Raw genomic sequence first — 112,063 nt, forward strand, 5'->3', positions numbered from 1 at the left:
GATGAGGGTGCGTGCGCAGCCCGTGCTATCCGGTAGGTGAGTGGCTTCGCCCCCTTACCCTCACCCCAATCTCTCTCACGCGGGGAAAGAGACTCTATTTCGTCACGCCCGTACGCGTGCGGGACCGCCGTTAGCCGAAGCCTTCGCAACCTGCCACTTCCTGGCGTGGGCAACCCACCGACGACCCCAAAACCGCAACTGGGCCGCATCAGCGGCCCAGTCGTTATGCGTCTACCTAGCTTTCGCAGGAGCGGGGCGATTATTTCAGCTTGGCGGCGGCACGCAGTGCGTCGGCGCGGTCGGTCTTTTCCCACGAGAACGAGGTCGCGCTGTGCTGCGCGCCAGTGCCGTCGGTGTAGGTGAAGTCCTTCGGCTTGCGGCCGAAGTGGCCGTAAGATGCGGTCTGCTGATACATCGGGTGGATCAGGTCGAGCATCTGGATGATGCCGAACGGACGCAGGTCGAAATGCTTGCGGATCAGCTTTTCGATCTGCTCGTCGGCGATCTTGCCGGTGCCGAAGGTGGTGACCGAAATCGAGGTCGGCTCGGCCACGCCGATGGCGTAGGAGACCTGCACTTCGCAACGGTCGGCCAGACCGGCGGCCACCACGTTCTTGGCAACATAACGCGCGGCATAGGCAGCCGAACGGTCCACCTTGGACGGATCCTTGCCGGAGAACGCACCGCCACCGTGACGCGCCCAGCCGCCGTAGGTGTCGACGATGATCTTGCGGCCGGTCAGGCCGCAATCGCCCACCGGGCCGCCGATCACGAACTTGCCGGTCGGGTTGATGTGGAACTTGGTGCCCTTGTGCAGCCACTTGGCCGGCAGCACCGGCTTGAGGATTTCCTCGCGCACCGCTTCGATCAGGTCCTTCTGCTTCACGCCCGGGTCGTGCTGGGTCGACAGCACCACTGCATCGATCGCCGTCGCCACGCCATCTTCATAGCGCAGGGTGACCTGCGACTTGGCGTCTGGACGCAGCCACGACAGCGCCGAGTTCTTCTTCTTGCGGATCTTGGCCTGCTGCTCGACCAGGCGGTGCGAGAGGTGGATCGCCGCCGGCATAAAGCTGTCGGTTTCGTTGGTGGCATAGCCGAACATCAGGCCCTGGTCGCCCGCACCCTGCTGCTCTGGATTCTTGCGATCCACGCCCTGGTTGATGTCCGGCGACTGCTTGCCGATCAGGTTGAGCACGCCACAGGTCTCGCCGTCGAAGCCGACGTCGGAGCTGTTGTAGCCGATGTCCAGGATGACCTTGCGGGTCAGCGCTTCCAGATCGATCCAGGCACTGGTGGTCACTTCGCCGGCCACGATCGCAACGCCGGTCTTGACCATCGTCTCGCAAGCCACGCGGGCGCGCTTGTCCTGGGCCAGGATGGCGTCCAGCACTGCGTCGGAGATCTGGTCGGCGATCTTGTCCGGATGGCCTTCGGAGACCGATTCGGAGGTGAACAGGTAGCTGGACATCAGGCTTATATCCCTTGATTCGGATGAAAAGATGGGTGCGGATGATACACGCCCCGTGTGTCGGTTGCATTGTGCGCCTGAATGGATCGGTTTGGGGTTAAGCCGACGTCGGTCCGCCGCCCGGGCGCACGGGCCTGTGCGTTGCTCGTGACGATTAACTGCCCGGTGACGCAGCGGTGCCGGCCGGCCGCACCCCGCCTCAAACATCCCGATCCGTGCAGGTCCGGCCTGCTAGCATCGGCCGATGGATTCATTGACCCAGATCGTTCTCGGCGGCGCCATCGCTGCCGCCATCGCGCCGCCCGGACAGCGGCGTGCCGCCTTGTTGGCAGGCGCGGCACTGGGCACCTTGCCCGACCTCGACTCGCTGGCATTGCTGCCGCTCACCGACGACCCGGTCACCCTGATGACCGTGCACCGCAGCGTCAGCCATTCGTTGTTCGTGCTGCCGCTGGTGGGTTGGTTGATCTGGTGGCTGTTCCGCCGCTACGGCAATGGACGCGTGGCCAGCGCACCCACGCGCTGGTTCTGGGCGATCCAGCTGGCCTTGATCACGCATCCGCTGCTGGATGCGTTCACCGTCTACGGCACCCAGCTGTGGTGGCCGTTGCAGCCGCATCCGACGATGTGGTCGAGCGTGTTCATCATCGACCCGGCATACACGGTGTGGCTGTTGCTCGCCTGCGTGGTGGCCTGGTTTGCGCGCGCGCGCCCGTTTGCGCAACACGTGCTGGTGATCGGGTTGGTGGCCAGCACCGCGTATCTGGGCTGGTCGTTGATTGCCAAGCAACTGGTCGACCGCCAGGCCGATCGTGCGCTGGCAGCGATGGGCCTGGCCGATGCGCCGCGGTTCTCGGTGCCGATGCCGCTCAACACCTTGCTGTGGCGCGTGGTGGCGATGACGCCCAACGGCTATGTCATCGGCGAGCGCTCTCTCGTGGCCGACACCGGCCCGATGCACTTCCGTGGGTTTTCCAGCAACACCCAGGCGTTGGGCGAAGTGGCCAGGTTCGATTCGGTGCGTCGACTGACCTGGTTCAATCGCGGCTTCATGCGCGCGCGCCTGGTCGACGATGACCTGATGCTCAGCGACCTGCGCATGGGCCTGGAGCCGGACTACAACTTCAACTTCGTGGTGGCCCATCGCGACAACGGGACGTGGCAGCCGATCGTGCCGCGGCAGGTGCAGGCGGCATATCGTGCGCCGGTGGCACGCGACCAGATCGGTGCAGTGCTGGGGCAGATGTGGCACCGCATCTGGCACGAGCCCCGCAGCACCGTGCTGACCGGTGACCTGGAAGCTGTCGGCGCTCCGGTCGTCGCGCCCGCATCGGCAACTCAATAAACCGTGGCGCGCGCCTGCACGAACGAATAGAAGAACACGGCGTCCGGGTCGCTGTGCACCTGCGCCAGTTCACGACGCATGCCATCCACGGTGGCGGCCTCGACCGCGCCGGCCTGCAGTAATTGATCGGCCGCCGAGAGCAGCACTTCTTCCCAGAACCCGATCATGGTCTTGCGCCGGCCCGGTTCGCGGTTGTCCAGATGCAGCGTCTTGATCTGCGTGTGCACGTCGCGAAAGCCCCCGGCCAGCAGCAGGTTGCCCAGCTTGGCACCGACGAACGGGTCGCCGCCCTGGTCGTGCTGGAAATCGTTGAATGCCATCCAGTAGCGCCACAGGTTGGGCGAATACGGATGCAGCAGGAACGAAGCATTCATCACCTCGGTCACGTACACCGGCGAGCCGGGCAGCAGCACGCGCCGCACTTCGTTGAGCACGCGCGCAGGCGAGGGCACGTGTTCGAGCACCCAGCACAGAAACGCCGCATCGAACTGACGCGCCTCGAACGGCAAGTCGCTCGCATCGGCCTGCTGCAGTGTGTAGCGCGCGCGGCACCACGCCAGCCGTTCGAGATTTGCCCGCGCCGCGCCCAGCTGCGCCTCGCTCAGATCCACGCCGGTGACATGCAGTTCGGGAAAACGGCGCAACAGGATTTCAGTCTGCGCGCCGACGCCGCTGCCCACTTCCAGCAGGCGCCGCGCGCCGCTGTAGTCGATCTGATTGAACAGCGTGGTTTCCAGCAAGCGCGCCTGTTTGAGCAGACGCGCCTGTTCGGTGGCGGAAAAGCCGTGCAGATAGGTGGGGGTGTCGCTCGGTGCGCTCATGCGTGCGGCTCCAGCAAGGCAGGAAAACTCAGGCAGCGTCCGATAGTGCGGGCGGCACGCCGGCGATCAAGGCATCGAAGTAATCACGCGTCAGGGCCAACTGGGCTTCGGGCGTTTCGGCGCGATTGACCACCGCCCGGAAGTCGGCGCTTTGCGGGTGGTCCTTGGCATACCAACCCAGATGCTTGCGTGCGATGCGCACGCCCTGCGGTTGGCCATAAAACGCGTGCAGCGCTTCCAGGTGGCCGAGCAAGGTATCGCGCACGAACGCCAGCGACGGCGGCGGCAATACCTCGCCGGTGGCCAAAAAATGTGCCACTTCGCCGAAGATCCACGGGCGGCCTTGTGCGGCGCGGCCGATCATCACGGCATCGGCGCCGGTCTCGCGCAGCACCTGAGCGGCTTTCTGCGGCGAGTCGATATCGCCATTGGCAACCACCGGGATCTGCAGCGCGGCCTTGATCTGCGCAATCGTCGCGTACTCGGCGCTGCCGGTGTAATGCTGGTCGCGGGTGCGTCCGTGTACGGCGAGCGCGGCGATGCCGCAGTCCTGCGCGATCCGCGCGATCGTCGGGCCGTTGCGGTGGTCGCAATCCCAACCGGTGCGGATCTTCAACGTCACCGGCACGTTCACTGCCTGTACCACCGCGGTCAGGATGCGTGCCACCAGGTCTTCGTCGCGCATCAGCGCCGAGCCGGCCCACGCGTTGCAGACCTTCTTGGCCGGGCAGCCCATGTTGATGTCGATCAACTGCGCACCGTGGTCGACGTTGTAGCGCGCCGCCTCGGCCAGTTGCTGCGGCTCGGTGCCGGCGATCTGCACGCTGATCGGGTCCGGCTCGCCGGCATGGTCCATGCGGTGCAGCGATTTGCGCGTGCCCCAGAAGCGCGGGTCGGAAATGGTCATTTCCGACACCGCCAGGCCCGCGCCCAGCCGCTTGCACAGCAGCCGGAACGGTTTGTCGGTAACGCCCGCCATGGGCGCGAGGATCACCTTGGGAGCGATGGAGTAGGGGCCGATCTGCATGGCGCTAGTGTAACTTCAGCGGTGACGGCCCTTCGTGCTGCCAACCCTGCGGCGGCCGGGCCGGCAGCAGGCGGGCCGGCATGGCCGGCACCGCCGCTGTGGCATCGCCTACTGCCAGACGGCCAGATTATCCAGGTACAGCTTGGCCTGGGTGCCTGCACTGGCGCGGTATTCGACGATGTTGTTGCCGGCACGCAAGGTTGCCGTCAGCGGACTGCTGGCCCAGTCGCTGGCCGAACTGGTCTGGGCGAAGGCCGGGGTGCCGACACGCAGGCCATTGACGTACAGGTCTACGCTACCGACGCTTGCGCCCGGTGCGGAATAGCGCGTGGCCAGCGTATAGCTTCCCGCCTGCGGCACGTTGATGGTGGTCCGCAAACGCGCGCCGGGGTTGCCGCCGAAGTCGACATAGCCCAGCCCCTGGTAGTTGTGCACTGCGCCGGAGACGCCATTGGCGACAAGGCTGCCGATGCGCAGGAAGTCGAAGTTCTCCGCTTCGTATTGCCGCACGCCGGTATAGGCGGGTGGCGCGGCCGGTGCCTGCAGTGGTGTGACCGCCGCGGCGCTAGCGCGTCCGGTGGCCGAGCCGGAGCACTGGATGGTGATGTCCAGCGGCCCGTTGTGGGCGACGTTCAAGGTCAGACCATCGCCGCTGGGCGTGGCGGTGATGGTACTGGCCTGGTGCTCGCCGCGATCGGCGAAGGTATAGGTCGGCGTCGCGCTGGCGCCGCTGATGGCGATGGTGTCGGTCTTGAGCGGGCCGGTTTCCGAATCGAAATTGGTCAGGTAGACCGACACCGCGTCGGCGAACTCCTTGACCACGCCCGTCGTGTAGGGGCCGTAGGTCATGTTGAGCGCGGCGCAACTGTTGTACTTCAGGTTGAACGCGCCGCTGGCGGTCTTGTTGGTCTTGTAGGGGTTGTAGGTGACCCAGGTGTTGTCTTGACGTGCCACATAGAGATCGCCGGTGGATTCCTGCGGGAACAAGGCATTCAGTTCCTGGGTCTTGGCGGCGATGGAGGGCCAGCGGGTGGCGTACGCGCTGCGCTTGACCTGTACGGGGAAGGACTTTGCAAGGTCATCGCTCAACTGCCATACGGTCGGGATGGCGGGGTAGCGCCCGGTCTTCTTGTACCAGCTGTGCTGGTTGAGATAGGTGCCGTCGTCGTCCATCAGATACAGGCCGGAGAACAGCGTTTCCGGCGATGCATACAGACTCTGATCGTTGCCGCTGGTGGTGTCGTCGACCACTACCAGCTTGGTGCGGTCGATCACCTGCTGGCGATCGAGGATGTGCAAGGTGCCGTCGAGAATCTTGCGGTAGACATCCATATGGATGTTCTTGAACTGCGGGAAGAACTGCCAGCGCCGCGTGTTGTAGCCGTCGGCGGTGGTCCCGTTTGGCAGGCTTTGAACGGTATCGGTCCAGATCAGTTCCGGGCCGTCGAAATAGGTTTCGCCGGTCAGCGTCAGGTGCTCGATCAGATGCGGGGCGCCCGCGGCCAGAGGATAGGCGCTGCCATCGGCGGCGTACCAGCCGCTGCTGTCAGGACGGATGCCGTAATGGCCCGCAAATCCCGACAGAAACATGCCCAGGCTGACGCTTTCGATGTCGTGGTAGCCGTAGTTCATCGTGAACTTTTCTTGGATGATGAAATTCTTGGCATAGCTGCCCAGGGCCGTGCGCAAGGCCTCGTTGCGCTTGACCATTGCCAGCGGGTTGATGTTTGCGCCCCAGAAGCCGCCGGTGAAGCTCACCGCCAGATAGCCGCCGTACTTGTTGGTCAGCTTGAGCAGGTTGGCCCAGTGCTCCCAGCGCTGCGCTGCCGAGACCGAGCAGGCTTCGTCGAATCCCCAGAACTGCTCGGCGTAGTTGAAACCCAGGAAGTTCGGGTAGTCGCGGAAGAACTCACCGTAGACCGTCGATTCCAGATCGGTGCCGTTGGGATAGTCGGGGAAGTGGCTGAAGCCGCCGCTGGACGGTTGCACCATCGCCCAGACACCGTTGGCCGCAGCTGTCTTGATCCACGAGCGTGCCGTCTCGATCCCGTTCGCCACCTGGTTCCAGTTGCACTGATTGTCGGTGGCGCCTTTGTGACTGATCGAGAGCGAGATCAGCAGAACCGTGTAGGGGCGCAGGTCTGCAGGAATCAGGTCGATGATCTTCTGCGGATCGGCGGCGTTCCAGGTGTCGGCATGGATCACGAACATCGGCTTGTCGGGCGCGAGGCTGCGCCGGAATGCCGGGTCGGTACTGGCGCTCGCCATTGCCGTGGACGCCTGCGTGGCGGTTGGCGCCATGGCGCGCGGGGCGCTCACGGTGACCGTCGCCGCCGGCGATGGGGTCGCAGCGGTGCCGGCATCGGCGGCATCGCCGCCACAGGAGCTGAGCAGGCAGGGAAGTAAGACGCAGGGCAGCAGGAATGGCGTGCGCGATCGACGCAGGATCATCGGTAGTTCCGTTGAGCTTGGGGGGCAGGGCCAGGCATACCGCGTCACTGCCATTGCGTGAGGCGGTAATGCGCCAGTCGACGATGCAGACGCATCTCGGCAAGCCGCGCCGCCAGGAGCGTCCTCGCATGACAACAGGCAATGGTCGTGGTACGCCCGGTGGTGCGGCGATAGTAGGCAAGCGCAGATAGCGCGCTAGCGCGTGCAGCCGATCAGCACGCTTTATGCGATGCGCTTTCGTTTTTCGAGCACCCAAAACAGCGCTGGGTCACGTGGCGTCGCGATGGCGCAGCCGGTGGTGTGACGTTGGCAGCAGAGCGTGCGCAGCGTGGCGAAAGCAGACATGCGCTCGTTGCAGCGTCACATCGTTCGGCGCGATGCGCAGCGACGCGGCCAACCGCTTGTCGCGATCGTCATTGGGCGCGGGACATGCACGCGCATTCCTGGAAAAAACCTGGGCGCCTGCGTGGGTGCGGTGTCGAGGGCATGCGCGCGTGGCGCACGCCAATGGCAGTGAACCGTGGTCTCAGTCGTCCGCGCGCAGCCGCGGCATCGACACCGCCGCACCTTCCACCTCGGTGGAGCGCGCCGCATAACGGGTGGCAAAGCGCACGTGGGTTGCGAAGCTCGCAGCCGGCACCTGCGCCAGCGAGGCAACCAGCGCACCGTTGAAGGCATCGCCCGCGCCGGTGGTGTCGATGGTCTGCGCGCTTTCCGCGCCCACGCGGTAATGCGCCTGGCTATCGCCGCGCAGCTGTTCTTCGGCGTGCGAAATGAAGGCGCCCACCGCGCCCAGGGTCACCACTACGGTACCGCCCGGCAGCAGCTTGCGGCACAACGAATGCAACGTATTGCCGTCCAGCGCGGCGACGTCGTCGGCATTGATGCGCTCGCCGACATGGCGACCGAGCAGGGCGGCGAATTCGGTTTCGTTGGGCGTCAGCACATCCGAGAGCTTGAGCAGGCCAATCGAGGTCGGTGCATTGGCCGGCGCGGCATTGAGCACGGTCAGCACGCCACATTCGTGCGCCAGCGCCAGTGCGGACTCGATCGTCTCGGCCGGGGATTCCAGCTGCGCCAGCAACACCTTTGCCGCAGCCACCAGCGGGCGTTGGTTCTCGATGAAGGCGGGGCTCAACACGGCGTTAGCGCCGGCGCCGATCACGATGGTGTTGCGGCCGTGCCCGTCGACATAGATGCCGCCGGTACCGGTCGGTTCATTACTGGGCTCGGCGATCAGCGAAAAGCCGTCCTGCGCGGCCAGCGAGCGTGCCAACGCACCACCGGCGTCGTCGCCCAGCGCGCACAAGAAATGCGTCTTGGCGCCAGCGCGTGCGGCCGCAACCGCCTGATTGAAGCCCTTGCCGCCCGGGCCGGTGCTGTAGCGCCCGGCAATGGTCGCGCCCGGCACCGGCAAGGCATCGCAGCGCCACACGTGATCGACATTGAAGGACCCGACAACGACGACCGAACTCATAAATACCTTGCCTTGAATGACTGACTTGAAAGACTGGATGAAACGCGGCGTGCAGTGATTAGACCGTCACGCCGATGAACCCGCACCGCCTCAACCGAAATGCGACAGCACACCGGCAATGGTAGCGGTCATGAAGGTGGCGATCGAACCGCCGAGCACCGCACGCAGGCCGAACTTGGCCAGATCGTGACGACGTTCCGGCGCCAGCCCGCCGATCCCGCCGATCTGGATCGCGATCGAGCTGAAATTGGCGAAGCCGCACAGCGCGTAGGTGGCGATCAGGCGACCTTCTGCGCTCAGGCCTACGCCCGGCACTTCGCCCTTGACGATGCGCGACAACTCGCTGTAAGCGACGAACTCGTTGATCACCACCTTCTGGCCGATCAACGACCCGACCGTGGTCGCATCCACCCACGGGGTACCGATCACCCAGGCGATCGGCGCCAGCACGTAGCCGAAGATCGTCGACAGGTTGGTCGGGCGGCCCAGCAGCGCGGCGGCGCCGGTGACCTCGCCCAGCCAGGTCAGCGGTGCGTTGATCAGCGCGATCAGCGCGATGAAGGCCAGCAGCATCGCGCCGATATTCAGCGCCAGGCGCAGGCCGTCGCCGGCACCGGCCGCGGCCGCATCGATGACATTGCTGGTGGTTTTTTCCACTTCCATCTTGACGGTGCCGCGGGTCAGCGGGGTGCCGGTTTCCGGCACCAGCAGCTTGGCGACCACCAGCGTGGCGGGCGCGGCCATGATGCTGGCGGCCAGCAAGTGCTTGGCATAGAACGCCTGTTGCGCCGGATCGCTGCCGCCGAGCATGCCGACATATGCAGCCAGCACGCCACCGGCGATATGCGCCATGCCGCCGATCATCATCGTCAGCAGCTCGGACTGGGTCATCTTGGGGATATACGGGCGCACCGTCAGCGGCGCTTCGGTCTGGCCGATGAAGACGCTGGCGCACACGCTGGTGGTTTCCGCACCGGAAACGCGCATCACCTTGGTGATCGCCCACGCCATCGCACGCACCACCATCTGCATCACGCCCAGGTGATAAAGCACGCCCATCAGCGCCGAGAAGAAGATGATGGTGGGCAGCACCTGGAACGCAAAGATGAAGCCGTAGCTGTCGATGTTCATCAGGTTGCCGAAAATGAAGGTGGACCCTTCATTGACGAAACTCAGCACCTTGACGAAGCCCTTGCCCAGCGCGTCGAACACGTCGCGCCCGCCCGGCACCAGCAACACCAGTGCGGCGAACGAGATCTGCAGGGCCAGACCGGTGGCGACCAGCTTCCAGTCGATCGCGCGGCGGTTGCTCGAAAACAGCCAGGTGATGCCGATGAGCACCGCCAGACCGAACAGGCCGAAACCGATCCTTCCCAAACCTTCGACCATTCCAATCCCCGGGCTGCTGACGGCAAAACGGGAAGCCTAGAGCAGGGGGTGACAGGGGGCAAGGCGAGGGGCATTCAGATGGCCTCGGTCGGCCCACAGACGAGAGGCGGCGGGCACGGGCAGGCCCGCGCTGGCGCGCTGTGGGACCGTGCTTGCGCAAAGTCGGGAGTTCGCATGGGCGAGGTGGGCGGTGTTCATCGCGTGGCGGCGCGGCTGGTGGCGGTCGTGGCGCCCGCCCGGATGCGGTGTTCACCGTCATGCGTCAGCGTTCGGGAAACTGCCGCGCAGCCTGGAGCGGCTGAAGCGCGTGATTGGATCTACTGCTGCGACTGCTACGGCTGTCGTTGCTGCATCCGCTTCATTAGGCGCGGTGTCTTTGGCACAGATGGCCTGGGACAGTTGGCGTTTGTGCGCGAGTGCTGCTGACCGTTGCACGCATGTCCGCCGGCGTCATGCGCTGGTGTCTCCAGGCACGGTGCCGCATCCGGTGTCGGGGACGCCGTCAATCCGTCCATGCGGCTGGTTGGCGCATGCATGCCACCAATGGCCCCACCCTGGTTGCGACGCCACACGCCGGCGATTTTGCCTGTTGATCGGCAAGCAGTCGCTGCAGCAGGGTCTCGCGTCTGTCACGTGTGGATAGGCGTGGAAACGCCCATGCAAGCCGAGGCATTCGGTGCAGATAACCACCAACGGCAGACCAACACCGACAAAAGCGCCGATCACGATGCATGCGCAGTGCAGGCGGTGCTGCGAACACGCAGTCGAGCCGGGAACAGGTCGATGCACGGCGCTGCACACGCCGCGCGCTGTGCCTGCCCGACGCCACGGCCTACACTGCGCACGCCGGTCCAGGGCAGGTGCCCTGGAGGTTGCGGGAGTTCGCCATGCTTTACCGACGTCTGGGTTCCACCGGGCTGCAGCTATCGGCCTTGTCGTTCGGGGCCTGGGTCACCTTCGGCAAACAGATCGGGCGCAGCGAAGCGCGCAATCTGATTGCCGCCGCCTGGGACAACGGCATCAATTTTTTCGATAACGCCGAGGTCTACGCGCGCGGCCGCGCCGAGGAAGTGATGGGCGATGTGATCGCCGATCTGCGTTTGCCGCGCGATGGCTTCTGCGTGTCGAGCAAGGTGTTTTTCGGTGCGGTCGACAGCCCGCGGCCGACCCAGCGCGGGCTCTCGCGCAAGCATGTCACCGATGCCTGCCACGCCGCGCTCAAGCGCTTGCGCGTGGAGTACCTGGACCTCTATTACTGCCATCGGCCCGATCCGGACACCCCGATCCAGGAAACCGTACGCGCCATGGATGCGCTGATCCGCCAGGGCAAGGTGCTGTACTGGGGCACATCCGAATGGAGCGCCGCGCAGTTGCGCGAGGCCATCGCCATTGCCGAACGCGAACATCTGCATGCGCCGGCGATGGAACAGCCGCAATACAACCTGCTGCATCGCGAGCGGCTGGAGCGCGAATACGCGCCACTGTGCGAGAACGGGCTGGGCACCACGATCTGGTCGCCGCTGGCCTCGGGCCTGCTGACCGGCAAGTACAACGCGGGCGTGGAGGCCGACAGCCGTCTGGGCCAGCCGGGCAACCAATGGTTGCAGGACGAAGTGCTGGGCGCGCCGGAAGCGCGCCGGCTGGAGCGCGCCCGCGCGTTCTGCGCGGTGGCGGCCGAGCTTGGCCAGTCGCCGGCGCAGTTGGCCATCGCCTGGTGCCTACGCAACCGGCATGTGTCCAGCGTGATCCTGGGCGCGAGCCGGGTCACACAGTTGGAAGAGAACCTCGGTGCCCTGGACACCCTGGATCAGGTCGATGACGCCGGGTGGGCACAGGTGGAGTCGAGCACGCGCTGAGCCATTGGGTCGATCGAGTGCTGCGGTGGATGCTTGTAGTAGTCACCGCAGCTGAGGGCAGCGACACACGTCCGTTCGATTGGCGCGATCAATCGAAGACTAGAGAGCGATTTAAACATCCGGCCTTTCAAATGAGAATGGCTCTTGATCATTAAATGAGAATGGTTATTATTTGTCTGGCCAACCGACTGGAGAACCAGATCATGACCGCCCACCCCGTGCTGCTTCGCTCCGAACCGGTCAATCTGCGCGACCGCGCCACGCCGCGCGCCGTGCCCGCCGAAGACCTCATCAGCAGCCAAGCGCTGCTCAAGGGCCGGCGTGAAGTGCTGATCCAGCACGGCGATCGCGTCTATCGCCTGCGCCACACCAGCAACGACAAGCTGATCCTGACCAAGTAATTCCAGCCACTGGGCTGCGCACAGCCACTGTGCGCAGCCGCTGCCGCAACGATCGTCATGCGCCGTCAGTGCCGATGGCGCGATCCTGCTCCACGCGCAACGCTCGATTGCCATGGCATCCCATCTTTGCGTACTCGCTCAACGCGTGTGCGCAAGATCGCAGCGGGCGCTGCCGCCGCCGCCCGCCACTCAACTCCATCTTCCCTGCCGCGTTTGGCTTATGCCGCACGCGCCGCCGGGGGACGCGTAAAGGTTCCTGATGATCCGCCTGCATCCGCTGGTGGTCGCGCTGTCGCTGGCGCTGCCCGCTATTTCCTTGTGTGCCCGTGCTGCCGAACGCGATGCCGGAGCGGAGGGTGCGCGTGAGGTGCACGACTTCGACCGGCTCCAGGTCACCGCCACGCGCACCCAGCGCGCGCTGGTGGATGTGCCCAGCACGGTGGATGTGATCGACCGCGAACAGCTCGACAACCAACTGGTGCGCGAACTCAAGGATCTGTTCCGCTACACGCCGGGCGTGTCGGTCACCAGCACCAGCGGCCGCTTCACCGGTGCCAACGGCATCCGCATCCGCGGGCTGGATGGCAACCGCGTGGCGATGCTGGTGGATAACGTGCCGGTGTCGGACACCTTCAGCTTCGGCAGCTATCTCAACGCCAACCGTAACTTCGTTGACCTGGAAACGCTCAAGCGCGTGGAAGTGGTACGCGGGCCGGCTAGCTCGTTGTACGGCTCGGATGCATTGGGCGGCGTAGTCGCTTTCGTCACCAAGGATCCGTCGGACTATCTGAGCGCAGACAAGCACAGCTACGCCGGCCTGAAGTTCGGCTACGAAGGCGACTGGAACGGCCTGTTTGCCGGTGCCACCGGCGCGTTCGGTGGCGAACGCTGGAGCGGCTTGGTGGCGGTGAGTCATCGCCAGGGCCAGGAGGCGCAAAACCAGGGCGATGACCGCAGCCGCGATTTCACCCGCACCGCGGCCAATCCGCAGCGCATCGATGGGCGCAGTGTGCTCGCCAAACTGGTGTACGCCCCAAGCGCACAACAGCGCTTCAAACTCACGGTCGAAGGCAACGAAGACTACGGCAGCATCGATGTATTGACCGGCGTCGATACGCGGAGTCCGACGGCGTCGCTACGCATCCTGTCGCAGCAAGGACGCGATCATCAGACACGTGCGCGGGTCTCGCTACGGCATGAAGTCGATGCGCTGGATTCCGTGTGGGCCGACGATCTGCAGTGGCAGCTGTATCGCCAGAACAGCGAGAGCCTGCAACGCACCAACGAACTGCGCGGCAACACCACGCGCCGGCATAACGAACATAATTTCGATCAGCGTGTTTACGGCCTGCTGGTCAACGCGCGTAAGTCCATCGATACCGGCACCCTCAGCCACGAAATCACCTATGGGCTGGATGGCACCTGGACCGATACGCGCGCCAAGCGCGACGGCTATTCGGTCAATCTGGCCAATGGCGTGGTGAGCAACCGCGTCGGTCAGGACGTGTTTCCGGTGCGCGACTTCCCGATGAGCGAAACCACCAAGCTCGGGTTGTATGCGCAGGACGAGATCGGCCTGCTCGATGGCCAGCTGTCGCTGGCGCCGGGCGTGCGCGTGGATTATTTCCGGCTGTCGCCGCAGGTGGACGACATCTTCCGCGAAGACAATCCCGGCGTTGCCGCCGAGACCATCGACGAGACCCAGGTGTCTCCCAAGTTCGGTGCGGTGTGGCGGTTTTCGGACGCCTGGTCGGCGTATGCCAATTACGCGCATGGCTTCCGCGCGCCGCCGTACAACGATGTCAATATCGGTTTCACCAATCTGCAGGCGCGCTACACCGCCATCGCCAATCCGGATCTGAAATCGGAGACCAGCCGCGGCGGCGAACTGGGCCTGCGTTTCAACGATGCGGTCGGCTATTTCGGGCTCGCCGTGTACTACACCGACTACCGCAACTTCATCGAATCGTATGCGCCGGCTGGCGTGAATGCCGACGGGCTGGCGCTGTTCCAGTCGCGCAACGTGGACGATGTGGTGATCAAGGGCGCAGAGGCGCGCGCGGGCATCGATCTGGGCATGCTGGCGGGTTGGCAAGGCTGGTCGTTGAACAGTGCCGTCGCCTATGCGGAAGGCGACAACCTCACCGACGGCAGGCCGCTCAATTCGGTCGACCCGTTGCGCGGCACGCTTGGCATGGCCTTCGACAGTGATCGCTGGGGCGCAGAAGTGATCGGTACCTTTGTGGCCCGCAAACATCGCCCGCAGCTGGACAGCTATTACGTGCCGGCCGGCTACGCCACGCTGGATCTGATGGGGCATTGGGAATTCGCGCCCGGCGCCAAGCTCACCGCAGGCGTGTTTAACCTGGCCGATCGCCGTTACGTGGACTGGAACGCGCTGCCCAACGGCACGCTGGCCAGCAGCACGGTGCTGGACCGCTTCACTGGCGCCGGGCGCACTGCTTCGGTCAGTCTGGCCGTGAACTGGTAGCGGCCATGCCCAACCTCCGCGCCATCCCGTTGCCCCTGCATGCACGCGCTACCCGCGCGGCACTGCCACGACCACAGCAGTTGGCGGCGCTAGGGACGGTGCTTTGCCTGTATCGGCCTGCGTTGGGCAACGAACTGGATGGTTGGCAGCACGCAGTCGCTGCAGCCGCGTCCCGTCGGGTGGACAGCGACGGCGTGCACGAGGGCATCTGGTTCTTCGATGCGGCAGGACAGTGCTGCTGGCGGCTTTGCCTGTTGCCCGACAGCGATTTCCTGAGCTGGGACCGCCTGGTCTCTCGGCTGCCGCCACTGCCGATGGACACGCACGAACTGGGCGTCGGCGAACGGCTATGGCGCCGCCTGGCCGGACGCATGCGCGGCGATGCATGGCGCTTGAGCGCGCTGCGCTTGCAGCCTGCGGCCAGCCACGGTCACCCCATCACCGCCAGCCTGGCCACCGTCTCTGCGCTGGGCGCTGAGGTTGCTGCACGGTTGGCGCGCGACGAGGGCATCGACGGCCGCGTGGTCGTGGACGATTGTTGCTGCGCGCGCGCTGCAGCGCTGCGTACTGCCGCGGTGAATGCCCGCGGTGCCGACCCCGTGTCATGACGATGTCGCTGCTGCGCGCGTGTCCCTGATGTTCCCCAATGACTACCGAGAGTGCCGATGAGCCGATTGTTCTCCCGCTGTGTCGCCGCCACACTGAGCCTGTTGCCGTTGATTGCCGCCGCCGATGCTCAGCGCGATCGGCAAAGCATCCTGGCGATGCAGGGCGAATACGCGGTGGATTTCGCGTTCGACGAAACCGTGCTGCTCAAGCCCGGCTACGAGCGCGCTTCGGCGATGCGCAGCGGCGCCAGCGAAGTGGTCATCGTGGTGGAGAATTCGCCGCGCAGGCTGGTGCTGCAGCACGTGCTGGTCGACGAAAAGACCGGGCACGTGACCAAGCATTGGCGGCAGGACTGGACCTTCGAGGCACCGCAACGGTTTGAATTCACCGCCGAGCAGACCTGGACGGTGCATGCGCTGGCGCCGGCCATCACCAGCGGCACCTGGACGCAATGTGTGTACGAAGTCAGCGACGCGCCGCGTTATTGCGGCACCGGCCGCTGGGACTACGCCGATGGCCACCCCACCTGGACCAGCGATCCCAGCTGGCGCCCGTTGCCGCGGCGCGAGTACACCAGGCGCAGCGACTACAATGCGCTATCGGTGATCAACCGGCACACGCTGACGCCGAACGGCTGGACCCACGAACAATTCAATACCAAGGTGCTGCGCAAGCCCGACGGCACCCAGGAAGCGATTGCACGCGAGTTCGGCTTCAACGATTACCGCAAGACCACCGAGGTGGACTTCGCCCCGGCCTATGCGTACTGGAAAGGCACACAGGGGTATTGGGCCAAGGTGCGCGCGCGCTGGGCCGCATTCCTGCAAACGCCACCGGGCCTGCATCTGAAAACCAAGCCGGACGGCATGGCGATGATCGTGCCGATGTTCGAGCAGGCTGAGTCAGCGCAGAAGGGCAAGCCGGTCAAGGACGCGCAAATCGATGCGGTGTTCGCACGGTGGGTCGAACCGGCGAACTAGGCACCCTGACGCCGTAGGAGCGCATCCGGGCGCGATATGGCATTCCCGGTAAGGCCAATCACACCGCAGGGGGCTCTTGCGAGGTCGCGCCCGGGTGCGCTCCTACGAGCGAGAGGGTGCTTTGCCTTTATTCCTTGAACATCAGGAACGCGGCCACCAGGATCAGGCCGAACGCGGCCCAATGGTTCCACTTCAGCGACTGCCCCAGGTAGAAGGTGGAGAAACCGGCAAAGACCAGCAGCGTGATCACTTCCTGCATGCCCTTGAGCTGCGGCGCCGAATACACCGCGCTGCCCAGACGGTTGCCAGGCACCTGCAGGCAGTATTCGAAGAACGCGATGCCCCAGCTGACCAGGATGGCGATCATCAGCGGCGTGGTCTTGTACTTCAGGTGCCCGTACCAGGCGAAGGTCATGAACACGTTGCTGGCGATCAGCAGCAGAACCGGGTACAGGTAGGCGGTGAAGGGGGCAGTGGGCATGGCGGCGAGCGGCAGAGAATGGGGGCCGAAGCATAAGCCAACTTCGTTAAGCGCACGCGACCGTGCCGCCGGGGCCGCGCTAGCGCTGCATGCCCCAGCGACGCACCGTGAGCCGCTCGATCGCCTGGAACACCACGCCCTCCACCAGCAGCCCCAGCACGATCACCATCGCCAGCCCCGCGAAGACCTTGTCGGTGTAAAGCTCATTGCGGTTCTGGAAGATGTACCAGCCCAGGCCGCCCTGGCCGGAGGTGGCGCCGAACACCAGTTCGGCGGCGATCAGGGTGCGCCAGGCGAATGCCCAGCCGATCTTCAGCCCGGACAGGATCGCCGGCAGCGCCGCCGGAACCAGCAGTTGCGCTACATAGCGCGGGCCGCGCAGGCCGTAGTTGCGCCCGGCCATGCGCAGCGTGTCCGGTACCGCCTGGAAGCCGGCGTAGGTGGTCAGCGCCAGCGGCCACAGCACCGAGTGCACCAGCACGAACACCAGGCTGCCGGTGCCCAGCCCGAACCACAGCAAGGCCAGCGGCAACAGCGCAATGGCCGGCAGCGGGTTGAACATGGCGGTCAGCGTGCCGAGCACATCGCGGCCCCAGCGCGTGGAAGCGGCCAGCGCGGTCAGCACGAACGCCAGCAGCACGCCCAGCGCATAACCTTGCGCCAGCACACGCAACGACGCACCGACCCGGCGCAGCAGTTCGCCCGACAGCAGCCCGTCGTAGAACGCGCGCGCGGTCTGCACTGCGCCGGGCAGCATCAGATCGTCGCCGACCAGCCGCGCGGCGATCTCCCATGCCGCGACCAAGACCACCAGCACCAATGCCTTGCGCAGCCAGGGCGGTGCGTGCCAACGCGTGGGCGTGGTCGCGGCGCCCAGGGCAGGGTCCAGCGGGGTCAGTGCCACTTCGTACTCGGGCCGCACCGGTGGAATCGGCGGCACTGCGCTTGCGGTGCTGCGGCTCATGTCAGCGCCTGGCGTTGGCGCAGGGACGGGCGACGCAGCGGTGCCACCTTGTCGTCGTCCAGCGTGTCATCGGGCAGATCGAACAGCAGCCGGTGAATGCGTTGCGCGGTCTGCTGGAAGGCCACGCTGCCGGCACTGTGCGGGCCGAAGGCATGCGCGTTGAGTTCGGCGCGCACCTGGCCCGGGTGCGGCGACAACAGCAGCACGCGATTGCCGACCACCAATGCTTCTTCGATGGAATGGGTGACGAACAACAGCGTGAAGCGCAATTGTTCCCACAATTCCAGCACTTGCTCCTGCATGCGCGAACGCGTCAGCGCATCCAGTGCCGCGAACGGTTCATCCATCAGCAGGACACGCGGGCGCATCGCCAGGGCGCGTGCGATGGCCACACGCTGCTTCATGCCGCCGGACAAGGTGTGCGGGTAAGCATCTGCAAATCCGCTCAGCCCGACCTGGGCCAGACTGTCGTCTGCCCGCTCGCGCGCCTCGGCACGGCCGAGTTTGCGCGCCGCACGCAGCCCGAACACCACGTTCTCGCGCACGGTTTTCCATGGTGCCAACTGGTCGAATTCCTGGAACACCACCACCCGGTCCGGCCCGGGACCGGTGACCGCATGACCCTGCAGGCGGATCTGTCCTTCGCGCGGCGCAACGAAACCGGCCACCGCCTTGAGCAAAGTGGATTTACCGCAGCCTGAGGGCCCCAGCAGCACGAAGCGGTCGGCTTCGTGCACATCGAAGCGCACGCGATGGGTCGCGCGCACCACGCGCTGGGCCGAGGCATATTCCAGGCTGACATGATCGACCTGCAGCAGGGGCGTGCTCATCGCTCAGCTCCCGCCCGCAATCAGCGGGTCGTCGAAAAAGTAATCGCCCACCTTGCCCGGCGCCTGCTTGATCGCCCCGCTGTGCTGCATGAACTTGCCCAGCCCCAGCGTGTTCTGCGGTGCCACGGTGAACTGCACTTTCGGGTCCTTGAGGATCTGCAGCACCAGCGCGCGGTCGATGCCCGAGCCATTACGACGCAGGAAGATATCGGCCGCCTGCTCCGGATGGGCCGTGACGAACTTCGCCGCCTGGTCCAGTGCGGCGACAAACGCGCGGTAGGTCTTGGGATTGTCCTTGCGGAATTTTTCGGTGGCGTACAACACCGTTGCCGACGACGGGCCGCCTTCGATCTCGTAGGAACTGGTGACGATATGCGCGGCCGGGTTGCGCGCCAGTTCCTGCTCCTGAAACGGCGGGCTGGCAAAATGCGCGGTGATTTCGGTACGCCCACGGATGATCGCCGCGGCGGCATCCGGATGCGGCAAGGCGACTTGTAGCGCGTCGAGCTGATGGGTGCCCTTGTCGCCCCAGCGTTGTTGCGAGGCATGCTGCAGAAACCGCGACTGCACCGAGACACCTGTTGCCGGCACCGCAATGCGGTCCTTTGGCGTGAAATCGCCGATGGACTTGATGCGCGGAGTGTTGCTGATCAGGTAGTACGGGAAATTGCCCAGCGATGCGACGCCGCGGACATTCTGGCGGCCGCGCGTGCGGTCCCAGATGGTGAACAGCGGCCCGACACCGGCACCGGCGATATCGATCGAACCGGTCAACAACGCATCGTTGACTGCCGCCCCACCGGAGAGCTGCAGGAATTGCACGTCGATGTCCACACCGGCGGCCTTGCCCTGCTGTTCGATCAACTTCTGGTCCTGCGCCACGTCCAGCAGCAGGTAAACGATGCCGAATTGCTTGGCGATCCGCAGCTTGCCTTCGGCCTGCGCATGCGCGCTGTGCAACAGCGGCAGCGCGGCCAACACCAGCAGCGCGATGCGCCGCGAAAAACGCCGGCGCGGCGCAGGAGCGTGGGAAGTGACGGTCAAACGCATGCGGCGCTCCAGTCGGGAAGGGGAGGGAACAGGTGCAGGCTCAGAACGGTGCATCGCCTTCGATGGTGGTGCGGTTGAGCCGACGGCGCAGATGATCCGGCGTGCCTGCAGCCAGATGCATCACCGAACGGTTGTCCCAGAACACCATGTCGTGCGGCTGCCAGCGATGCCGATACACCAGCCCAGCATGCGTGGAGTGTTCGAACAACCTCTGCAACAGCGCGCGGCTTTCGTCCTCGGGCAAGCCGACGATGCGCGTGGTGAAATGCTCGCTGACGAACAGCGCCTTGCGGCCCGTCTCCGGATGCGTGCGCACCACCGGGTGCTGCACCGGTGTCACTTCGGCAATCTGCTCCGGCGTCAGTGCCGGCCGCCACGGATTGCGGGCGCGCAACTCCTCGTACTTGGCCAGATAACTGTGTTCGGCACGCAGGTCCTGCACGGCGCGTTTGAGCGATTCGGGCAGCGTTTGCCATGCCAGGTGCTGGTTGGCAAAGAGGGTGTCGCCGCCTTCGCCGGGCAGCTCCTGCGCATGCAGCAGCGACCCCAGGCTCGGTGTTTGCTTGTACGACAGATCCGAGTGCCAGTAATGCCCGGCATCGCCCAGGCCGATCGGCTCGCCGTTCTCCTTGATGTTGGACACCACCAGCACTTCCGGGTGCCCGCGCAGTTGAAAGTTGCGCAGCACGTGAATCTGCAGCGGCCCGAAGCGACGGCTGAATTCCACCTGCTGGGCCGGTGTGATGCGTTGATCGCGAAACACCAGCACGTGGTAATCCAGGTGCGCGCGATGGATACGCGCGAAGGTGGCGGCGTCCAGCGGTTGCGCAAGGTCCAGCCCGATCACTTCGGCGCCCAGCGGAGCGTCGAATGGCACGATCCTGACGCTGGAGCTCTGCACGGGGGAAGACGCATCGCGCGGCGTGTGCACACGCGCTGCGGAAGTGATGCTGGTCATGACGTGGCACCTCGACGGCAACGAAAGGCCGCCTGGGCCGGCGGCCGGACATACCACTCTAGGCAGTCGTGCCACCGCTGCGAACGTACGATTTGCAAGGTGCTTATGCGCTGCAGACATATGCAGCACTCACAGAAGAGCAAGGCCCCTCACGCTGCGCGCCACAGCGTCCGTGAGCTGGCCTGCAGCACAGCCACCGGGCCGCGCGTCGCATGCCGTTGCCCGCATGCGACGCGTTTTACCCGCGCTTATTCGCTCCGCAATGCCAATGCCGGCGGCGTGGACAGGATGCGCCGCGTGCCCGACCAACCCGCCAACAGACTCAAGGCCAGCCCGAATGCGCCGCCGAGCAGCAGGCGCGGCCAATCCGGTGTCAACGCCATCTCGAACGCCTGCTTCCCGACGACCGCGCCGATCACGGCCGCAGCGGTCACCGCCAGCGTCGCCGCCAGCAAGCCAAGCGCGCCAAATTCCACCAGCACCGCACCGCGTAGCTGGCCACGGCGTGCGCCCAGGGTGCGCAACACTGCGCTGTCGTAACGGCGTTCGCCCGCGGTGGCCTGCAATGCGGCCAGCAACACCAGCATGCCGGCCAGCAGGCTGAAGCCCATCACCAGTTGCACCGCCTGTGCCACCTGGTCGATGACCTCGCGCACGCGGCCCAGGATGGCATCGATATCCAGCAACGAAATGTTCGGATAGTCGCGACTCAGCGCCGCCAGCTTGGACGCATTGCCCGGCGGCAGGTGGAAGGCGGAAATCAGGTTGTACGGCGCATCGCCGACCGATCCTTGATTGAGCAGCAGGAAGAAGTTGACCCGGAACGAATCCCAGTCGGCCTTGCGGATGCTGGTCACGGTGAACGTGCGTTGCTGTTCGCCCAGCAGCAGGGTGATGCGATCGCCCAGTTTGAGCTGGTAGCGCTGCGCCCAGCCTTCTTCCACCGAGGCTTCCGCCGCGGTGCTGTCGGCCGCCCAGAACTTGCCCTGCAGCAGCGTATTTGCCGGCGGGAACGCGTGGCGCCAGGAAAAATTCACCGGGCGGTTGTCGCCGTCGCCGTCGTCGGCCGGGTCGCGGTCGCCACGCACCGGCGGTTTGTCGTTGATGGCCACCAGGCGCCCCGTGGAAAACGGCTCCACGGCCGCATCATTCACCCCCAGACCGCGCAGCGTCTGCAGCACCGGCTGGGTTTGTTCGGGCTGGATGTTCATCAGGAAGTAGTTGGGCGTATCGGCCGGCAGGCGGTCGCGCCATTGGCCGAGCAGGCCCGGGCCGACCACCGCCAGCAGCAACAGCGCGCACAACGACAGCGACAGCCCGACCAGTTGCACCACGCTCAAGCCGCGGCGCCGTGTCAGCGAGGCCAGGCCAAGTTTCCAGGCACCGCGCAGACGGTGCTGGATCGGTCGCAGCAACGCGAGCAGGCCCAGCCCCAGCAACATCGCCACCAGTGCCAGCGCGGCCAGGCCGCCCAGCACCCAGCCGGCCAATACCAGGTTGCCGGTGGCATAGACGGTGAGCGCCAGCGTGGCGGCCAGGGCGGCGCCATACACCAGCAACGAGCTGGGCGGCACTGCGGCAAAGCTGCGGTTGAGCACGCGCATCGGTGGCACGTTGCGCAGCCGCAGCAGCGGCGGCAGGCCGAAGCCCAGCAACAGCACCAGGCCGATGCCCGCACCGGCCAGGGCCGGGGTGGCCTGCGGCAGCGGCAACCGGTTCGGGATCAGGCTGCCCAGCGCCTGCACCAGGCCTTCCTGCGCAAGCATGCCAAGCCCGATACCGACCAGGCAGGCCGGAATCGCCGTCAGCAGCAACTGCAGCGACAGCATTGCCAGGATGTCGCGCTGGCGGGCGCCCAGGCAGCGCAAGACCGCCACGGTGTCGATGCGTCGCATCGCAAACCGGTTCGCTGCCAGGGCCGTGGCCACGCCGGACAACAGCACCGCCAGCAACGCCGACAAGGCCAGGAAGCGGCCGGCGCGATCAAACGCTGCACGCATGCCGCGTTGGGTGTCTTCGATACCCACCAGGCGATACTCGCTGGCGCGTGGCTTGAGCCAGGCGCGCAAATCGGCGATGGCATCCGGTGCGCCGGCGAACATCAACCGATAGGAGGCGCGGCTGCCTGGGCCGAGCAGGCCGGCGCCGTCGATATCGGCGCGATTGACCAGCAGCGGCGGCGAGAGCTGCATCAGCTCCCCGGAGGCATCGGGCTCGGCGCGCAACACGCCGGTGATGGTCAGATGGCCGGCACCGAATTCCAGTTGCTCGCCCACGTGCAGGCCCAGCGCTTCGAGCAGGCGCGGATCGGCATAGGCCTGGCCCGGCGGCGGTGCGCTGGCGGCGCTGCCTTCCGTCCCGGTGCCGTCCTTGGACACCAGCAACTGCCCGCGCAGCGGGTAGCCGGGGCCAACGCCGCGGATATTGGCCATCTGGCTGGCATCGCCATGGAACAGCACGCTGGGAAAGCTGACCATGCGCGTGCTCTGCAGGCCGCGTCGCTGGGCTTCTGCGGCGAAGTCGGCCGGGATCTCCTGCCGCCCGGTCACGCCCAGATCGCCGCCGAGCACTTCGGCCGCGCTGGAGGTCAGCGCGAGCGTCACCCGGTCGACCAGGGTGCCCACCGCGGTCATCACCGCCACGCCCAGCACCAGCGCGGCGAACACCGTCAGCAGATCGCCGGCCAGGAATTCGCGGCGCACGGCGCGCGCGGCTTGGCGCACGACGTTCATGCCGCCGGACCGGTCTGTGCGTGCAGGCGGCCGCTGTCGATGCGGTAGATGTGCCTGCAGCGCTGCGCCAGGCTCATGTCGTGTGTGACCAGCACCAGGGTGGTGTCGCTGGTGGCATTGAGCGCGAACAACAGGTCGCTGATCTGCGCGCCGGTGGCCTGGTCGAGGCTGCCGGTGGGCTCATCGGCGAACAGGATGCGCGGGCGGGCCACGAAGGCGCGCGCCAACGCCACGCGTTGCTGCTCGCCACCGGACAGCTGGCGCGGGTAATGCCGCGCACGTGCACTCAGGCCCACGGCCTCCAGCACTTCGCGCACCCGCGCCGGATCCTCGCGCCCGGCCAGTTCCAGCGGCAGTGCGATGTTTTCTTCGGCAGTCAGCGCCGGCAGCAGGTGGAAACTCTGGAACACGAAGCCGACGTCGCGGGCGCGCAGCGCAGCGCGCGCTTCTTCGTCGAGCTGGCCCAGGTCCTGGCCCGCCAGCGCGATGCTGCCGCGGCTGGGCAGGTCCAGCCCGGCCAGCAGGCCGAGCAGGGTGGTCTTGCCGGAACCGGACGCGCCGACGATGGCGATGCTGTCGCCTTCACTGACCGTCAAGCTCACGTTGTCGAGGATGTGGAGCGTTCCCTCCGGGCCACTGACGGACTTGCCGACCTCGCGAACGTCGATGGCGGTGCGGGTGCTGGAGCGGGGGGCCAGACTGTCGATGAGGAATCTCCGAATGCGTGAAAGAACACTGCGATATGGCGTGCTGGCCCTGTGGCTGCTGACACTCTCCCTGCTTGCGCCGGGGATTGCCTCTGCCAAAAGTCCGGTCGCCACTGCGCCGGTCCTGGTGGTGGGCGACAGCCTGAGCGCTGCGCACAACATCCCGGTGCAGTCCGGCTGGGTGACCTTGCTGGACCAGCGCCTGAAGCGTGACATGGCGACGCCACCGGCAGTCGTCAATGCCAGCATCAGCGGCGAAACCACCTCCGGCGCGCTGACCCGGCTGCCGGGCCTGCTGGAAAAACACCGCCCCGGCGTGGTGGTCATCGAGCTCGGCGGCAACGACGCGCTGCGCGGGCTGACCCCGGCCCAGCTCAAGGGCAACCTGGAAAAGATGATCCAGCTCAGCCAGCACGCCGGCGCCAAGGTGCTGCTGCTCGGGATCGACGTGCCGCCCAATTACGGCCCAGCCTACCGCGAGCGGCTCAAGGCGACCTATGCGGACCTCTCCACACAGTACAAGACCGCGCTAGTGCCGTTCTTCCTGGAAAAGGTCGCGCTGCAGCCCGGCCTGATGCAGGCGGACGGTCTGCACCCCACCGCCGCCGCGCAACCGAAGGTGCTGGAGACGGTATGGCCGGCATTGCGCCCGCTGCTCGGCCGCTAAATGCCGCGGAACACGAAACGTTATCCGGTCTTCACGCTCTTTCCACCGTCGATCCGGCATGTTTCACAAAGCTGAAGACCGAGGAAAGTCCATGCGTCAGACCAAGGAAACGTCCGGCCTCGTGCTGGTCGTCGAAGACAACCGCAATATCTCCGAAATGATCGGCGAGTACCTGGAAGGCCGTGGCTTCGAGGTCGACTACGCGCAGGACGGCCTGGACGGCTACCGTCTTGCCGCGGAGAACAGCTACGACGTGGTCGTGCTGGATCTCATGCTGCCACGCCTGGACGGCATCGAAGTGTGTCGCCGCCTGCGTAACGACGCACGCAAGTCCACACCGGTGTTGATGCTGACCGCCCGCGACACGCTGGACGACAAGCTCACCGGCCTGGGCTTTGGCGCCGATGACTACCTGACCAAGCCGTTTGCGATTCAGGAACTGGAGGCGCGCCTGCGTGCCCTGATCCGCCGCGAGCGTCGCCAGGTGGGCTCGGAAGTGCTCAAGGTCGCCGACCTGGTGCTGGACCCGGTGAGCATGCGCGCCACCCGTGCCGGCACCGAGCTGCAGCTCTCGCCGATCGGCCTGCGCCTTTTGACCATCCTGATGCGCGAATCGCCGCGTGTGGTCACCCGCCAGGAAATCGAGCGCGAAATCTGGGGCAACGGCTTGCCCGATTCGGACACCCTGCGCAGCCATCTGTACAACCTGCGCAAGATCATCGACAAGCCGTTCGACCGTCCGCTGCTGCACACCGTGCAGAGCGCCGGCTATCGCATCGCCGACATCGCCCAACCGATGGCGTGATGTCACGCGCCGGCCGCCGTCCTGGCGGCCGGCTGCTGTATAGGCGCTCACGCGCCGCTCGATCTCCTGTGCTGCCGGCTGGTTGCACGAAGGACTCACGGAAGCGTTGCCTATACTCCGGCGCTCTTCCCTGGATGCAGTAATGCCACACGGGCTTCCGAGAAAAATACGTCTCGCCTTCCTGCTGCAGGTCGCGCTGGCGAGCCTGGCGCTGGTGCTGGCCGGGTACCTGGTGTCGTTCGTCATCAAATACAGCCTGGTGCGCACCGTGCTCGCCGACGAGGCCGTGCATTTCTGGCAGATGCAAAAGAGCGTGCCGGACAACCGGCCGCCCAATACTCGCAATATCCAAGGGTATTTTTCGCCCGCCGGCACCGCCGCCGAGGCTGCACCGGCCGCACTGCGCAACCTGTCTCCGGGTTTCAGCGAAGTGGCTGCCGCCGATGCGCTGGTGTATGTCGATCAACGCCCGGAGGGGCGGCTGTATCTGGTGTTTCCGCGCTCGCGTGCGGCGCATCTGACCTTGTGGTTCGGTGTGGTGCCGGCAATCGTGGTGTTGGTGGCGATCTATGGCGTGTCCTGGTTCACCTATCGGGTTTCCAAGCGGCTGGTCTCGCCGATCAGCTGGCTGGCCCGGCGCGTCTCGCATTGGGACCCACGCAACCCGGATGTGGACGAACTGGCTCCGGAGCGGCTGCCTGCCGAATTGCAGGGCGAAACGCGCCAGCTGGCCGCCGCGCTGCATGCGCTGGGGCTGCGCGTCAGCGAGCATGTCGCGCGCGAACGCAATTTCACCCGCGATGCCAGCCATGAATTGCGCACTCCGCTCACGGTGATCCGCGTGGCCAGCGACATGGCCTTGGCCGACGACGAGTTGTCGGCGCGCACGCAGCGCAGCCTGCGTCGCATCCAGCGCGCCGGCCACGATATGGAAGCGGTGATCGATGCCTTCCTGATCCTGGCGCGCGAAGCCGAGATCGACCCGCAGAGCGAAAATTTCGATGTGGCCGAGCTTGCCAGCGAAGAGCTGGAAAGTGCGCGCGAATTGCTTGGCGACAAACCGGTGTCGTTGCGCATGGTCGGCGACCGCAGCCTGCAGATGTTCGCCCCGCCCAGGGTCATGCGGGTGGTGCTCAGCAACCTGTTGCGTAACGCCTGCGCTTACACCGATACCGGCAGCATCGAGGTGGAGGTGACCCACGACCGCATCGTGGTCCGCGATACCGGCATTGGCATGAGCGAAGAGGCGCGTGCCCGCGCGTTCGAACCGTTCTTCCGCGCCGACCCCACCCGCCCGCAAGGCACTGGGCTCGGCCTGTCGATCGTCCGTCGGCTATGCGATCGCTTCGGCTGGCGTATCGAACTGCAGAGCCAAGCCGGCGTCGGCACGTCCGTGGCGGTGGTCGTCGCCTGAGGCGTCACTTTGTGGTCCTGGCGCTTGCTGATGACGCCTTTCTGCCGCTCAACAGTCACGCGGCATGGCAGGAAGACGACGACCGGCTGCTGCACGCGCTCGGCTAACCGCTTCGATCACCCTATTTACCGCTCGGCAGCCGGAACGCTCAACGTGGTGCCAACAGTGCACCGGCGCGTGGACGTTTGCAGTGCCTTTAGCGACGTTGCAGGTGCTTGGCATTGCCGGTATTTCTTGCCCACACCGCCAATGCGGTCGCCACGTGCCCAAATCGCAGACCCCTACGTCAGTTGTGTGTGGGAACAGGGCCGGCAGGCTGCCGCCACGAAAAAACGCGCTGGCATGGAGCGGCAGCCAACGCCTCCCCTGCAGGCCGGCCGATCCGGCGACAGGCGCGCCGGATCGGCTCGGTTGCGTTCTAGCGTTGTTCCAATACCGGTGCCACGACCTTGCGCCAGATCGCGTAGCCATCGGCCGTCATATGCAGCCTGTCGGCGCGGAACAGTTCTGCGCGCGGTTTGCCGCTGGCATCGAGCATCGGGGTGTAGATGTCCACGAAGTCCACACGCGGCAGCGGGGCTAGCGCGTCCTTGATCAGGCGGTTGGCCTTGATCACGGCCGGCAGCAGTTGCGCGCGCGACGGGCTGGGCTTGATCGACAGATAGCTGATGCGTGCCTCGGGCAGGTCGCGGCGTACACGTGCCACGAATGCCAGCACATCATCGCGCACCTGTTCGGGTGTGCGGCCACTGTTGAGGTCGTTGTCGCCGGCGTACAGCACGACCTGGCGTGGCGCGTATGGAATCACGATGCGGTCTGCGTACCAGGTGCTGTCGCGCACTTCCGAGCCGCCAAAGCCGCGATTGATCACCGGTTTGCCCGGGAAATCCTGGGCCAATGTCTCCCAGAACCGGATCGATGAACTGCCGACGAACACGATGCCGTGCTTGGGCGGCGGCTGACGCGCGTCGCTCTCGGCGAAGCGTTGCATGTCTTGTTCCCAAGCGGCATTGGAGACCTGCGCCGGCACCGCCGGAGCGGTGTGCAGGGCGTCGGCATACGCATGGCCGGACAGAAGGGCTAGGGCGCACAGCACGCTGCGCAGGCGATGGATGGTCATGCAGGAACCTTCAAAGTGAAGCGGGCTGCCATGGTGCGCCAGGCTGGAAGCTGAGGGCAAACCTGCAGGCAGCTGGCGGGGCGGGGCGCCACGGTGCAAGATTCGCACTTTCCCCAGCAGCGACCATGCCATGCGTTTGATTTGTTCCCCTCTTCGCCCATGCGGCAGGACGCACTGACGCATGGCCGATCAATTGGGGCACGTCCCGCGCGGCCCGCGTCGCATGCTCAAGGCGGCGATCTGGTCATGGCAGGGATTGCGCGCGGCGTGGCTGCACGAATCCTCGTTCCGCCTGGAGGTCTGTCTGGCGGCAGTGCTGGTGCCGCTCGGTCTGTGGCTCGGGCAGTCGGGACTCGAGCGCATTGCACTGATTGCGCCACTGTTGATCGTGCTGGCGGCCGAACTGCTGAACTCGGCCATCGAAGCGGTGATCGAACGCTACGGCCCGGAACATCACGTATTGGCCGGGCGTGCCAAGGACATGGGCTCGGCGGCGGTGTTCGTGCTGCTGATCAATGTGCTGCTGTGCTGGGGATTGATCCTGTTGCCGCGGCTGTGGTGACGCGCGGCAGGCAGGGCGAGCCGGGCAGGGGCGTGTGCATGCGGGCTTGACCTGGCACGTGGCATGCTCGGGCTCTCTTCCAATGGAATCGCCTGCATGCCTGTCCTGATTCGCGCCTTGGTGTTGCTGATCCTGACCGCGTCGCTGTCCGGTTGCGGCTACAACGCGATCCAGCAGAAGGAAGAGGGCGTCAAGGCCGGTTGGTCGGAGGTGCTCAATCAGTATCAGCGCCGCGCCGATCTGATTCCCAACCTGGTACGCACCGTGCAGGGCTACGCCCAGCAGGAACGCCAGGTCCTGACCGAAGTGACCAATGCGCGTGCGCGCGTGGGCCAGATCCAGGTCAACGCCGATGACGAAGCGTCGTTGAAGCAATTCCAGCAGGCGCAAGGCGAGTTGGGTAGCGCGCTGTCGCGGTTGTTGGTGGTCAGCGAAAACTATCCGCAGCTCAAGTCGGACCAGTCGTTCCGCGATCTGCAGGTGCAGCTGGAAGGCACCGAAAACCGCATCACCGTGGCGCGTGGCCGCTATATCCAGACCGTGCAGGACTACAACACCTACATCCGCTCGTTTCCGCAGGTGATCACGGCCAAGATCTTCGGCTACCAGCCCAAGCCCAATTTCAGCGTGGAAAACGAAGCGCAGATCTCGCGCGCCCCGCAGGTGGATTTCGGTAATCAGCAGACGCCGCAGCAGGCACCGCAGCAACAGCCCGCGCCGCAGCCTGCGCAGTAATCAGTTGCTGTGCGTGCACGGTGCTTGTGCAGTCGTCGCTAGCAAGCGCAGTACGCGCGCTGTCGAACGACGCACAGGCACGCGCCAAGGCGATGCGCGCCGAGCCGCACATCAGCACGAATCTGCGGACCAAGCCAACAGACCGTGTCGAGGCGAGAGCTAGCTCTCCCATCGGGGATGGGCTTGGTGCGGATAGGTCGCCCGCCAGGCTTTGCAGTCGTTCCGACCAGCCGTGGCTTCGTTTCAGGCGCACACGTTCTCTGTAAGAGGCAACGTCCTGCAGGGAAGACGCAATCGCAAAACCCCGCGCTGATGGACGATCGGCGCGCATCAGGTAGGAGTTGGCAATGCGACGAATGTGTTTGCGAGTGGTGTGGATGATGGCGTTGCTGCTGCTGCCGGCATCGCTGCTGGCGCAGGAGTTGGCTGCCATCCCGCCGCTGCGCTCGCCGGTGGTCGACGTCACCGGCACCCTGGATGCGGCGCAGATCCAGCAACTCGAGCAACAGGCGCTGGCCTTGCAGCAGCGCAAGGGCGCGCAGTTGCAGATTTTGATCGTGCCGACCACGCAGCCGGAAGCGATCGAGCAATACACCCAGCGCGTGTTCGACCAATGGAAGATCGGTCGCAAGGGCGTGGACGACGGCGTGCTGCTGCTGGTGGCCAAGGACGACCGCCGCGTCCGCATCCAGCCGGGTTACGGCCTGGAAGGCGCCATTCCGGACATCACCGCCAACCGCATCATCCAGGAGTATCTGGCGCCGCGCTTCCGTGAGGGCGATTACGCTGGCGGCATCACGGCGGCGACCGCAACCCTGGCCGGCCTGATCGAGGGCGAGGCCCTGCCGGCGCCGGTCAGCGGGCATGCCGAGGGCGGCAACGGCGCGGGCGGCGGTGGCTGGATCATGGCGCTGTTCATCGGCTTCGTGGTGGCCATGGTGGCGCGAGGCATCCTGGGCGCGCTACCGCGCCCGCTGCGCGCCGTGCTGACCGGCGTTGCCGCCGGCGGTGCGGCGTTGCTGTTGACGTCGTTGCTGTTGGCCAGTGCGGGCGCGGCGCTGATCGGCCTGCTGGCCGGCCTGTCCTCCGGCTCGCCCGGCCGCTTTGTCGGTGGCGGAGGCTGGGGCGGCGGCTTCGGCGGCTTCGGTGGATTTGGCGGCGGCGGCCGCGGCGGTTTCGGCGGCGGTGGTGGCTGGGGCGGTGGCGGCGGGTCATCAGGAGGCGGTGGCGCCTCGGGGAGCTGGTAATGCGGTGGCTCAGGCATATCTTCGCGCCCTCGGCGCAGCGCACTTTTCCAGCCGCATGCATGGACGCCATTGCGGCGGCGGTGACCGCGAGCGAGCGCTCGCACACCGGCCAGATCATGGTCGCGGTCGAGGCCGACCTGCCGCTGGAGGCGTTGTGGCGCGGGCACAGCGCGCGGCAGCGCGCCGAGCAGGCCTTCGCCCAGCTGCGGACCTGGGATACCGAAGCCAACAACGGGGTGCTGATTTACCTGCTGCTGGCCGACCACGCCATCGAGGTGGTGGCAGACCGCGGTCTGCGCAGCCGGGTGCCGGAAGCGCGCTGGGCAGAGGTGTGCCGGCGCATGCAGCAATTCCTGCGCGAAGGCCAGCACGAAGCGGCTGTCCTGGCCGGCATCGAGGCGGTGACCGAGCTGTTGGCCGAGCATTTCCCGGCCACAGACGGCGCGCAGCATGAAGACGAGCTACCTGACCGGCCGCGGATTTTAGGCTGAGCGCGTGCGAGGTGTCAGAATAGCGGCCTCGCTTGTTTGTGATACGCGGTCCGCATGATCTATCTGCACGCCATCGACCCCATCGCCTTCTCGCTCGGCCCGGTGCAGGTGCACTGGTACGGCTTGATGTATTTGGCGGCGTTTTTCTCGGCCTGGGCGCTGGGCCGTTCGCGCATCCTGCGCGGTCGCCTGCCCGGGGTAGACATGGATGGTTTTTCCGACCTGCTGTTCTACGGCATGCTCGGCGTGGTGTTGGGCGGGCGCATCGGCTACATGCTGTTCTATGCGTTCGAGACCTTCCTGGCCAACCCGCTGATCCTGTTCAAGGTCTGGGAAGGCGGCATGAGCTTCCACGGCGGCCTGCTTGGCGTGTTGATCGCCTGCTGGCTGTGGGCGCGCAAGCACCGGTTGCACTTCTTCGATGTGATGGACGTTGTCGCCCCGCTGGTGCCGCTGGGTCTTGGTTTCGGGAGGCTCGGCAATTTCGTCGGCGGCGAATTGTGGGGAAAATTCACCCAGGCCGGCTGGGGCGTGATCTTTCCGCACGCGCCGGAACTGGCGGACCGGTTGCCCGCGCAGATCCAGGCGCAGTACGCCGCCGGCGCGTTGAACCAGTTCGCACGCCACCCCTCGCAGCTCTATGAAGCTGCACTGGAAGGCGTGGTGATGTTCGTGGTGTTGTGGACGTTCTCCATGAAGCCGCGCGCACGGTATGCGGTCTCTGGCCTGTTTGCATTGCTGTATGGCGTGTTCCGTTTCATCGTCGAATTCGTGCGCGTGCCCGACGCGCCGATCGGCTACCTGGCCTTCAATTGGCTGACGATGGGCCAGATTCTGAGCCTGCCGTTGATTGCGGTTGGCCTGGTGCTGCTGGCGATGTCGCGCCGCGCGCCGGTGTTGCAGCCGGTGCTGCCGGCGCCCGCAGGCGTGGAGGCTGCCAAGTGAAGCCGTACCTGGAGTTGTTGCAGCACGTGCTGGAACACGGTGCAGAGAAGTCCGACCGCACCGGTACCGGCACGCGCAGCGTGTTCGGCTGGCAGATGCGCTTCGATCTCAACGACGGCTTCCCGTTGGTGACCACCAAGAAACTGCACCTGCGCTCGATCATCCATGAGTTGCTGTGGTTCCTGAAGGGCGACACCAATATCGGCTACCTCAGCGACAACCAGGTACGCATCTGGGACGAGTGGGCCGACGACAACGGCGATCTCGGTCCGGTGTACGGCAAACAGTGGCGGCGCTGGACCGGCCCGGACGGTGTCGAAATCGACCAGATGCAGTGGCTGGTGGATGAAATCAAGCGCAATCCGGATTCGCGTCGGCTGGTGATCAGCGCCTGGAATGTCGGCGAGCTGCCGCAGATGGCGCTGATGCCGTGCCACAGCCTGTTCCAGTTCTATGTGGTGAACGGCAGGCTCAGTTGCCAGCTCTATCAGCGCAGCGGCGACATCTTCCTGGGCGTGCCGTTCAATATCGCCAGCTATGCGCTGCTGACGCATATGGTGGCGCAGGCCACCGGCCTGGGCGTTGGCGATTTCGTGCACACGCTGGGCGATGCGCACTTGTATTCCAATCATTTCGAGCAGGCACGCGAGCAACTGACGCGCACGCCGCGCGCGCTGCCCACCTTGCGTTTGAATCCCGAGGTCACCGACCTGTTCGGGTTCCGCTTCGAAGACATCGCCATCGAAGGCTACGACCCGCATCCGGCGATCAAGGCGCCGGTGGCGGTGTAATTAAGGTCAGTCAAGGAGGGCATATGACTAGTGGTTGGTCTTCACGAATCGGAATGGTCGTACTGCTTGTTGTAGCTAATTGCTTCGGCTCAATAGAGGTTTTCGCAGCAAAGCTGACCTCGCTGACGCCACTCGAGCAATCGCGCGCCTTCTATCAGCAGTTATTGGCGCCGACGCTTACAAAGAATTTAACTTCTAAATATCTAGCTGAGCTTGAAACGCAGCTGGAAGAGGAAATGCAAGATCGCTGGAAAGGGGGTTGCCCTGAGATGCGCCCCGCAATTCGCTCCGAGCTGGAAAAACAAATGCGGCCATCGCTGCAAGAATTATTTGATCGCCCCTGGCTTGGCGACACAATGGCCCCCTTGATCCTTTCTGCGACTACGGATTCGCAACGTTTGATGATTGCTACGGCACTGGATACCAATAATAGGGAGCTAGCATCATTCCTGATGGGGAAAACCAGTTTTGACTCTGTGACGCCGGGTAAGGTTGACGAAGTCATAGCATTGAAAGTGCAAGAAGCTATGCCTGGATTAGTGTCTAGGATGAATAGTATTTTTGCAGCGTTAAGGCCTATTACCGATCAATGCGATGCACGTTTAACCAGCGGTACTTTCAAGTGATGAAACTGACCCTGGTCGTGGCCTTCGACCGCAACAACGCCATCGGTCGCGATAACGAGCTGCCGTGGAAGCTGCCCGATGATCTCAAGCGCTTCAAGGCGCTGACGCTGGGCAAGCCAATCCTGATGGGGCGCAAGACGGCGCAGTCGCTGGGGCGTGCGCTGCCGGGGCGGTTGAATCTGGTGCTGACCCGCTCGGGGCAGGTGCCGTTCGACGGCATGCAGGCGGTCGCATCGGTGGAGCAGGCGATCGAACGCGCCGTGCAGGAGGGGGCGCAGGAGCTGTGCGTGATCGGTGGCGGGGAGGTGTATCGCCTGACCATGGAACGCGCCGATCTGCTGGCCGTGACCGAAGTGGACACCGCGGTGGATGGCGCCGATACGCACTTCCCGCCGATCGACCCTGCGGTGTGGTCGCCGGCGAGGCGCGAGTTATATGCTGCCGACGCCCGGCATGCCCATGCGTTTTCGTTCGTGGATTACGAACGCCGCTGAGCGATGCAGGGTCGCGCCCGGCACCGCGATGGCGACGGGCGCCTCGCGCGCTCAGTCCTGTGGCGTATCGACTGACGGCTTGGGGCCGGCCGCTGCGCTCCCCGCATTGCCGCGGTTGCCGCGCGAGCGCTGACGCCCCTGACGCTCACGTGGACGCCGCGGTGCGCGTGCGACCGGTGCCGGCCCGGTCACTTCCCGTCCGGGCACCTGCACCACGCGCAGCTCATCGCTATCCAGCTGCAACGCCGTCAGCTTGCCGCCCCAGACCGCGCCGGTATCGATCGCATGCACACCCTGGGTGATCGTCAGGCCCAGTGCGGACCAATGCCCGCAGACGATCTTCAGGTCGCGCTCGACCCGTCCCGGCACTTCGAACCAGGGATACAGGCCCTGCGCCTGCGTCCCCGGCGTGCCCTTGTCGTCGGTGGCGATGCGCCCACGCGGGGTGCAATAGCGCATGCGGGTGAACAGATTGATGATGGCGCGGCTGCGGTCGTAGCCGCTCAGGCCCGGCGACCAGCCCGGCTGGTCGCCGTACATATTGCGCAGCAGCTTGCGATAGCCGCCGCCCTGCAGTTGCTGCTCGACCTCGCGTGCATGCTTTTCGGCCATCTGCGTGGTCCACTTCGGCGCCAGCCCGGCATGGATCATCATCCAGCCCAGGGTGCGGTCCACGTGCGCCAGCTTCTGCATGCGTAGCCAGTCCAGCAACGCATCGCGATCTTCGGCCATCACGATGCGCAGCAGATCCGGGTTGACCTTGCGCTGCTCTTCTTCCGAACGCGCACCGATCGCCAGCAGCGATAGGTCGTGATTGCCCAGCACCACTACGCTGTGCGCGCGCAGGGAATGCACCAGGCGCAGCGTTTCCAGCGATTGCCCGCCGCGGTTGACCAGATCGCCGCAGAACCACAGCGTGTCCTGGGCGGGGTCGAAATTGATCTTCTCCAGCAACCGCTGGGTGATGTCGTAGCACCCTTGCAGGTCGCCGATGGCCCAGACGCTCATTGCGCGCGCTCCCTTACTCCGGCATTCATCAGTGCAGCGTCCTGGGCACGCTCAGCACGAAGGCGGCGATCGGGGCGATAAATTCGGTGCCATCGTCGGCCACCATGTCGTAGTGGCCTTGCATCTGTCCCTGCTCGGTCTCCAGCAGTACGCCGGAGGTGTAATGGAAAGCTTCGCCCGGTCGCAGCCACGGCTGTTCGCCGACCACGCCTTCGCCATCCACCTGCTCGGTGCGCCCGTTGCCATCGGTGATCTGCCAATGACGCGCGATCAGGCGCGCAGGCACCGCGCCCGCATTCTGGATGCGGATGCTGTAGGCAAAGGCGTAGCGGCCTTCGTCCGGGGTGGATTGATGGGCGAGGAAGCGGGGCGATACCTCGACCTCGACGCGGTAGCGCGGATCATCTTGCATGGCGAAAGTCTAAATAAAACGGTGTGGGAGCGGCGCTCAAGCCAGCTCGACATTGGCCAGCCGGATGAAATCCGCGACCTCCAGTTGTTCGGCGCGTGCATCCGGGCGCACCTGCGCGGCGTCGAAATGGGCCGGTTCGCAAATGGTGGACAAGGCATTGCGCAGGGTCTTGCGGCGCTGCCCGAACCCGGCGCGCACCACATCGGCGAAGCGGCGGCGGTCGTTGATCTGCACCGTGGCCGGGTCGCGCGGCACCAGCCGCACCACGGCCGAGTCCACCTTCGGCGGCGGCCGGAATGCGCCCGGCGGCACCACGAACAGCGCAGTCACCTCGCAATACGCCTGCAGCATCACGCTGAGCCGTCCGTACACCTTGCTGCCGGGGCCGGCGGCCATGCGGTCGACCACTTCCTTTTGCAGCATGAAATGCATGTCGGTCACGGCAGCGGCATGGTCCAGCGCATGGAACAGGATCGGCGAGGAGATGTTGTAGGGCAGGTTGCCGACCAGGCGGATTGGCGTGCCATCGGCCAGTGCAGTGAAATCCACGCTGAGCACATCGCGGTGGATGATGCTCAGCGCGCCGATCGGGGCCGCCGCTTCGGTCAACGGCGCGATCAGGTCGCGATCGAATTCGATCACGGTCAGCGCGCCATGCCTGCGCAGCAACGGAAAGGTGATGGCACCCTGGCCCGGGCCGATCTCGACCAGATGCTGGCCGGCGCGCGGGTCTACCGCCTGCACGATGCGGTCGATGTAATACCGGTCGGCAAGAAAGTGCTGGCCAAGCGACTTCTTGGCCGGTGCGCTGAAAGAAGAATTCATCTGCGCAGTTTAACGGAGGCCGCGCCTGCACGCGGTGTCGTTCGCGTGCCCGCCTGGCCTGGCGGATCGGCGGCGTGCGCCATGCGGCATCCCCGCGCCGAGCCAAGCACGCGTGGTGTTAGCGGCGCGCCGCCAATCGGGCGCACAACGCAGTGGCTGCCATCAGGCTGGAGGGGTCTGCGATTCCGCGGCCGGCCAGTTCCAGCGCAGTACCGTGATCCACCGCCACGCGCGGGTAGGGCAGGCCCAGGGTGATATTTACAGCCTGCTCGAAGCCGCTGTACTTGAGCACCGGCAGGCCCTGGTCGTGATACATCGCCACCACCGCGTCGAAACCGCGCAGTTTCTGCGGCAAGAACGCGGTGTCCGCCGGCAGCGGGCCGATCAGCTGCATGCCCTCGCCGCGCAGCTGCTCCAGCAGCGGAATGACGATATCCAGTTCCTCGCGGCCCAGGTGACCGTCTTCGCCGGCATGCGGGTTGAGGCCGAGCACGGCGATGCGCGGGTGCTCCAGGCCGAAGTCGCGCTGCATCGCCGCATGGGTAATGCGCAGGCATTGCAGCAGCGCATCGGCGGTGATCGCATCGGCCACCGCACGCAGCGGCAGATGGGTTGTCACCAGCGCAACGCGCACGATGCTGTTGGCCAGCATCATCACCACCGGGCAACCGGCTTGTTCGGCCAGCAGTTCGGTGGTGCCGGTGTAAGCAATGCCGCCGGCGTTGATCACTGCCTTGTGCACCGGGCCAGTGACGATTCCCTGCAGGCGGCCGGCGAGGCAGTCACCCGCGGCGCTGCGCAGGCCGGCGATCACTGCTGCCGCATTGGCCGGGTCGGGTGCGCCCAAACGCGTGGTCACGGCCTGGCGAACGGGATGCAGCGGCAGGTCGCCGGGCGCACGTGCCGGCTGGTCGGGATCGAGCAGCCGTACAGGCAACGACAGCGCCGTTGCGGCGCTGTGCAGGGTGTCTGGGTCGGCGTAGGCAATCAGATGCGCGTCCGAGCGCGGCTGCTGCGCAAGCCGGATGCATAGCTCCGGCCCGATTCCGGCCGGCTCGCCTGGCACCAGCGCGAGCGACGGGACCATCATGCTATCCGGCTGCCCGGTCTCAGCGCGTCGGCTTTGCCGGCGGCGGCGAAGGCGCTGCCGGGTCTGCCGATTTGGCCGGAGCGGCAGTGGCATTGTCATCGGCGCGGTCGCCGGTGCGGTAGCTCACGTACGCTTCGCCACGCAGTTCCTGCAGATAGCGGTTGTACTCTTCTTCCAGCTTGCGGCGACCGATGGTTTCACGCACCTGCGCGCGCTGGTTCTCGGCGCTGACGTCGGTCTGGCGGCTGCCGACGCGCTGCACGATGTGCCAGCCCGCCTGGGTCCGGAACGGTTCGGAGACTGCGCCGTCGGTCAGGCTTTCGACCTGCTTGCCGAAGTCCGGGCCGAACGCATCGGCGGGGAACCAGCCCAGATCGCCACCCTGACCGCGGCTGTTGGTGTCCTCGGAAGACTCCTTGGCCGTCGCCTGGAAATCGGCACCACCAACGATGCGTGCGCGAATCGTATCGATCTTGGCCTTGGCCTGCGCCTCGGTCTGGTTCTCGCCGATCCGCACCAGGATGTGGCGTGCGTGGTACTCGGTGACCATCTTCTTTTCGCCGCCGGCATTGGCGTCGCGCATTTCCACCAGCTTGAGCAACTGGAAGCCGCTCGGGCCGCGCAGCGGTCCGGCCACCTGGCCGGGCTGCATGTCGCGGATCAGCTGCGCAAATGCGTTCGGGATTTCATCCAGGCTGCGCCAGCCCAGATCGCCGCCTTCCAGCGCATTGGGGCTATCGGAATAACGCACCGCAGCGGCCGAAAAATCCAGCTCGCCCTTGTCGATCAAGGCTTTGACGCCATCGACCTTCTTCTGGCCGGTGGCGATCTGCTCGGCAGTTGCCCCTTCCGGCAAGCCGATCAGGATGTGCGCCAGGTGGTACTGGCTACCGGTGGCGGCCTGTTGGGCCAGTGCGGTATCCACTTCGCCTTCGCTCACGCTGATGCGGCTCTGCGCAAAGCTCTGGCGCAGGCGCTGCACGATGATCTCGTCGCGCACCGATGCGCGGAAATCGGCGTAGCCCATCCCGTCGGCTGCCAGCTTCTGGCGCAGGCCGTCCACGGTCGTGCCGTTCTGCTGGGCGATGCTGGCGATGGCGCGGTTGAGTTCTTCGTCGCTGACGCGGATACCGTTGCCATCGGCACGGCTGACCTGCAGCTTGACCAGCACCAGGCGCTCAAGCACCTGCCGCTGCAGCACATCGTCTGGCGGCAGCTGGTTTTCGCGACCGGCATACTGCGACTTGACGTTGCGTACGGCGCGATCGAGCTCGCTCTGCAGCACCACGTCTTCGTCGACGATGGCAGCGATGCGATCCAGCGGCTGGGATTGCTGTGCCGAGGCCAACGGCGAAACCGTGCTGGTGATGGCCAGCAGCGAGGCAAGAACAACAGAGAAAGGCTTGGTCATGGAATCAGGTTCGGATCGTAATCGTCCGGATTGGTCGTGGTGTTGCTGGGCGGGACCAGGTAGAGGTCGTCGCGGTAATAGCCGAGAATAGCACGGCGCAAAGTGCGGTCCGTGTTCTGCCCGAACGAGCTCAAGCCCTTCAGCACGAACTCAATCTGGATCGAGTTGTCCATCTCGCCATCGCGGTTGCGCACGAACCGGCGCACCAGCCCGCGTACCGCCAGGCAGCAGCTGTCCCATTGCACGCCACCGATGATTTCCAGCGGCTTGCGGTCCAGCAGCGAGTAGTAGTACCGACCGACCGCGCTCCAGCTGGGGTTGATCGGGTACAGGAAGGAGAAATCGGCCTGCTTGAGCTGGTCGCTGTTGTCGGTGAGGTTGCGACGGTAGCGATACGCCAGGTTGATGATGCCGTCGTTGTTGAGCAGGTAGCGCGTGCGCAGGCTGGCCAGATCTTCCTTGCGTGAGTTCGGGTTCCACTGGTAGGTGGCGCCCATCGACCAGCGGTCGTTGATCATGTAGTTGGCGTCAGCCACCCAGGCAGACTTGCCCTGTTCGACGGTCTGCTCGCTGCCGGCTGCCGAATTGTTGCTGTTGTTGATGGTGACCAGCGAGTCGCTGAAGTACAGGATCTGGCCCGCGCTCAGCGAGAGCTTTTCGCGGCCGTCGTCCTGGCGCAGCCAGCGCGAGGTCACTGCCAGGGTCAGCTGGTTGGCATCGTTCTGGCGGTCGGCGCCGGTGTAGCGGGTGTCGCGGAACAGCTGCCCGTAGCTGAAGGTGAACGGACGGGTGTCGAACACCGGCAGATCGTCCTGGTCGCGGTACGGCACGTACAGGTAGTACATGCGCGGCTCCAACGTATTGAGATAGTTGGTGCCAAACAGCGAGGTTTCGCGATCGAAGTACAGGCCGGCGTCCAGCGAGGCGATCGGCAGGCTGCGCGTGGGCGTGCGGTTGCCGGTCAGCGGTGCGGTATCGGCCAGCGTGGAATCCAGCTGGTACGCGGTGTAGCGCCACGCCACGGTAGGCGTCAGGAACCATGCTGCGCCCGACAGCGGCATCGAGATGTAGGGCTTGACGTCCAGGCGCGCGCCGCTGCCGTATTGCTTGTTGCGGATATTGGTACGGACGTACTCGTCTTCGTTGTCATCCCTGCTGCTGCCACTGATCGGCGGCCTGACGAAGTAAGAGTCATCATGCGTAAACCGCACTGCCTCGGCATAGATACCGGCCTCGAAAATGCCCAGCGGCTTTTCCCAGGTGAAATACGCGCGCGGCTGCCGGTTATAGGGCAGGGCCTGCTCGTCCAGCGTGTAGTCGGTGAGCTGCCAACGGTCGGCCATCAGGCCCGCGGTCCAGGTCTCGCCGGTGCCGTAGATGCCCACGGTGCTCTGCAGGCTGGAGGCCGAGCCCATGCCGTTGATGCGGCTGGTGAAATCTTCCACGTAGCGCGTGTCGCTGACCCAGGAGATGCTACTGCGCGCCTGCCAATTGCTGTTGACGTTGTGGTAGCCGCTGTAGAACACGCTGCCACGGTCCTTGTCGCGCAACTTGTCGTTGGGCAGGTAGTTGCCGGTGACTTCGCCGCGACCGCCCTCGTACAGGTACCGGAATTCGGTGCCGAACATGAAACCGCGCTTGCTCATGTAGCGCGGCAACAACGTGGCGTCGTAGTTCGGCGCCAGGTTCAGATAGATCGGCTGCAGGTAGTCGAAGCCGTTACGGCCGGACAGACCGAATTGCGGAAACAGCAGGCCGGTCTGGCGGCGGTCGTCGATCGGGAACTTGAACCACGGGAAGTACAGCACCGGCACCTTGCCGATCTGCAGCACCGCGTTGCGCGCGGTACCGAAACCTTCCTCGTTGTCGACGTCGATCTCCGGCGCGCGAACGCGCCAGATCGGCTGCGAGGGGTCGCAGGTGGTGTACGTGGACCGATGCATCTGCCCGACCTGGCCCTGCAGGTCCACCGATTCGGCGTCGCCATTGCCGCGGCGCTCCACCAACTGGTACTGGATGTTGGTGACCTTGTGGGTGTCGGTGTCCTGATTGCCCTCGGCGCGGTCGGCGACCATGCGGAAAGAGGTGTCCTGGTAGCGGACATTGCCTTCGGCGATGTAGTTGCCGGTTTCGGTGTCCATGCGCAGGTTGTCGGCACCCAGGAACTGGTCGCCGCGCTTCAACGCAACATTGCCTTGGTATTGCGGGGTGGTGCTGGTGCCGGAGAGTTGGTCGCCTTCGATGTCGGTCGGCAACTGCTGGCGCATTTCTGCGGCCTTGGGGTCGGCGGCGGGGGCGCCGTCGAAGCCGGGTAGCGGGTCTACGGCCGGGCACAGTCCCCAGTTCAACGGCTTGTCGGCAGCCATGGCCGGGAGGCAGATGGCGATGCTCAAAGGCAGGGGCAGCAGGCGGAGAGCTCGGCGCACGCGTGGGTTCAACCAATAAAATGGCGACTAGCTTGCCGCATACCCCGCATAGGGGCAATGAAGAGCGCCGGCGCCGGGAGGGCGAGGTTCATCGCACTCGGTGACGCGACCGGCGCCCTGGCCGGGGTTCAGCGCAGCGCTGCCACGTGCGCCACGCTGCTTTCGCGCAGCGCCTGCAGGTCGTAGCCGCCTTCCAGCATCGAGACCACGCGGCCGCGTGCATGGCGGTCGGCGAGTGTGCGCAGCGCGCCGGTGAGCCAGGCGAAATCGTCGTCGTCCAGCATCAGGTCGGCCAGTGGGTCGCGCAGATGCGCATCAAAGCCGGCGGAGATCAGGGTCAGCGGCAGGCGCAATATCAGCCAGCGGTGCATCTCGTCTTCCTAGATATCGCAGAAGCGCAGCCCGTCGCTGTATGGTGGAATTGGCGAATTCTTTGGATGCCGACACCTATAATTCATTGCTGTACATACAACGCCTCTATGGTTTCAAGGCGTTGTATGAGTCTATCTCAGTTTTTTATCCTATCTCAATGACCAAAGAACGCCACTTCTACCGCTAACTCTAAATAAGACAGCAAGTGCCCCATTAGTGCTTAACGACAAGTACGGGTCTGTTCCCTGTGTGCCAGTGGACCAAACTGGACTGCCTGCAGAATTATATATTACAAAATTACCGTCGCCTTGCATGACTGCATTCTCTCCTGATCCTGCCGTACCAGATTGCCATTTAAGGGAGCCGCCAGCATAAAGCTCTAGATTCCCTGAAGCAGTGAAGTCAAGTCGTGCAGATCCGTTGGATGTCTGAAAGCTGCTTCCTTTAGTAAAAACCGTTCCAGGAGGAAAAGCTATTCCATCTAGCCCGTTTGGAAAGTCGCCAGTCGCTCTCCAGGCCGGGCCGAAACCATAGACCACCAAATTTCCATCATCTTGAACTGCAAAGTAAGCGTCCTGAACCATTCCTGTAACTGAGGACGGAGCGCATGTTCTGAACAGAGATCCGCCAGATGTACCATTTTTTTGCAGGCCAGCGCACCTTGATGGCCTTGTTCCAGTTGCGCCCGTAGGTAAAAAGCTAAAAGAGTCTCCTTGAGATACTTGGCCGCTACTTGCCACCCATGTCTGCCTATTATCTGAATTTCTATAGAGCCTTAATGAGCCATCAGCAAGAAATTTGAGTGAATATGCGCCATTTGGCGACGTCAGGGTTTCTTCTGGGACTAGTCGATTCCCTTGGTTGAGCTGGCCAGGGAAGTTTGCACGCAGCATTTGCGCATTGACTTGCCCACATGCAATCGTGGCTGCTAGACACAATACAATATTCAACTTTCTCACTTTTTATCCTTTAAAAGTAAATTGAGAGTGATTTACTGCAAAAGAACTCTAACATGAGCAATTGAGCATTCTGCAAGCGCCTGCAGGTCGTAGCCGCCTTCCAGCATCGAGACCACGCGGCCGCGTGCATGGCGGTCGGCGAGTGTGCGCAGCGCGCCGGTGAGCCAGGCGAAATCGTCGTCGTCCAGCATCAGGTCGGCCAGTGGGTCGCGCAGATGCGCATCGAAGCCGGCGGAGATCAGGATCAATTGCGGGCGGAAGGCATCGACGAGCGGCAGCATCTCGTCTTCCCAGACATTGCGGAAGCGCAGCCCGTCGCTGCCCGGTGGCAGCAGCAGGTTGTGGATATTGCCGACGCCGCGCTCGTAGACGCTGCCCGAATGCGGATACAGCCCGGACTGGTGGGTGCTCAGGTACTGCACGGCGGGGTCGCGTTCGAAGATCGCCTGGGTGCCGTTACCGTGATGGACGTCGAAATCCACGATGGTGATGCGTTCCAGCCCATGCCGGTCGCGGGCGTGGGCGGCGGCCACGGCGATGTTGTTGAACAGGCAAAATCCCATCGACACCTGTGCGGTGGCGTGGTGACCGGGCGGACGCACGGCGCAGAAGGCGGTGCGGGCCTGGTCCTGCATCACCGCATCGACCGCGGCGATGCCGGCGCCTGCGGCGCGCAAGGCGGCCGCGCGCGAGGCCGGCACCATGCGCGTATCCACGTCCAGCTGACGATAGCCGTCGAAGGCGGTTTCCAGCACCGCATCCACCTGCTCGCGCTCGTGCACGCGGCACAGGTCGCCCAGCTTGGCCAACGGCGCTTCGCGCCAGTCCAGATCCGGGAATGCGCCGCGCAGGGCCTGGACGACCGCTTCCAGGCGGGCGGGGCTCTCCGGGTGCTCAGGGCCGGCGTCGTGACCGAGGCAGGCGGGATGGGTAAAGACCAACATGGGGCAACTCTAGCCTCTGTGCCGACCCGGGCACATGCTCAACCGCGTCGGCGGTCGTGCCGCCACAGGACTTCCTGCCGACCATCGGCACGCGCCAGCACGCGCGCCAACACGAACAGCAGGTCGGACAAGCGGTTGAGATAGCCGATCGCCTCGCTGCGTACCGCTTCCTGGCGCGACAGCGCAACGGTCTCGCGCTCGGCCCGGCGCACGATGGTGCGGGCCAGATGGCAGCGCGCGGCGGCCTCACCGCCGGCCGGCAGGATGAATTCCTGCAGTGCGGGCAGCGTCTGGTTGAAGGCGTCCAGCTGCGTCTCCAGCGCCTGGATGTCGGCCGCGTCGATGGCCGCGTGGCCGGGGATGCAGAGCTCGCCGCCCAGGTCGAACAACTGGTGCTGCACGGTGGTCAGCAGTGCGGCAATCGGCTCCGGCACACCGGGGGCGGCCAGCAGCACGCCGATGGCCGAATTGGCTTCGTCCACGGTGCCGTAGGCATTGACGCGCAACGCATCCTTGCCGGTCCGGCTGCCGTCGCCCAGGCCGGTGCTGCCGTCGTCGCCGGTCCGCGTATAGATACGAGAGAGTCGATTGCCCATGGCTTAGCCGGCGTAGGGCTGGCGACGCGGTGCGGACAGACGCTCGGCAGCCACCTGGATCACCGCGGCGGCCGCCACGTACAGCGCGGCGCTGCGCAGATAGGGCCCCAGCCAGTCGGTGTAATTCTTGAACCAGCCGGCCACGGTCGGGTCGGCCACGCTGGCGCTGATCCAGTAGAAGCTGCCCTGGGCGATCAGCTGGCACAACGCCACGGCGATCAGCAGGGCCGGCACCAGCCGCGCCAGCGCGCTCCACTGTGCGCCGTGATAGTGCCGGCGCAGCCACATGCCGCCGGCCCACAGCGCGAAATACGCCGGGATCAGGCACCAGTAGGCCGGCGACACGCAGTAGTGCTGCCAGAAGCTCAGGCCCTGGCCGGTGATCACCAGCCAGTCCACCGCCACGGCCAGCAGCATCAGCAGTGGAAATGCCAGCTTGGTGCGCGCAGCCAGATGAAATCCGCCGATGAAGAACACCGCCCAGGACGCATCCGGAACCGGCGCGAAGTGATTGATCCGCGTGGCCGCCATCAATACGGCGAGCAGACTCAGAATCAGGGTGTCGTGCGAGCGAGAAGTCATGCGCGGAGCGGGCCGGATTACAGGCCCTGGAGTGTAGCGTGGAAGTGGTGCTGCCCGTGGCTTGGTCATGGCAGCTGCAGAACGAGTGCGCAGTGCCAGGCGCGCGTGGGCGGGGCCCGGAATCGGCCTGCACCACGCCTAGATCGCCGCGTCCGGGTGCGCCGTCCGCGCCCGCCCTGCGACTGCCCGCCACGCTGTGCCAGCCGCTGCATGCGTTTTGGGGAGCGCGTGACGCGCTGCGCTGCGTGCGAGCCGGGCAAGGCGCAGGTGGGCAGCGGGCGCGGCAGATGTCCCGCCCTTTGGCGGCAACGCGCAGGGGGCGAAGGCTTATCATGTGGGAATGACACATCCCCATGACGTTCTGATCGTTGGCGGCGGCCTGGTCGGCTCCAGCCTTGCGATTGCGCTGGACCGCCTCGGCCTGGATGTCGGGCTGGTGGAGGCCACCCCGGCCGGCACGCCGCCGGCAGTGTTTGATCAACGCAACCTCAGTTTCGCCGCGGCCACGGTGAACGCGCTGGGTGCGCTCGGGGTGATGGCCAAGCTGCGCAGCCCGCCCGGGCCGATCCGGCGCATCCATGTCAGCCGCGCCGGGGACTTCGGCCGCGTGCAACTGGACGCGGCCGATTACGGCCGCGACGCCTTCGGCCAGGTGGTGGTGGCACGCGACTTCGGCGATGCCTTGCAGACCCGTCTGGACGAACTGACCCATCTGCGGCGTTACCGGCCTGCGCGGTGCATCGGCATAGAGCCAGTGCAGGACGACGTGCGCGCGGTGCGCCTGGCCACCGATGCGGGCGAGCAACGTGTGCAGGCCAAACTGGTGGTCGGCGCCGATGGCAGCCATAGCGCGGTGCGCGAGCTGCTGCACATCGGTACCGATGCCCACGATTTTCTGCAGACCCTGTTCGTGGCGCGCGTGCGTGCGTCACGACCGCCCGATGGCACGGCCTGGGAGCGTTTTGGCGAACATGGGCCAACTGCGCTGTTGCCACGCGGCGACCGCCATTACGGTGCGATCCATTGCGTGGCGCGCGCCGAGGCCGAGGCCGTGGCTGCGCTCGATGACGCCGGCTGGCTGGCGCGCCTGCAGCGTGCCGCCGGCTGGCGTGCCGGGCGCTTCGTCGCCACCGGCGAGCGCAGTGCCTATCCGCTGGTGCAGGTGCTGGCCAACAGCCTCATCGCCGAGCGCGTGGTGCTGTTGGGCAATGCCGCGCAGACGCTGCATCCGATCGGTGCGCAGGGCTTCAACCTGGGGCTGCGCGATGCGCTGACGCTGGCCGAATTGATCGAGCACGATCGCAGCGATGCCGGTGCCGGTGCGTTGCTGGCCGAGTATCTGGCGCGGCGGCGGGTGGACCGCGAGCACACCATCGGGTTTTCCAGCGGTCTGGCGCGGCTCACCGGCAACCCGGCGCCGTTGCTGCGGCCGTTGCGTAGCCTGGGCTTGTTTGCCACGTCGCAGGCGGCCCCGCTGCAATCGATGCTGGTAGGCGGCGCCATGGGCTTTCGTGGCGATGTGCCGCAGCTGTGCCGGAGCAGCGCATGAGCCGGCGCAGCACGCGCGATGCGGTGATCGTCGGCGGTGGCGTCGTCGGCGCCGCCTGCGCGCTGGCGTTGAACGATGCCGGCCTGAGCGTTGCCCTGGTCGAAGGGCGTGAGCCTGTCCGCTGGCACGCCGATCAACCCGATCTGCGTGTCTATGCCTTCGCCGCCGACAACGCCGCGTTGCTCGACAGCCTGGGCGTGTGGAATGCGGTGCGTGCCGCGCGTGTGCAGCCTTACCGGCGCATGCGGGTCTGGGATGCCGGTGGCGGTGGCGAGCTGGGCTTCGACGCCGACACGCTGGGACGCGAGCAACTGGGATGGATCATCGAAAACGACGTGCTGGTGGACCGCTTGTGGGCCGCCGTGCATGCGGCCGGCATCGAAGTGCATTGCCCGGCACGCGTGGTCGAGCTGGAGCAGGACGCCGCCAGCGTGCGCCTGCGCCTGGACGATGGCAGCCGGCTGGAAGCGGCAATGGCCATTGCCGCCGATGGTGCAGCCTCCACCCTGCGTGAACTCGCCGGGCTGCCGGTCTCCCGGCATGCCTACGCACAGCGCGGCGTGGTTGCCTTCGTGGAAACCGAGCACCCGCATCAGGCCACCGCCTGGCAGCGCTTCCTGACCACCGGGCCGCTGGCCTTCCTGCCGTTCGCCGATGGCCGCAGTTCGATCGTGTGGACCTTGCCGGATGCCGACGCCGAGCGCGTGCTGGCGCTGCACGATGCCGATTTCTCGCGTGAGTTGACCCAGGCCTTTGCCGCGCGCCTGGGCGAGGTGCGCGTGGTGTCGGCACGCACTGCCTTCCCGCTGCAACGGCAGCTGGTGCAGCAGTACGTCAGCGGCCGCGTGCTGACCCTGGGCGACGCCGCGCATGTGGTGCATCCGCTGGCCGGGCAGGGCGTCAACCTGGGCCTGCGCGATGTGGCGGCATTGCGGCAGAGCGTGCGCGAGGCGATGGCCAAACGTGCCGATTGGGCCGCGCCGCATCGCCTGCAACGCTGGGCACGTACCCGGCGCAGCGAGAACACCGTGGCCGCCTACGGCTTCGATGCGATCAATACGGTGTTTTCCAACGACGAAATGCACCTGACCTTGTTGCGCGGATCGGTATTGGGCCTGGCCGGCACGTTGCCGCCGTTGGTCGATGCGCTGTGGAAGCGCGCCTCCGGCGGCGCGTGAGCCAATCGCACCCGCCGCCGGAATCGGCGTCGGCGGCTGTCTGTCATGCCTTGATATGCCTTTGATGCTATAGCGAAGGCAGCAGGTTCCATACGACGTGCGTGGCTGCCATGGCTACAGTCGCGCCATGACCTCGTCTGCGCCTCCTTCGTCCAAGCCGGCAGTGCTGTTGTTGTGCGGCCTGCTGTGCGACGCCGCCATCTGGCAACCGCAGCGCGTCGCGCTGCGCGATCTGGCCGATGTGCAGGTGATGGATTTCGCCGGCTTCGACAGCATCGCGCAGATGGCCGCGCATGTCTTGGACGTTGCGCCGCCGCACTTTGCGCTGGCGGGACATTCGATGGGCGGGCGGGTCGCGCTGGAAATCATGCGCCAGGCGCCAGCGCGCGTGTTGCGGCTGGCCCTGCTCGATACAGGCATCGCGCCGCGCCGCGACGGCGAACGCGAAGAGCGGCTTGCATTGGTGCGACTGGCGCATGCCCAGGGAATGCAGGCGCTGGCTCAGCGCTGGTTGCCGCCGATGCTGCACCCCGATCACCGCGCCGATGGCGCGTTGATGGATGGCTTGATGGCCATGGTGCAACGGCAAAGCGCGCAAAGTTTTGCTGGGCAGACCAATGCCCTGCTGGAACGCCCCGATGCGGCACCGGTGCTCGCGCACATCACATGCCCGACGTTGTTGGGAGTCGGGCGACAGGACGCGTGGAGCCCATTGGCGCGGCATCAGGACATGGCACGACACATTCCGCAGGCGCGGCTGGCGATTTTCGAACACTGCGGGCACATGGCGCCGGTGGAAGCACCTGCCGCCGTCAGCGACGCGCTGCGCGACTGGTTGCAGGCCGCGTGATGGCGCGCCCGCCGAACGCATGGGACTACGGGGCCACTGCTGCCGAAACACGCAGTTCGCCGGGTGTCGAGATTGCCTTGGTCACGCCTTGAGGAACGCTGCATGCACGACGACGTCTCGATCATCATTGCCTGCGAGCAAGCGATCCGCCGGTTCGCGCTGTGCAACGACCGCCATGATCATGCCGGCCTGGCCGCGTTGTTCACCGACGATGGTGTGTTCGCGCGTCCCAGTGCACCGGATGCGCCCGTGCGGGGGCGCGAGGCCATCTTGCAGTCGTTTCGCGAGCGTGCGCCGCGCACCACGTGCCACCTGATGCTCAATACCTTGGTCAGCGTCCAGTCGCACACGCTGGCGCACGCGCACAGCCATGTCCTGCTCTACACCGCCGGCGATACCTCCGCAGCGCCGCCGTGGACGGCGCAATCGCCGGCATTGCTGGGCAGCTTCGAGGATGTGCTGGTGCTCGAGCAGGGGCGCTGGTTGTTCCAGCAACGGCTCGGGTCGCTGCTGCTGCGGGTCGGCACCGGCTGAGTCGGCGCATCCGGGCTGCAGACAACACCGTTACCCCTCGCTGTCCCGATGGCGCATGTCGCGTGCCGCCGTCCTTGAGTCCTGTTTTCTCCACCTCCCCGTCGCGTCGCATCGCAGTCATCCATTCCCTTTGCATCGGAGATTCGCCTAGTGGAACGCGTCCGTTCGTCTGTTCGTTGTGGTTCGGTGTTGCCGCGTGCGCTGTCGCCTCGTCAACCTGCATTGATCATCGCTGCCTTGCTGGCCGCAGCGTCGCCAGCAGCGTGGGCGCAGGCCGTACCGGAAACCGCGGCGCCACCGCAAGGCATCAATTTGGGTGGCACCAGTTTTCTAGATGGCTTCAGTTCCATGAAGCCTGGATGGACGGCCATCGAGTATCTGCGGTACTACGATTTCGATGCGATCAAAAATGCCAACGGCGATAATTCGCCGGCGTTCCGCGACCCCAACGTTGGGGTCAGCGTCGCGTTGACCCAGCTCATCTACGTCACGCCCTACACCTGGAAGGGCGGTTCGTTGAGCTTCAATGCGATCGTGCCGCTGGTCAATTACGACACCTCCGTCGCTGCCGATAGCCCCGTGCGCTTGAGCAGCAACGGCTTGGGTATTGGCGATATCTCGTTCGGGCCGGCGCTGCAGATGCCGCCGGTGATGCGCGATGGGCGGGTGTTGTTCTTCCAGCGATTTGCCATCGACGCCTTCGCGCCCGTGGGCAAGTTCGATCGCGATGTCGCCATCAACCAGAGCACCGGTTTCTGGTCGGTCGCACCGCATTGGGCCTTCACCGTGCAACCCAGCGATGACTGGGAAATCAGCGGGCGGTTGAATTATCTCTACAACTTCCGCACCAGCCGCGCCGGCGGTGTGCCGCCGATTCCCGGGTTCCGTTTTCGCAACGGCCAGGCCGGCGATGTGCTGTGGGCAAACTTCGCCAGCTCGGTCAAGGTCACCGAACAATTGCGTCTGGGCATCAATGGGTATTACCTGCAGCAGTTAAAGAACAACCGCACCAACGACCAGAGCATTCCCGACAGCAAGCGCAGGCAGTTCTACATTGGTCCCGGGTTGTCCTGGCGGTTCGACGAAAAGAACCTTCTCAACTTCAACGTTTACCTCCCCATCGAGGTCGAGAACTCGGTGGCGGGCAATAGCTACAACCTGATGATCGTGCACTCGCTGTAACGTGTGCGGGTCATGTGTCCTGCATTGCCTGTGCCGCGGTGCCGGCATGTGGACGACACTGATGCGATGCGTCACGCGAACCTGCTAGCGCAGGAGGTCCGGCCTCATCGCTCAAGCCGGGTGCCTGGCGCGCAGGGGTATCGACGAGCAAAGCGCTCGTCTCACAGTCCCATGCTGTGCCGTTGCGTGTTGGCGTGTTCGCGGAACAGCAATTCCGCGCGTGCGCCATCGCGTTGCTCGATGGCCGAGACGATCGCGCCGTGTTGCCTGTGTCCGTAAAACAGATCGTCGTAGGCAAGCGCGGCAGTGCGTTGGCCGAACACGACGTTGACCGGGCTGACGAACGGCACCAAGGTGCAGCGCTCCACCGTTTCGGTCAGGATCGGCTTGTTGGCCGCCTCCACGATGGCGCGATGGAAACGGGCATTCATTGCGCCATATGCCTGCTCGTCGTCGGCACGGAGATTGCGGCTGGCCAGGATGCGGTCGCCTTCGCCCAGGCAGGCGTACAAGGTGGCGAGCAACTCGGCGGGGGCGCCCCGTTCGGCGACGGTGCGCGCGGCCATGCCTTCCATCACTGCGCGCACCGCCAGTGCATCCAGGCTTTCCTGCTGGCTGAAGCGCCGCACGGCGTAACCACGGTTGCCTGCCTGCACCAGCAGGCCTTCCTGGCACAACGCCGGCAGGGCCTGGCGGATCGGCGTGCGCGAAAGCGCCAGGCGCTCGGCCAGTGCCGCCTCGGTGAGGCGCTCGCCCGGCGCGAAGGTGCCGCACAGGATCAATTCGCGTAGCTGCTGGATCGCTTGCAATCGGTGGTTGTTCGCCATTGGCTCCATTCTCTCGCGCCATACCGCAGCGCACGTTCCTTCGACAGGGAAAACTCGCACTTACGTGTATAAAAACCTTGCGGATGAGATCGCTTGATGGCAATTTGGATCCCAAGGATACCGTTTTGGCGATCCGAAGTCGTTGGTCGTCCTTTGTTGGGATCCATTGCGTTGCAGATCCCAATCACCCACTGATGCGCGCCTGCCCCGACCGGGCCCGGCCCGCGTCGCAGGAGCACAACATGGCAAGCATCATCGGCGGTATCGGGACCTCGCACGTTCCCACCATCGGGGTGGCCTACGACAAGGGCAAGCAGCAGGACCCGGTATGGAAACCGTTGTTCGACGGCTACACGCCAGTGGCCGCGTGGCTGGCCGAGCAACGGGCCGACGTGCTGGTGTTCTTCTACAACGACCACTGCACGACGTTCTTCTTCGATCTGTATCCCACCTTCGCGCTGGGCGTGGGCGAACGCTTTCCGGTTGCCGACGAAGGCGCGGGGCTGCGCGAGCTGCCGCCGATCCGCGGCGACGTGCAGTTGCAGGCGCATATCGCCGAATGCCTGGTCAATGACGAATTCGACCTGACCGTGTTCCAGGACAAGCCGATCGACCACGGCTGCGCAGCGCCGCTGCCGCTGCTGTGGCCGCATGTGCCGGACTGGCCGGGCACGGTGGTGCCGATCGCCATCAACGTGCTGCAGTACCCGCTGCCGACGGCGCGGCGCTGCTATCGCCTGGGCCAGGCAGTGCGCCGCGCGATCGAATCGTATCCGGAAGATCTTCGGGTGGTGGTGGTGGGCACCGGTGGGCTATCGCACCAGATCCATGGCGAGCGCACGGGCTTCAACAACACCGAATGGGACATGGAATTTCTGGACCGGTTCCAGCATGCGCCCGAGACACTCACCGATCTCACCCACACCGATTACGTGCGCCTGGGCGGTGCGGAGAGCGTGGAGCAGATCATGTGGCTGGCGATGCGCGGCGCGCTAGATGGGCCGATCCGCAAGCTGCATCAGAACTACTACCTGATGACCACCACGGCGATGACCGTGGTGCTGTACGAGCCGGGCGAAGAAGCGGCCGGCGCGCCGCGTTCGGCCGAGCTGCTTGCGCGCACTGCCGCTGCGGCCTGAGGAGGTGCTGATGAATCCGCAAACCCATGGCATGGAGCAGATCGGCGGCACGTACCTGTTCGATCTGCGCACCAGCAATCGCGCGCTGCGCCTGAACCGCTTTTTCTGGCACATGATCCGCGCCCCGTGGCGCGATCGTTTCTTGCAGGATGCAGAAGCATTGATGCAGGAAGCCGAACTCACCGAGCAGGAGAAGGCGCTGATCCGTGCACGCGACTGGCTGGGCCTGGTGCAGTACGGCGCCAACTTCTTCGTCATCGAAAAATTTGCGCGCGTGGTGCGCATGACCAATCTGCAGGTCTACGCCATCATGCGCGGCGAATCGTTCGAAGACTTCATGCAGACGCGGCGTGTGCCCCATGCGCGCTGAGCCGGGCGTATCGGCTCAGCGCCGCATCGTCGCGTTACCCGACTTCCCAACCCAAGGTCTCCCCCAATGACCATGTCCTCCGTGTTCTTCGAACACCGCATCAAGGTGCGGCACCTGCGTGTCATCGAGGCGCTGGACCGACAGAAAAGCCTGTTGCGCGCCTCACGCGTCTTGAATGTCACCCAGCCTGCGCTCACGCGCGCCTTGCAGGAGATCGAAGAGATCGTCGGTGCGCCGCTGTTCGAGCGGCATTCGCGCGGCGTTCGCCCCAACGCGATGGGCGAGGTGCTGGTGCAGACGGCGCATGTGGTGCTGGGGCAGCTGCGACGTGCGCAGGACACCTTCGAAGGGCTGCTGCAGGACGATGCGCTCACGATCACCGTGGGTGCCTTGCCGGTGGCGGCCAGCGGTCTGCTGCCGGCGGTGCTGGCCGCGCTGTATCGCACCGAGCCCACGCTGCGGGTGCGCCTGCTGCACGGCCGCACCGATGAACTGTTGCCCAAGCTGGCCGGTAACGAGATCGATCTGGTGGTCGGGCGGTTGTATCCGCTGGCCCGCTACGACGCACTGATTCGCAAGGTGTTGTACCAGGATCCGATTGCGCTGGTGGCGCGCAGCGACCACCCGCTGTTCGCCAACGGGCCGGTGCGCGTTGCCGAGGCGGTCGCGTACCGGCAGGTGCTGCCGACCCTGAGCCAGCATGTCGAACGCGACGTGGCGCAGGTCATGCGCGAGCACGGTCTTGCAACGCGCGATCAGTTGCGTTCCAGCTCGGCCAGTTTCACGCGCGAAATCCTGCTCGGCACCGACAGCATTGCGGTGATGCCGAGCATGATGGTGGCCGGCGACATCGCACGCGGCGAGTTGCGTGCCTTCCAGCTGCAGCAGCCCTCGCAGGCGCGCGCAGGCGGGGTGATCTATCGCGATGGCGCCGCAATCCACAAGCCGGGCGTGCGCTTGCTGATGCGCGAGCTGGAGCACCAGCTGGCCCTCATGGCCGAACAGGGCGCGGTGTGGGTGGACGACCGTGTTGGCGAAGACGATGTGTTGCTGGATGCCTCTGCGTGATCGCGTGAGGCCGGCGCAACGCGTGGCGCTTCGCGATTCCTGCTGAGCTGCATCAACGCTCAACGGGTTGTCGCGCGCGGCTGCACACGGCGGGTCGTGCGCCGCGCCACAGCAACGGGCAGCCCAGGCTGCCCGTTGCAGTTGGCGGTGCGCATGCGCGCCCGATGCGACGGCACCTCAGGTGTCACTGGCCAAGGTGTCCTTCAAGCGCGCTTTTTGTAATTTGCCGGTCGCCGTGCGCGGCAAGGCATCCACCAACCGCAGATGCTTGGGCACCTTGTACTTGGCCAGCCGTGCGGTCAGATAGGTGCGGATCTCCTCCAGGTCCGGCGCCGCAGCGGCCGGCACGATCGCCAGATAGCCCACCTCGCCCCACTGCGGGTCGGCCAGGCCGACCACTGCGCACTCGCGGATGTCCGGATGGTCTGCGAGCAACGCTTCGATCTCTGCCGGGTACACGTTCTCGCCGCCGGAAATGAACATGTCCTTCTTGCGGTCGACGACCCAGAAGAAGCCGTCGGCATCGCGCTGCACGATATCGCCGGTACGGAACCAGCCCTGCCCATCGAGCACGTCCGCGCTCGCCTGCGGGTCGCGCCAGTAACCGGGGCTGAGGTTGGGACCGCGCAAGAGCAATTCACCGGGAACGCCCGCCGGGCAGTCGTTGCCGTGGTCGTCGACCACGCGCGTCTGCACCGATGGCGTTGCGATGCCGGCCGCGCCCAGCTTGTTGCGGATCACATCGCAGTCCACCGACATGCCGAACACCGTGCCGGCTTCGCTCATGCCGAAGCCGCAGACCATCGGGATGCCATCGTCCAGCCAGCCAAGCAGATCGTCGCTGGCGTGCGGCGCGCCGCCGCTGACCAATGCGGTGAGGTGGCGCAGCGCTGCCGCATCGAAGCCGGGCTGATTGCGAAATGCCTGCATCATCTGCGGCACGCCGACGTAATGCGTGATTCCCAGCGATGGATCGGCAAGCCAGCCCAACGAGCGTTTGGGCTCGAAGCCATTGGAGACCTGGATCGAACCGCCCACCGCCAGCGCCGAGCGCACATTGGTGACCAGGCCGATGATGTGGAACATCGGCGCTTCGCACAGAAAGCTGCTGCGTGCGTCCACGCGTGTGGTGACGCCGAAGTTATGCGCGGCATGCTGCAGGTTCTGCTCGCTGAGCATCACGCCCTTGGGCTGACCCGAGGTGCCGGAGGTAAACAGGATCAGGCTGACACGATCCGGCGGAATCGATGGCGTGTCGGCAGGCTCCAGTGCATCGGCGCTCGCGATAAAGCCTGCCAAGGCTTCCATGTCCGTGCGACCGGCAGCGACATCGTCGCCCAGCAATACGCGTGGCTCTGCGCGTTGCAGCAGCGCATCGAGCTCGCTCGCGCTCAACCGCCAGTTGAGCGGTACATAGATCGCGCCGACCCGCCCGCAGGCAAAGTGCAAGGCCACCTGCCACACCGAATTGCGCGCCAGCACGGCGAGCCGCTCACCATCGACGCAGCCACGCCGGCGCAACAAGGCCGCCAGGCGGCCCACCAAGGCGTCCAGTTCGGCATAGGTCCATTTCAGGCCCAGCACTAGGTCGCGTGCGGCAAACTGTTGCGGCGAGAGACGGGCGTGGAAGGCGATCGAGTCGGTCGGCATGGCCATGGCGCGGTCTTCTGGAAGAGTGGGAAGTGACTAGGTGTGAGTGCGAGTGCTGCGTGCGAAAGGTTTAGACGTCCCGGAGAACGTGATGCGCACGTGGCGGATGCAGCCCACGCGTGCGCCTGCGCACGGCAGGCACGCAATGCGCTATCGGTTGGCGATGTGTGCATGCCAGTCCGCACGCAGGCGCGCGTTGTTTCGGCTGTGCGCTAGCTCAGGTAGAGGGTTTTGGTTTCGAGGAAGGCATGCAGACCTTCGATACCGCCTTCGCGGCCGATACCCGAGTGCTTGAAGCCACCAAACGGCATGCTGATATCGACCCACATGCCGTTGATCGCATGACTGCCGCAGCGCACGCGGCGCGCGATGCGATAGGCGCGTTCGGCGTCTTCGCTGTAGATGGTGCCGTGCAGGCCGTAGTCGCTGGCATTGACCTTGGCGATGAGGTCGGCTTCGTCGTGGTAGTCGATGAAGCTCACCACCGGTCCGAAGATTTCCTCGCGCGCAATGGTCATGTCCGGCGTCACCTCGGCAAACACCGTCGGTTCGACGAAGAAGCCGCGCGACAGGTGTGCCGGGCGGCCTCCCCCCATGGCCAGGCGTGCGCCCTGCGCCTTGCCTTTGGCGATGTAGGACTGCACACGTTCGAGCTGGCGGCCCAGGGCCAACGGGCCCATCCCGGTGTCTGCCGCAAACGGGTCGCCCAGCTTCACTGCGCTCAGTGCCGCGCAATATGCCTGCAGGACTTCTTCGCGGCGCTGCGCCGGCACCAGGACGCGCGTCAACGAGAAGCACACCTGTCCGGCGATCGGCATGGAGTAGGGCACCAGGGTGGGCAGCACCTTGGCGATGTCGGCGTCCTCCAGCACGATTGCTGCCGATTTGCCGCCCAGCTCCAGCCCAACCCGTGCCAGGCGCTCGGCGCAGGCGATGCCGATCGAGCGGCCGGCCTGGGTGGAGCCGGTGAAGCTGACCTTGTCCACGTGCGGGTGGCGGATCAATTGCTCGCCCACCTCGCGGCCGGCGGGGAGCAGGTTGAACACGCCATCGGGCACGCCGGCGGCGCTGATGCACTCGGCCAGGATATAGGCATCGATCGGCGTTTCCGGCGAGGGCTTGGCCACCACCGTGCAGCCGGCAGCCAGCGCGGCGGCGACCTTGTAGCACAGCAATACCAGCGGCGCGTTCCAGGGCGTGATCGCGGCGACCACGCCGACCGGCTCCTGCACCACATGCACGCGGCCACCGTTGGGGCGCACACGTGGTTCGACGAATGCGTGGGTGGCAATCAGGTCGGCGTAGTAGTCGAATAAATCCGGCGCCTGCTGCGAGGCGCGCTTGCTGAAGCCAAGGGTCGCGCCGACCTGGCCCGTCCATGCTTCGGCCAACTCCGGCATGCGTGCACGCAAGTGGTCGGCCACCCGCTTGAGTGCCACGCTGCGCGCTTGCGGGGAGAGCTGCGGCCAGGGGCCGTGGTCGAAGGCGCGGCGTGCAGCTGCGATGGCCGCTTCGGTATCTGCGTGCGAGGGTTCGGTGTAGCGCAGCAGCCGTTCTTCGGTATGCGGCGCGATCACATCGACCGAGCGATCGCCGGTGCTTGCGCGCCATTGCCCGTCGATGAACAGACCCAGGGGACCTCGCGCGGCGATGCCGCGCAGCGTTTCGAATAAGGCTTCCATACTCCCTCCTCGGTGCAGAAAACCACTGGCAGCGCCAGCGATGCACGCACAACGCGCACCGCTTCGGACGCCGTAGGACGCGCTTACGCTCGGTGTTTGCTGAGGTCGTACTCGCCCAGGCCGGGCTTGTAGCTCTTCTCGTCGATGAACTGACGGATGCCTTCCTTGCGGGCGTTGTTGTCGAACGAATTGGCCGCTTCCTGCATGCGCACCAGGTAATCTTCGGCTTCGTCGTAGGTCATGGTGCCGACGCGGCGCACCGCATCCTTGGCGTACTTGAGCGCGACCGGGTTCTTGCGCAGCAACAGTTCGGCCACTTCGCGGGTGCGTGCCTCCAGGCGTTCCAGCGGCACGCTTTCGTTGACCAGGCGCCATTCGGCAGCCTTCTTGCCATCCACCATTTCGCCGGTCAGCGTCATCCACATCGCATCGCGCATCGACAGCAGTTCCACCGCGACCTTGGTGACGCCACCGCCGGGCAGGATGCCCCAGTTGATTTCCGACAGGCCAAACTGCGCCTCATCGGCGGCAATCGCCAGGTCGCAGGCAAACAGCGGGCCGAAGCCGCCGCCGAAACACCAGCCGTTGACCATGGCGATGGTCGGCTTCTGATACCAGCGCAGGCGACGGAACCAGCCATACGATTCGCGCTGCGAGCGCCGCACGCCACGCAGGCCCTGCGCTTCGGTTTCGCGGAAATATTCCTTCAGGTCCATGCCCGCCGACCAGGCGGTGCCTTCGCCGCCGAGCACCAGCACGCCGACGTTGTCGTCGAACTCCAGCTCGTCCAGCACGTCCATCATGCGGCGGTTGAGCGCCGGGCTCATCGCGTTGCGCTTGTCGGGGCGCGCGAACTTCACCCAGGCGATGCGGTTTTCGATGCGAACCGATACCACGTCATGCTCGTTCAAGCGGCGTCTCCTTCGAGTCGTGAGAGTGCTGGTGTGTTGATGGGCTCAGAGTGCTTCGGCCAGCGCCGTGTCTGGCGCGGCGGCGCGCTCCAGTGCAGCGCTGGCGTTTAACTTGCAGAGCAGGCGCAGCAGGGTCTGTTGTTCGCTAGCCTGCAGGCCGGTGCAGGTGCGTTCGCCCGCACGCGCCAGGCAGCCCTGCGCAACCAGCAGCGTGCGCTCGCCCGAGTCGGTGAGGTACAGGCCCTTGCTGCGACGGTCGCGGCCAGCAAGGCGTTCGATCAGCCCTTGCTCGGCCAGCGCATTGGCGATCTTCATGCCGGCGGCGCGGTTGACCAGCAGACGGTTGCCCAGCTCGGTCTGGTCGCAGCCGGGTTGATCGCGGATGTGGATCAACGCGGTCACGCGCGCCGGGGTGAGCTGTAGCTCGGCCAATTCCTGGCGCGCGGCGTGGCTGGAGGCCAGGGCGGCGAGTTGCAGCTGGTAGCCAAGGTCGGCGGCAAGTGAAAGGCGAGCAGTCATCGGTCCGTCCAGATTGTATCCGTTAAATACAATCTATCCGACCGAAGCGGGCCCTGCAAGAGGGGGCGATGGCGTGATGCGAAGCACAGTGCGCGGTTGCGTAGTACAGCCGCGCCTGCCGTAAGACGATCAGCGGATCAGCCAGCCAGCGAGCTGTTCGCGGGTCAGGTAACCGCTGTGACGGGTGTCGAGCGCGTCGAATTCATCGGCCAGGGCAGGGTTGGCCTGCGCCTCTGCACGGCTGATGCGGCCATCGCCATCGGTATCCATGGCTTCAAAATCGATGCGGTAGCTGCCGACCACGCTATTGGGCTGGATCGAACGCACGATCACGCTGGATTCGCCGCGCGGGCGCTCCAGTTCGGTTTGATGGGTGACCTCGCCACTGGACAGCGGCTGGGTGCGGATGGCACTGGGCACGTCGATCAGCGGCATGCTGCTGGCCGGCGTGGGCGCCTGCTGCGCATGTGCGGCAGTGCAGAGCAATAGCGACAGCGTGGAGACGAGTGTGGCAAGACTGCGGTTGGTCATCAGATCCCCCTGATGCGGAACAGCCCACAAGCATAGAGCCTGGCGGCCTTTTGCGCTGTGCGTGACGGTGGCGCGCCGCTTGGCGACGGGGATACGCTGTTGGAGTGTCAGAGGCGGCGAACGGGTCTTGTCGCGCTGCTGCATCGTTGCCCTGAGCGAGCACTGCGCATTGCATCGCGCAGTGCTCTGGTTGGCGCCACTCAGCCGGGAATGAAGGGGAAGACGATCTTCAGTAGTCCCTTCAGGCCGCCCTCCGCCGTGCTTGTCACCGCCTTGGCACCCAGGCTGTTGAGTGCGCGGCGCACGTCGTCCCAGCGCAACTGCGCAATGTCCTTCTTGAGCAGATCCGACACCTCTTCTGCGGTGGGCGTGAGCTTCTGCAATGCGCGCACAGTGGCGTGCGGATCCGGTTGCAGGTAGCCCCAGCGCTCGGCGATTTTCAGCAGCGTGTCGAAGCGCACCGCGACCACTTCGCGGTTGCGTTCGTACACCGGCAGCGCACCGACATCGAGAATGGCTTGCTCGAACTGTTGCGCGTCGTCGGGATGTTCGATGCGCACCGCCAAAAAGCCTTCCTTGCGGCTGCGTTCGCTGACATGTTTTGCACCCGAGCGCAGATTGTCTTCGGTGAGCACGTTGGCAACGATGCGCTGCATCGCGGCGTCGCCCTCTTCGGGCACCAGCGAGCGCCAACGCGCATAGCCATCGCGCCGCAGCGCCTTGACCTTGGCCGAAGTCACCCGCAACTGCAATGCGACCGCAGCGTTGGAGCTGTTGCGCGAGATGGCGCCATCGCGTTCGAGCAGCACGAAGATCAACAATTCCAGGTCACGCTTGGTCAGCGACTGGAACCCCTGCAACAGGGTCAGGCGCAGAAATTCGCTGCCGAAGGCGGCCGCGTCCTTCAATTCGATCGGTTGCATGGGGAGTCCTCCACAGGTGACCTGCAGCATGCCAGGACGCTGTTGCGCGGCCTGAGAACCAATGCGACGCACACGCCAGTTTCAGTGTCCGGTTTCGCGCCCGCGACGATCGGACCTGAACGTTTCAACTGCGCCGCGGTCCTGCAAGGTGACGAACACCTGCTTGCCATCGGCGCCGCCGAAGGCCACGTTGCTGGCCTTGCGCCCCTTCAATGCAACCGTGCGCAGCAGCTTGCCCTGCGGCGACACCACTGCAATCTGCCCGGCATCGTAGCGGGCGATGTACAGATTGCCGTCGGCATCGCAGCGCATGCCGTCCATGCCGAAATCGGGGAAGCTGATCAGCAGCCGTTTGTTGCGCAGGCTGCCGTCGCTGCCACGGTCGTAGGCCCACACCTTGCGCGACATGCTTTCATTGACATACAGCTGTTTGCCGTCGGGGCTGACATCCAGGCCGTTGGGCGTGGTCATCCCTGCCTCCAGCAGCCGCACCGCGCCGTCGCGGCCGATGTGCCACAAGCGCCCGCCATTGTCCTTCCAGTTCGGGTCGCTGGCGTAGAAGCTGCCATCGGGCGCCAGCGCCAGATCGTTGGGGCCATCTGCCTCGGGCAATGCCGCGAACGTGCTGACCGCACGCGTCTGCATGTTGACCTGCAGGATCTTGTGGCCGGTGTAATCGGCGACATACATGGTGCCGTCGCGAAAGCGGATGCCATTGCCGGTGCTTCCCTCGGGCAAGGTGACGAACACCTCGGCACGTGCGCCGCCGTCGGCCTGCAGCGCGATGCGCGCGATGGTGCCGTCCTTGCCCAGGTTCACCGCGTACAGCGCGCCATCCGGACCGGTCGCCGGGCCTTCGGCATTGTGTGTAAATGCGCCATCGCCGATCAGATCGCGCGCAACGAAGGGAGTGTCGGCAGCGCTGGCGAGCGAACTGGACAACAGGAGCGCCAGCGGCAGATAGCGAAGATGGGCAACGACGGTCATGCGCAATGCTCCGGATGTGATCGCCAGCAGTGTGCCAGAACGTGCAGCGCGACCATGGCGGTGATCACACCCGATCAAGTAAGGTGCGCGAGCAGTACGCCCACACTCGCGAAGGAGGTTTGCATGTCCGTGGAATCGATCACACGTCGCCGCTTGCTTGCCGCCTTTGGCGGTGCAGGCATCCTGCTGGCTGCACCGACGTGGGCAGTGCCGAAGAAAAAGCCCGGAAAACCGCTCAATGTCGCGTTGGTCGGGTTGGGTAGTTATGCCAGCGAACAGCTCGCGCCCGGCCTGGCGCTGACCAAGCATTGCAAGCTTGCCGGGATCGTCACCGGCACGCCGTCGAAGATTCCGCAGTGGCAGTCCAAGTACGGCATCGCCGACCGCAATGTCTACAACTACGAGAACTTCGATCGTATCGCCGACAACGACGACATCGATGTGGTGTACATCGTCACGCCAACGCATCTGCATGCGCCACTGACCCTGCGTGCGGCTGCCGCGGGCAAGCATGTGTGGTGCGAGAAGCCGATGGCGATGCACGCCGGTGAATGCGAGGCCATGATTGCTGCCTGCAAACGCAACAAGGTGGCGCTGACGATCGGCTACCGCATGCAGCATGAGCCCAACACGCGGCGCGTGATTGCGATGGCCAGCGAAAAACCGTTCGGCGCGATGCAACGCGTGCGTGCCGAGGCCGGGTACAACGGCTATCAAGGCACCGCCAAGGCCGACCGCCCGTGGCGGTTGCGCTCGCAGTTCGGTGGCGGCGCGATGTACGACATGGGCGTGTATCCGCTCAATGCCGCGCGTTACACCGTGGGCACCGAGCCGCTGGCAGTAACGGCCAAGCGCTGGACCGACCGACCCGATCTGTTCGATGAAGTCGACGAGCACATGGACTTCACCCTGGAGTTTCCCAATGCGGTGCGCGCCGAGTGCAAGACCAGCTTCGGCAAGAACATGAATGTGCTGCGCGCCGAATGCGAGCGCGGTTGGTACGAGTTGTCGCCGTTCCAGAGCTACCAGGGCGTGACCGGCAAGGCCAGCGATGGCCGCGTGTTCGACGCCAAGGTGCCGCATCAGCAAGCGCTGCAGATGGACGAAGACGCGCTGGCCATCATGAACGGCACGCCATTACGTGCGCCGGGCGAAGAAGGCCTGCGCGACATCCGCATCGTCGATGCGATCTACCGCTCGGCGCGCGAGGGCAGCAAGCGCATCGTGCTGTAAACGAGCTGGTTCCGGCGGCCAAGTGCCGCCGGGGCCACCGCAATAGCAAGCAGCGGCCCAGGGCCGCCAGGCATGGCAGCACACAGCGGCCAACACACATCCTGACTATGGAGCGAGCAAGCGGCCAACCGACCAACCGGCCGCGGTGCGTCACGCCCGCAATCAATGGCCGACAGCTGCAAGCAGCACACCAGCGGCAACCAGCGGCCGCAGAAATGTTGATTCAGTGAGAAGAGCAAGCGTCAATTTCGCAAAAGCGAGTCGCGCTAGTCGGGAAGCAATTTCTACTACAAGGCACGGGACCAACCATCACGAGGATTCCCGTTGCACGCCTCAGGCGCGCTTCAAACGCGCAGAGCATCGCTGTGCAGGAATGATTCAAAACGCTCAGTGAACGTCGCGCGGTGGTCGAAGGAATCGACGACAGCATATACAGCCGAACCGGCCAACCGCTTTTACGATTCCCGATTCCCGATTCCCGAATCCCGATTCCCAGCCTCACTCCCGCATCGCCAGTACCGTGATCTCCTCGCGATCGTGATACAGCTGCTTGGCGCGCACGATCAATGATTTTTCTGCCTGTTGCTCGAACAGGTCCAGGCACAGGCGGGTCTCGTCCCAGCGCTTTTTCATCGGCAGCTTGAGGTTGAAGATGGTGTTGCGGCACCAGCCTTCGCGCACCCAGGTGGCCATGCGTTCGGCCACGCGGCGCGGTTGCTCCACCATGTCGCAGACCATCCAGTCCAGCGGCTGCGCGGGCTTCCAGTGGAAGCCGTCGGCGCGCAGGTGCTCCACCAGCCCGGTCTCCAGCACATGCTCGCGCAGCGGGCCGTTGTCCACGCTGGTGACGTGCACGTGCTGCCGCGTCAGTACCCAGGTCCAGCCGCCGGGCGCAGCGCCCAGATCGGCCGCGCGCATGCCCGGCTTGACCAGTGCGTCGCGTTCTTCGGGCGTGAGCAGCGTCAGCAGGGCCTCGTCGAGCTTGAGAGCAGAGCGCGAAGGCGCTTCCGGCAGCAATTTCAGGCGTGGAATGCCCAGCGGCCACGGCGCGCTGTCGGCGTTGTCGGCCACCGCCAGCAAGGCGTGGTCGCCGTCGAGAAAACAGACGTGCAACCGCGGTTGGCGCGGCTGCGGCTTGTCGGTGAGCAGGCCGGCCTTGCGCAGGGCCGGTCGCAGTGCATTGCCGAAGCTGCGCGCCAGGCCTGCAAGCGGCTTGCCAGCGTCCGAATCCGGGTGTTCCACCCACAGATCGCCAAACCGCTGCTGCCCGTCCAACGCGGCCAGGATCGGCGTGATGCGGTCCTTGGGGTCGATACCTTTCAGCTCGGCAATCACTACCAGCTTTTGCCGGGCGAAGATCAACTCGCGCCACTGCAGTTTTGCTGCAAGTTGCGCAGCCTCGTCGCAGACGAACAGCACATAGCCGTCGTTGCGTTGGGTGCGCGCATACCCGGCGATGCCGACGAATGCAGCGCGCGCGCTCAGTTCTGCGGCCAGCTCAGGTTCGAAACCCTGCCGGCAATAACACAGCAGGCCGCTCATCGCTGCACCTGCAGGAGGGCGCCCGCTGCGCCGGCGACATCAGTAATGGTCACCGCCGCCCTCGCCATAGTTGCGCAGCACTGCACACGCCTGGTCGCGCAGTACGTCGCGCACCACCTCGATGCCGCGGCGGCTCAGTTCACCCACCCAGTCGGCCGGCAACGGGCCTTCGTCGAATTGCGTCAGCGCCATCACGTCGTCGGCGCGCGCGCCGATCAGCAGGCGGTCGATGCCGGCCCATACGGTCGCGCCGTAGCACTGGCAGCACGGCTGCGCGGAGGTGGCCAGCGTCACCGGCGACAGCACATCGTTCAAGCGTGGCGTCTGCAGGCGCTGTTGCGCCAGCATGTAGGCCATGTTTTCGGCATGCGCCAGCGAGGTGGTCTGCGGCACCACGCGGTTCACTGCGGCGGCGATGATGCGATGGTCCGGGCCGAACACCACCGCGCCGAACGGGCCGCCGCTGCGTTCGCGCACATTCATCCGCGACAGCTCGATCGCCAGGGCCACCTTGTCCTCATCGCTGGGATAGGCGCGGCTGTCGTCGACATGCGCGTGGATCCAGTCGGGCAGGGTGAGGTGGATGTGCGCGTAAAGCATCAGTGGACCGTTTCTGTAGGGGGAGTGGCGGGGCGCAGTGTATCGGCCTGCGCGTCCTTTGCGGCACATTGACCGGCCACGCACTGGCAGGCGCTGATCTCGCGGAAGCCGCACACGCTCATCATGCCGCCAGCCTGGCATTGCGCCAGTACGCCGTTGGGGTCGGTGGCGCTGTTGACGTTGACGCAGGCCGGAAACGCACCGCAACAGTTGCCGACGTTCTTCACCGTGCAATCGGCATCGGTGCGGCAAGTGGTGGTGACGACCACCGCTTTGCCGGCTGCCGGGCCGCGTGTCGAGCCGGTCGCCGGAGGTGGCGTGGCGGTATCGGTCGGTGGTGCGGCCACGCAGCCAATCGACCCAAGACAGGCCAGCAGCAACAGCGTGCTCAGACACCGGGACAAAAGACGGGACATGCAGCCGCTCCGATCAGGATAGGTGAGCGGCCATGGTAAGCCCCGGGTGCGCGGAATGTGGCACGCGCAGGATCAGCTAGAAAATTCCGCAAGCCAGATCGTGCGCGCGTTGTGGCTGATGACGCTGGCGACGGCGTCGCGTGTGACCGAAACACGCCTGCAGCCTTGGAGCAGCTAACGAAACGACTGTGCAGCCGCCGGGCGGGCGCGGCCGCTGCCCGGAATCGGCATGTACCACGCGTCCACTCCGGTTGCTCCGCGCCGTCGTATCCGCCTGACGACTGCCCGCTAGGTGTTGTCAGCTGCTCTTGGTGAAGTCAACGCCGTCTGCGCAGTGACCGGTGGCAGCGCGTGGCAAGGTCCAGTTGCTGCATGCTTTCGTCGCGGCGATCGCTGGGCAGATCGTCATCCGGCCGACCCGGAAGCAGCGTACAGAACACCTCGGCCGGAGTCGCCGCGTTGGAGACGGGCGGCTGCGGCGAGCAGGCCGCCAGGCCGATCGACAGCGAAAACACCGCGCCGCGCAAGGTATTTGCAGGTGGGCGTAAGCATGGTTGCGGGAGGCACATGGCGGCATCGCTGGCTGATACAGCCTGCAATCTAGGCCGCTGCGTGCATCAGGTACCGGGGTCATTTCGCTTCCGCATGCAGTGCTGCGCACCACAGCACGCCGACCAGCAGGCAGGCGATGGCGGCCAACTCCAATGGCGTGGGCAGCCGCATTTCCCAGGCGAAGCCGTACAGCAGCGCAAACACCGTCTCGAATACGATCATCTGCCCGACCAGGGTCAGCGGTAGCACGCGGCTGGCACGATTCCACAGCGCATTGCCGATGATCGAGGCCAGGATGCCCAGCAACAGCGACACGCCCCAGAAACTGGCCCACTCGAGCGGTGCATGCGCGGCACTGCCGATCAGGGCCGCCGGCGCCAGCAACAACGCCAGTGCGCCGGTGACCACGCCGGTCAGCAGCGACCAGTCGCCGCCGGACAGATCCGGGCGCCGCCGCAACCAGCGTGCATTTGCGATCGAATAGGCCGACCACGACACCAGCGCACCCGCCGCGCACAGCAGGCCGGCGATCCGGGTCAGGCGATCGCTTGCCTGCTGGCCGGAGTCGTCCTGCACGGTATCCACTGCCACCAATGTCACGCCGATCACGCACAAAACGCAGGGCGCGGCCAGACGTCGCAATTGCACCGCACCGGCGGCACGCGTCCCGATCACGGTGACCACCACCGGCAACAGCCCGATGATCAACGCCGTTGCCGCGCTGCCTGCCCACTGCACGGCGCTGCCAAGCAGCACGTAATACATCAGGTTTCCCATCAGGCTCAAGCGCACCAACGCCCACCATTCGGCAGCGCCCAGCCGGGCAGCGGTCTGCCGCGCGCGTGGCGCCAGCAGCAAGGTCGCCACGGCGCCATACGAGAGATACCGCGCCACCGCCAATTGCAGCGGCGTAAAAGCGCCCAGCAATTGCGGCGCCAGAAACACCAGCCCCCACAGCGCGCCCGCACCGATTCCGCAGGCGACACCCACCATCAAGCGTTCACGCATCGTGCTGTTCCTCAGGGCATGCATTGCAGCGTGCCGTGCGGCAGGGCGTTGATCAAGGCGGGCCCTGCAGACGGATGCAACGCCGCACGCTGCATCAGTGCGCTGTTCCAGCTTCTGTGATGTCGTCGGTCACACGCATGGCGCCGCGTGCGTGCGATGGCGCTGCGCAAATCAATGGGATGCCATCGCAGCGCATGCGCCACCGCCACGATCGTGATGGCCTGAAGCGGTCCACGGCGTGGCAGCCGCTTGCTGCGCATCGGCGTTGCGGCCGAAAGGGTGCGTGACGACGCAGGTGCGGCCTCTGCAGCCGTGCAGCCGCCGCCCAACCCAGGGAGCAGCGACGCCCGCCTTGCAAGAGCGCCGCTGTCTGTCCTGCGTGGTTACTTGGCCCAGGTATCGCGCAAGGTCACGCTGCGATTGAAGACCGGCGTGGCCGCGCTATGGTCGCGACGGTCGGCAACGAAGTAACCGCTGCGTTCGAACTGGAACGCCTGCTCCGGCGCAGCCATCGCAGCGCTCGGCTCCACGTAGCCGCGCACGTTGCGCTTGGACTCGGGGTTCAGATAATCGCGGTAGGTCTTGCCTTCGGATTCGTCGTCGGGCTTTTCCACCGAAAACAGGCGGTCGTACAGGCGGATTTCCGCTTCCACCGCGTGTACGGCGCTGACCCAGTGGATGGTGCCCTTGACCTTGCGGTTGGCGCCTTCCATGCCCGGACGCGATTCCGGATCGAGCCAGCCGCGCAGTTCGACGATCTCGCCGTCAGCGTTCTTGATCACCTCGTCCACGCGCGCAATGCCTGCGCCGCGCAAGCGGATTTCGCCGCCCGGCACCAGGCGCTTCCAGCCCTTGGGCGGAACCTCGGCAAAATCCTCGCGTTCGATCCACAGCTCGCGCGCAAACGGTACTTCGCGTGTGCCGAAGCTCTCGTCCTTGGGGTGGTTGGAAAACTGCAGCGTTTCGGTGTGGCCTTCCGGCAGGTTGGTCAGCACCAGCTTGAGCGGGTCGATCACCGCCATGCGGCGCGGCGCCGCAGCGTCCAGATCCTCGCGCAGGCAACCTTCCAGCACCGAGAAATCGATCAGCGAGTTCTGCTTGCTGATGCCCACGCGGTCCACGAACAACCGCATCGCCGCCGGCGTATAGCCACGCCGGCGCAGGCCCTGCAGCGTGTACATGCGCGGGTCGTCCCAACCGTCCACCAGCTGCTCTTCCACCAGCGCGGTGAGCTTGCGCTTGCTCATCACCGTGTAGTTGATGTTGAGGCGCGAAAACTCGATCTGACGCGGCTTGGCCGCTTCGCGCGGTAAGCCCTTGTCCAGCAGCGGCTGCAGCAGTTCCGGGTGACCGGCCAGGTCCACCTTGTCCACGCACCAGTCGTACAGCGGGCGGTGGTCTTCAAATTCCAGCGTGCACAGCGAATGGGTGATGCCTTCGACTGCATCGCCGAGCGAATGCGCGAAGTCGTACATGGGGTAGATCGGCCACGCATTGCCGGTGTTCTGGTGCTCCACATGCTTGATGCGGTACAGCGCCGGGTCGCGCAGGTTGATGTTGCCGCTGGCCATGTCGATCTTGGCGCGCAGCGTGCGCGCGCCGTCGGGGAATTCGCCGGCACGCATGCGCGCGAACAGCTCCAGGTTTTCTTCGACGCTGCGCTCGCGGAACGGCGAATTGCGGCCGGGCTCGGTCAGCGTGCCACGGTATTGGCGCACCTGTTCTGCGGACAGGTCGCACACGAACGCATGGCCATCGCGAATCAGCTTCTGCGCGGCCAGGTAATACACCTGGAAATAATCCGAGGCGTGGCGCAGTTGTGCCCACTCATAGCCCAGCCAGCGCACGTCGTCCTGGATGGCCACCACGAACTCGGGGTCTTCCTTGGCCGGGTTGGTATCGTCCAGGCGCAGGTTGCACAGCCCGCCGAACTCGGCCGCCAGGCCGAAATCCAGGCAGATCGCCTTGGCATGGCCAATATGCAGGTAGCCGTTGGGCTCGGGCGGGAAGCGGGTGCGGATGACCGTGTGCTTGCCGCTGGCCAGATCCTCGCGGACGATCTGGCGGATGAAGTCTTTCTTCTCCGCCGGGGCGGTGGCGTCGGTGGCTAGGGTCTCGGACATGCGCGCATCAGCAATGGGTAAACCGCAAGTTTAGGCGGTGGCACCGGTTAGGGGTAGGCGCGGGGCGCGGCGGGGCGGCTTCCGGGCGTTGGTTTGCGCGGGGTTGGGTCCCGGGCAGCCCCTGCAGGCCGTGCCGGCGATGTGCGGATCTGTCGTCGCCGGTTTCACGATGCAACCCACGGCACGCCAGGCGGCGCCGACGGATCTGGCGAGCAGGCGCGGTCGGCGTGCCCATTGCGCAGCAACCACGGCGCAAGGCCCGCTCTCACCTCACGCTTGGCCTTTTCACGTTGTTGGCCCGCACGCGCGGCCTTGCGCGCGTGCTGCAGGACCAGGCGTGCCTGCGGCCGGGCATGGCTGGCGGGTATCGGCCGCGACGCGTACGCTGCGCCGACCCCGTTGGAGCCTCCTGTCCATGCCACTGCCCCGTCTGGTGATCGGCGACAAGACCTTGTCTTCCTGGTCGTTGCGGCCGTGGCTGCTGTTGCGACACTTCAAGGTGCCGTTCGAGGAAGTCGCGCTGCCGCTGGCGACGCCCGAATTCCAGGCGCGCATTGCCGGGTATTCGCCGACCCGCCAGGTGCCGGTGCTGTGGGACGACGCCCTGCATGTGTGGGATTCGCTGGCGATCTGCGAATACATCAACGAGCGCTGGTTGGACGGCCGCGGCTGGCCGGCCGACCTGGCCGTGCGTGCACAGGCGCGCGCGGCCGCGGCAGAGATGCATTCAGGCTTTGCGGCCTTGCGCAGCCAATTGCCGATGAATCTGGCCCGCGCGCCGGGCCCTGCCCAGTGGGATGCCGCGGCCGAGCGCGACATCACGCGCATCCAGGCGCTGTGGGCCAGCCTGCGCGCCGAGCACGGCCATGCCGGGCAGTTCCTGTGCGGGCAGTTCGGCATTGTCGATGCGATGTATGCGCCGGTGGCGCTGCGTTTTTCCAGCTACGGCGTGCCGCTGTTTGAAGCGGCCGGAGATTATGTGGCGGCGCTGGATGCATTGCCGGCGCTACGCGACTGGCGCAATGGCGCGCAGCGCGAACGTGCAGAGCGCAGCTGAGATGCAGATCGCCTACCGCGCCAGTCACCTCATCGATGCGCATCTGGCCAAGCACGCGCTGGAAGATGCCGGCATCACCGCGTTTGTCTTCGGTGAATCGCTGCTGGGCGGTGCCGGCGAGCTGCCCGCCTTCGGCGTGCTGCAGGTCTGCGTGGCAGATATGCATTTGACTCAGGCCCAGGCGGTGCTGGCGGAGATCGGCTTGTGCGGGCAGGTCACGCGGGCGCTGTAGCGCAGCGCCAGTCGTAGGAGCGCACCCGGGCGCGACGAGGCTCTGCCGATAAACGCCACGTCGCGCCCAGGTGCGCTCCTGCGATGTATGCGCGTCATTCCTGCTGACGCCACCCCGGCGGCGCTGCATCCGGCGCGGCCAATGCGCGCAGACGCTTGAACAACACGGTGGTTTCGGCCACGTTCCAGACCCGCAGTGCGACTTCGAAGGTATCCAGCGGCTTGGTCAAAAAGTCCTTGGCGCCCAGGCCCAGGGCGCGGTGGCGCGCGCTGCGGCTGGGGTCGGCGGTGAGCACGATCACGGGCAGGAACCGGCCAGGGTCTGACAGCCGCGCCAGCTGTTCCAGCAGCGCGTAGCCGTCCAACTCGGGCATCTTCAGATCCAGCAGGATCAGGTCCGGGGCAAATGCCGAGACCAGGCCCATGACCCGTAGCGGATCGGTGGTGGCGATCACTTGCTGGAAACCTTCGCGTTGCAGCAGGTCTTCGAGCAACCGCACGTTGGCCGGCTCGTCGTCGACGATGAGGATGCGGGAACCGAGAATTTCGTCGCGTGTCATGCCAGCAACCCGTCGATCACGGTGAAGAATTCCGCCACGTCGAGCGGCTTGGTCAGATAGGCGCGCACGCCTTGATTGCCCACGCGCGCCAGTGTGGCGGTGGTGGCATCGGCACTGATCACCACCACCGGGATGGCCGCCAGCGCCGGCTGCGCCTGCAATTCGCGCAACAGCTCTTCGCCGTTGCCATCGCTCAGGTGCAGGTCCAGCAGGATCAGATCCGGCGCGCCGTGCTGCAATAGCGCACGCGCCTGCGCCAGGCTGGCCGCCTCGAGCAGCTGCCACTGCGGGCGACGCTCGGTGAGCGTGCGGATCAACGCCTGATTGGATGGATTGTCTTCGATGCTCAACAGCCGGCACACGCCGCTGCCGGCACTGCTTGGCGGTACCAGCGGCCGCGCCGGTTCACTGTGCTGATGCTCGCCCTGCGGCAGCGAAATCCAGAACCGCGCGCCCTCGCTGCTGCTGTCCACGCCGATCTGTCCACCCATCGCCTCGATCAAGCGCTTGCTCAGCGCCAACCCTAGCCCCGTTCCTTCCACCGCAGAGCGCTCGGCGCCCAACCGCTCGAACGGCGTAAACAGGCGTTCGATCTGCGCCGGGGTCAGCCCCGCGCCCTGGTCGGCCACGGTGATACGCACCTGTTCGCCATCGGCCTGCGCGCTCACCTGCACCTGCCCGCCAGTACGATTGAACTTGACCGCGTTCGACAGCAGATTGAGCAGCACCTGGCGCAGCCGCTGCGCATCGGCGCGCACCGTCCAGGGTCCGTCGATGGATGCCGGTTGCAGTGCAATGCCATGCTTGTCGGCATCCGGCGCGATCAGTCCCAGGGCTTCGTGCACGGCCGCGCGTACCGAGACCGGCTCCGGACTCAGATCAAGTTGATCGGCTTCGATACGCGCGATGTCCAGCAGCTCGGTGATCAACCCGAGCAAGTGCCTGCCGGCACCCAGAATGTGCTGCAGATGCCGCCGATGACCCGGCTCGGGCAGATCCATTTCCAGCACCTGCGCATAGCCCAGGATCGCATTGAGCGGAGTCCGCAGTTCATGGCTGCTGCGCGAGAGAAATTCGGTTTTTGCGCGGTTGGCGGTTTCGGCCTCGCGCCGCGCCAGTTGCGCTTCGGCTGCGCGTGCGGCCAACAATTCGCTGGCTTGCGCCAGACGCTGGCCGACCTGGCCCAGTTCGTCGCCGGCACGCGGCTGCGGTGCCAGCGGCAGGCCTTCGCCCAGCCGGTCGGCGTTGGCGGCCAGGGTGCGCAGGCGCCCGGACAATGCCGAGGCGAACCATGCCACCGCAAATACCGCGCCCAGCCCGCCCAGCATCGCCGCGCTCAAGGTGATGATGAGGTTGCGCTGGCGCAGCCCTTGCGCCTTGGCGGTACGCACCTGCAACTGCGCGGTTTCGTAATTGCGCAACTCGCGCAGTTCCGCACGCAGGATGTCGAGTTTGTACTTGCCATCCCACAGTTGCCGGATCTCTTCTTCGCGGCTCAGATCCGGTGCCAGCAATCGGCGCCAACCCTGCATTTTTTCCGCAAAAAGCGGCTTGATGCGCGCAAAGCGCCGCGCTTGGCTGGGATCGGTGATGCGTTGCGAAAGACGGTCGGCCACGCGCTGCAGCCGCGGCTCGGCATCGCGATACGGGGTCAGGAATTCATCGCGCCGCACCAGCCGATATCCGCGCACGCCGGCCGCGGTTTCGGCCAACAGTGCGTGCGCTTCATACAGATCGCTGAGCACTTCCAGGGTCTGCCGCACGTCGTTTTCGGCGGCAATGTTCTGCCGTTCCACGCTGTAGATCGCCATCAACGCAACGGCCAGCAACAGCAGCGGCAGGGTGACCACCGCCAGGCTTTTGCGGGTAATCGGCCAATCGTTCCAACGCACCGCCAATGCATTCATAGCGCAAGTCCGGATTGGACCGCGTACACCGCGGCCTGGGTGCGATCTTTTACCTCAAGTTTCTGCAGGATTCGCTCCACGTGCACTTTGACCGTGCCGGGAGAAATCCCCAGTTCAGCTGCGAGGGTCGCGTTGGTGAGTCCGCGCGGGAGCAACGACAACACCTGTTTTTCGCGCTTGCTCAACGCGCCCAGACGGTCGTCCTGCAGCGGTTTGCGCCGCCGCGTGGCAACCGGTTTGGCCGGCTCCGCCACCATCGCCGGCAGCAGCAGCGCGAACGCCTGCAGCGCCTGCACGTCGTCATTGCCGGGGGCCGGGCGGCCTTCGCTCCAGGCCACGCAGAGCATGCCGTGCGTGGTGCCCAGCGCGTGGATCGGCACCCTGGCTTCGCGGATGTCGGACGGGCGCGGTGGCATCAACCAGGCCGCTTCCTGGCCGTCGCCGGCGGCGCTGGCACCGGGCGGCAATGCACGGCCGCGGCTGGCCAACACTTGCGCGCGCGGGCCGCGCTGCGCCAGTACCGCGCCGTGTTCCAGGCCCAGCAGCAGCAGCACCCGGCCAAGGACCGCATCGCAGGCCTGCTCGGGGCTGTGCACCTGGCGCAGTGCAACGGCAGCTTCCCACAGCGCCTGCCAACGCGCGCTATCGGAGGCCTCGCGGCGCAAGGCTAGGCGCCAATCGCCAGCATTGGTGGGAGTTTCCATAGGCTCGCTCTAGGCCGATCAGCATATTTGAGTATATGCCACCCGGCAGAATTGTTGGGGCTGCTTGATTTCGATACTGGCCCTGCCCGCTGAGGCACCCCCATCAATCACACGGAGATTTCCCATGCGTCGCACCCTCTTCTCTCTGGTTCTGGCTCTGGCTGCCACCCCGGCGCTGGCTGGCGGCGTGATGCATTACACCGACAAGGCCAAGCTGCCGGCCGGCGGCGAGGAACGCGAAGTCGCTGCGCTGTTCGACACCTGGAATGCGGCGTTGGCCACGGGCAACCCGCACAAGGTGGCGGACCTCTACGCACCGGACGGCGTGCTGCTGCCGACGGTCTCCAACGAAGTGCGCGCCTCGCGCGAGCAGATCGAAAACTACTTCGAGATGTTCCTGACCAAGAAGCCGCAGGGCGTGGTCAATTACCGCACCGTGCGCGTGCTCGACGACGACAGCGCCGTGGATGCCGGGGTGTACACCTTCACGCTGACCGACAAGCACGGCAACAAGAGCAACGTGCAGGCCCGCTACACCTTCGTGTACGAAAAGCGCGACGGCAAGTGGTTGATCATCAACCACCACAGCTCGGCGATGCCGGAAGTGGACACGCGCGCGGCGGTTGCCAAGGCGAAGTAATGCGGCGCGGGCGACAGGCGCTGGCCGGGCAGGCTTGAAAGTGGCTCTGGCCGGCGCCATCCAGCAGGCAATCCTCACGATTGCGGAGTTGCACCATGCTGGGAATCGGCGCCTTCAAACAACGTATGCCACGCCCGGGCGAGGCACTACCCGGGCGCGAGCAAGCGCTGCCGCTGCATAACACGCACCTGGTCAACGGCCATCCGTTGCGCGGAGAGTTCATCGGTCTGGCCCAGGTGCAATTCGGGCTCGGCTGTTTCTGGGGCGCGGAACGCAAGTTCTGGAACGTGCCAGGGGTCTACACCACAGCGGTGGGTTACGCCGGCGGGCAGACGCCGAACGCGACCTACTCGGAAGTGTGTTCAGGGCAGACCGGCCACACCGAAGCGGTGCTGGTGGTGTTCGACGAACAAGCGGTGTCGTTCGCACAATTGCTGCGCACCTTCTGGGAAAGCCACGACCCCACCCAGGGCATGCAGCAGGGTAACGATGTCGGCACGCAATACCGTTCGGCGATTTACTGCACCACGCAGGCGCAGTACGACGCCGCGCTTGCCAGCCGCGATGCGTATCAGCAACAACTGACTGCAGCCGGGTACGGCGCAATCACCACGGAGATCCGTTTCCCGGCGCCCACGTTCTATTACGCCGAAGACGATCATCAGCAATATCTGGCCAAGCACCCCAATGGTTATTGCGGGCTTGGCGGCACGGGAGTGAGCTGCCCGATCGGGCTGGATGCCTGACGGAAAGGCGGGCCGGATTGAAACGCTGTCGTCCACATGATCGTGGCAGCGTGCCGATGGCCGACAGTGACCGGCAGCGTTATCACGATCAGGCACTGCATGGGAGTGCGTGCTAGGCAACTTGAATGGCTGCGTCGGAGACGGCGCGGCCATCTTTTTTGAGTGCCATTCTCGCCAGGCATGCCGCTGATGGCGTGGTGCGTCTGCAGGCGAACCGGCTCGGTGGAGTTGTGCCGCGAATTGGCAGTTGCGCGCTGCCGCGGCACGCGCGGCGTCAAAACCGGTGCGCAGCCCACGTGACGTTCGTTGCGCCATCATTGGAAGCAAGGCGCCAGGGTGCGCGAACGACCGGTTTGGCGCATCGGAATGGTAGGCCTATGCAGCGCATCAACCATGCCGGCCCAAATCCGTTGGATTAAACGAATTCTCCGGCAAACATGCCGCGCAACTGGGCAAGCGTATCGGTGCGCTCCGGATGCAATTGCCGCATGCATGCCAATGCAAAATTCACCGGGCTGGTGCCAGGTGCGGTGATGACGCCATCGGCGCTGACGACCTTTTCGTGGCGATAGTGCGCGGCGCCTGCGTACGGCACCACGTGCTCCTGCAAGAAGGCCAACGCGTTGCTGGTGTGCGCGCGCTCATCGAGCAGGCCGGCATAGGCGAAGGCGAGGGTGGCGCCGCAAATCGCCGCGACCGGGCGCTGCTGCTGCACGCGCTCGACCAGCAAGCCGCTCAGCCCGGGAATTTCGCCGGCTTGCCAGCGTTCGCTGCCGGGCAGGATCCACAGATCGGCCTGCAGTGGCGCCAGATCGGAGAGGGCGAATTCTGGCGTGATGCGCACCCCGCCGATGGACTGCAGCGGTTGCCCGTCGATACTGGCGATGGCGACCTGGTCGCCGAACCATTCGCGTGCTGCCGGCAGCACCACGCCGATTTCCCAATCGGCCACGCCATCGACCATCACCACTGCAATGTTTGCCATTGTCCGTTACGCCAGTTGAGTGAATCCGGATTCTAGGCAGTGCGCGTGCAGCGGGTGTAAGCGATATGTGGAGAGCAGGGGGTTTGGTCCAAGCGGTACACGGCGCAGGCATGGCTGTACTGTGCCGCGCGGTCTTCTGTCTGTCGTGCAGGGGCGCTGACAGGCGGCTGCTGTTCGATCCCCGCCAATGCCGGCTGCGGAAGCGGCAACGCCCACGTCCACGTCCACGAGCTGCCCGCATCCTTACCCGTTATCGCGATGCAGACCGGCTTGGCCGCACATCTCTAAACCAGACTCAAAAACGACAACGCCCGCAGCCAGGCAGCTGCAGGCGTTGTATGCAGAACAGGCTCGCTGTGTGATTAGCCAGCGAGCTTGTCGGCGATGGTCTTGCGCAGTGCGTGCAAGTCCTTGGCGAACGTGTCGATACCGCCGGCCAGCTTCTCGGTGGCCATCGGGTCGGCGGCCAGGCCCGAAGCGAAGCTGTCGCTGTCGATCGGGGTGAACTGGGCATTGTCGGCCTTGGCCGGCGAGAGCTTGCGCGGCAATTCGCCGTGCTCGGCGTCGAGCTTTTCCAGCAGGTCCGGCGAAATGGTCAGGCGGTCGCACCCCGCCAACGCTTCGATCTGCGCGGTGGAGCGGAACGAGGCGCCCATGACCACGGTGGACGAGCCGCGCTGCTTGAACTCGTTGTAGACGGTGCGCACGAAGACCACGCCCGGGTCTTCGTCGATGCTGGCCGGGGTCTGCCCCTGGGCGACGTAGTAGTCCAGGATGCGGCCGACGAACGGCGAGATCAGGAACACGCCGGCTTCCGCACATGCCAGCGCCTGCGCGCGGTTGAAGATCAATGTCAGGTTGCAGTCGATGCCTTCGCGTTGCAGCTGGCGCGCGGCTTCGATGCCTTCCCAGGTCGCTGCAATCTTGATCAGGATCTTGTCCTTGGACACGCCGCGCTCGGCGTACATCGCAACGAACTTGCGCGCCTTGGCGATGGTGGCCTGGGTGTCGTACGCCAGGTCGGCATCGACTTCGGTGGAGACACGGCCCGGGACCAGCTCGGCCAGCTTGACGCCGACGCCGACGGTGAGGCGGTCGGCCACTTCGTTGACGGTGCTGGTGCGGTCTTCGCCACCGTGTTCGCGGCCCCAGGCCAGTTCGCGCTCGATCAGGTCGGCATACACCGGCAGATCCAATGCCTTTTTGACCAGGGTGGGATTGGTGGTGCAGTCGACCGGCTTCAGGCGCTTGATGGCGTCGTAATCGCCGGTATCGGCAACGACAACGGACAGTTCACGCAGCTGGGCGAGCTTGGAGGGGGATGCAGTCATGCGGGTTCTCTCGAATCGTGGAACGGGTCGGGGATGGCGCAGCGCGTTACGTTAGCGCGCCGCGCGCCGGAAGTCGCCCGCCGCTGCGGGTTGGTCGTGCACGGCAGTCACGCGCAGGCGCAGGTCGCGTCCGTCGGGCGTACGCCAATCGATGCTCTGGCCGACCGACAGGCCGAGCAACGCGCTGCCGACCGGCGCGAGCACCGAGATGCGGCCGTGCTGCACATCGGCCTCATGCGGGTACACAAGGGTGAGCGTATGCCGTTCGCCATGCAGTTGGTCCTCGCATTCGATGCGTGAGTGCATGGTGACGACATCGCCGGGAATCTGGTCGGGCGGCAGCACACGGGCGCGGCCCAGTTCGTCGCTCAGCGCAGTGGCGGCGGGATGCTTGTTGAAGGCTGGCGAATCGAGCAATGCCTCAAGCCGGGCAAGGTCGTGGCTGGACACCAGGATGGATGGCGGCAAGCCGCTGTGGTGTTGCGAAGTCATGGCAATCTCCTCATAGAAACGGCTCGCCGACATGGCAAGCAGCACTGACAAGATGAGGGCGCCGGCGGCTGATCGCAATGCATGGATGGTGCGAAGCCAAGACATCGGCAGGGACGCCAGGCAGTCGCTGCGGGCCTGGTGCGGCGAGCAAGCGCTGCGGTTGAGACAACCGGAGGGGGAGGGCATACAGCCGCTGCAAACGGGCCTGCGCCCACCGCGTGCCGCAACGCCGCGCCATCGGTCTCAAGCAAGGGAATAAATCGCATGGTCGCGTGGGCAGCGTGCCGCCCGCCAGCCGCGTCGCGCGGACAGCGGCGGATTGATGCGCCGCCAACCTTGGGCAAGAGTGCTGCACACAAACAAAAAGCGACGCTCGCGCGCCGCCCAATTCCAAACCTCCAACCGCAGCCAAAGCGACCGCAACCGCGATACGCTTTTACGATTCCCGATTCCCGATTCCCGATTCCCGATTCCCGATTCCCGAATCCCGATTCCCGATTCCCGAATCCCTAAGCCGCAACCGCCTTCGGTCCCGTCGTAGGCTGATCCAGGGTGAACAGGCTCTCGGGCAATTCCTTGAACAGTTGCGACAACTGCTCCAGAAACGCGGTCATGGCCGAACTGCGCCGCCACGCCATCGCAATGCGGCGGCTGGGCTGCTTGTCTTCACGGAAGCGGATCAGGCGGATGTTTTCCGAGCGCGCAACCGGAGGCTTGACCGCCAGCAGCGGCAGCAAGGTCACGCCGACATTCGCCGCGACCATCTGGCGCAGGGTTTCCAAACTGGTGGCCTGAAATTCGGATTTTTCCATCGCCCCGGCCAGGTGGCAGACATCCAGTGCTTGGTCGCGCAAGCAGTGGCCATCTTCCAGCAGCAACAGGCGCTGCTCGGACAAGTCGTCCAGGGTCAAGCTGTCGTGTCGCGACAGCGGGTGGCCTTCCGGCACGGCCAGCACGAAGGGTTCTTCGAACAGGAATTCGGCATGCAGTTGGTCGTCCTGCAATGGCAATGCAAGCAGCGCGGCATCCAGCCGGCCTTCGCGCAACTGGTGCATCAGCTGGTCGCTCTTTTCTTCGATCAGCAGCAATTCCAGACGCGGAAAACGCTCGCGGATGCGCGGTACCACGTGCGGCAACAAATACGGTGCCAGGGTGGGAAAGATGCCCAGACGTACCGTGCCCGCTTCCGGGTCCTGGCTGCGGCGTGCGGCTTCCTTCATCTGTTCCACCTCGGCCACGATGCTGCGCGCACGCACGGCAGCTTCGCGGCCGGCCGGGGTCAGCATGACCTTGCGCGGCGCACGCTCCACCAGCGACACGCCGAGTTCGTCTTCGAGTTTCTTGATCTGGGTGGACAGCGTCGGCTGGCTGACAAAGCAGGCCGACGCAGCGCGGCCGAAATGCTTGTGGTCGGCCAGGGCTACCAGATATTTCAGGTCACGCAGATTCATGTGCAGCAGCCTTCATTGCGGTGACGGGGAACGACTGGCGCGTGTTGCAAGCCTAGCGCCCGGGTCGGCCGGGCGCTAAGCAGGCGCTCGCTTATGCCGCCTGGGCCACGCTGTCGGCAGTGGCCGGTGCGCTGGTGCGGATCAGATGGTCGAATGCGCTCAACGCGGCCTTGGAACCTTCGCCCATCGCGATCACGATTTGCTTGTACGGCACCGTGGTGGCGTCGCCCGCGGCGAACACGCCGGGCACATCGGTCTGGCCACGGTCGTCGACGATGATTTCGCCGCGCGGCGACAGCGCCACCGTGCCGCGCAGGAACTCGGTGTTGGGCAGCAGGCCGATCTGCACGAACACACCTTCCAGCTCGATGTGCTGGATATCGCCGCCGGTGCGGTCCTTGTAGACCAGACCGGTCACCTTCTGCCCGTCGCCCAGCACCTCAGTGGTCTGCGCGCTGGTGATGATGCGCACGTTGTGCAGGCTGCGCAGCTTGCGTTGCAACACTTCGTCGGCGCGCAGCTTGTCGTCGAATTCCACCAGCGTGACATGCGCCACGATGCCGGCCAGATCGATCGCCGCTTCCACGCCGGAGTTGCCTCCGCCGATCACCGCCACGCGCTTGCCCTTGAACAGCGGGCCATCGCAGTGCGGGCAATACGCCACGCCCTTGTTCTTGTACTGGTCTTCGCCGGGCACGTTCATCTGCCTCCAGCGCGCGCCGGTGGACAGGATCACGGTCTTGCTCTTGAGCGAGGCACCGTTAGCTAGCTTGATTTCGATCAGGCCGTCGGCACCGGCCGGAATCAGCTGCTCGGCACGCTGCAGGTTCATGATGTCCACGTCGTACTGGCGCACGTGCTGCTCGAGCGCGGCGGCCATCTTCGGGCCTTCGGTTTCCGGCACGGAGATGAAGTTTTCGATCGACATGGTGTCCAGCACCTGGCCACCGAAACGCTCGGCCGCCACGCCGGTGCGGATACCCTTGCGTGCGGCATACACCGCCGCTGCCGAACCGGCCGGGCCACCGCCCACCACCAAAACGTCGAACGCTTCTTTCGCGGCGATTTTCGCAGCGTCGCGCTTGGCGGCATTGGTGTCGAGCTTGGCGACAATCTGCTCCAGCGTCATGCGGCCCTGGTCGAACAGCTCGCCGTTCAAGTACACGGTGGGCACCGACATGATCTGGCGGGCCTCCACTTCGTCCTGGAACCAGGCACCGTCGATGGCCACGTGCTTGATGCGCGGGTTGAGCACGGCCGCCAGGTTCAGCGCCTGCACCACGTCCGGGCAGTTCTGGCACGACAGCGAGAAATAGGTTTCGAACTGGTAGTCGCCCTCCAGGTGCTGCACCTGCTCGATCAGTTCGGCAGCCGCCTTGGACGGGTGGCCGCCCACCTGCAGCAGCGCCAGCACCAGCGAGGTGAACTCGTGGCCCATCGGCAGCCCGGCAAAGCGCAGCGAAATGTCCTGGCCCGGCGTGGTCAGTGCAAACGACGGCTTGCGCTGGTTGTCGTCGCGGTGGATGTCCAGGCTGATCTTGTCCGAGAGCAGGACCAACTCTTCCAGCAGGTCGAGCATTTCGCGCGAGCCGGCACTGTCGTCGATCGAGGCGTTGATTTGAATCGGCCGCGTCACCCGTTCCAGGTAGGCGGTCAGCTGGGTCTTGAGATTGGCATCCAACATGGAGAACTCCTGGGAATGGGCAAGGGGAGGGCGTGGCGTCGCTGCGCTGAGGCAGGTCGCCGGGAAGGAAGGGAGTGAACCGCAGCCGGCGCGAGGTCGGGATGCGTGCTGGCGGCGGCTGGCGGGCAGCCCGGCACCGGCTCCGGTTCACCCCCGGCCCTTATCGGGCCGGAAGTGACAGCCGGCTTAGATCTTGCCGACCAGGTCCAGCGACGGAGCCAGGGTCTTGGCGCCTTCCTTCCACTTGGCCGGGCAGACCTGGCCAGGATTGTTGGCCACGAACTGTGCCGCGGTCAGCTTGCGCAGCGTCTCGGTGACGTCGCGAGCGATGGAGTTGTCGTGGATTTCCAGGGTCTTGATCACGCCTTCCGGATTGATGATGAAGGTGCCGCGCAGCGCCAGGCCTTCTTCTTCGATATGCACGCCGAACGCGCGGGTCAGCTTGTGGGTCGGGTCGCCGATCAACGGGAACTGCGCCTTGCCCACGGCCGGCGAGGTTTCGTGCCACACCTTGTGCGAGAAATGCGTGTCGGTGGTGACGATGTAGACCTCGGCGCCAGCCTTCTGGAAGGCGGCATAGTTGTCGGCGGCGTCTTCCACTTCGGTCGGGCAGTTGAAGGTGAACGCGGCCGGCATGAAGATCAGCACCGACCACTTGCCCTTCAGGCTGGCTTCGGTGACTTCGATGAAGTTGCCGTTGTGGTACGCATTCGCCTTGAACGGCTGGACCTGAGTGTTGATGAGAGACATTGAGTTTCCTCGTGCGGTGAAAAGGGGGCGGGGGATGGAACAGGCGCCATGGTAGGCAGGATCGATAGATTCCTCAAATCGATTGATGGAATTGCATAGATAGTCTTAGGCTATCGACTCGTCAGATGGCATCTAGCGCAATCGCGGTGCACGCCATGGTCGATAATGGTCAGCCAATGTTGCGTGTAGGTGAACAGCCCGTATGTCCGACGATCTCGCCGCCATTCCCGCCGATCAGCTGCTTCGCCGCGTTGCCGGGCGGGTCGAGCGTGGCGATGCCGAAGCGCTGATGCTGCACGCGCTGGGCCGTGATCGTGCCTGGTTGTTCATGCACGGGCGCGATGCGGTGCCTCTATCGGTCGCGCAGGCCTTCAATGCCCTGGTGCAGCGCCGTGAGGCCGGCGAGCCGGTGGCCTATCTGACCGGCTCGCGCGGATTCTGGACGCTGGACCTGGCGGTCTCGCCGGCCACGCTGATCCCGCGCGCCGATACCGAAGTGCTGGTCGAGCTCGCGCTGGAGCGCCTGGACACCGTGCCAGGCCGTCGTGTCGCCGATCTGGGGACCGGCAGCGGCGCGATCGCGCTGGCCATCGCCAGCGAACGTCCGCAGGCGCAGGTGATCGCCACCGATGCCAGCGCCGCGGCGCTGGCGATGGCCCGGCGCAATGCAGACAGCCATGGGCTGCGCAATGTCGACTGCCGGCAGGGGAGCTGGTTTGCGCCGCTGGCTGGCGAGGCCTTCGACCTGATCGCCAGCAACCCGCCGTATATCGCTGCCCACGACCCGCACCTGCAGCAGGGCGATCTGCGCTACGAACCGGCCAGTGCCCTGGCCTCGGGCAGCGACGGGCTGGACGATATTCGCCTGATCGTGGCCGATGCGCCTGCGCATCTGCTGCCCGGCGGCTGGTTGCTGCTGGAGCATGGCTGGGACCAGGGAGCGGCGGTGTCCGAACTGCTGGCCGCGCGCGGCTTCGCTGCGGTGGCCACGCATCAGGATCTGGAGCGGCGCGATCGCGTGACCTTGGGGCGCTGGTCGCCAACTGCGGGCCAGGCCGGCTGAGCAATTGCCGCAGCGTCATTGTCGGCAGACTGGCCGCGCGTTCCGAAGCGGAGCACGCGCGTTCGATCGAGCGGTTGCGCGCACCGAGTGCGCCCGCCTGCCGGCAAGCGCGGAAGGTCGATGTGCTCTTCAGCGCCTCGCCCATCACCGCGCACCGGTCTTTTCGATCACATGGCGTTGCCCGTGTGCGCCCGCAGCAGCCGATACACTAGCGGTTTCCCGCAGGACCGACGCATGCGCACGCTCTATCCCGAGATCACGCCCTACCAGCAGGGCAGCCTGAAGGTCGACGACCGCCACACGCTGTATTTCGAGCAGTGCGGCAATCCGCAGGGCAAGCCGGTGGTGATGTTGCATGGCGGCCCTGGCGGCGGATGCAACGACAAGATGCGGCGCTTCCACGACCCGGCCAAGTACCGCATCGTGTTGTTCGATCAGCGCGGTTCCGGCCGGTCCACGCCGCATGCCGATCTGGTGGACAACACCACCTGGGATCTGGTGGCCGATATCGAACGGCTGCGCACGCATCTGGGCATCGACCGCTGGCAGGTGTTCGGGGGCAGCTGGGGCTCCACGCTGGCGCTGGCCTATGCGCAGACCCACCCGCAGCAGGTCACCGAGCTGGTGCTGCGCGGCATCTTTCTGCTGCGCCGCTTCGAGCTGGAATGGTTCTACCAGGAAGGCGCCAGCCGGCTGTTCCCGGATGCCTGGGAGCACTACATCAACGCGATTGCGCAGGACGAGCGCGGCGACCTGATCGCTGCCTTCCATCGCCGCCTCACCAGCGATGACGAGGCCACGCGCCTGGCCGCGGCCAAGGCCTGGAGCGTGTGGGAAGGCGCCACCAGCTTCCTGCATGTGGACGAGGACTTCGTCACCGGGCACGAAGACGCGCACTTTGCCCTGGCCTTCGCACGCATCGAAAACCATTACTTCGTCAACGGCGGTTTTTTCGAGGTCGAAGACCAGTTGCTGCGCGACGCGCATCGCATTGCCGACATTCCCGGCGTGATCGTGCACGGCCGCTACGATGTGGTCTGCCCGCTGCAAAGCGCGTGGGACCTGCACAAGGTGTGGCCGAAGGCGCAGTTGCAGATCAGCCCGGCTTCCGGGCATTCGGCGTTCGAGCCGGAAAACGTCGATGCCTTGGTGCGTGCCACCGACGGGTTTGCGTGAGCGAATGCATGCACATCGATCAGAGTTCGCTTTGGTCGATGTGCATGATCACTCCGCGGCACGCGCTGAGGGGCGATGACATACGCATGACGTGTAGGAGCGCGCGTGCGCACACTGCGGCGTTACCGGTAACGCTCCATCGCGCGCAAGCGCGCTCCTACAGATTGCAGATATTCAACGTGCCGGCATGCAGGCGCCAAACGCTGCTGCTCAAGGCGCCAGCAAGGCATCATCTGCCAGCGGCGGCAGGATGCGCGCCAGGCGCGCTGCCCAGGCCTGTTGCCCGGCCGCGTCGGCAATCAGGTCCTGGCGGATTTCCAGTTCCACATGCAGCAGGCCGCGGCCCTCGCCATACACCGGGATGGCGTAATCGGTGGCATCGCTGACCGCATACGGCTGGTTGTCGCCCACCACCAGGTCGGGTTCGGCACGCAGCGCCTGCAACAGGCGATGCGCCAGCCGCGTATCGCGGTGGTAGAGCACGCCGGCATGCCAGGGCCGCGCGTTGCCGGCCATGACCGGGGTGAAGCTGTGCATCGACACCAATATTGTCGGCTGACTGCGCTGTGCACGCGCATCCAGTTCGGCGGCGATGCGTGCGTGATACGGCGCGAAGATCGCAGCGATGCGCTGCTGCCGGTCGCTGTCGGTCAGGTGCTGGTTGCCCGGAACCAAGGTGCCGTCGCTGACCGCCGGCATCAGGCTGGGTGCGTCGTGCGGGCGGTTGCAGTCGATCACCAGGCGCGAATACGTCTGCGCGATGGCCAACGCATCCAGCGCCTCGGCCAGCCGCTGCGTGACCTGCGCAATGCCGATATCCCAGCCGATATGGCGATCCAGCTCAGCCTGCGGCAGGCCCAGGTCGGCCAGCCGCGCCGGCACGCGCTGGCCGGCGTGGTCGGCGATCAACACCCACGGCGATGCGGCCTGCGCGTTGTGCACGGTGAACGGCGCCGGATCGTCGGCGCCGAGCAAGGGTTCGATGGCTGCGTCAGCCACGCGGGGTGCCGTCCAATGCGTGATCGGCCAGATACAGGCCGGCCCACAGCTTGGGGTCCATCTGATAGCCCTCGGCCATCTTCTGCACCAGCCAGGCGCCGACCTGCGCGCGTGGAATTTCGTGCACGGTGATGTCTTCGCTAGCATCGCCGCCGCCGTCGCCGACCTTGCGCAGACCGGTGGCGCGCACGAAGGCGATCTTCTCGCTGCTGGCGCCGGCCGAAGTGGGGCCGATCATCAACACTTCGGCATGCTCGGCGGTCCAGCCGGTTTCTTCTTCCAGTTCGCGAATGGCCGACAGTTCGATCGACTCATCGGCATGCACATCGCCTACCAGCCCGGCCGGCATTTCGATGGTGCGCGCCTGCAGCGGCACGCGGAACTGTTCGACGAACAACATCGCATCGTCCGGCGTCACCGCCACGATGATCGCGGCCAGGCCGCCGGCATGCACTCGTTCGGAATACTCCCAAGTGCCACGCACGACCATGCGCTGGTACTTGCCTTCGTAAACCACGGTGGGCGGGGTGTCGTGTCGGTTCATGGGCGGGGACCTTGTGCCAGGGAAACGGGAGGAAACGGTGCGGCGGCGCCGGTGCTGGCGGCCAACAGACGGCGCCGGGTGAGCGGGCCGAAGCGCAGGCTCTCGCACAACCCTGTGAGCATGTCCGCATCGGCGTGGGCACGCGTGAAGCCGGTTTCGGTCAGCGCCAGCGGCGCGTCGAGCGCGATGGTGGTGAGCTGACGCCACAGCAATGCGTGTTCGCGCTGTTCGCGCAGCCGCACCGCCATTTGCGCCGCGCCGCGCAGGCGCAGGAAGGGAATCTCGTCGATGCGTTCCAACAGCGCATCCAGGCTGCCGAAGTGCGCCAGCAGCACCGCCGCCGATTTGGCGCCGATGCCGGTCACGCCGGGGATGTTGTCGATGGCATCGCCGCATAACGCCAGGTAGTCGGCGATCTGGTGCGCATGCACGCCATGGCGCGCCTTCACCCCGTCGATGCCCCAGCGCTGGTTGCGCGCGTAGTCCCATTGCTCGTCATGCTCGAGCAATAACTGCGACAGGTCCTTGTCGGCCGACACGATCACTCCGCGCAAGCCGTGCGCCCGCGCGCTGTGCAGCGCGCTGCCGATCAGGTCGTCGGCCTCGTAATCGCGGTGGGCCAGCACGCTCAGCCCGAGCGCTGCGCACAGCGCCTTGCAATGCGCGAACTGGCGGCGCAACGCATCCGGCGCAGGCGTGCGGTTGCCTTTGTAGGCCGGATAGATCGCATGCCGGAAGCAGCTGTCCAGGGCTTCGTCAAAGGCAATGGTGATGTGCTGCGGATCCTCGCGTTCGAGCAGGTCCAGCAGAAACCGCGCAAACCCGTGCACCGCATTGGTCGGCCAGCCCTGCGCATCCTGAAATTCGTCCGGGATGGAATGCCAGGCGCGGAACACGTACAGGCTGGCATCCACCAGATACAGCGGGGTCGGGCGCCGGATGGCCAGCGGCGCAGCGTCGAGCGGGTCGGTCGGTGCGGTCACGGGGTCCAGTCGCGCAGCAAGGCACGCGGGTCCGGGCGCTCGCGTTCGGGCACCTGCATGCGCGGCGTGCCGATGTGGATGAAGCCGGCGATGCGTTCGTTGTCTTCCAGGCCCAGGTAGCCCGTCACCGCCGGGTCGTAGGCCATCCACGCGCTCAACCACTGCGCGCCGAAGCCGTGCGCCTGCGCGGCCTGCAGCAGCGCGAAACAGACGCAGCCGGCGGTGAGCAGTTGCTCCTGCACGGGCACCTTGTGCTCGGGGCGCAGCGAGGCGATCACCACGATCACCACCGGTGCGTCGCTGAAGCGTCCACGTTCCTTGGCAAGGGTGGCCGGCGATGCCAGCGGGTCGGCGGCCAGGGTGCGCTCGGCGAGGAAATCCCCCAGCGCAGCGCGCGCGGCGCCGCTGATGCGCAGAAAACGGAACGGCACCAGCTTGCCGTGGTCGGGCACGCGCACCGCCGAGGTGAGCATGCGCAGCAAGGTGTCTTCATCCGGCCCGGGCGCGCCGAGTTGTTTGGAGGGAACCGAACGGCGCGCGTCCAGCGCCTGGAGCGAATACGGTGCGTGCATAAATCCGGGTCGGGGCAACGAGGCATTGAATTATAGACGGCCGCTTCCCAACGCTCGCCGCAGCATGGCCGGTGGGGGCCGTGGCCGCCGCGATCGACCTCATGTAATGGCACCCACCTGGATTTCATTGGCCGCGACGTTCTCGGACAAGTAGGCACGCTGTCGTGGATCAGCCCGATCTCCGGGCGCCTGATGTTCGCCAACCGGCGTGGTGGCAGCTGTGCCTCGCTTCACCGGAGGAGCTGGCGATGACGGCGTTGCTGGACGGCCTGCGCCTGCACTGCGATGCCGCTGCCGCTGCCGCTGCCGCTGCGGCGCGATGCAAGGCGTGGCTGATGGTCCGGAAGCGCCCGCGAAGCTGAAGGCTTAACACCCGCAGGCGCAGAATGACTGCCGGCAAGCTCCACCGCGACGTGGCGAGCTAGGATGGCCGCTTGACACGCAAACCCTGGGCGGTCACGAGTAAAGTGAGTAACATGTCACACTTAACGGATGCGCGAACCGCCTACCATGCACGGGCGGAATTTGGGGCCGCGTCTGTTTTTTCTCGTTCGAAAATTTTCACGCCTGCAGAGGCGGGGAGCCTTTGCGCATGACTTTTCAGCCCAGTCCGTCGGGACACCCGGGCCGTGACCAACGCTTGCTCGAGCAGGCCCACGACGTGTTCGTGCCGGCGCTCGCGCAGGTTTTTGCTGCTGCAGTTGCGCATTTCGACGATGTGCTGTTCGACCGTGCCGAATCCGCTGGCGCGTCGCAGTTGCTGTTTCTCGATGGCATGCGCGAATTGCGCCGCAAGCGCGAAGAGGTCGCCCGCCAGTTCCGCCAGCAGCTGGAAGACGGCTGGCAGGCGTTGGTGCTCGGCACGCCGTTGTCGGCCGAAGTGGTGCTGGCCGGCGACATGGGCAGCGGCCCGCTGAGCCTGGTGCCCGAGCACGTGCTCGAATCGCGGCTGGCTGTGCGCAATCTGGCCACGGTGCTGTTGCGCGATTTCAAACAGGTGCTGGCACGGGTGGACCGCCGCCTGGGCTGGATCGCCGGCGGGCTGGAGCTGATGGCCGACACCAACCCGATTGGCCCCGAACATCTGGGTGTGGCGATCCACGAAGCCTTCGCCACCTGCGATCTGGCGCCGGAAGTGCGACTGGTGCTGATCAAGCTGTGCGAGCGCGATCTGGCCGAGCCGATCGGCAAGTTGTACGCACGCCTGGACGAAACCCTGGCCAAGGCCGGGGTGATGCCGGAAATTTCACAGGCCAAGCGCGCGCCGCCGCGCATGCAGCCGCGTGGCGAAACGCCGGAAGAGCGCGCCCAGGTCGAGGCGCAGGGCGGTCACGCCGAGGTAGGTGGCGACGATCAGGGTGATCAGTACGCACCGGCCTGGGCCAACCGTTTCCTTGACCGTTGGGCGCATAGCCGCGGCCGCATGCAGGCTGCGACGCAGCGCGGGCATGCCGATGGTGGCGGGGCTGGCGGCATGGACGGTGAGGCCGACCATCCCGGCGGTAGCCAGGGCATGCTGCTCGAGGCGCTGCACGAGTTGCTGCAACAGACCCGCAGCGTGCGCGACACCGCCGCTTCTGCCGCCACCGTCGCGGTGGGGCAGCAACGCCCGTTGAGCCAGCGCGAAATGATGTCGGTGCTGTCGCTGTTGCAGGCCACACCCAGCGCGACGCTGCAGGCGGCCATCGGCGACGACACCGAATCGCTTGCGCAGCGATTGAAGAACGAGGTGCTTTCCAGCGCCACGCGGCTGGGCGTGGACCCGGCCACTGCAAAGCTCGACCCGATGGACGAAGACGCCATCGACCTGGTCGGCATGCTGTTCGATGTGATGCTGGACGAGCGCGATCTGGAAAATCGCTCGCGCGAAATGATCGGCCGCCTGGTGGTGCCGTTCGTCAAGGTCGCGCTGCTGGACCGCAAGATGTTCGTGCAGAAGACCCACCCCGCGCGGCGCCTGCTCAACTCGCTGGCCGAGGCCTGCGAAGGCAACAACGGCGACAGCGCTGCCGAGCGCGTGCTGATGGGCAAGGTCGAAGAGATCGTCGACCGCCTGGTGGCCGAATTCAACGAGAACCTGGCGATCTTTCTCACCCTGGAGGAAGAATTCCGCGACTTCCTGTCGCAGCACCGGCGCCGGGTGGAAATTGCCGAGCGTCGTGCTACCGAGACCCAGCGCGGGCAGGAAAAGCTCGAACTGGCGCGCAGCCGCGCGCTGTCGGAACTGGAGCAGCGTGCCCCCGAAGACGCGGGCCTGCCCAAGGCGGTGGACGACTTCCTGCGCCAGCCGTGGCTGCATCACCTGACCATGGCGATCCTGCGCGACGGCGAGGAAGGTCCCGGCACCATCGAGGCCCTGGCGCTGGCCGACGGCGTGCTGGAAGAACTGGCCGAAGCGCGCCGCCATATCGTCGGCAAGCCATGGCTGCAGGTGTGGCAGCCGGCGCTGCACCGCGTGTTCGCCAGCGTAGGCCTGCACGGGGATGCGGTGGTGGTGGCGATCACCGCCTTGCACGACACCCTGCAGGCGATCGCCGAAGCGCGCCCGGAACTGGAAAAAGCCCTGCCGGAACTGCCGCAGGTCAATCTGCCGCCACCGGCCGCCGAAAGCGTCAGCGTGGTGCTGGGTGCCGAAGCGGTCGCGCAGAGCATCGACAGTGCCGACGCCGAACGTTTCCGCGCGATGGATATCGGCACGTGGCTGGATTTTGTCGACAAGGACGGCAAGGTGCAGGCCGGCAAGCTGTCGTGGGTGAGCCCGATTTCGCAGCGCCTGCTGTTCGTCAATCGACGTGGCGTGCGTTTCTGCGTCGCCTCGCCGGAAGAACTGGCGGTGATGGTGCGCCTGGGCCGCCTGCGCGAGCACATCAACGACGGCGCTTTCGACAGCGCCATGCAGGGTGTGATCGATCGTCTGGATCCGTTGCAGAACAACAGCACGGTGCACTGAGCGGTCCCACGCGCATGGGTAGCCGCTGCGGCGTCCGTAGACATGTGGCACGCGCGCGCTGCACTGGCGTCGTTGCCGGTACCGCCGGCAGTGGCGCCGCGCTCTGCTAGCATCGCCGCGACTGGGCGCAAGACCGGAGCAACGCATGGCTGTGCAGGTGCTGGTGCTGAAAGAACGGGCCGCTGGCGAACGCCGCGTGGCCGCGACGCCGGAAACGGTCAAGAAACTGGTCGCGCTCGGTGCCGGCGTGTGGATCGAGCCGGGGGCCGGCCTGGCCAGCAGCATGGACGATGCCGCGTATCTGCAGGCCGGTGCGCAGCTTGCCGGCGCCGACGCCGTGGCACAGGCCGAGATGGTGCTGTGCGTGCAGGCGCCCTCTACCGGGACCTTGCTTGGCTGCAAACCGCACACGGTGGTGATCGGCATGCTGGCGCCGGACACGGATCCGGCGCGCGCGCAGGCATTTGCCGCGCGGCAATTGATCGCGTTTCCACTGGAGCGCCTGCCGCGCACCACGCGCGCGCAATCGATGGATGTGTTGAGCTCGCAGGCCGGCATGGCCGGCTACAAGGCGGTGCTGATTGCCGCGCAACTGGCGCCGCGCTTTTTTCCGATGCTGACCACTGCGGCCGGCACCATGCGCCCGTGCAAGGTGTTGGTGATCGGTGCGGGCGTGGCCGGCCTGCAGGCGATCGCAACGGCCAAACGGCTGGGCGCGCAGGTGGAAGGCTTCGATGTGCGGCCGGAAACGCGTGAGCAGATCGCCTCGCTGGGTGCGCGATTTCTGGACCTGGGCGTGAGCGCTGCCGGCGAAGGCGGCTACGCGCGCCAGCTCAGCGACGACGAACGCGCCGAACAGCAGCGCCGTTTGGCCGAACATCTCACAGGTGTGGATGTGGTGGTGTGCACCGCAGCGGTTCCGGGCCGGCCGGCGCCGAAGATCGTGACCACCGAGATGGCGCGTGGCATGCGCGCCGGCAGCGTGATCGTGGATCTGGCGGCGGAAACCGGCGGCAATTGCGCGGCCACCCGCCCGGGCGAAACGTATGACCTCGACGGCGTGGTCATCGCTGGCCCGCTCAATCTGGCCAGCCAGGGCGCAGTGCAAGCCAGCGAGATGTTCGCGCGCAACGTGTACGCCTTCGCCGCCTTGTTGATCAAGGACGGTGCGTTGACGCTCGACTGGGACGATGAGTTGCTGGCGAAGACGCGGTGGTCGGCGCCGGCGCCGACCACCGCGTAGGCGTCGCAGAAAGTTCGGTGCGTGCAATGCGGCAAGGGCAGCACGCTGCGCATCGCGAGCCGTCGTCGGTCCGGCGCTGAAGAGCGCTCTTTCGGGCAGGTTGAGATTTGGCGCGGTCAGGGATTTCGTGGTTGTCCTTGCAACCAGCGACGCAGCGAGGCCACCGATGCCAGCACGGGTGCTGGCGTGCATCTGGTTGCCGCGACGTCATGCAGCTGCGTGCGCTACACACACTTACGCGGCCGCGCGCGCGGGGTGCGCAGGGTGCGCGTCGCTGCCGCGACTGGCCCTGGCATGCTGCAAGATGCCAAGCGCGACGGCTGGATCATATCCAGCGCCCATCGCAACCCTGCGCGGCGCCTGAGCAAACGCAATCCGCTGCTGCGACCGCTGCGCAGTGCTGGGAAACGTCAGTCCTCGACCGGCGGATGCTCGCGCAACCAAGCGCTGCGCTCGGCCGGGCTCATCTTCTGCCAGCGTTGCTGCAGTTCGTTGCGCTGTTGCGGGTTGAGCGTGCGCATGCGGTCGAACAAGGCCTTGGCCTCGCGGCGTTGCTCCGGACTCATGTTGCGGAAGCGGTCCATGCCGGCCTTGGCCTGCTTGCGCTGCTCGGGCGTCATGTCCAGCCAGCGGCGGGCGTGCCGGTACATCCTGGGACGTTCTTCGGGCACGTCGTTCCAGCGCTCGCGCAGCGCATCGATCATGACCTGGCGCTGCTGCTTGGTCAGTTGGTCCCACTCGGGCATGGGCGTCTCGTCACGCGGACCTTGGCCGCGTGGGCCAGGCGCGTCCATGGGCGGACCCGGGGGAGGAGGTCCGGGTGGGCCGTCCTGAGCCAGCGTGGAGGCGCATGGCCCGGTGCACAGCAACAGGGTCAACAGCAGGCGGGTGGTGTGGGTCATCGTGCTTATTCCATGGCCAGGGCGGTGTCGGAGCCGAGCCAGACATACAGGTCCGGGTTCTGGGCCAGCAGGTCGTCTGTCTCGGTGGTGGCGCTGGTGCTGGCAACCGGCGAGGTCGGCGCGGTGCCAGAGGAGACGCTTTGGCTCGGATGCAGCTGCAGGCCGATGCCGATCGCCAGCAGGCCCGAGCACGCGGTGGCCAGCAACCAGTAGCCACGTCGGCTGCGCGTCGGGGCCGCGGCGTGGCGGGCCTGGCGCAGGCGCGCCAGGGTTTGCGGCGGTAGGCTGGTCAGCGCGGTGGCGTGCAGCTGGCGCAGCTGCGCATCCAGCCGGGCGGGGTCGTGGGAGCGGTTCACAGGAAATCCTCGAACTGTTTTTGCAACGCGTCGCGCGCGCGCGACAGGTGGGTTTTGACCGAGCCTTCGGAGCAGCCCATCGCCTTGGCAGTGGTGGCCACGTCCAGGTCTTCGAGCACGCGCAGCGTGAAGGCTTCGCGCTGGCGCGCCGGCAGTGTGCGCAATGCATCGACCAGCCGTTGGTAGGCCTGTTGATGCTGTTGTTCGTCGACCGGTCCGGTGCCGGGGTCGGCCCAGTCGATCGGACCTTCGTCGTCGGCGCGCTCGGCCGGTGCCCAGAACTTCAGGCGAAAGCTGCGTCGCCGCTGCAGGTCGATGATGCGGCTGCGCAGGATGCTCCAGAACAGCGGCGTCCATTCCTCCGCTGGCCGCTCTCGATAGCCCAGCAGCTTCACCATGGCGTCCTGCACGGCGTCCAGCGCATCTTCGCGGTGCCGCAAGCCGGCCTCGGCAAAACGGAAGGCACGCGGCCCGATGCCGGCCAGAAATGCATCCAGCGACACCGGTGTGGTGGCGGCCGGTGCGGTAGCTTGCGGATCGAAATGAGTTCCCACCAGCACAGCGTAGCTTCCGCGGAGACGATACGACGTCAACGAGCGAGCGCGGATTCGGTTGACAGGCGCCCGCACGGGCGTGGCGTGGGTATGATCGGCGGGCCGCACCGGCCAGTGGAGCCAGAGACGATGAGCGACGGATTCGTAGCGCTGTACATCTTCATGCTGGCGGCCATCGCCGGCCATGTGATCATCTCGCGGGTGCCGGTGATCCTGCATACGCCGCTGATGTCCGGTTCCAACTTCATCCACGGCATCGTGTTGATCGGGGCGATGGTGGTGCTGGGGCATGCCGACACCACACTGGAAAAAGCGCTGGGATTTGTCGCAGTGGCGCTGGGCGCGGGCAACGCAGCGGGCGGTTATGTGGTGACCGAGCGAATGCTGGAGATGTTCAAGTCCAGCAAGAAGCCGCCGGGCGGGGATGCGCCATGAACGTGTCTATTGCCCAATTGCTGTCGTGGCTGGTGAAGTCGAGCTATCTGGTGGCAGCGACCTTGTTCCTGCTCGGTCTGCAGCGCATGGCCTCTCCATTGAGCGCGCGCAGCGGCATCCGCTGGGCCGGGCTGGGCATGTTGATCGCCACCGTGGCCACGTTCTTCCTGCCCGAGCTGCACAACGTGCCGCTGATCCTGGCGGCATTGGCGATCGGCACCGGCGTGGCGTGGGGGTCGGCCAGGAAGGTCGCCATCACCGACATGCCGCAGATGGTGGCGCTGTACAACGGCATGGGCGGCGGCTCGGCGGCGGCGATCGGTGCAGTGGAGCTGCTGCGGTTTTCGTTCTTCGCCAATCGCGACACGGCGCACTGGAGCGCGCAGGCGATTGCGCAGCTGGCGGCGCGGCAGCCGGACACCACCACGGTGGTGCTGGCGGTGATCGGTTCGGCGATCGGGGCGGTGTCGCTGTCGGGGTCGGTCATCGCGTGGGCCAAGCTCGACGGCCGGCTGGACCGGCGGGTGACCTTCCCCGGTCAACAGGTGTTCAATCTGGTGGTGGCCGTGGCGGTGCTGGCCCTGGCCGTCTGGGCGGCGAGCAGTCTGCAGCCGTTGGCGATCATTGCGTTCTTCGTGGTGGCGTTGGCCTTGGGCGTGCTGATGACGCTACCGATCGGCGGTGCCGACATGCCGGTGGTGATTTCGCTCTACAACGCGTTTACCGGGCTGGCGGTGGCGTTCGAGGGCTATGTGCTCGGCAATGAGGCATTGATCATCGCCGGCATGATGGTCGGCGCCGCCGGCATCTTGCTGACGCGGTTGATGGCCAAGGCGATGAATCGGCCGATCGGCGGCGTGCTGTTTTCCAACTTCGGCGGTGGCGGGCAGGCGCAGGAAATCAGCGGTGTGCAGAAGCCGATCGAGGCCGGCGATGTGGCGGCGATGATGGCCTTTGCCGAGCGGGTGGTGATCGTGCCCGGCTATGGCATGGCAGTGGCGCAGGCACAGCACAAGATCTGGGAGCTGGCGCAGCGCTTGATGGCGCGCGGGGTCAAGGTGAAGTTTGCGATCCATCCGGTCGCCGGGCGCATGCCCGGGCACATGAACGTGCTGCTGGCCGAGGCCGGTGTGCCCTACGATCTGATCGCCGACATGGACGACATCAATCCGGAATTTGCCAGCACCGACGTGTCGCTGGTGATCGGTGCCAACGACGTGGTCAACCCGGTTGCCAAAACCGATCCGGCCAGCCCGATCTACGGCATGCCGATTCTGGACGTGGTCAATTCGCGCAACACGGTGGTGATCAAGCGCGGCAAGGGGACGGGCTTTGCAGGCATCGAGAATGCGCTGTTCTACGCCGACAACACGCGCATGTTGTACGGCGATGGAGCAGAAGCCGCTGGTGCGCTGGTGAGCGAATTGAAAGCGCTGGATGGCGGCGGGCATTGAGTGCTGGTGTGTCGTCAGGCGCGCTCGGATGCTTGAGGCAACGCACGGTCGGTCGTGTCCTGTTGCGTTACAGGGGACGCTTACACGCGCGGATCAACGCCAGGGTTAGTCGAAGGCGCGGCGCCCTCACCGCTCGCGGGACACGCCGTCAATCCGTGCCTGGAGGCTCGATGGCGGCATCGATGCCGCCAACGGTCCCGCAATCGGCAAGGGCACCGCGCCAGACAGTTTGCTGATTGCCTTGTTCAAGAACAAAGGCACCGGGGCAGTTTTGCTTGCTGCTCTTTTGAACGCTACGCACCCGACCAACGTGACTGGTCCTTGCCCGCCCACCGTCGCGGAACCCCCGGCGGCATGGATGCCGCCAAGGAGCTTACAAGGACGTACTTGCAGCGTGGCTCGCGATGGTGGGCGGGCACGGATCCTGCGGCAAACGCGCAGCGCTTCCCATGCATCTCTGATGGGAGCGATGGCGCTTGACGAGCACCGGCGCTCGAATCTGTGCAGCTGACGCATCAGCTTCGACGACGTGCGACGTTGGCTACTGAAACAATCGCGCCTGGCTCAACGCGCCGCCCACCACGCCACCAACAGTGCGGCGGCGTAGCACAGCAAGTCGAAGCCGTTGTTGGCCAGTTGCAGCAGCGTCCAGGCCAGGCCGGTGCCCATCTTCTGTGCCGAGGTCCACGGGTCCAGGCCCAGCGGTCCGCCCAGTTGCGCCGAGGCGATGCCCCAGTTGGCGCCCGCGATGATCAGCGCCGTCGCCACCATGGCCACGCCGATGCGCAGGCGGCCTGCATGTAGGGTGCCCAGGCGCAGCATCCAGACGATCTCCAGTGCTGCGACCACGGCCATCCAGCCGGCCTGGTTGCCCAGGGCCAGGGCGATGAGCAGCCAGGCGATGAGGGCGGTGACGCATCCCAGCAACAGGAGCGGGGGCCAGAGCCAGTGGGCCGTTCTGGCGGATGCGGTGGTGGGCGGCATTGGAGCTCCTGACAGTGCGCACATGATAGAGCGCGCGCCGGCGTTTGCGACGCACGCCACGCCACGACAGTGCGGCTGATGGAATGCAGCGTCGTTCCCGGCTGGCGCGGTGGCCGGCGGCGGTGGCGTCGTGGTCGGCTAGAATGGCCGACTTGCGCGCGACCTGCGCGGCCCCATATCCAGCCCATGTATTCCCGTAGCAGCGAACCCGTCCAGTTCGAACGCGATTGCGATGCCGTCATGGTGCCGCAGGGCGATTCGGTGACCCTGCCCGCAGGCAGTTACGGCTATATCACCCAGGCGCTGGGTGGCAGCTATACCGTCTTTGTCGAAGGCAATCTGTTCCGCATTGCCGGCAAGGACGGCGATGCGATCGGCAAGGAGCCGCCGCCGGGGCTGGAACTGCCCGCCAATGCCAGCGACGAAGAGGTGGAAGCGCTGGTGTGGCAGCAGCTGCGCACCTGTTTCGACCCGGAAATTCCCTTCAATATCGTCGATCTGGGCCTGGTCTACGAGGCGGTGGTCAGCCATCGCGAGGAAGACGACCAGCGCCGGGTCGACGTCAAGATGACCCTGACCGCGCCCGGTTGCGGGATGGGCGAAATCCTGGTCGACGATGTGCGCAGCAAGGTCGAGATGATCCCGACCATCGCCGAGGCCGACGTCGAGCTGGTGTTCGACCCGCCGTGGGGCCGGCATATGATGTCCGAAGCGGCCCGTCTCGAGACCGGCATGCTCTGATCGTCACGCGCCATGTCCACGATGTGGCGCTGCGTCCTTTCGCCCGCCATACAGGAATCTCCCGGTGTCCGTGTCCTTCGCTTCCACCCGTTCTCCGTCGCCGCGCAGCGCCGACGAATTGTCCGTGATCCTGGCCGCACCCGGTTTCGGGCTGCATTTCACCGACCACATGGTCGCCATCTCCTGGAACAACGAGCAGGGCTGGCACGACGCGCAAGTGCGCGCGTACGGCCCGCTGCAGCTGGATCCGGCAGCGTCGGTGCTGCATTACGGCCAGGAGATCTTCGAAGGCATCAAGGCCTACCGGCACGCCGACGGCTCGATCTGGACCTTCCGTCCGCAAGCCAACGGCGAGCGCCTGCAGCGGTCGGCGCGCCGTCTGGCGCTGCCGGAATTGCCGGTGGACCTGTTCGTCGAATCGCTGCGTCAGCTGGTCGCCGTGGACGGCAATTGGGTGCCGTCGGCGCCGGAGACCAGCCTGTATTTCCGCCCGTTCATGATTGCCGATGAGGCCTTCCTGGGCGTGCGTGCGGCGCACAAGGCGTCGTACTACGTGATCGCCAGCCCGGCCGGCCCGTATTTCGCCAAGGGCGTGGCACCGGTATCGATCTGGTTGTCCACCGAGTACGCACGTGCGGCCAAGGGCGGCACCGGTGCGGCCAAGTGCGGCGGCAACTACGCCGCCTCGCTGTTGCCGCAGCAGAAGGCCTATGCCCAGGGCTGCTCGCAGGTGTTGTTCCTGGACCCGGTGGAAGGCAAGTACGTCGAAGAACTCGGTGGCATGAACGTGTTCCTGGTCTACAAGGACGGCACGTTGGTGACCCCGGAACTGTCCGGCAGCATCCTGGAAGGCATCACCCGCGACAGCATCCTGCAACTGGCCCGCGACCGTGGCATGCAGGTGATCGAGCGCAAGGTCGCCATCGACGAATGGAAGCAGGGCGTGGCCTCGGGCGAGATCACCGAGGTGTTTGCCTGCGGTACCGCGGCGGTGGTGACCCCCATCGGCGAGCTGAAGGGCGAGGGGTTCGCGGTGGGCGATCTGTCCGCGCCGGCGGGCGAGGTGACCATGTCGCTGCGCCAGGAACTGACCGATATCCAGTACGGCCGCGTGCCGGACCGCCACGGGTGGTTGGTGCGTTTGTCGTAAGCAGACATATTCGTCAAACAAGGGCCTCCGTGTGTCAGCACGGGGGCCTTTTTGTTTGCGCAACAGCAAAAAGACCCTTTTTCGCCTGGGAACCGGTCGAATTCAGCATGAGTCAAGTGTGATTGAAGTCACGCAATGACATTTTGATTTCGAAAATTACCAACTCCGTATTGTCCAGTTCGGTTTCTTTGGGATAGGTTCGCTGAACGGATCGATAACAGGGGCGGTCCGGGGCACTGGGCCAGTCGCCATCGCGACGGTTTCGGAACTACCGCTTCGGCGGTTCTCTTGACTGGAAGGGAATTCGATGTCTAACGCGTCGTTTCGTCCGCGCCACCGAGCGCTCTGCATCCTGGGTGCTTCGGCACTTACCTCGCTGTTGCTGGCAACGCCGGCATTTGCCGGCGATGTCTACCTGGGTGGCCTGGCCACCGCGCAGACCCACCAGAAGTTCATCGTGACCTACAAGGACGGCAGTAGCGCCCTGAGCAGCCCCAGTGTGTTGACCACCTCGTTGCGCACCGCTGCACGTGCGTTGCCGGCCAAGGCCGGCAAGCCGCTGGGCTTGAACAGCGTGCGTCGTCTGGCCGTGGGACCGGAGCTGATTCAGGCCGACCGCGCGCTGGATCGTGCCGAAGCCGAAACCCTGATGCGCCAGCTGGCCGCCGACCCCAACGTGCAAAGCGTGGAAGTGGACCAGATGCTGTACCCCACGCTGACCCCTAACGACAGCCGCCTGTCCGAGCAATGGGCCTTCGGCACCACCAACGCCGGGCTCAACATCCGCCCGGCCTGGGACAAGGCCACCGGTGCCAACGTCGTGGTTGCGGTGATCGACACCGGCATCGTCAGCCACCCCGACCTCGACGCCAACATCCTGCCCGGCTATGACTTCATCAGCGATGCCACCGCCGCGCGCGACGGCAATGGGCGCGACAACAATCCTGCCGACGAAGGCGACTGGAACTCGACCAGCGGGTGCGCCACGTCCAATTCCAGCTGGCACGGCACCCATGTCGCCGGCACGGTGGCGGCGGTGACCAACAACACCACCGGCGTGGCCGGTACCGCGTTCAACGCCAAGGTGGTGCCGGTCCGCGTGCTGGGCCGTTGCGGCGGTTCGCTGTCGGACATCGCCGATGCCATCATTTGGGCCTCCGGCGGCACCGTCAGCGGTGTGCCGGCCAATCCCAACGCGGCCGAAGTCATCAACATGTCGCTGGGCGGCGGTGGCACCTGTTCGTCCACGATGCAGAGCGCAATCAACGGCGCCGTCTCGCGCGGTACCACGGTGGTGGTGGCAGCCGGCAACAGTGCCGCCAACGTGTCCGGTTCGTTGCCGGCCAACTGCGCCAACGTGATCGCAGTGGCGGCCACGACCTCGGCCGGTGCCAAGGCCAGCTATTCCAACTACGGCAGCGGGATCGACGTCTCCGCGCCAGGGTCGGGGATCCTGTCCACGCTCAACAGCGGTACCACCACGCCGGGCAACGCCAGCTACGCTTCGTACAACGGCACCTCGATGGCGGCGCCGCATGTGGCCGGCGTTGTTGCCCTGGTGCAGTCGGTGGCGCCCACCACGTTGACGCCTGCCGCAGTGGAAACACTGCTGAAGAACACCGCACGCGCCTTGCCGGGCGCCTGTTCGGGCGGTTGCGGTGCGGGCATCGTCGATGCCGATGCGGCAGTGACGGCGGCCATCGCCGGCAGCAGTGGCGGTGGTGGTGGCGGAACCGGCAACACCTTGACCAACGGCACGCCGGTGACCGGCCTGGGTGCAGCCACGGGCGCGGAGTTGAACTACACCATCACGGTGCCGGCCGGCAGCGGCACGCTGACGGTGACCACCAGCGGCGGCAGCGGCGATGCAGACCTGTACGTGCGGGCCGGTAGCGCGCCCACCGACACCGTCTATGCCTGCCGTCCGTATCTCGATGGCAATGCCGAAACCTGCAACATCACTTCGCCGTCGGGAACCTATTACGTGCGGATCAAGGCTTACAGCACGTTCTCCGGCGTGACCCTGACCGCCAGCTACTGACGCTGGATCGCTGCACGCGTTCCCTGGCATGACCGCCAGGGAACGCGCCTTCCTCGCTTCAACCCCATCTGCGATACCTCGCCCAGGTCTGCCGTTTCGGCAGGCGCAGGCGACGTGTTGCCGCTTGGCCGGAATGGACACCGGCCAGTCGCCCCGACGGGCCTGGCGCCCGTGCAGTTTCCGGCTCCGAACCGCAGCGTGCGGCAACGGGCCGGCCCTCTCGCCGCAGCTGCGGTACCTCTCCAATAAGGAACGATCGATGTCCAATGTGTCGCAACGTCGTGCGCCCACGCGCGCGCTGGTAGTCCTGGGTGTTTCCGCGCTGACCTCGCTGCTGGCCGTGCCGGCGTTTGCCGGTCAGGTCAATCTGTCCGGGTTGGACTCGCAGCCCACCCTGGACCGCTTCATCGTCAAATACAAAGACGGTTCCAGTGCGGCGGTCAGCCCGACCTCGATGCGCGCATCGCTCAATTCGGTTGCCGGCGCGATGCCGGCACGCGCCGGCCGTGCGCTGGGCCTGAACCACGTGCGCCGCACGGCGCTGGGTTCGGAAGTGCTCAAGACCGATCGTGGCCTGGACCGCGCCGACGCCGAAACCCTGATGCGCCGCATCGCCGCCGACCCCAGCGTGGACTACGTGGAAGTGGACCAGATCATGTACCCGGTGCTGACTCCCAACGACACGCGCCTGTCCGAGCAGTGGGGCTTCGGTACCTCTTCCTCCAGCATCAACGTGCGCCCGGCCTGGGATACCGCCACCGGCACCGGCGTGGTGGTGGCCGTGATCGACACCGGCATCACCAGCCATCCGGACCTCAACGCCAACGTGCTGCCGGGTTACGACTTCATCAGCGATGCCACGCGTGCACGCGACAACAACGGGCGTGACAGCAATCCGGCCGACCAGGGCGACTGGACCACGGCCGGCCAGTGCGGCAGCGGTACGTCGGCCGCCAATTCCAGCTGGCACGGCACCCATGTGGCCGGCACCATCGCGGCGGTCACCAACAACAGCACCGGCGTGGCTGGTACCGCGTTCAACGCGCGCATCGTGCCGATTCGTGCGCTGGGCGCATGCGGCGGCGCGACCTCCGATATCGTCGATGCGATCGTGTGGGCCTCGGGTGGCACCGTGTCCGGCGTGCCGGCCAATGCCAACCCGGCCGAAGTGATCAACATGTCGCTGGGCGGCAGCGGCAGCTGCTCGAGCAGTTACCAGAACGCCATCAACAGCGCGGTGTCGCGCGGCACCACCGTGGTGGTGGCGGCCGGCAACAGTAATGCCAACGTGGCCAACTTCACCCCGGCCAGCTGCGCCAACGTGATTTCGGTGGCATCGATCACCTCGGCCGGCGCGCGTTCGAGCTTCTCCAACTACGGCACCGGCATCGATATCTCCGCGCCGGGTTCGGCGATCCTGTCGACCTTGAACAGCGGCACCACCACGCCGGGTTCGGCCAGCTACGCCAGCTACAACGGCACCTCGATGGCGGCCCCGCACGTGGCCGGCGTGGTGGCGCTGGTGCAGTCGGTCGCCAGTCGTCCGCTGACGCCTGCGGCGGTGGAAACGCTGCTGAAGAACACTGCACGTCCGCTGCCGGGCGCCTGCTCGGGCGGCTGCGGCGCGGGCATCGTCAACGCGGCCGGCGCGGTCAGCCAGACCCCGTAAACCTGCGCCGACGACCGCGATGCCGGCGCGATGCCGGCAATGCGTCGGGTCTTTTCCGACGCCGGTGTCGGTGCTTTGAAACCTGCACTGCCCCGCTCTACGCGGGGCAGTGTGCGTTCGGGAAGCGGTAATGGCCGCACCGCCGGCCAGGGCCGCCAGCGCTGGCTGAATGAAGCGCGTGCCAGCACGGCATGGCTGCCTTCAGTGCGCCCGGTAGCACGCCGATAGCCAGCCCACGTGAGGCATGCAACATCTGCATGCACGCGCAACGGGAACGGCGCAGCGCAGTGGCTTCAATGCGTTGCCAACCGGGTTGCAAGATCCTTGGGGAGGGATGAAGTCATGCCGTATCACTCAGTGGGCGCACTGCGCCGCGTTGCATTCGTCTGTGCGTTGTCATGCACGTTTCATGCCGCCGCTGGCGAGGTCAGTCTGCAAGGATTGAATTCCAGCAGCACCCATCAGCGCTTCATCGTCAGCTACAAGAACAGCGTCGGCAGCGGCCGGGCGACCGGGTTGTCTGCGCCATGGGGCGACATCGCGCGTGCCGTGCCGCAAGCGCGCGGGAAGGCGCTGGGCCTGTCGGCCACGCGCCGGCTCAGTGGCGGGCCGATGTTGCTGGTGGCCGACCGCAAGCTGGACCGCGTGGATTCGGAAAGCCTGATGCGGCGCCTGGCCGCCGACCCGGCGGTCAAACGCGTGGAAGTGGACATCCTGATGCGGCCACTGCTGGTTCCCAACGACCCCGGCGTGCCGCAGCAGTGGGCGATGGGCGCGACCGCCGCCAGCCTCAACATCCGTCCGGCCTGGGACCGTTCCACCGGCAAGGGCATCGTGGTGGCGGTGATCGACACCGGCATCACCAATCATCCGGACCTGGCAGCCAATGTGCTGCCCGGCTACGACTTCATCGTTGATCCGGCCACGGCGCGCGATGGCACGGCGCGCGATGCGAACGCGGCCGACCAGGGCGACTGGGCCGCGGCCAACGAATGCGGGCCCGGAGCGTCGGCGTCCAATTCCAGTTGGCATGGCACGCATGTGGCCGGCATCGTGGCGGCGGTGGGCAACAACGCGGTGGGCGTGGTCGGTACCGCGTTCAACGCCAGGATCCTGCCGTTGCGGGTGCTGGGCCGCTGCGGCGGCTACATGTCCGATATCGCCGATGCGATCGTGTGGGCGTCCGGCGGCAAGGTCTCCGGCGTGCCGACCAACCCCAATCCGGCCACGGTGATCAATCTGTCCTTGGGCGGTACGGGCACCTGCTCGGCGACGTTGAACAACGCCATCACCGCAGCGGTCACGCGCGGCAGCGCGGTGGTCGTGGCCGCCGGCAACAGCAATCTGGACGTCTCCACCAGCGTGCCGGCCAATTGCGCCAACGTGATCGCCGTGGCGGCCACCACCTCGGCCGGCGCCAAGGCCAGCTTCTCCAACTTCGGCAAGGGCGTGGATATCGCCGCGCCCGGGCAATCGATCGTGTCCACGCTCAATACCGGCACCAAGGCACCGGGCAATGCGGCATATGCGGTGTACAGCGGCACCTCGATGGCGGCGCCGCATGTGGCTGGTGTGGTGGCGTTGATGCAGTCGGTGGCCCTGAATCCGCTGCCGCCGGCAACGGTGAAAGCCCTGCTCAAGGCCAGCGCGCGGCCCATGCCGGTCGCCTGCACGCAGGGCTGCGGGGCAGGGCTGGTGAATGCCGATGGCGCGGTGGCGGCGGTGATCGAGTCGACCACTTTGGCCAGGAATGTGGCACGCACCGGGCTGAGCGCAGCGCTTTCCGACTCGCTGTATTACCAGGTCAATGTGCCGGCCGGCGCTCGTTCGCTCAAGGTCGCGCTTGCCGGTGGCAGCGGCAATGCCGACCTTTCGGTACGGGCCGGTGCGTTACCGACCGACGCGGCGTACAACTGCCGCAGCATGTTGCCGGGCAATGGCGACAGCTGCACGCTGGCCGCGCCGGCCGCGGGCGTCTATTACGTGCGCTTGAAGGCAACGCTGGGCTTTTCCGGCGTCAGTGTCACCGCAGCGTACTGAGTGGTGCCGGCGCGGCGTCGTTGCCGTGCCGAAACACGCGACATGGTGTTGTGGTGCGGCAGTGGTGCATGGGTGAAGTGCGAAGACACTGGCGGAAGATCGAAATACGCAAGCGGTCCGTCGAGAGGCATCGCGTGAGTTAAGTCCCAAACGCGTCACGCGCATGCCAAGCGGCATGCGCGCATTGCGTCTACGCGTTCACTCGCACAGCGCGCAAGCGCGTGCGGCGAGTGCATGCACCAGCTGGGTACCGGGCAATTCCAGCAGCAGTCCGCGCTGGCCGGCGTTGATCCACAGCGCCGGTGCGTCCAGCGCGGTGATTTCGACCAGCACCGGCGCCTGCCGTTGCTGGCCGAGCGGGCTGATACCGCCGACCTTGTAGCCGGTGCGCCGTTCGGCATCGGCCACGTCCATCATGCGTGCCGACTTGCCACCGTAGGCGCTGGCCAGTTTTTTCAACGACACCCGGCGGTCGCATGGAATCACCACGCACACCGCCTTGTCGTCGACCCATGCCATCAATGTCTTCAACACGGTATGCGGCGGCAGGCCCAACGCATGTGCGGCCTGCAATCCCTTCGCATCGGCATCGGCCTGGTAGTCGTAAGGATGCAGCACATAACCCACGCCGGCCGCGTCCAGTGCCTTGGTGGCGCGGGTGGCCTTGCTCATGCACTCAGACCGATTCGAAGCGGTTGGCGGCCACGTTCTTGCGCACTTTTTGCGGATTCCAGATGCGGCCGTTCATGGCGATATAAACACCCGACGGCAGCGATTGCACTGCGCCCACGGCGCAACCGATATTGAATTCGGCATCCGAGCCGCGAAAGCGCGCCGGATTCAAGGCGCCGGTCATCACGATGGTCTTGTCGGCGATCGTCTGCAGCACCTTGCCGGTTTCCACCATCGAATCGGTGCCGTGGGTGATCAACACGTGGCGGGTGGGCTGGGCGGCGATGGTGGCGCGGATCAGTTCGCGGTCGGCATCGGTGATGTGCAGCGAATCCTTGCGGATGATCGGAATCACCGAAAAACGAAACGTCACGCCCAGTTCTTTCAGAATCTGTCCGATCTGCGGGTCGCCGATCTGGTAGTCCGATTTGTCGTCGAAGTAGATCTTGTCGATCGTGCCACCGGTGGTGACGATCAGGAGGTCTTCCATTGCTGCGGATCCTGTAGGGCTAACGCGGCGCAGGCCGCGCGCGGGCCGCCATGATACCGCCCGGCCAGGGGGCTGGCAGTACGGTAGCCATCGCGATAGACCAGCGGGGGCGAGACCGGCGCCTGGCTGCCGAATATGTGGCGGCGCTGCATCCGATTGAGATGGCCTGGCGCAGGCGCACGCCGACATGCCCAAGGGTGCCTGCATGTTCGAGGCGCAGCGGGTGTCGTGCAGGCTGGCGTAGCCCTGCCCATGGCGTGCTTGCGCCAAGTCAGCGTGCAACTGGAGTTGCCACTGAACGCGTTGCTTCAGCGTTGCCCGTGCCCAGCCTCCACATGCCGCAGCGCAAAACGCAGTGTGATCCACGCACCGCTCCGCTGCGCCGGGTGCGTGTGCTACGTCACGAACTCAATAAAGAGACATTACGGAAATTGACTTGACATTTGTGCGGTCGATAGTCGGCGAGCCGTCGGTACGCATGCCGTCGGCATTCCCTTCCCGGAGAGCCTCATGAACAAGTCCTTGTCGATGTTACGCGCACTTACCTGCGCGATGGCTGTGCTGCTGGCGGGTCATGCCGCTGCGCAGACGGTGACGATCACGCCCACGCAGACCTACCAGACGGTGCGCGGGTTCGGCGGCATGAATGGCGCCGGCTGGATCAACGACCTGACACCGGCGCAGGTGGATCTGGCTTATGGCAGCGGCACCGGGCAGATCGGGTTGTCGATCCTGCGCATGCGCATCGACCCCTCCAGCTCCGGTTGGGCCACCCAGGTGCCGACGGCAACGCGCGTGCATGCGCTGGGCGGGCTGGTGTTCGCAACCCCCTGGACCCCGCCGGCTTACATGAAGTCCAACAACAGCCTGACCAATGGCGGCAAGCTGCTGACGAACTATTACGGCGCCTACACCCAGCACCTGCTGGATTTCGCCAATTACATGTCGGGCAAGGGCGCGCCGCTGTATGCGATTTCCCTGCAAAACGAGCCGGATTGGCACCCGGATTACGAATCGGCCGACTGGAGCAGCAGCGACTTCGTCAACTATCTCGTGAGCCAAGGCAGCAGGTTCGGCAGCCTCAAGGTCATCGTCGGCGAATCGGTGGGGTTCAACTTCTCCATCACCGACCCGGTCCTCAACAACGCCACTGCCAGTCAGGCCACCTCCATCGTGGCCGGCCATCTGTATGGCGCAAAGCCGCGCGACTATGCCTTGGCGCGTAGCAAGGGCAAGCAGGTGTGGATGACCGAGCATTACACCGACAACACCGATGGCAACGCATGGCCGTCGGCACTGGGAGTGGCCAGCGAACTGCACGCCAGCATGGCGGCCAATTTCAACGCCTACATCTGGTGGTACATCCGGCGCAGCTACGGGCTCATCAGCGAAAACGGCGCGGTGAGCAAACGCGGCTATGCGATGTCGCAGTTCGCACGCTTCGTGCGGCCAGGGTCGGTGCGCGTGGGCGCCACCGAACACCCGTACAGCGATGTCTCGGTGACCGCCTACCGCACGCCGGACAACAAGCTGGTGGTGGTGGCGGTCAACACCGGCACCGGCCACCAGCGGCTGGACCTGACGCTGCCCTCCGGCACTGCCACGCAGTTCGCCAAATACAGCACCTCGAGCACGCTCAATGTCGGGTTCGGCGGCAACTACAGCGTGGTCAACGGCAAGACCTCGCTGTATGTCGACCCGCAGAGCGTGGCCACGCTGGTCGGAAACTGACAGCGGCCGCCGAAACGCCGCACGTCCTCGTCAGGTGGCGTGGACGGCGCGCTCGGGCCAGAGTGCAGGCTGTGCATGCCACCTGATCGCCGGCCGCGTTCGCCTGACGATGATCGAAGTTGGTGTCGTGGTTGCCTTGGGGTAGTCGCGGCTGACCACCTCGGCTAGCTGCATGCGCAGCTGCATCGCGCAGCTGCGCCTACGGTTTGATCGGCTCGCCGATCAACGTGGCGGGCGCTTCCTGCCCAAGCGCGCCGCCATGCCGGGACCACCTACCAGGCCCACCACGGCCAGGGCGAGCAGTAGTTCCATCCACGCCATTCCACGTGCCTGCGGCTGGCTCCAGGCGGCCATGACGCCGTGGCTGAACCAGCCCAGCGCAAACACACCGGCCCAGAAGCGCGCACGCGCGCTGCGCACTGCCAGTACACCGGTCAGCGCGGCCGGCAGCACGAACACGATGAGCGCGGCCAGTGGGCGCGGGTCGTCGTGGAACCACACCGCAAACAACGCCGCCAGCGCCAGCAGCGCAGCGCTCAGCAGCCAGTGCGTGGCGCGCACGCTCACGGGGTTGCCAGCCGCCGTGCGACATCGGCCACCCGGCGGCCCAGCGCACGCGCCAGCAGCGCTTCGTCCTCGCTCGGTTGCGGGTCGCCGCCAGCGCCGGAGACATGGCTGGCGCCATAGGGCGTGCCGCCACTGGTGGTATGGCTGAGCGCAGCTTCGGTAAACGGAATCCCCACGATCAGGCAACCGTGATGCAGCAGCGGCAGGTGCATCGACAGCAAGGTGGATTCCTGTCCGCCATGCATCGACGCGGTAGAGGTGAACACGCCAGCCGGTTTGCCGGCCAGGGTGCCACTGGCCCATTCGGCGCCCAGGCTGTCGAGGAAATGCTTCATCGGTGCGGCCATGTTGCCGAAGCGGGTGGGGCTGCCCAGCAGCAGGCCGCTGCAGTCGGCCAGATCGGCGCGGTCTACATAGGGCGCGCCTTCGTCCGGGACCGGCGGGGCGCTGGTCTGGGTGACCGCAGCCACCGGTGGGACGGTGCGCAGCCGCGCGCTCATGCCGGGCACTTCGCCGATGCCGCGTGCGATCTGCCGCGCCAGCCGCGCCACCGAACCGCCCCGGCTGTAATACAGCACCAGAATCTCCGCCATCGTGTCGTTGCCGCCTGTGTGAGTTGCCGCAGTATCGGCCAAGCCAGCCTGTTGCTGCACGCCGCAGCTGCGGCAAGGCCGCGATGACGGCGCATCGGGTACCCTTGCGCGATGTCGCGCGTGAACAAACTCCACCAATGGAAAGAACGTCTGCGCGACCGCGCGCGGACGGTGAGTTTCGGGCGCTTTCTGTGGCGCCGCTTCCTGGACGACCGGCTGTTCCAGGCCGCCGCCTCGCTGGCCTACACCACCGTGTTCGCGCTGGTGCCATTGGCGATCGTGGTATTCGGCGTGCTTTCGGCGTTTCCGGCCTTCAACGAGTGGAAGGACGCGCTGACCGACTTCATCTTCAACAATTTCGTGCCTGGCGCGGCGCGCTCGGTACAGAACTATCTCAATCGCTCGCTGGAAGACCTGGGCAAGTTCACCGTGGCCGGCATGGTCGCGCTGGTGGCCTCGTTGCTGATCACCCTGCACAGCATCGAACAGACCTTCAACAGCATCTGGCGGGTTGCCGCCGCCCGTCCCAAGGTGACGCGCTTCCTGATCTACTGGACGGTGCTGACGCTGGGCACGATGCTGGCTGCCGCCTCCATGGCGATGGCGGCCTACGTGTTCGCGCTGCCGCTGTTCCGCACCACCGAAGGCCAGTGGCTGGCCGAATTCGCCTGGCGGCTGGCGCCGATGGCGGTGGAGTTCGTGTGCATCGTGCTGATCTACCGGGTGGTGCCGCAGCACGTGGTGCGGCTGCGGCATGCGCTGCCGGGCGCGCTGCTGGCGGTGATCCTGATGGAAATCGTCAAATGGGGGTTTGGCTTTTACCTGGGTAATTTCCAGACCTACCAACGCATCTACGGCGCGCTGTCGGCACTGCCGATCCTGCTGTTGTGGATCTACCTGAGCTGGGTGTCGGTGCTGCTGGGCGCCTCGCTGGCCTCCTCGATGTCCGCCTTCCGCTACCAGCCCGAGGCCATGCGCCTGCCGCCGGGCTTTGAGATCTACGGCCTGCTGCGTCTGCTCGGCCGGTTCCGCCAGGCGCGCGTCCACGGCGATGGCCTGGACGAAGACCGCATCCTGGCGCTGGAGCCGATGCTCACCGACACGCTGATGCAGGAACTGCTGTGCGAGCTCAAACGCATCCGCCTGCTGCGTCGCGACGAGCGTGGGCAGTGGCTGCTGGCACGCGATCTTGACGTGGTGCCGCTGGCCGAACTCTACGAAAACTGCCAGCTGCGCGTGCCGATCGAAGACCGCCCGTTGCCGTGCCGCGACGATGCCTACGGCCAGGCCGCCGCCGCCGCGCTGGAACAGCTGCGCCAACCCTTGCGCAGCGTGCTGGCGCAGCCGGTCGGCGACCTCTACACCCACCTTCCCGGAGATCCTCCATGACCGTGCGTCTTGTCCGCAGCGCCTGTGCGCTGCTGTTGCCACTGCTGTTGCTGAGCGCCTGCAAGCCGGCCAGCGAGGCCACTCCCGCTGCCGGCAACGGCGCTGCGCCTGCCGCCACGCCCCAGGCGCCAGCCACGCCAGCCACCCCAGCCACCCCGGCCGACCCGGCTGCACCGCCCAACAGCTCGGTGGTGCAGCAGACCGCCCAGATGCCCAGGCTCTCGCTGCCGACCGTGACCGGCGAGACCTACGACCTGGCCGCGCACCGCGGCAAATGGGTGGTGGTGAATTTCTGGGCCACCTGGTGTGCGCCGTGCCTGAAGGAAATGCCCGAACTGTCGGCGCTGCACACCATGCGCGACACCGTCGAGGTGGTGGGTCTGGCCTACGAAGACATCACCAGCGCCGACATGCAGGCGTTCTTGAAGGACCACCCGGTGTCGTACCCGATCGCCATCCTCGACCCGTACCAGCCGCCACAGGACTTCGCCACCCCGCGCGGCCTGCCGATGACCTACCTGATCGGCCCGGACGGCAAGGTCGCCAAGCAATTCCTTGGCCCGGTGACCGCACGCGATATCGAGGCCGCCGTCGGCATCACCGGCAAGGCGGGTTGATGCAGGCGGCGCGTTTCGTGGTGAGCGGGGTGGTGCAGGGCGTGTGGTACCGCGCGTCCACCCGCCAGCGCGCAGTCGCACTCGGCCTGGTCGGGCATGCCCGCAACCAGGCCGACGGCAGCGTGGAAGTGGTCGCCGCCGGTAGCGCGGCGGCGCTGGACGCTTTGGAAGCATGGCTATGGCAGGGCCCGCCGGCCGCCACGGTCGCGGCGGTCACGCGCACGGCCTGCGCGGTTCCGCCGACTGAAGACTTTGTAACTGGGTGAGCGTGCGCCACTGAAGCGGGGCAACAGAGTTGGGTTGCCTCGCCGATAACCTTGTCAACGCGATCAGGCGTGCACGGGGAATGTAATGGCCGCTCCATCTCAAGACCGCAACGACGGGCACGACCTGCCCGCGCATCGCCGCCACCGCCAGATGGCGCAGCTGGCGCCGTGGTTGTATCTCGGTGTCCTGCTGGGCAGCGGCTGGTTGTTGTTCCTGCACCCGCAAACCCGCGTGCTAGCAACCGGACAGGCGGCAACCAGCTGGCTGCTGGCCTGGATCTTTGGCGGCATCGTGATCGGCGCAGTGGTGTGGAGCCTGCGTCTGGCACGCCAGGGGCTGGGTCAGCCCTCGGCAAGCTACCCGCTGTCGGCGCGCTTGCCCGACTCGTGGGCCGATGCCTACGCCGCACTCCTGCGCCCGGCCACGGTAGCTCCGATGGCCGCGGCCCGGCCGGACCCGGCCGGCGCCCAGCGTGGCGCAGCCTGGCATCGCTTCGGCGGCGGCATGCTCAGCGCGGAAACCTTCGACCCGAACGACGCCACCCGTGCGCCGTGGGACGGACTGGATGCGCAGTCCTGCATCCTGCGTCTGGACGATGTGCGTCAGGCCTGGCACAACGCTGCCGCCAACCGCACGCTGCAGCAGGAGCGCCGTTACTGGCTGGATGTGGTGTTGTCGCTGCTCGACCACGGCGTGATGCGCCCGCTGCAGGACGGCTACCTTCCCGACACCGCCGCGCTGCGTACCGAACGTTTCCTGCTGGGCGCCGATGCCGGCCCGATCGTGCTGTCCGAGGTGCCGGCGTTGTTTGCGCGGCGCCTGGCACTGGCCATCGAGGCCATGCCGGCCGCCCAGCGCGAGGCCGCTGGCGTGCAATGGCGCCTGCTGCAGCAATTGCATGCGCTGGTCGCCGAAGGTCGCATGCTGGACGAACGTTCGCAGGTGATCCAGGTGCTGGCATGGAATCCGGATGTGGACCTGGACCAGGTCGAAGTGGCCTACATCCTGGCCGCCGAATACCGCGAAGGCATGCGCGACTGGCTACGCCGCGCCGCGCTGGTGCGCCTGCCCGACAGCGCGCTGCGTCTGGACGAAGTGCTGCTGTCGTCCTGTAGCCCGCTCGGTGCGCAGGCCGACGATGTGGACTACATGGAAGCGATGCGCCCGCTGCATCGCGGTTTCATGCAATTGTTCAGTCAGCGCCTGAGCCAGCTGGTGCTGCAGGCCGAACAGGCCGAACGTCAGGCCGGCCTGCACCCGCTACCGCGTGCCACCGCGGCCAGCGACGAAATCTCTCAGGACTGGGCGGCGTAATCGTCGATCGGCTCCAGCACGCCATAGCGTTCCTTGTGCAGCTTGCCGGGCAATGGCGGCAGCTGCACCAGCTCGTCGGGCACTGCGGTGTCCGGTAGCCGGTCCAGCAGATCGCGGATCAGGCTCAGGCGGCCACGCTTCTGGTCGTTGAAATCCACCAGCGTCCACGGTGCATCGGGCGTATGCGTCGCCTCCAGCATGCGTTCGCGCGCGGCGGTGTAGTCGTCGTACTTGGTGCGTGACTGCAGGTCCACCGGCGAGAGCTTCCAGCCCTTGAGTGGGTCTTCGCGGCGTTCGGCAAAGCGCTTTTCCTGCTCGGCCTGGTCCACGCACAACCAGTACTTGAACAGCAGGATGCCGTCGTCGACCAGCATCTGTTCGAAACGTGGCGCCTGCTCCAGGAACAGGTCGTATTGCGCGTCGGTGCAATAGCCCATCACCTTCTCGACGCCGGCGCGGTTGTACCAGCTGCGGTCCATCAGCACCAGTTCGCCGCCCGCCGGCAGGTGCGTCACATAGCGCTGGAAATACCACTGCGTGCTTTCGCGGTCGTTGGGCTTGGGCAGCGCCACCACGCGACACTGGCGTGGGTTGAGATGGCTGGCGATGGTCTGGATCACGCCGCCCTTGCCGGCGGTGTCGCGGCCTTCCACCAGCACCAGGGCGCGCTGGTTGGTGTGGCGCAACCAGCGCGCCATGTCCACCAGCTCCAGCTGCATCGGCGCCAGCAACTTTTTATAGGCCTTGCGTTTCAGGTGCGACATGCGCGTTCCAGCAACAGTGGAGAGCGCGCAGGCTATTGCCCCAGGCGTGGACGCAATGTCGCCAGATTGCAGGGCCTGGTGCGCGCATCCAGCTGCGCACGCACGATCTTCTCCCAGGCCGTGCGGCAGGCCGAGGTGGAGCCGGGCAGGCAGAACACGAAGCTGTGATTGGCCAGCCCGGCAAAGGCGCGCGACTGCAGCGAGGAGGTACCGATTTCTTCCACGCTGATCGCGCGGAACATCTCGCCGAAGCCAGGCATGACCTTGTCCAGCAACGGGGTGATCGCTTCCGGGGTGCTGTCGCGACCGGTGAAGCCGGTGCCGCCGGTGATCAGGATGCCGTCGACCTGCGCATCGGCAATCCAGCGCGACACGATCGCACGCATGCGGTAACGGTCGTCCGGGCACAGTGCACGTTCGTGCAGCACATGGCCTTCGTGGGTGAGGGCATCGGCCAGGTAATCGCCGGAGCGATCGTCGGCCAGCGTGCGGCTGTCGGACACCGTCAGCACGCACAGGCGCAAGGGAATGAAGTCGAGAGTGGAAGGCATGCCACAAGCCTAGCGAGCCGGGACGACCGGGTACAGCACCACGGCGTGAAGCCGCACAACGCAGCTGCTGGCGTCGGTCAGGGCGACAGCGCGGCCGCGGATCGGCTCCTCGGCCCGGCACACATCCTGTCTGGCTCGCCGTCGCGGCACATCCGTGTGCCGCTTTCCGCCAATCCCCGGTCACGCTGCCGACTCGGCGCGTGGCTTCCATGGCCTGAAAAGGTCTCGACGAAACTTGATGGCCCTTTCAATCCTCTCCGGCCCGGGGTGGGAAGGACGGCTGCGCGCCCTGGGTGCACGTGCCCCGGAGCGCCCGCGCTGCAAGCGCCGGCCACGGCGGGGCGCGGAGGTTGGGGGCAGGGTGCGGCGGCAGACAGCGATCCATCACGTAGCGGCCGTTGCTAAACCCCTAACCAGCCATGCTTTCCCGCGACCCCACGCACCAATTCTCCAAACGCATCCGCAAACCCGTCCATATTGAACAGGTCCGATTCGCGCCGACGCTCCGCCACCCGAGCACGCAACGCACCCAGTGCCGCTGGATCGCTCGCCAACGCCACCGCCGTGGCCACGAACGCAGCGTCATCGGCCACATTCATTTCATCCAGCCCCAGATGATGATTCAGGCTGCCGGCCACACGCGCGGCAAACGTCTGGCCAGGTGTGGTCAAGACCGGGCAACCTGCCCATAACGCATCGGAGGCGGTGGTGTGCGCGTTGTAGGGGTGCGTATCCAGAAACAGATCCGCATGTCGATAGCGCGCCAGATACTGCGGGT

General features: G+C 65.8%; 109 protein-coding genes, 1 other RNA gene and 3 pseudogenes (1 of these 113 running past the window's edge). 48 read left to right on the forward strand and 65 right to left on the reverse strand.

Features of this window, described 5'->3' with window-relative positions; genetic code table 11:
- Nucleotides 1–259: 259 nt before the first annotated feature.
- A complete protein-coding gene (metK, locus tag J7396_RS15540; RefSeq protein WP_005910819.1) occupies nt 260–1,471 on the reverse strand; it encodes a methionine adenosyltransferase in 1,212 nt (403 codons plus the stop codon).
- 244 nt (nt 1,472–1,715) lie between these two features.
- On the opposite strand from metK, the gene J7396_RS15545 reads away from it, so the two are divergent.
- Complete coding sequence (locus J7396_RS15545; protein WP_011346451.1) at nt 1,716–2,816, forward strand: metal-dependent hydrolase; 1,101 nt, start codon at nt 1,716–1,718, stop codon at nt 2,814–2,816.
- Here the strand turns inward: J7396_RS15545 and J7396_RS15550 are convergent.
- The 6 genes from J7396_RS15550 to J7396_RS15570 all read right to left on the reverse strand — a co-directional run bounded on the left by J7396_RS15550 (nt 2,810) and on the right by J7396_RS15570 (nt 9,981).
- A complete protein-coding gene (locus tag J7396_RS15550; protein ID WP_008573555.1) occupies nt 2,810–3,637 on the reverse strand; it encodes a class I SAM-dependent methyltransferase in 828 nt (275 codons plus the stop codon). The two genes, J7396_RS15545 and J7396_RS15550, sit on opposite strands and share 7 nt — an antisense overlap.
- 28 nt (nt 3,638–3,665) lie before the next feature.
- Nucleotides 3,666–4,664 carry a tRNA dihydrouridine synthase DusB gene (dusB, locus tag J7396_RS15555; RefSeq protein ID WP_014089415.1) on the reverse strand — a complete coding sequence of 333 codons (999 nt, stop codon included), beginning with the start codon at nt 4,662–4,664 and terminating at the stop codon, nt 3,666–3,668.
- A 108-nt stretch (nt 4,665–4,772) separates the two neighbouring features.
- Nucleotides 4,773–7,115, reverse strand: a complete 2,343-nt coding sequence (locus J7396_RS15560) for a glycoside hydrolase family 98 domain-containing protein (RefSeq protein ID WP_209261699.1) — start codon at nt 7,113–7,115, stop codon at nt 4,773–4,775.
- A 222-nt stretch (nt 7,116–7,337) separates the two neighbouring features.
- The gene (locus J7396_RS22745) at nt 7,338–7,460 is read right to left on the reverse strand and encodes a hypothetical protein (protein ID WP_256127295.1); all 123 of its coding nucleotides are present in this window, start codon (nt 7,458–7,460) and stop codon (nt 7,338–7,340) included.
- A 181-nt stretch (nt 7,461–7,641) separates the two neighbouring features.
- Nucleotides 7,642–8,592, reverse strand: a complete 951-nt coding sequence (locus tag J7396_RS15565) for a ribokinase (protein ID WP_008573562.1) — start codon at nt 8,590–8,592, stop codon at nt 7,642–7,644.
- A 90-nt stretch (nt 8,593–8,682) separates the two neighbouring features.
- A complete protein-coding gene (locus tag J7396_RS15570) occupies nt 8,683–9,981 on the reverse strand; it encodes a nucleoside transporter C-terminal domain-containing protein (RefSeq protein WP_008573564.1) in 1,299 nt (432 codons plus the stop codon).
- A gap of 887 nt (nt 9,982–10,868) precedes the next feature.
- On the opposite strand from J7396_RS15570, the gene J7396_RS15575 reads away from it, so the two are divergent.
- The 5 genes from J7396_RS15575 to J7396_RS15595 all read left to right on the forward strand — a co-directional run bounded on the left by J7396_RS15575 (nt 10,869) and on the right by J7396_RS15595 (nt 16,318).
- Nucleotides 10,869–11,837 carry an aldo/keto reductase gene (locus tag J7396_RS15575; RefSeq protein WP_014089419.1) on the forward strand — a complete coding sequence of 323 codons (969 nt, stop codon included), beginning with the start codon at nt 10,869–10,871 and terminating at the stop codon, nt 11,835–11,837.
- 161 nt (nt 11,838–11,998) lie between these two features.
- Complete coding sequence (locus tag J7396_RS15580; RefSeq protein WP_029818708.1) at nt 11,999–12,238, forward strand: hemin uptake protein HemP; 240 nt, start codon at nt 11,999–12,001, stop codon at nt 12,236–12,238.
- Between the two features lie 259 nt (nt 12,239–12,497).
- Nucleotides 12,498–14,729 (forward strand): TonB-dependent hemoglobin/transferrin/lactoferrin family receptor, encoded by a 2,232-nt coding sequence (locus J7396_RS15585; protein WP_209261700.1) that lies wholly within the window; start codon nt 12,498–12,500, stop codon nt 14,727–14,729.
- A gap of 5 nt (nt 14,730–14,734) precedes the next feature.
- The gene (locus tag J7396_RS15590; protein ID WP_065628438.1) at nt 14,735–15,337 is read left to right on the forward strand and encodes a Hemin transport protein; all 603 of its coding nucleotides are present in this window, start codon (nt 14,735–14,737) and stop codon (nt 15,335–15,337) included.
- Nucleotides 15,338–15,394: 57 nt separating this feature from the next.
- A complete protein-coding gene (locus tag J7396_RS15595) occupies nt 15,395–16,318 on the forward strand; it encodes a DUF6607 family protein (protein ID WP_014089424.1) in 924 nt (307 codons plus the stop codon).
- 127 nt (nt 16,319–16,445) lie between these two features.
- Here the strand turns inward: J7396_RS15595 and J7396_RS15600 are convergent, their stop codons facing one another.
- The 7 genes from J7396_RS15600 to J7396_RS15630 all read right to left on the reverse strand — a co-directional run bounded on the left by J7396_RS15600 (nt 16,446) and on the right by J7396_RS15630 (nt 23,935).
- A complete protein-coding gene (locus J7396_RS15600) occupies nt 16,446–16,799 on the reverse strand; it encodes a DMT family protein (RefSeq protein WP_005910790.1) in 354 nt (117 codons plus the stop codon).
- 79 nt (nt 16,800–16,878) lie between these two features.
- Nucleotides 16,879–17,763: an ABC transporter permease gene (locus J7396_RS15605; protein ID WP_065628439.1), complete on the reverse strand. Its 885-nt coding sequence runs from the start codon at nt 17,761–17,763 to the stop codon at nt 16,879–16,881.
- Entirely contained in the window at nt 17,760–18,593 is an 834-nt protein-coding gene (locus J7396_RS15610) for an ABC transporter ATP-binding protein (protein WP_008573580.1), read from the reverse strand. Before J7396_RS15610 ends, J7396_RS15605 begins: the two co-directional genes overlap by 4 nt.
- Before the next feature lie 3 nt (nt 18,594–18,596).
- Nucleotides 18,597–19,643: an ABC transporter substrate-binding protein gene (locus J7396_RS15615; protein WP_008573582.1), complete on the reverse strand. Its 1,047-nt coding sequence runs from the start codon at nt 19,641–19,643 to the stop codon at nt 18,597–18,599.
- Between the two features lie 40 nt (nt 19,644–19,683).
- Nucleotides 19,684–20,601: a TauD/TfdA family dioxygenase gene (locus J7396_RS15620; RefSeq protein WP_209261701.1), complete on the reverse strand. Its 918-nt coding sequence runs from the start codon at nt 20,599–20,601 to the stop codon at nt 19,684–19,686.
- Between the two features lie 248 nt (nt 20,602–20,849).
- The gene (locus tag J7396_RS15625) at nt 20,850–23,333 is read right to left on the reverse strand and encodes an FtsX-like permease family protein (RefSeq protein WP_209261702.1); all 2,484 of its coding nucleotides are present in this window, start codon (nt 23,331–23,333) and stop codon (nt 20,850–20,852) included.
- On the reverse strand, nt 23,330–23,935 hold the full coding sequence (locus tag J7396_RS15630; RefSeq protein ID WP_011346467.1) for an ATP-binding cassette domain-containing protein: 606 nt from the start codon (nt 23,933–23,935) through the stop codon (nt 23,330–23,332). The genes J7396_RS15625 and J7396_RS15630 overlap by 4 nt, the downstream gene beginning before the upstream one ends.
- Nucleotides 23,936–24,038: 103 nt before the next feature.
- Here J7396_RS15630 and J7396_RS15635 point away from each other — a divergent pair, with 103 nt between their 5' ends.
- From J7396_RS15635 to J7396_RS15645, 3 genes are all read left to right on the forward strand, one after another.
- Nucleotides 24,039–24,707, forward strand: a complete 669-nt coding sequence (locus tag J7396_RS15635; RefSeq protein WP_005910775.1) for an arylesterase — start codon at nt 24,039–24,041, stop codon at nt 24,705–24,707.
- A gap of 91 nt (nt 24,708–24,798) precedes the next feature.
- Nucleotides 24,799–25,512, forward strand: coding sequence for a response regulator transcription factor (locus J7396_RS15640; RefSeq protein WP_002811889.1), 714 nt, complete (start codon nt 24,799–24,801; stop codon nt 25,510–25,512).
- A 142-nt stretch (nt 25,513–25,654) separates the two neighbouring features.
- Nucleotides 25,655–26,926: a HAMP domain-containing sensor histidine kinase gene (locus tag J7396_RS15645; RefSeq protein ID WP_039417740.1), complete on the forward strand. Its 1,272-nt coding sequence runs from the start codon at nt 25,655–25,657 to the stop codon at nt 26,924–26,926.
- A gap of 418 nt (nt 26,927–27,344) precedes the next feature.
- Here the strand turns inward: J7396_RS15645 and J7396_RS15650 are convergent, their stop codons facing one another.
- Nucleotides 27,345–28,046 carry an SGNH/GDSL hydrolase family protein gene (locus J7396_RS15650; protein WP_008573595.1) on the reverse strand — a complete coding sequence of 234 codons (702 nt, stop codon included), beginning with the start codon at nt 28,044–28,046 and terminating at the stop codon, nt 27,345–27,347.
- A 181-nt stretch (nt 28,047–28,227) separates the two neighbouring features.
- Between J7396_RS15650 and J7396_RS15655 the strand changes: the two genes are divergently transcribed.
- The 8 genes from J7396_RS15655 (at nt 28,228) to J7396_RS15690 (ending at nt 33,937) form a co-directional block, all read left to right on the forward strand.
- A complete protein-coding gene (locus J7396_RS15655; protein WP_005910722.1) occupies nt 28,228–28,608 on the forward strand; it encodes a diacylglycerol kinase in 381 nt (126 codons plus the stop codon).
- Nucleotides 28,609–28,704: 96 nt separating this feature from the next.
- Entirely contained in the window at nt 28,705–29,343 is a 639-nt protein-coding gene (locus J7396_RS15660; RefSeq protein WP_014089429.1) for a LemA family protein, read from the forward strand.
- Nucleotides 29,344–29,690: 347 nt separating this feature from the next.
- Nucleotides 29,691–30,590, forward strand: coding sequence for a TPM domain-containing protein (locus tag J7396_RS15665; RefSeq protein ID WP_209261703.1), 900 nt, complete (start codon nt 29,691–29,693; stop codon nt 30,588–30,590).
- Nucleotides 30,590–31,081, forward strand: coding sequence for a TPM domain-containing protein (locus J7396_RS15670; RefSeq protein WP_014089431.1), 492 nt, complete (start codon nt 30,590–30,592; stop codon nt 31,079–31,081). The genes J7396_RS15665 and J7396_RS15670 overlap by 1 nt, the downstream gene beginning before the upstream one ends.
- A 54-nt stretch (nt 31,082–31,135) precedes the next feature.
- Complete coding sequence (gene lgt, locus J7396_RS15675) at nt 31,136–32,026, forward strand: prolipoprotein diacylglyceryl transferase (protein WP_209261704.1); 891 nt, start codon at nt 31,136–31,138, stop codon at nt 32,024–32,026.
- Nucleotides 32,023–32,817 (forward strand): thymidylate synthase, encoded by a 795-nt coding sequence (locus J7396_RS15680; protein ID WP_209261705.1) that lies wholly within the window; start codon nt 32,023–32,025, stop codon nt 32,815–32,817. The genes lgt and J7396_RS15680 overlap by 4 nt, the downstream gene beginning before the upstream one ends.
- 23 nt (nt 32,818–32,840) lie before the next feature.
- On the forward strand, nt 32,841–33,443 hold the full coding sequence (locus J7396_RS15685; protein ID WP_014089433.1) for a hypothetical protein: 603 nt from the start codon (nt 32,841–32,843) through the stop codon (nt 33,441–33,443).
- Nucleotides 33,443–33,937, forward strand: a complete 495-nt coding sequence (locus J7396_RS15690) for a dihydrofolate reductase (protein ID WP_209261706.1) — start codon at nt 33,443–33,445, stop codon at nt 33,935–33,937. Before J7396_RS15685 ends, J7396_RS15690 begins: the two co-directional genes overlap by 1 nt.
- 51 nt (nt 33,938–33,988) lie before the next feature.
- Here the strand turns inward: J7396_RS15690 and J7396_RS15695 are convergent, their stop codons facing one another.
- The 11 genes and pseudogenes from J7396_RS15695 to J7396_RS15745 all read right to left on the reverse strand — a co-directional run bounded on the left by J7396_RS15695 (nt 33,989) and on the right by J7396_RS15745 (nt 44,562).
- Entirely contained in the window at nt 33,989–34,945 is a 957-nt protein-coding gene (locus J7396_RS15695) for a symmetrical bis(5'-nucleosyl)-tetraphosphatase (RefSeq protein WP_071118526.1), read from the reverse strand.
- Between the two features lie 28 nt (nt 34,946–34,973).
- Nucleotides 34,974–35,357: a Co2+/Mg2+ efflux protein ApaG gene (apaG, locus tag J7396_RS15700; RefSeq protein ID WP_007965232.1), complete on the reverse strand. Its 384-nt coding sequence runs from the start codon at nt 35,355–35,357 to the stop codon at nt 34,974–34,976.
- A gap of 36 nt (nt 35,358–35,393) precedes the next feature.
- On the reverse strand, nt 35,394–36,182 hold the full coding sequence (gene rsmA, locus J7396_RS15705) for a 16S rRNA (adenine(1518)-N(6)/adenine(1519)-N(6))-dimethyltransferase RsmA (RefSeq protein WP_008576393.1): 789 nt from the start codon (nt 36,180–36,182) through the stop codon (nt 35,394–35,396).
- Nucleotides 36,183–36,300: 118 nt separating this feature from the next.
- A complete protein-coding gene (gene pdxA / locus J7396_RS15710) occupies nt 36,301–37,272 on the reverse strand; it encodes a 4-hydroxythreonine-4-phosphate dehydrogenase PdxA (protein ID WP_014089436.1) in 972 nt (323 codons plus the stop codon).
- Nucleotides 37,273–37,291: 19 nt separating this feature from the next.
- Nucleotides 37,292–38,683, reverse strand: a complete 1,392-nt coding sequence (locus J7396_RS15715; protein WP_008576397.1) for a peptidylprolyl isomerase — start codon at nt 38,681–38,683, stop codon at nt 37,292–37,294.
- Nucleotides 38,680–41,121 (reverse strand): LPS-assembly protein LptD, encoded by a 2,442-nt coding sequence (gene lptD, locus J7396_RS15720; RefSeq protein WP_039417630.1) that lies wholly within the window; start codon nt 41,119–41,121, stop codon nt 38,680–38,682. Before lptD ends, J7396_RS15715 begins: the two co-directional genes overlap by 4 nt.
- A 116-nt stretch (nt 41,122–41,237) precedes the next feature.
- Nucleotides 41,238–41,531: pseudogene (locus J7396_RS15725) on the reverse strand (histone deacetylase family protein); the annotation flags it as partial.
- A gap of 99 nt (nt 41,532–41,630) precedes the next feature.
- The gene (locus J7396_RS15730; RefSeq protein ID WP_081029797.1) at nt 41,631–42,440 is read right to left on the reverse strand and encodes a hypothetical protein; all 810 of its coding nucleotides are present in this window, start codon (nt 42,438–42,440) and stop codon (nt 41,631–41,633) included.
- 32 nt (nt 42,441–42,472) lie between these two features.
- Entirely contained in the window at nt 42,473–43,384 is a 912-nt protein-coding gene (locus J7396_RS15735) for a histone deacetylase family protein (protein WP_057681880.1), read from the reverse strand.
- A 38-nt stretch (nt 43,385–43,422) separates the two neighbouring features.
- The gene (locus tag J7396_RS15740; protein WP_008576403.1) at nt 43,423–43,980 is read right to left on the reverse strand and encodes a cob(I)yrinic acid a,c-diamide adenosyltransferase; all 558 of its coding nucleotides are present in this window, start codon (nt 43,978–43,980) and stop codon (nt 43,423–43,425) included.
- 3 nt (nt 43,981–43,983) lie between these two features.
- Nucleotides 43,984–44,562, reverse strand: coding sequence for a hypothetical protein (locus tag J7396_RS15745; RefSeq protein WP_008576405.1), 579 nt, complete (start codon nt 44,560–44,562; stop codon nt 43,984–43,986).
- A 340-nt stretch (nt 44,563–44,902) separates the two neighbouring features.
- On the opposite strand from J7396_RS15745, the gene ubiH reads away from it, so the two are divergent.
- From ubiH to J7396_RS15770, 5 genes are all read left to right on the forward strand, one after another.
- Nucleotides 44,903–46,111 (forward strand): 2-octaprenyl-6-methoxyphenyl hydroxylase, encoded by a 1,209-nt coding sequence (gene ubiH / locus J7396_RS15750; protein ID WP_209261707.1) that lies wholly within the window; start codon nt 44,903–44,905, stop codon nt 46,109–46,111.
- Complete coding sequence (locus J7396_RS15755; protein ID WP_031421192.1) at nt 46,108–47,289, forward strand: UbiH/UbiF family hydroxylase; 1,182 nt, start codon at nt 46,108–46,110, stop codon at nt 47,287–47,289. Before ubiH ends, J7396_RS15755 begins: the two co-directional genes overlap by 4 nt.
- Nucleotides 47,290–47,416: 127 nt before the next feature.
- Nucleotides 47,417–48,139 carry an alpha/beta fold hydrolase gene (locus tag J7396_RS15760; protein WP_014089440.1) on the forward strand — a complete coding sequence of 241 codons (723 nt, stop codon included), beginning with the start codon at nt 47,417–47,419 and terminating at the stop codon, nt 48,137–48,139.
- Between the two features lie 102 nt (nt 48,140–48,241).
- Nucleotides 48,242–48,673 (forward strand): nuclear transport factor 2 family protein, encoded by a 432-nt coding sequence (locus tag J7396_RS15765; RefSeq protein ID WP_008572574.1) that lies wholly within the window; start codon nt 48,242–48,244, stop codon nt 48,671–48,673.
- Between the two features lie 150 nt (nt 48,674–48,823).
- Complete coding sequence (locus J7396_RS15770; protein WP_209261708.1) at nt 48,824–49,855, forward strand: transporter; 1,032 nt, start codon at nt 48,824–48,826, stop codon at nt 49,853–49,855.
- A 161-nt stretch (nt 49,856–50,016) separates the two neighbouring features.
- Here the strand turns inward: J7396_RS15770 and J7396_RS15775 are convergent, their stop codons facing one another.
- Nucleotides 50,017–50,691, reverse strand: a complete 675-nt coding sequence (locus J7396_RS15775) for a GntR family transcriptional regulator (RefSeq protein WP_005917283.1) — start codon at nt 50,689–50,691, stop codon at nt 50,017–50,019.
- Between the two features lie 233 nt (nt 50,692–50,924).
- Between J7396_RS15775 and J7396_RS15780 the strand changes: the two genes are divergently transcribed.
- The 3 genes from J7396_RS15780 to J7396_RS15790 all read left to right on the forward strand — a co-directional run bounded on the left by J7396_RS15780 (nt 50,925) and on the right by J7396_RS15790 (nt 53,259).
- Nucleotides 50,925–51,821 (forward strand): gallate dioxygenase, encoded by an 897-nt coding sequence (locus J7396_RS15780; protein ID WP_011346486.1) that lies wholly within the window; start codon nt 50,925–50,927, stop codon nt 51,819–51,821.
- Between the two features lie 10 nt (nt 51,822–51,831).
- A complete protein-coding gene (locus J7396_RS15785; RefSeq protein WP_011346487.1) occupies nt 51,832–52,191 on the forward strand; it encodes a protocatechuate 3,4-dioxygenase subunit alpha in 360 nt (119 codons plus the stop codon).
- A gap of 66 nt (nt 52,192–52,257) precedes the next feature.
- Nucleotides 52,258–53,259 (forward strand): LysR substrate-binding domain-containing protein, encoded by a 1,002-nt coding sequence (locus J7396_RS15790; RefSeq protein ID WP_008572588.1) that lies wholly within the window; start codon nt 52,258–52,260, stop codon nt 53,257–53,259.
- 177 nt (nt 53,260–53,436) lie between these two features.
- Here the strand turns inward: J7396_RS15790 and J7396_RS15795 are convergent, their stop codons facing one another.
- The 7 genes from J7396_RS15795 to J7396_RS15825 all read right to left on the reverse strand — a co-directional run bounded on the left by J7396_RS15795 (nt 53,437) and on the right by J7396_RS15825 (nt 60,462).
- Nucleotides 53,437–54,915 (reverse strand): AMP-binding protein, encoded by a 1,479-nt coding sequence (locus tag J7396_RS15795; RefSeq protein ID WP_109291184.1) that lies wholly within the window; start codon nt 54,913–54,915, stop codon nt 53,437–53,439.
- A 206-nt stretch (nt 54,916–55,121) separates the two neighbouring features.
- Nucleotides 55,122–56,591 carry an aldehyde dehydrogenase gene (locus J7396_RS15800; RefSeq protein ID WP_057681883.1) on the reverse strand — a complete coding sequence of 490 codons (1,470 nt, stop codon included), beginning with the start codon at nt 56,589–56,591 and terminating at the stop codon, nt 55,122–55,124.
- A gap of 83 nt (nt 56,592–56,674) precedes the next feature.
- The gene (locus J7396_RS15805) at nt 56,675–57,502 is read right to left on the reverse strand and encodes a p-hydroxycinnamoyl CoA hydratase/lyase (RefSeq protein WP_008572593.1); all 828 of its coding nucleotides are present in this window, start codon (nt 57,500–57,502) and stop codon (nt 56,675–56,677) included.
- A gap of 45 nt (nt 57,503–57,547) precedes the next feature.
- Nucleotides 57,548–58,021: a MarR family transcriptional regulator gene (locus J7396_RS15810; protein WP_008572595.1), complete on the reverse strand. Its 474-nt coding sequence runs from the start codon at nt 58,019–58,021 to the stop codon at nt 57,548–57,550.
- Between the two features lie 129 nt (nt 58,022–58,150).
- Nucleotides 58,151–58,552: a hypothetical protein gene (locus tag J7396_RS15815; RefSeq protein ID WP_029818729.1), complete on the reverse strand. Its 402-nt coding sequence runs from the start codon at nt 58,550–58,552 to the stop codon at nt 58,151–58,153.
- A gap of 200 nt (nt 58,553–58,752) precedes the next feature.
- Nucleotides 58,753–59,475, reverse strand: coding sequence for a hypothetical protein (locus J7396_RS15820; protein WP_014089445.1), 723 nt, complete (start codon nt 59,473–59,475; stop codon nt 58,753–58,755).
- An 81-nt stretch (nt 59,476–59,556) separates the two neighbouring features.
- Nucleotides 59,557–60,462 (reverse strand): SMP-30/gluconolactonase/LRE family protein, encoded by a 906-nt coding sequence (locus J7396_RS15825; RefSeq protein ID WP_008572599.1) that lies wholly within the window; start codon nt 60,460–60,462, stop codon nt 59,557–59,559.
- Nucleotides 60,463–60,585: 123 nt separating this feature from the next.
- Here J7396_RS15825 and J7396_RS15830 point away from each other — a divergent pair, with 123 nt between their 5' ends.
- Nucleotides 60,586–61,695, forward strand: a complete 1,110-nt coding sequence (locus tag J7396_RS15830) for a Gfo/Idh/MocA family oxidoreductase (RefSeq protein ID WP_011346492.1) — start codon at nt 60,586–60,588, stop codon at nt 61,693–61,695.
- 498 nt (nt 61,696–62,193) lie between these two features.
- On the opposite strand, the gene rlmM is transcribed toward J7396_RS15830, so the two are convergent.
- From rlmM to J7396_RS15845, 3 genes are read right to left on the reverse strand one after another with little or no spacing between them, the layout of a single operon-like run.
- Nucleotides 62,194–63,237: a 23S rRNA (cytidine(2498)-2'-O)-methyltransferase RlmM gene (gene rlmM / locus J7396_RS15835; protein WP_008572601.1), complete on the reverse strand. Its 1,044-nt coding sequence runs from the start codon at nt 63,235–63,237 to the stop codon at nt 62,194–62,196.
- A gap of 39 nt (nt 63,238–63,276) precedes the next feature.
- Nucleotides 63,277–63,837 carry a nucleoside deaminase gene (locus J7396_RS15840; protein WP_008572602.1) on the reverse strand — a complete coding sequence of 187 codons (561 nt, stop codon included), beginning with the start codon at nt 63,835–63,837 and terminating at the stop codon, nt 63,277–63,279.
- Nucleotides 63,837–64,217, reverse strand: coding sequence for a hypothetical protein (locus J7396_RS15845; protein ID WP_046932418.1), 381 nt, complete (start codon nt 64,215–64,217; stop codon nt 63,837–63,839). The genes J7396_RS15840 and J7396_RS15845 overlap by 1 nt, the downstream gene beginning before the upstream one ends.
- A gap of 265 nt (nt 64,218–64,482) precedes the next feature.
- On the opposite strand from J7396_RS15845, the gene J7396_RS15850 reads away from it, so the two are divergent.
- A non-coding RNA gene (locus tag J7396_RS15850) (sX9 sRNA) lies at nt 64,483–64,557 on the forward strand.
- Nucleotides 64,558–64,570: 13 nt separating this feature from the next.
- Here J7396_RS15850 and J7396_RS15855 read toward each other — a convergent pair.
- The 4 genes and pseudogenes from J7396_RS15855 to J7396_RS15870 all read right to left on the reverse strand — a co-directional run bounded on the left by J7396_RS15855 (nt 64,571) and on the right by J7396_RS15870 (nt 67,936).
- Entirely contained in the window at nt 64,571–64,780 is a 210-nt protein-coding gene (locus J7396_RS15855) for a hypothetical protein (protein ID WP_162012997.1), read from the reverse strand.
- Nucleotides 64,781–64,883: 103 nt separating this feature from the next.
- Nucleotides 64,884–65,813 (reverse strand): DMT family transporter, encoded by a 930-nt coding sequence (locus tag J7396_RS15860; protein WP_014089450.1) that lies wholly within the window; start codon nt 65,811–65,813, stop codon nt 64,884–64,886.
- Between the two features lie 11 nt (nt 65,814–65,824).
- Nucleotides 65,825–66,073: pseudogene (locus J7396_RS15865) on the reverse strand (hypothetical protein).
- Nucleotides 66,074–66,196: 123 nt separating this feature from the next.
- Nucleotides 66,197–67,936, reverse strand: coding sequence for a glutamine--tRNA ligase/YqeY domain fusion protein (locus J7396_RS15870; RefSeq protein ID WP_011346499.1), 1,740 nt, complete (start codon nt 67,934–67,936; stop codon nt 66,197–66,199).
- A gap of 415 nt (nt 67,937–68,351) precedes the next feature.
- Here J7396_RS15870 and J7396_RS15875 point away from each other — a divergent pair, with 415 nt between their 5' ends.
- Nucleotides 68,352–68,993: a glutathione S-transferase family protein gene (locus J7396_RS15875; RefSeq protein WP_014089452.1), complete on the forward strand. Its 642-nt coding sequence runs from the start codon at nt 68,352–68,354 to the stop codon at nt 68,991–68,993.
- Nucleotide 68,994: 1 nt separating this feature from the next.
- Complete coding sequence (locus tag J7396_RS15880) at nt 68,995–69,225, forward strand: DUF2007 domain-containing protein (protein WP_014089453.1); 231 nt, start codon at nt 68,995–68,997, stop codon at nt 69,223–69,225.
- A 94-nt stretch (nt 69,226–69,319) separates the two neighbouring features.
- Here the strand turns inward: J7396_RS15880 and J7396_RS15885 are convergent, their stop codons facing one another.
- From J7396_RS15885 to J7396_RS15895, 3 genes are read right to left on the reverse strand one after another with little or no spacing between them, the layout of a single operon-like run.
- A complete protein-coding gene (locus J7396_RS15885; protein WP_008572608.1) occupies nt 69,320–69,784 on the reverse strand; it encodes a response regulator in 465 nt (154 codons plus the stop codon).
- Nucleotides 69,781–71,691, reverse strand: a complete 1,911-nt coding sequence (locus J7396_RS15890) for an ATP-binding protein (RefSeq protein ID WP_071118393.1) — start codon at nt 71,689–71,691, stop codon at nt 69,781–69,783. Before J7396_RS15890 ends, J7396_RS15885 begins: the two co-directional genes overlap by 4 nt.
- Nucleotides 71,688–72,395, reverse strand: coding sequence for a response regulator transcription factor (locus J7396_RS15895; protein WP_109291192.1), 708 nt, complete (start codon nt 72,393–72,395; stop codon nt 71,688–71,690). Before J7396_RS15895 ends, J7396_RS15890 begins: the two co-directional genes overlap by 4 nt.
- Before the next feature lie 124 nt (nt 72,396–72,519).
- Between J7396_RS15895 and J7396_RS15900 the strand changes: the two genes are divergently transcribed.
- Both J7396_RS15900 and msrA read left to right on the forward strand, forming a co-directional pair.
- A complete protein-coding gene (locus tag J7396_RS15900; RefSeq protein ID WP_031421213.1) occupies nt 72,520–73,035 on the forward strand; it encodes an SgcJ/EcaC family oxidoreductase in 516 nt (171 codons plus the stop codon).
- A gap of 95 nt (nt 73,036–73,130) precedes the next feature.
- Nucleotides 73,131–73,781 (forward strand): peptide-methionine (S)-S-oxide reductase MsrA, encoded by a 651-nt coding sequence (gene msrA / locus J7396_RS15905; RefSeq protein ID WP_011346502.1) that lies wholly within the window; start codon nt 73,131–73,133, stop codon nt 73,779–73,781.
- A gap of 415 nt (nt 73,782–74,196) precedes the next feature.
- On the opposite strand, the gene J7396_RS15910 is transcribed toward msrA, so the two are convergent.
- The 6 genes from J7396_RS15910 to ahpC form a co-directional block, all read right to left on the reverse strand.
- Nucleotides 74,197–74,766, reverse strand: coding sequence for a type 1 glutamine amidotransferase family protein (locus J7396_RS15910; RefSeq protein ID WP_008576347.1), 570 nt, complete (start codon nt 74,764–74,766; stop codon nt 74,197–74,199).
- Between the two features lie 362 nt (nt 74,767–75,128).
- A complete protein-coding gene (gene tal / locus J7396_RS15915; protein ID WP_031421219.1) occupies nt 75,129–76,097 on the reverse strand; it encodes a transaldolase in 969 nt (322 codons plus the stop codon).
- A gap of 51 nt (nt 76,098–76,148) precedes the next feature.
- On the reverse strand, nt 76,149–76,589 hold the full coding sequence (gene rnk / locus J7396_RS15920) for a nucleoside diphosphate kinase regulator (RefSeq protein ID WP_011346504.1): 441 nt from the start codon (nt 76,587–76,589) through the stop codon (nt 76,149–76,151).
- 509 nt (nt 76,590–77,098) lie between these two features.
- Nucleotides 77,099–78,040 carry a LysR substrate-binding domain-containing protein gene (locus tag J7396_RS15925; RefSeq protein WP_209261709.1) on the reverse strand — a complete coding sequence of 314 codons (942 nt, stop codon included), beginning with the start codon at nt 78,038–78,040 and terminating at the stop codon, nt 77,099–77,101.
- Nucleotides 78,041–78,131: 91 nt separating this feature from the next.
- A complete protein-coding gene (gene ahpF, locus J7396_RS15930) occupies nt 78,132–79,724 on the reverse strand; it encodes an alkyl hydroperoxide reductase subunit F (RefSeq protein WP_008576352.1) in 1,593 nt (530 codons plus the stop codon).
- Nucleotides 79,725–79,910: 186 nt separating this feature from the next.
- The gene (gene ahpC / locus J7396_RS15935; protein ID WP_003488826.1) at nt 79,911–80,474 is read right to left on the reverse strand and encodes an alkyl hydroperoxide reductase subunit C; all 564 of its coding nucleotides are present in this window, start codon (nt 80,472–80,474) and stop codon (nt 79,911–79,913) included.
- Nucleotides 80,475–80,676: 202 nt separating this feature from the next.
- Here ahpC and prmC point away from each other — a divergent pair, with 202 nt between their 5' ends.
- Entirely contained in the window at nt 80,677–81,537 is an 861-nt protein-coding gene (gene prmC, locus J7396_RS15940; RefSeq protein ID WP_209261710.1) for a peptide chain release factor N(5)-glutamine methyltransferase, read from the forward strand.
- 234 nt (nt 81,538–81,771) lie between these two features.
- The gene (gene pip, locus J7396_RS15945) at nt 81,772–82,713 is read left to right on the forward strand and encodes a prolyl aminopeptidase (protein WP_014089460.1); all 942 of its coding nucleotides are present in this window, start codon (nt 81,772–81,774) and stop codon (nt 82,711–82,713) included.
- 210 nt (nt 82,714–82,923) lie between these two features.
- On the opposite strand, the gene J7396_RS15950 is transcribed toward pip, so the two are convergent.
- The 4 genes from J7396_RS15950 to J7396_RS15965 are packed head-to-tail and all read right to left on the reverse strand — an operon-like array spanning nt 82,924 to nt 85,811.
- The gene (locus J7396_RS15950; protein WP_209261711.1) at nt 82,924–83,712 is read right to left on the reverse strand and encodes an N-formylglutamate amidohydrolase; all 789 of its coding nucleotides are present in this window, start codon (nt 83,710–83,712) and stop codon (nt 82,924–82,926) included.
- Nucleotides 83,705–84,256 (reverse strand): NUDIX hydrolase, encoded by a 552-nt coding sequence (locus tag J7396_RS15955; RefSeq protein WP_029818743.1) that lies wholly within the window; start codon nt 84,254–84,256, stop codon nt 83,705–83,707. Before J7396_RS15955 ends, J7396_RS15950 begins: the two co-directional genes overlap by 8 nt.
- The gene (locus tag J7396_RS15960) at nt 84,253–85,239 is read right to left on the reverse strand and encodes a 5'-3' exonuclease H3TH domain-containing protein (RefSeq protein ID WP_209261712.1); all 987 of its coding nucleotides are present in this window, start codon (nt 85,237–85,239) and stop codon (nt 84,253–84,255) included. Before J7396_RS15960 ends, J7396_RS15955 begins: the two co-directional genes overlap by 4 nt.
- Nucleotides 85,236–85,811 carry a nitroreductase gene (locus J7396_RS15965; protein WP_008578127.1) on the reverse strand — a complete coding sequence of 192 codons (576 nt, stop codon included), beginning with the start codon at nt 85,809–85,811 and terminating at the stop codon, nt 85,236–85,238. The genes J7396_RS15960 and J7396_RS15965 overlap by 4 nt, the downstream gene beginning before the upstream one ends.
- 108 nt (nt 85,812–85,919) lie before the next feature.
- Between J7396_RS15965 and J7396_RS22610 the strand changes: the two are divergent.
- From J7396_RS22610 to J7396_RS15975, 3 genes and pseudogenes are all read left to right on the forward strand, one after another.
- A pseudogene (locus tag J7396_RS22610) lies at nt 85,920–86,181 on the forward strand (DUF1631 domain-containing protein); the annotation flags it as partial.
- Between the two features lie 222 nt (nt 86,182–86,403).
- On the forward strand, nt 86,404–88,761 hold the full coding sequence (locus J7396_RS15970; RefSeq protein ID WP_011346511.1) for a DUF1631 domain-containing protein: 2,358 nt from the start codon (nt 86,404–86,406) through the stop codon (nt 88,759–88,761).
- A 145-nt stretch (nt 88,762–88,906) separates the two neighbouring features.
- The gene (locus J7396_RS15975) at nt 88,907–90,004 is read left to right on the forward strand and encodes an NAD(P) transhydrogenase subunit alpha (RefSeq protein ID WP_209261713.1); all 1,098 of its coding nucleotides are present in this window, start codon (nt 88,907–88,909) and stop codon (nt 90,002–90,004) included.
- A 410-nt stretch (nt 90,005–90,414) separates the two neighbouring features.
- On the opposite strand, the gene J7396_RS15980 is transcribed toward J7396_RS15975, so the two are convergent.
- The 3 genes from J7396_RS15980 to J7396_RS15990 are packed head-to-tail and all read right to left on the reverse strand — an operon-like array spanning nt 90,415 to nt 91,822.
- Nucleotides 90,415–90,906 carry a DUF3106 domain-containing protein gene (locus J7396_RS15980; protein ID WP_011346513.1) on the reverse strand — a complete coding sequence of 164 codons (492 nt, stop codon included), beginning with the start codon at nt 90,904–90,906 and terminating at the stop codon, nt 90,415–90,417.
- 5 nt (nt 90,907–90,911) lie between these two features.
- On the reverse strand, nt 90,912–91,262 hold the full coding sequence (locus J7396_RS15985; protein ID WP_008578132.1) for a hypothetical protein: 351 nt from the start codon (nt 91,260–91,262) through the stop codon (nt 90,912–90,914).
- On the reverse strand, nt 91,259–91,822 hold the full coding sequence (locus J7396_RS15990; protein ID WP_209261714.1) for an RNA polymerase sigma factor: 564 nt from the start codon (nt 91,820–91,822) through the stop codon (nt 91,259–91,261). The genes J7396_RS15985 and J7396_RS15990 overlap by 4 nt, the downstream gene beginning before the upstream one ends.
- 123 nt (nt 91,823–91,945) lie before the next feature.
- Between J7396_RS15990 and J7396_RS15995 the strand changes: the two genes are divergently transcribed.
- Both J7396_RS15995 and J7396_RS16000 read left to right on the forward strand, forming a co-directional pair.
- Nucleotides 91,946–92,251, forward strand: coding sequence for an NAD(P) transhydrogenase subunit alpha (locus tag J7396_RS15995; protein ID WP_008578134.1), 306 nt, complete (start codon nt 91,946–91,948; stop codon nt 92,249–92,251).
- On the forward strand, nt 92,248–93,705 hold the full coding sequence (locus J7396_RS16000; protein WP_046932510.1) for an NAD(P)(+) transhydrogenase (Re/Si-specific) subunit beta: 1,458 nt from the start codon (nt 92,248–92,250) through the stop codon (nt 93,703–93,705). Before J7396_RS15995 ends, J7396_RS16000 begins: the two co-directional genes overlap by 4 nt.
- Before the next feature lie 564 nt (nt 93,706–94,269).
- Here the strand turns inward: J7396_RS16000 and J7396_RS16005 are convergent.
- The gene (locus J7396_RS16005; RefSeq protein WP_014089469.1) at nt 94,270–94,689 is read right to left on the reverse strand and encodes a hypothetical protein; all 420 of its coding nucleotides are present in this window, start codon (nt 94,687–94,689) and stop codon (nt 94,270–94,272) included.
- Between the two features lie 186 nt (nt 94,690–94,875).
- Between J7396_RS16005 and sufT the strand changes: the two genes are divergently transcribed.
- The 5 genes from sufT to J7396_RS16030 all read left to right on the forward strand — a co-directional run bounded on the left by sufT (nt 94,876) and on the right by J7396_RS16030 (nt 102,330).
- Nucleotides 94,876–95,430: a putative Fe-S cluster assembly protein SufT gene (gene sufT / locus J7396_RS16010; RefSeq protein ID WP_003488784.1), complete on the forward strand. Its 555-nt coding sequence runs from the start codon at nt 94,876–94,878 to the stop codon at nt 95,428–95,430.
- A gap of 64 nt (nt 95,431–95,494) precedes the next feature.
- Nucleotides 95,495–96,580 carry a branched-chain amino acid aminotransferase gene (locus tag J7396_RS16015; RefSeq protein ID WP_184420332.1) on the forward strand — a complete coding sequence of 362 codons (1,086 nt, stop codon included), beginning with the start codon at nt 95,495–95,497 and terminating at the stop codon, nt 96,578–96,580.
- Between the two features lie 307 nt (nt 96,581–96,887).
- Nucleotides 96,888–98,621: a S8 family peptidase gene (locus tag J7396_RS16020; RefSeq protein ID WP_014089471.1), complete on the forward strand. Its 1,734-nt coding sequence runs from the start codon at nt 96,888–96,890 to the stop codon at nt 98,619–98,621.
- 259 nt (nt 98,622–98,880) lie between these two features.
- The gene (locus tag J7396_RS16025) at nt 98,881–100,290 is read left to right on the forward strand and encodes a S8 family peptidase (RefSeq protein ID WP_008578141.1); all 1,410 of its coding nucleotides are present in this window, start codon (nt 98,881–98,883) and stop codon (nt 100,288–100,290) included.
- A 342-nt stretch (nt 100,291–100,632) separates the two neighbouring features.
- Nucleotides 100,633–102,330, forward strand: coding sequence for a S8 family peptidase (locus J7396_RS16030; protein ID WP_209261715.1), 1,698 nt, complete (start codon nt 100,633–100,635; stop codon nt 102,328–102,330).
- 198 nt (nt 102,331–102,528) lie between these two features.
- Here J7396_RS16030 and ybaK read toward each other — a convergent pair whose 3' ends face one another.
- Together ybaK and J7396_RS16040 are read right to left on the reverse strand one after the other, a co-directional pair.
- On the reverse strand, nt 102,529–103,002 hold the full coding sequence (gene ybaK, locus J7396_RS16035; protein ID WP_014089474.1) for a Cys-tRNA(Pro) deacylase: 474 nt from the start codon (nt 103,000–103,002) through the stop codon (nt 102,529–102,531).
- 4 nt (nt 103,003–103,006) lie between these two features.
- Nucleotides 103,007–103,492, reverse strand: a complete 486-nt coding sequence (locus J7396_RS16040; RefSeq protein WP_008578144.1) for an asparaginase domain-containing protein — start codon at nt 103,490–103,492, stop codon at nt 103,007–103,009.
- Between the two features lie 510 nt (nt 103,493–104,002).
- Between J7396_RS16040 and J7396_RS16045 the strand changes: the two genes are divergently transcribed.
- Nucleotides 104,003–105,223, forward strand: a complete 1,221-nt coding sequence (locus J7396_RS16045; protein ID WP_209261716.1) for a glycoside hydrolase family 30 beta sandwich domain-containing protein — start codon at nt 104,003–104,005, stop codon at nt 105,221–105,223.
- 222 nt (nt 105,224–105,445) lie between these two features.
- Here J7396_RS16045 and J7396_RS16050 read toward each other — a convergent pair whose 3' ends face one another.
- Together J7396_RS16050 and wrbA are read right to left on the reverse strand one after the other, a co-directional pair.
- Nucleotides 105,446–105,790 (reverse strand): DUF2069 domain-containing protein, encoded by a 345-nt coding sequence (locus J7396_RS16050; RefSeq protein WP_008578146.1) that lies wholly within the window; start codon nt 105,788–105,790, stop codon nt 105,446–105,448.
- Nucleotides 105,787–106,383 carry an NAD(P)H:quinone oxidoreductase gene (wrbA, locus tag J7396_RS16055; RefSeq protein ID WP_033837399.1) on the reverse strand — a complete coding sequence of 199 codons (597 nt, stop codon included), beginning with the start codon at nt 106,381–106,383 and terminating at the stop codon, nt 105,787–105,789. Before wrbA ends, J7396_RS16050 begins: the two co-directional genes overlap by 4 nt.
- A gap of 111 nt (nt 106,384–106,494) precedes the next feature.
- Here wrbA and J7396_RS16060 point away from each other — a divergent pair, with 111 nt between their 5' ends.
- From J7396_RS16060 to J7396_RS16075, 4 genes are all read left to right on the forward strand, one after another.
- The gene (locus tag J7396_RS16060; RefSeq protein WP_008578148.1) at nt 106,495–107,772 is read left to right on the forward strand and encodes a YihY family inner membrane protein; all 1,278 of its coding nucleotides are present in this window, start codon (nt 106,495–106,497) and stop codon (nt 107,770–107,772) included.
- Nucleotides 107,769–108,389, forward strand: a complete 621-nt coding sequence (locus J7396_RS16065; protein WP_008578149.1) for a TlpA disulfide reductase family protein — start codon at nt 107,769–107,771, stop codon at nt 108,387–108,389. The genes J7396_RS16060 and J7396_RS16065 overlap by 4 nt, the downstream gene beginning before the upstream one ends.
- A complete protein-coding gene (locus tag J7396_RS16070) occupies nt 108,389–108,655 on the forward strand; it encodes an acylphosphatase (RefSeq protein ID WP_008578150.1) in 267 nt (88 codons plus the stop codon). Before J7396_RS16065 ends, J7396_RS16070 begins: the two co-directional genes overlap by 1 nt.
- Before the next feature lie 85 nt (nt 108,656–108,740).
- A complete protein-coding gene (locus J7396_RS16075; RefSeq protein ID WP_209261717.1) occupies nt 108,741–109,970 on the forward strand; it encodes a hypothetical protein in 1,230 nt (409 codons plus the stop codon).
- Here J7396_RS16075 and ppk2 read toward each other — a convergent pair.
- The 3 genes from ppk2 to J7396_RS16090 form a co-directional block, all read right to left on the reverse strand.
- Nucleotides 109,952–110,734, reverse strand: coding sequence for a polyphosphate kinase 2 (ppk2, locus tag J7396_RS16080; protein WP_008578152.1), 783 nt, complete (start codon nt 110,732–110,734; stop codon nt 109,952–109,954). The two genes, J7396_RS16075 and ppk2, sit on opposite strands and share 19 nt — an antisense overlap.
- Nucleotides 110,735–110,766: 32 nt before the next feature.
- Nucleotides 110,767–111,285, reverse strand: coding sequence for a molybdenum cofactor biosynthesis protein B (moaB, locus tag J7396_RS16085; RefSeq protein WP_011346528.1), 519 nt, complete (start codon nt 111,283–111,285; stop codon nt 110,767–110,769).
- A 401-nt stretch (nt 111,286–111,686) separates the two neighbouring features.
- On the reverse strand, nt 111,687–112,063 hold the end of the coding sequence (locus tag J7396_RS16090) for a tetratricopeptide repeat protein (protein ID WP_209261718.1). The gene runs 1,330 nt beyond the window's last position; only the last 377 of its 1,707 coding nucleotides appear in the window; the start codon falls outside the window, past its right edge; it ends in the stop codon at nt 111,687–111,689.

Origin of the sequence: Xanthomonas sp. A1809, assembly GCF_017746015.1 — a bacterium.
In the GTDB taxonomy this organism is placed as follows: domain Bacteria; phylum Pseudomonadota; class Gammaproteobacteria; order Xanthomonadales; family Xanthomonadaceae; genus Xanthomonas; species Xanthomonas euvesicatoria.

Coding starts and splice junctions, on each gene's coding strand:
- metK (WP_005910819.1), bottom strand. CDS start 1,471: ATGTCCAGCTACCTGTTCACCTCCGAATCGGTCTCCGAAGGCCATCCG.
- J7396_RS15545 (WP_011346451.1), top strand. CDS start 1,716: ATGGATTCATTGACCCAGATCGTTCTCGGCGGCGCCATCGCTGCCGCC.
- J7396_RS15550 (WP_008573555.1), bottom strand. CDS start 3,637: ATGAGCGCACCGAGCGACACCCCCACCTATCTGCACGGCTTTTCCGCC.
- dusB (WP_014089415.1), bottom strand. CDS start 4,664: ATGCAGATCGGCCCCTACTCCATCGCTCCCAAGGTGATCCTCGCGCCC.
- J7396_RS15560 (WP_209261699.1), bottom strand. CDS start 7,115: ATGATCCTGCGTCGATCGCGCACGCCATTCCTGCTGCCCTGCGTCTTA.
- J7396_RS22745 (WP_256127295.1), bottom strand. CDS start 7,460: ATGTCTGCTTTCGCCACGCTGCGCACGCTCTGCTGCCAACGTCACACC.
- J7396_RS15565 (WP_008573562.1), bottom strand. CDS start 8,592: ATGAGTTCGGTCGTCGTTGTCGGGTCCTTCAATGTCGATCACGTGTGG.
- J7396_RS15570 (WP_008573564.1), bottom strand. CDS start 9,981: ATGGTCGAAGGTTTGGGAAGGATCGGTTTCGGCCTGTTCGGTCTGGCG.
- J7396_RS15575 (WP_014089419.1), top strand. CDS start 10,869: ATGCTTTACCGACGTCTGGGTTCCACCGGGCTGCAGCTATCGGCCTTG.
- J7396_RS15580 (WP_029818708.1), top strand. CDS start 11,999: ATGGTTATTATTTGTCTGGCCAACCGACTGGAGAACCAGATCATGACC.
- J7396_RS15585 (WP_209261700.1), top strand. CDS start 12,498: ATGATCCGCCTGCATCCGCTGGTGGTCGCGCTGTCGCTGGCGCTGCCC.
- J7396_RS15590 (WP_065628438.1), top strand. CDS start 14,735: ATGCCCAACCTCCGCGCCATCCCGTTGCCCCTGCATGCACGCGCTACC.
- J7396_RS15595 (WP_014089424.1), top strand. CDS start 15,395: ATGAGCCGATTGTTCTCCCGCTGTGTCGCCGCCACACTGAGCCTGTTG.
- J7396_RS15600 (WP_005910790.1), bottom strand. CDS start 16,799: ATGCCCACTGCCCCCTTCACCGCCTACCTGTACCCGGTTCTGCTGCTG.
- J7396_RS15605 (WP_065628439.1), bottom strand. CDS start 17,763: ATGAGCCGCAGCACCGCAAGCGCAGTGCCGCCGATTCCACCGGTGCGG.
- J7396_RS15610 (WP_008573580.1), bottom strand. CDS start 18,593: ATGAGCACGCCCCTGCTGCAGGTCGATCATGTCAGCCTGGAATATGCC.
- J7396_RS15615 (WP_008573582.1), bottom strand. CDS start 19,643: ATGCGTTTGACCGTCACTTCCCACGCTCCTGCGCCGCGCCGGCGTTTT.
- J7396_RS15620 (WP_209261701.1), bottom strand. CDS start 20,601: ATGACCAGCATCACTTCCGCAGCGCGTGTGCACACGCCGCGCGATGCG.
- J7396_RS15625 (WP_209261702.1), bottom strand. CDS start 23,333: ATGAACGTCGTGCGCCAAGCCGCGCGCGCCGTGCGCCGCGAATTCCTG.
- J7396_RS15635 (WP_005910775.1), top strand. CDS start 24,039: ATGAGGAATCTCCGAATGCGTGAAAGAACACTGCGATATGGCGTGCTG.
- J7396_RS15640 (WP_002811889.1), top strand. CDS start 24,799: ATGCGTCAGACCAAGGAAACGTCCGGCCTCGTGCTGGTCGTCGAAGAC.
- J7396_RS15645 (WP_039417740.1), top strand. CDS start 25,655: ATGCCACACGGGCTTCCGAGAAAAATACGTCTCGCCTTCCTGCTGCAG.
- J7396_RS15650 (WP_008573595.1), bottom strand. CDS start 28,046: ATGACCATCCATCGCCTGCGCAGCGTGCTGTGCGCCCTAGCCCTTCTG.
- J7396_RS15655 (WP_005910722.1), top strand. CDS start 28,228: ATGGCCGATCAATTGGGGCACGTCCCGCGCGGCCCGCGTCGCATGCTC.
- J7396_RS15660 (WP_014089429.1), top strand. CDS start 28,705: ATGCCTGTCCTGATTCGCGCCTTGGTGTTGCTGATCCTGACCGCGTCG.
- J7396_RS15665 (WP_209261703.1), top strand. CDS start 29,691: ATGCGACGAATGTGTTTGCGAGTGGTGTGGATGATGGCGTTGCTGCTG.
- J7396_RS15670 (WP_014089431.1), top strand. CDS start 30,590: ATGCGGTGGCTCAGGCATATCTTCGCGCCCTCGGCGCAGCGCACTTTT.
- lgt (WP_209261704.1), top strand. CDS start 31,136: ATGATCTATCTGCACGCCATCGACCCCATCGCCTTCTCGCTCGGCCCG.
- J7396_RS15685 (WP_014089433.1), top strand. CDS start 32,841: ATGACTAGTGGTTGGTCTTCACGAATCGGAATGGTCGTACTGCTTGTT.
- J7396_RS15690 (WP_209261706.1), top strand. CDS start 33,443: ATGAAACTGACCCTGGTCGTGGCCTTCGACCGCAACAACGCCATCGGT.
- J7396_RS15695 (WP_071118526.1), bottom strand. CDS start 34,945: ATGAGCGTCTGGGCCATCGGCGACCTGCAAGGGTGCTACGACATCACC.
- apaG (WP_007965232.1), bottom strand. CDS start 35,357: ATGCAAGATGATCCGCGCTACCGCGTCGAGGTCGAGGTATCGCCCCGC.
- rsmA (WP_008576393.1), bottom strand. CDS start 36,182: ATGAATTCTTCTTTCAGCGCACCGGCCAAGAAGTCGCTTGGCCAGCAC.
- pdxA (WP_014089436.1), bottom strand. CDS start 37,272: ATGATGGTCCCGTCGCTCGCGCTGGTGCCAGGCGAGCCGGCCGGAATC.
- J7396_RS15715 (WP_008576397.1), bottom strand. CDS start 38,683: ATGACCAAGCCTTTCTCTGTTGTTCTTGCCTCGCTGCTGGCCATCACC.
- J7396_RS15735 (WP_057681880.1), bottom strand. CDS start 43,384: ATGTTGGTCTTTACCCATCCCGCCTGCCTCGGTCACGACGCCGGCCCT.
- J7396_RS15740 (WP_008576403.1), bottom strand. CDS start 43,980: ATGGGCAATCGACTCTCTCGTATCTATACGCGGACCGGCGACGACGGC.
- J7396_RS15745 (WP_008576405.1), bottom strand. CDS start 44,562: ATGACTTCTCGCTCGCACGACACCCTGATTCTGAGTCTGCTCGCCGTA.
- ubiH (WP_209261707.1), top strand. CDS start 44,903: ATGACACATCCCCATGACGTTCTGATCGTTGGCGGCGGCCTGGTCGGC.
- J7396_RS15755 (WP_031421192.1), top strand. CDS start 46,108: ATGAGCCGGCGCAGCACGCGCGATGCGGTGATCGTCGGCGGTGGCGTC.
- J7396_RS15760 (WP_014089440.1), top strand. CDS start 47,417: ATGACCTCGTCTGCGCCTCCTTCGTCCAAGCCGGCAGTGCTGTTGTTG.
- J7396_RS15765 (WP_008572574.1), top strand. CDS start 48,242: ATGCACGACGACGTCTCGATCATCATTGCCTGCGAGCAAGCGATCCGC.
- J7396_RS15775 (WP_005917283.1), bottom strand. CDS start 50,691: ATGGAGCCAATGGCGAACAACCACCGATTGCAAGCGATCCAGCAGCTA.
- J7396_RS15780 (WP_011346486.1), top strand. CDS start 50,925: ATGGCAAGCATCATCGGCGGTATCGGGACCTCGCACGTTCCCACCATC.
- J7396_RS15785 (WP_011346487.1), top strand. CDS start 51,832: ATGAATCCGCAAACCCATGGCATGGAGCAGATCGGCGGCACGTACCTG.
- J7396_RS15790 (WP_008572588.1), top strand. CDS start 52,258: ATGACCATGTCCTCCGTGTTCTTCGAACACCGCATCAAGGTGCGGCAC.
- J7396_RS15795 (WP_109291184.1), bottom strand. CDS start 54,915: ATGGCCATGCCGACCGACTCGATCGCCTTCCACGCCCGTCTCTCGCCG.
- J7396_RS15800 (WP_057681883.1), bottom strand. CDS start 56,591: ATGGAAGCCTTATTCGAAACGCTGCGCGGCATCGCCGCGCGAGGTCCC.
- J7396_RS15810 (WP_008572595.1), bottom strand. CDS start 58,021: ATGACTGCTCGCCTTTCACTTGCCGCCGACCTTGGCTACCAGCTGCAA.
- J7396_RS15815 (WP_029818729.1), bottom strand. CDS start 58,552: ATGACCAACCGCAGTCTTGCCACACTCGTCTCCACGCTGTCGCTATTG.
- J7396_RS15820 (WP_014089445.1), bottom strand. CDS start 59,475: ATGCAACCGATCGAATTGAAGGACGCGGCCGCCTTCGGCAGCGAATTT.
- J7396_RS15825 (WP_008572599.1), bottom strand. CDS start 60,462: ATGACCGTCGTTGCCCATCTTCGCTATCTGCCGCTGGCGCTCCTGTTG.
- J7396_RS15830 (WP_011346492.1), top strand. CDS start 60,586: ATGTCCGTGGAATCGATCACACGTCGCCGCTTGCTTGCCGCCTTTGGC.
- rlmM (WP_008572601.1), bottom strand. CDS start 63,237: ATGAGCGGCCTGCTGTGTTATTGCCGGCAGGGTTTCGAACCTGAGCTG.
- J7396_RS15840 (WP_008572602.1), bottom strand. CDS start 63,837: ATGCTTTACGCGCACATCCACCTCACCCTGCCCGACTGGATCCACGCG.
- J7396_RS15860 (WP_014089450.1), bottom strand. CDS start 65,813: ATGCGTGAACGCTTGATGGTGGGTGTCGCCTGCGGAATCGGTGCGGGC.
- J7396_RS15870 (WP_011346499.1), bottom strand. CDS start 67,936: ATGTCCGAGACCCTAGCCACCGACGCCACCGCCCCGGCGGAGAAGAAA.
- J7396_RS15875 (WP_014089452.1), top strand. CDS start 68,352: ATGCCACTGCCCCGTCTGGTGATCGGCGACAAGACCTTGTCTTCCTGG.
- J7396_RS15880 (WP_014089453.1), top strand. CDS start 68,995: ATGCAGATCGCCTACCGCGCCAGTCACCTCATCGATGCGCATCTGGCC.
- J7396_RS15885 (WP_008572608.1), bottom strand. CDS start 69,784: ATGACACGCGACGAAATTCTCGGTTCCCGCATCCTCATCGTCGACGAC.
- J7396_RS15890 (WP_071118393.1), bottom strand. CDS start 71,691: ATGAATGCATTGGCGGTGCGTTGGAACGATTGGCCGATTACCCGCAAA.
- J7396_RS15895 (WP_109291192.1), bottom strand. CDS start 72,395: ATGGAAACTCCCACCAATGCTGGCGATTGGCGCCTAGCCTTGCGCCGC.
- J7396_RS15900 (WP_031421213.1), top strand. CDS start 72,520: ATGCGTCGCACCCTCTTCTCTCTGGTTCTGGCTCTGGCTGCCACCCCG.
- msrA (WP_011346502.1), top strand. CDS start 73,131: ATGCTGGGAATCGGCGCCTTCAAACAACGTATGCCACGCCCGGGCGAG.
- J7396_RS15910 (WP_008576347.1), bottom strand. CDS start 74,766: ATGGCAAACATTGCAGTGGTGATGGTCGATGGCGTGGCCGATTGGGAA.
- tal (WP_031421219.1), bottom strand. CDS start 76,097: ATGACTGCATCCCCCTCCAAGCTCGCCCAGCTGCGTGAACTGTCCGTT.
- rnk (WP_011346504.1), bottom strand. CDS start 76,589: ATGACTTCGCAACACCACAGCGGCTTGCCGCCATCCATCCTGGTGTCC.
- J7396_RS15925 (WP_209261709.1), bottom strand. CDS start 78,040: ATGAATCTGCGTGACCTGAAATATCTGGTAGCCCTGGCCGACCACAAG.
- ahpF (WP_008576352.1), bottom strand. CDS start 79,724: ATGTTGGATGCCAATCTCAAGACCCAGCTGACCGCCTACCTGGAACGG.
- ahpC (WP_003488826.1), bottom strand. CDS start 80,474: ATGTCTCTCATCAACACTCAGGTCCAGCCGTTCAAGGCGAATGCGTAC.
- prmC (WP_209261710.1), top strand. CDS start 80,677: ATGTCCGACGATCTCGCCGCCATTCCCGCCGATCAGCTGCTTCGCCGC.
- pip (WP_014089460.1), top strand. CDS start 81,772: ATGCGCACGCTCTATCCCGAGATCACGCCCTACCAGCAGGGCAGCCTG.
- J7396_RS15955 (WP_029818743.1), bottom strand. CDS start 84,256: ATGAACCGACACGACACCCCGCCCACCGTGGTTTACGAAGGCAAGTAC.
- J7396_RS15965 (WP_008578127.1), bottom strand. CDS start 85,811: ATGCACGCACCGTATTCGCTCCAGGCGCTGGACGCGCGCCGTTCGGTT.
- J7396_RS15970 (WP_011346511.1), top strand. CDS start 86,404: ATGACTTTTCAGCCCAGTCCGTCGGGACACCCGGGCCGTGACCAACGC.
- J7396_RS15975 (WP_209261713.1), top strand. CDS start 88,907: ATGGCTGTGCAGGTGCTGGTGCTGAAAGAACGGGCCGCTGGCGAACGC.
- J7396_RS15980 (WP_011346513.1), bottom strand. CDS start 90,906: ATGACCCACACCACCCGCCTGCTGTTGACCCTGTTGCTGTGCACCGGG.
- J7396_RS15995 (WP_008578134.1), top strand. CDS start 91,946: ATGAGCGACGGATTCGTAGCGCTGTACATCTTCATGCTGGCGGCCATC.
- J7396_RS16000 (WP_046932510.1), top strand. CDS start 92,248: ATGAACGTGTCTATTGCCCAATTGCTGTCGTGGCTGGTGAAGTCGAGC.
- J7396_RS16005 (WP_014089469.1), bottom strand. CDS start 94,689: ATGCCGCCCACCACCGCATCCGCCAGAACGGCCCACTGGCTCTGGCCC.
- sufT (WP_003488784.1), top strand. CDS start 94,876: ATGTATTCCCGTAGCAGCGAACCCGTCCAGTTCGAACGCGATTGCGAT.
- J7396_RS16020 (WP_014089471.1), top strand. CDS start 96,888: ATGTCTAACGCGTCGTTTCGTCCGCGCCACCGAGCGCTCTGCATCCTG.
- J7396_RS16025 (WP_008578141.1), top strand. CDS start 98,881: ATGTCCAATGTGTCGCAACGTCGTGCGCCCACGCGCGCGCTGGTAGTC.
- J7396_RS16030 (WP_209261715.1), top strand. CDS start 100,633: ATGCCGTATCACTCAGTGGGCGCACTGCGCCGCGTTGCATTCGTCTGT.
- ybaK (WP_014089474.1), bottom strand. CDS start 103,002: ATGAGCAAGGCCACCCGCGCCACCAAGGCACTGGACGCGGCCGGCGTG.
- J7396_RS16040 (WP_008578144.1), bottom strand. CDS start 103,492: ATGGAAGACCTCCTGATCGTCACCACCGGTGGCACGATCGACAAGATC.
- J7396_RS16045 (WP_209261716.1), top strand. CDS start 104,003: ATGAACAAGTCCTTGTCGATGTTACGCGCACTTACCTGCGCGATGGCT.
- wrbA (WP_033837399.1), bottom strand. CDS start 106,383: ATGGCGGAGATTCTGGTGCTGTATTACAGCCGGGGCGGTTCGGTGGCG.
- J7396_RS16060 (WP_008578148.1), top strand. CDS start 106,495: ATGTCGCGCGTGAACAAACTCCACCAATGGAAAGAACGTCTGCGCGAC.
- J7396_RS16065 (WP_008578149.1), top strand. CDS start 107,769: ATGACCGTGCGTCTTGTCCGCAGCGCCTGTGCGCTGCTGTTGCCACTG.
- J7396_RS16070 (WP_008578150.1), top strand. CDS start 108,389: ATGCAGGCGGCGCGTTTCGTGGTGAGCGGGGTGGTGCAGGGCGTGTGG.
- J7396_RS16075 (WP_209261717.1), top strand. CDS start 108,741: ATGGCCGCTCCATCTCAAGACCGCAACGACGGGCACGACCTGCCCGCG.
- ppk2 (WP_008578152.1), bottom strand. CDS start 110,734: ATGTCGCACCTGAAACGCAAGGCCTATAAAAAGTTGCTGGCGCCGATG.
- moaB (WP_011346528.1), bottom strand. CDS start 111,285: ATGCCTTCCACTCTCGACTTCATTCCCTTGCGCCTGTGCGTGCTGACG.